General features: G+C 69.5%; 95 protein-coding genes. 47 read left to right on the top strand and 48 right to left on the bottom strand.

Annotated features, from left to right (window positions below; all coding sequences use genetic code 11):
• Window positions 1-12: 12 nt before the first annotated feature.
• Together ACZ3I4_RS21050 and ACZ3I4_RS21045 are read right to left on the bottom strand one after the other, a co-directional pair.
• Window positions 13-855: an MBL fold metallo-hydrolase gene (locus ACZ3I4_RS21050; protein ID WP_465383658.1), complete on the bottom strand. Its 843-nt coding sequence runs from the start codon at window positions 853-855 to the stop codon at window positions 13-15.
• A gap of 42 nt (window positions 856-897) precedes the next feature.
• Window positions 898-3,594, bottom strand: coding sequence for an AAA family ATPase (locus tag ACZ3I4_RS21045; protein ID WP_465383657.1), 2,697 nt, complete (start codon window positions 3,592-3,594; stop codon window positions 898-900).
• Between the two features lie 236 nt (window positions 3,595-3,830).
• Here ACZ3I4_RS21045 and ACZ3I4_RS21040 point away from each other — a divergent pair, with 236 nt between their 5' ends.
• Both ACZ3I4_RS21040 and ACZ3I4_RS21035 read left to right on the top strand, forming a co-directional pair.
• A complete protein-coding gene (locus ACZ3I4_RS21040; protein WP_465383656.1) occupies window positions 3,831-4,340 on the top strand; it encodes a hypothetical protein in 510 nt (169 codons plus the stop codon).
• 39 nt (window positions 4,341-4,379) lie between these two features.
• Window positions 4,380-5,618 carry a calcium-binding protein gene (locus ACZ3I4_RS21035; protein WP_465383655.1) on the top strand — a complete coding sequence of 413 codons (1,239 nt, stop codon included), beginning with the start codon at window positions 4,380-4,382 and terminating at the stop codon, window positions 5,616-5,618.
• Between the two features lie 66 nt (window positions 5,619-5,684).
• Here the strand turns inward: ACZ3I4_RS21035 and ACZ3I4_RS21030 are convergent, their stop codons facing one another.
• A complete protein-coding gene (locus tag ACZ3I4_RS21030) occupies window positions 5,685-7,130 on the bottom strand; it encodes a family 43 glycosylhydrolase (RefSeq protein WP_465383654.1) in 1,446 nt (481 codons plus the stop codon).
• Window positions 7,131-7,312: 182 nt separating this feature from the next.
• Here ACZ3I4_RS21030 and ACZ3I4_RS21025 point away from each other — a divergent pair, with 182 nt between their 5' ends.
• The 5 genes from ACZ3I4_RS21025 (at window position 7,313) to ACZ3I4_RS21005 (ending at window position 13,823) form a co-directional block, all read left to right on the top strand.
• Window positions 7,313-8,353 carry a glycoside hydrolase family 43 protein gene (locus ACZ3I4_RS21025; protein ID WP_465383653.1) on the top strand — a complete coding sequence of 347 codons (1,041 nt, stop codon included), beginning with the start codon at window positions 7,313-7,315 and terminating at the stop codon, window positions 8,351-8,353.
• 419 nt (window positions 8,354-8,772) lie between these two features.
• On the top strand, window positions 8,773-10,386 hold the full coding sequence (locus ACZ3I4_RS21020; protein ID WP_465383652.1) for a cellulase family glycosylhydrolase: 1,614 nt from the start codon (window positions 8,773-8,775) through the stop codon (window positions 10,384-10,386).
• 166 nt (window positions 10,387-10,552) lie between these two features.
• Complete coding sequence (locus ACZ3I4_RS21015; RefSeq protein ID WP_465383651.1) at window positions 10,553-11,959, top strand: ABC transporter substrate-binding protein; 1,407 nt, start codon at window positions 10,553-10,555, stop codon at window positions 11,957-11,959.
• Window positions 11,959-12,957, top strand: a complete 999-nt coding sequence (locus tag ACZ3I4_RS21010; RefSeq protein WP_465383650.1) for a carbohydrate ABC transporter permease — start codon at window positions 11,959-11,961, stop codon at window positions 12,955-12,957. The genes ACZ3I4_RS21015 and ACZ3I4_RS21010 overlap by 1 nt, the downstream gene beginning before the upstream one ends.
• Window positions 12,957-13,823 (top strand): carbohydrate ABC transporter permease, encoded by an 867-nt coding sequence (locus ACZ3I4_RS21005; RefSeq protein ID WP_465383649.1) that lies wholly within the window; start codon window positions 12,957-12,959, stop codon window positions 13,821-13,823. The genes ACZ3I4_RS21010 and ACZ3I4_RS21005 overlap by 1 nt, the downstream gene beginning before the upstream one ends.
• 6 nt (window positions 13,824-13,829) lie before the next feature.
• Here ACZ3I4_RS21005 and ACZ3I4_RS21000 read toward each other — a convergent pair whose 3' ends face one another.
• Window positions 13,830-15,890: a serine/threonine protein kinase gene (locus ACZ3I4_RS21000; RefSeq protein ID WP_465383812.1), complete on the bottom strand. Its 2,061-nt coding sequence runs from the start codon at window positions 15,888-15,890 to the stop codon at window positions 13,830-13,832.
• A gap of 48 nt (window positions 15,891-15,938) precedes the next feature.
• Complete coding sequence (locus ACZ3I4_RS20995; RefSeq protein ID WP_465383648.1) at window positions 15,939-16,361, bottom strand: DUF3052 domain-containing protein; 423 nt, start codon at window positions 16,359-16,361, stop codon at window positions 15,939-15,941.
• Window positions 16,362-16,679: 318 nt separating this feature from the next.
• On the opposite strand from ACZ3I4_RS20995, the gene ACZ3I4_RS20990 reads away from it, so the two are divergent.
• The 3 genes from ACZ3I4_RS20990 to ACZ3I4_RS20980 all read left to right on the top strand — a co-directional run bounded on the left by ACZ3I4_RS20990 (window position 16,680) and on the right by ACZ3I4_RS20980 (window position 20,974).
• Complete coding sequence (locus tag ACZ3I4_RS20990; RefSeq protein ID WP_465383647.1) at window positions 16,680-18,995, top strand: nSTAND1 domain-containing NTPase; 2,316 nt, start codon at window positions 16,680-16,682, stop codon at window positions 18,993-18,995.
• A 630-nt stretch (window positions 18,996-19,625) separates the two neighbouring features.
• Window positions 19,626-20,003, top strand: coding sequence for a hypothetical protein (locus ACZ3I4_RS20985; protein WP_465383646.1), 378 nt, complete (start codon window positions 19,626-19,628; stop codon window positions 20,001-20,003).
• A 116-nt stretch (window positions 20,004-20,119) separates the two neighbouring features.
• Window positions 20,120-20,974, top strand: a complete 855-nt coding sequence (locus ACZ3I4_RS20980; protein WP_465383645.1) for an aldo/keto reductase — start codon at window positions 20,120-20,122, stop codon at window positions 20,972-20,974.
• 66 nt (window positions 20,975-21,040) lie between these two features.
• On the opposite strand, the gene ACZ3I4_RS20975 is transcribed toward ACZ3I4_RS20980, so the two are convergent.
• From ACZ3I4_RS20975 to ACZ3I4_RS20965, 3 genes are all read right to left on the bottom strand, one after another.
• Complete coding sequence (locus ACZ3I4_RS20975) at window positions 21,041-22,024, bottom strand: hypothetical protein (protein WP_465383644.1); 984 nt, start codon at window positions 22,022-22,024, stop codon at window positions 21,041-21,043.
• A gap of 1 nt (window position 22,025) precedes the next feature.
• Window positions 22,026-22,550 (bottom strand): SigE family RNA polymerase sigma factor, encoded by a 525-nt coding sequence (locus tag ACZ3I4_RS20970; RefSeq protein ID WP_465383643.1) that lies wholly within the window; start codon window positions 22,548-22,550, stop codon window positions 22,026-22,028.
• Between the two features lie 159 nt (window positions 22,551-22,709).
• Window positions 22,710-23,570 carry a helix-turn-helix transcriptional regulator gene (locus tag ACZ3I4_RS20965; RefSeq protein ID WP_465383642.1) on the bottom strand — a complete coding sequence of 287 codons (861 nt, stop codon included), beginning with the start codon at window positions 23,568-23,570 and terminating at the stop codon, window positions 22,710-22,712.
• A 131-nt stretch (window positions 23,571-23,701) separates the two neighbouring features.
• On the opposite strand from ACZ3I4_RS20965, the gene ACZ3I4_RS20960 reads away from it, so the two are divergent.
• Entirely contained in the window at window positions 23,702-24,649 is a 948-nt protein-coding gene (locus ACZ3I4_RS20960; protein ID WP_465383641.1) for an alpha/beta hydrolase, read from the top strand.
• A gap of 25 nt (window positions 24,650-24,674) precedes the next feature.
• Here the strand turns inward: ACZ3I4_RS20960 and ACZ3I4_RS20955 are convergent, their stop codons facing one another.
• Entirely contained in the window at window positions 24,675-25,184 is a 510-nt protein-coding gene (locus ACZ3I4_RS20955) for a hypothetical protein (protein WP_465383640.1), read from the bottom strand.
• A 216-nt stretch (window positions 25,185-25,400) separates the two neighbouring features.
• Between ACZ3I4_RS20955 and ACZ3I4_RS20950 the strand changes: the two genes are divergently transcribed.
• A complete protein-coding gene (locus tag ACZ3I4_RS20950) occupies window positions 25,401-28,469 on the top strand; it encodes a PAS domain S-box protein (RefSeq protein WP_465383639.1) in 3,069 nt (1,022 codons plus the stop codon).
• 72 nt (window positions 28,470-28,541) lie between these two features.
• On the opposite strand, the gene ACZ3I4_RS20945 is transcribed toward ACZ3I4_RS20950, so the two are convergent.
• Window positions 28,542-28,841 carry a hypothetical protein gene (locus tag ACZ3I4_RS20945; protein WP_465383638.1) on the bottom strand — a complete coding sequence of 100 codons (300 nt, stop codon included), beginning with the start codon at window positions 28,839-28,841 and terminating at the stop codon, window positions 28,542-28,544.
• A gap of 397 nt (window positions 28,842-29,238) precedes the next feature.
• Window positions 29,239-30,321 (bottom strand): type III polyketide synthase, encoded by a 1,083-nt coding sequence (locus ACZ3I4_RS20940; RefSeq protein ID WP_465383637.1) that lies wholly within the window; start codon window positions 30,319-30,321, stop codon window positions 29,239-29,241.
• A gap of 260 nt (window positions 30,322-30,581) precedes the next feature.
• Between ACZ3I4_RS20940 and ACZ3I4_RS20935 the strand changes: the two genes are divergently transcribed.
• Window positions 30,582-31,457, top strand: coding sequence for a phosphotransferase (locus ACZ3I4_RS20935; RefSeq protein ID WP_465383636.1), 876 nt, complete (start codon window positions 30,582-30,584; stop codon window positions 31,455-31,457).
• Between the two features lie 7 nt (window positions 31,458-31,464).
• On the opposite strand, the gene ACZ3I4_RS20930 is transcribed toward ACZ3I4_RS20935, so the two are convergent.
• The 4 genes from ACZ3I4_RS20930 to ACZ3I4_RS20915 form a co-directional block, all read right to left on the bottom strand.
• A complete protein-coding gene (locus ACZ3I4_RS20930) occupies window positions 31,465-31,788 on the bottom strand; it encodes a hypothetical protein (protein WP_465383635.1) in 324 nt (107 codons plus the stop codon).
• A complete protein-coding gene (locus ACZ3I4_RS20925) occupies window positions 31,785-33,056 on the bottom strand; it encodes a hypothetical protein (protein ID WP_465383634.1) in 1,272 nt (423 codons plus the stop codon). Before ACZ3I4_RS20925 ends, ACZ3I4_RS20930 begins: the two co-directional genes overlap by 4 nt.
• Window positions 33,057-33,178: 122 nt before the next feature.
• Entirely contained in the window at window positions 33,179-34,690 is a 1,512-nt protein-coding gene (locus tag ACZ3I4_RS20920; RefSeq protein WP_465383633.1) for a hypothetical protein, read from the bottom strand.
• Window positions 34,691-34,783: 93 nt separating this feature from the next.
• Entirely contained in the window at window positions 34,784-35,764 is a 981-nt protein-coding gene (locus ACZ3I4_RS20915) for a LacI family DNA-binding transcriptional regulator (protein ID WP_465383632.1), read from the bottom strand.
• 280 nt (window positions 35,765-36,044) lie between these two features.
• Here ACZ3I4_RS20915 and ACZ3I4_RS20910 point away from each other — a divergent pair, with 280 nt between their 5' ends.
• Genes ACZ3I4_RS20910 through ACZ3I4_RS20895 form a run of 4 tightly spaced genes read left to right on the top strand, consistent with a single transcriptional unit; the run spans window position 36,045 to window position 41,142 of the window.
• Entirely contained in the window at window positions 36,045-37,361 is a 1,317-nt protein-coding gene (locus ACZ3I4_RS20910) for an ABC transporter substrate-binding protein (RefSeq protein WP_465383631.1), read from the top strand.
• A gap of 60 nt (window positions 37,362-37,421) precedes the next feature.
• Window positions 37,422-38,375, top strand: a complete 954-nt coding sequence (locus tag ACZ3I4_RS20905) for a carbohydrate ABC transporter permease (protein ID WP_465383630.1) — start codon at window positions 37,422-37,424, stop codon at window positions 38,373-38,375.
• A gap of 12 nt (window positions 38,376-38,387) precedes the next feature.
• Window positions 38,388-39,194 carry a carbohydrate ABC transporter permease gene (locus tag ACZ3I4_RS20900; RefSeq protein WP_465383811.1) on the top strand — a complete coding sequence of 269 codons (807 nt, stop codon included), beginning with the start codon at window positions 38,388-38,390 and terminating at the stop codon, window positions 39,192-39,194.
• 4 nt (window positions 39,195-39,198) lie between these two features.
• The gene (locus tag ACZ3I4_RS20895; protein ID WP_465383629.1) at window positions 39,199-41,142 is read left to right on the top strand and encodes a glycoside hydrolase family 127 protein; all 1,944 of its coding nucleotides are present in this window, start codon (window positions 39,199-39,201) and stop codon (window positions 41,140-41,142) included.
• A gap of 63 nt (window positions 41,143-41,205) precedes the next feature.
• Here ACZ3I4_RS20895 and ACZ3I4_RS20890 read toward each other — a convergent pair whose 3' ends face one another.
• Together ACZ3I4_RS20890 and ACZ3I4_RS20885 are read right to left on the bottom strand one after the other, a co-directional pair.
• Window positions 41,206-42,654, bottom strand: coding sequence for a family 43 glycosylhydrolase (locus tag ACZ3I4_RS20890; RefSeq protein ID WP_465383628.1), 1,449 nt, complete (start codon window positions 42,652-42,654; stop codon window positions 41,206-41,208).
• Window positions 42,655-42,684: 30 nt separating this feature from the next.
• Window positions 42,685-46,071 (bottom strand): MGH1-like glycoside hydrolase domain-containing protein, encoded by a 3,387-nt coding sequence (locus ACZ3I4_RS20885; RefSeq protein WP_465383627.1) that lies wholly within the window; start codon window positions 46,069-46,071, stop codon window positions 42,685-42,687.
• A 307-nt stretch (window positions 46,072-46,378) separates the two neighbouring features.
• Between ACZ3I4_RS20885 and ACZ3I4_RS20880 the strand changes: the two genes are divergently transcribed.
• Both ACZ3I4_RS20880 and ACZ3I4_RS20875 read left to right on the top strand, forming a co-directional pair.
• Window positions 46,379-48,874 carry a glycoside hydrolase family 127 protein gene (locus ACZ3I4_RS20880; RefSeq protein WP_465383626.1) on the top strand — a complete coding sequence of 832 codons (2,496 nt, stop codon included), beginning with the start codon at window positions 46,379-46,381 and terminating at the stop codon, window positions 48,872-48,874.
• A 1-nt stretch (window position 48,875) separates the two neighbouring features.
• A complete protein-coding gene (locus ACZ3I4_RS20875; RefSeq protein WP_465383625.1) occupies window positions 48,876-49,940 on the top strand; it encodes a cellulose binding domain-containing protein in 1,065 nt (354 codons plus the stop codon).
• 50 nt (window positions 49,941-49,990) lie between these two features.
• On the opposite strand, the gene ACZ3I4_RS20870 is transcribed toward ACZ3I4_RS20875, so the two are convergent.
• Window positions 49,991-51,007, bottom strand: coding sequence for a LacI family DNA-binding transcriptional regulator (locus ACZ3I4_RS20870; RefSeq protein ID WP_465383624.1), 1,017 nt, complete (start codon window positions 51,005-51,007; stop codon window positions 49,991-49,993).
• 146 nt (window positions 51,008-51,153) lie between these two features.
• Between ACZ3I4_RS20870 and ACZ3I4_RS20865 the strand changes: the two genes are divergently transcribed.
• Window positions 51,154-52,668, top strand: a complete 1,515-nt coding sequence (locus ACZ3I4_RS20865) for a cellulase family glycosylhydrolase (RefSeq protein WP_465383623.1) — start codon at window positions 51,154-51,156, stop codon at window positions 52,666-52,668.
• 51 nt (window positions 52,669-52,719) lie between these two features.
• Here the strand turns inward: ACZ3I4_RS20865 and ACZ3I4_RS20860 are convergent, their stop codons facing one another.
• Window positions 52,720-53,133: a hypothetical protein gene (locus tag ACZ3I4_RS20860; protein ID WP_465383622.1), complete on the bottom strand. Its 414-nt coding sequence runs from the start codon at window positions 53,131-53,133 to the stop codon at window positions 52,720-52,722.
• A gap of 40 nt (window positions 53,134-53,173) precedes the next feature.
• The gene (locus tag ACZ3I4_RS20855; protein ID WP_465383621.1) at window positions 53,174-53,644 is read right to left on the bottom strand and encodes a MarR family winged helix-turn-helix transcriptional regulator; all 471 of its coding nucleotides are present in this window, start codon (window positions 53,642-53,644) and stop codon (window positions 53,174-53,176) included.
• A gap of 70 nt (window positions 53,645-53,714) precedes the next feature.
• Between ACZ3I4_RS20855 and ACZ3I4_RS20850 the strand changes: the two genes are divergently transcribed.
• Complete coding sequence (locus tag ACZ3I4_RS20850; RefSeq protein WP_465383620.1) at window positions 53,715-54,347, top strand: maleylpyruvate isomerase family mycothiol-dependent enzyme; 633 nt, start codon at window positions 53,715-53,717, stop codon at window positions 54,345-54,347.
• Window positions 54,348-54,397: 50 nt separating this feature from the next.
• Here the strand turns inward: ACZ3I4_RS20850 and ACZ3I4_RS20845 are convergent, their stop codons facing one another.
• Entirely contained in the window at window positions 54,398-54,529 is a 132-nt protein-coding gene (locus ACZ3I4_RS20845) for a hypothetical protein (protein ID WP_465383619.1), read from the bottom strand.
• A gap of 32 nt (window positions 54,530-54,561) precedes the next feature.
• Here ACZ3I4_RS20845 and ACZ3I4_RS20840 point away from each other — a divergent pair, with 32 nt between their 5' ends.
• The 3 genes from ACZ3I4_RS20840 to ACZ3I4_RS20830 are packed head-to-tail and all read left to right on the top strand — an operon-like array spanning window position 54,562 to window position 56,731.
• A complete protein-coding gene (locus ACZ3I4_RS20840; RefSeq protein WP_465383810.1) occupies window positions 54,562-54,924 on the top strand; it encodes a cation transporting ATPase C-terminal domain-containing protein in 363 nt (120 codons plus the stop codon).
• A gap of 38 nt (window positions 54,925-54,962) precedes the next feature.
• Window positions 54,963-55,835: a universal stress protein gene (locus ACZ3I4_RS20835; RefSeq protein ID WP_465383618.1), complete on the top strand. Its 873-nt coding sequence runs from the start codon at window positions 54,963-54,965 to the stop codon at window positions 55,833-55,835.
• 32 nt (window positions 55,836-55,867) lie between these two features.
• On the top strand, window positions 55,868-56,731 hold the full coding sequence (locus ACZ3I4_RS20830; protein ID WP_465383617.1) for a universal stress protein: 864 nt from the start codon (window positions 55,868-55,870) through the stop codon (window positions 56,729-56,731).
• Between the two features lie 88 nt (window positions 56,732-56,819).
• Here the strand turns inward: ACZ3I4_RS20830 and ACZ3I4_RS20825 are convergent, their stop codons facing one another.
• The 3 genes from ACZ3I4_RS20825 to fucP form a co-directional block, all read right to left on the bottom strand.
• Window positions 56,820-57,104, bottom strand: coding sequence for a CBS domain-containing protein (locus ACZ3I4_RS20825; protein WP_465383616.1), 285 nt, complete (start codon window positions 57,102-57,104; stop codon window positions 56,820-56,822).
• A gap of 205 nt (window positions 57,105-57,309) precedes the next feature.
• A complete protein-coding gene (locus tag ACZ3I4_RS20820; protein WP_465383615.1) occupies window positions 57,310-58,596 on the bottom strand; it encodes an ABC transporter substrate-binding protein in 1,287 nt (428 codons plus the stop codon).
• The gene (gene fucP / locus ACZ3I4_RS20815; protein ID WP_465383614.1) at window positions 58,593-59,954 is read right to left on the bottom strand and encodes an L-fucose:H+ symporter permease; all 1,362 of its coding nucleotides are present in this window, start codon (window positions 59,952-59,954) and stop codon (window positions 58,593-58,595) included. Before fucP ends, ACZ3I4_RS20820 begins: the two co-directional genes overlap by 4 nt.
• 466 nt (window positions 59,955-60,420) lie before the next feature.
• On the opposite strand from fucP, the gene ACZ3I4_RS20810 reads away from it, so the two are divergent.
• Complete coding sequence (locus ACZ3I4_RS20810) at window positions 60,421-62,124, top strand: amylo-alpha-1,6-glucosidase (protein WP_465383613.1); 1,704 nt, start codon at window positions 60,421-60,423, stop codon at window positions 62,122-62,124.
• 80 nt (window positions 62,125-62,204) lie between these two features.
• On the opposite strand, the gene ACZ3I4_RS20805 is transcribed toward ACZ3I4_RS20810, so the two are convergent.
• A complete protein-coding gene (locus ACZ3I4_RS20805; RefSeq protein WP_465383612.1) occupies window positions 62,205-63,518 on the bottom strand; it encodes a CE1 family esterase in 1,314 nt (437 codons plus the stop codon).
• A gap of 254 nt (window positions 63,519-63,772) precedes the next feature.
• Window positions 63,773-64,660, bottom strand: coding sequence for a cupin domain-containing protein (locus tag ACZ3I4_RS20800; RefSeq protein ID WP_465383611.1), 888 nt, complete (start codon window positions 64,658-64,660; stop codon window positions 63,773-63,775).
• 81 nt (window positions 64,661-64,741) lie between these two features.
• On the opposite strand from ACZ3I4_RS20800, the gene ACZ3I4_RS20795 reads away from it, so the two are divergent.
• Window positions 64,742-65,800, top strand: coding sequence for an acyl-CoA dehydrogenase family protein (locus tag ACZ3I4_RS20795; protein ID WP_465383610.1), 1,059 nt, complete (start codon window positions 64,742-64,744; stop codon window positions 65,798-65,800).
• 14 nt (window positions 65,801-65,814) lie between these two features.
• Here ACZ3I4_RS20795 and ACZ3I4_RS20790 read toward each other — a convergent pair whose 3' ends face one another.
• A complete protein-coding gene (locus ACZ3I4_RS20790) occupies window positions 65,815-66,048 on the bottom strand; it encodes a hypothetical protein (protein WP_465383609.1) in 234 nt (77 codons plus the stop codon).
• Window positions 66,049-66,062: 14 nt separating this feature from the next.
• Entirely contained in the window at window positions 66,063-66,452 is a 390-nt protein-coding gene (locus tag ACZ3I4_RS20785) for a DUF302 domain-containing protein (protein ID WP_465383608.1), read from the bottom strand.
• 253 nt (window positions 66,453-66,705) lie between these two features.
• On the opposite strand from ACZ3I4_RS20785, the gene ACZ3I4_RS20780 reads away from it, so the two are divergent.
• The 3 genes from ACZ3I4_RS20780 to ACZ3I4_RS20770 all read left to right on the top strand — a co-directional run bounded on the left by ACZ3I4_RS20780 (window position 66,706) and on the right by ACZ3I4_RS20770 (window position 68,011).
• On the top strand, window positions 66,706-67,269 hold the full coding sequence (locus ACZ3I4_RS20780) for a manganese efflux pump MntP (RefSeq protein ID WP_465383607.1): 564 nt from the start codon (window positions 66,706-66,708) through the stop codon (window positions 67,267-67,269).
• Between the two features lie 118 nt (window positions 67,270-67,387).
• Complete coding sequence (locus ACZ3I4_RS20775) at window positions 67,388-67,795, top strand: RidA family protein (RefSeq protein ID WP_465383606.1); 408 nt, start codon at window positions 67,388-67,390, stop codon at window positions 67,793-67,795.
• A gap of 42 nt (window positions 67,796-67,837) precedes the next feature.
• Window positions 67,838-68,011: a hypothetical protein gene (locus tag ACZ3I4_RS20770; protein ID WP_465383605.1), complete on the top strand. Its 174-nt coding sequence runs from the start codon at window positions 67,838-67,840 to the stop codon at window positions 68,009-68,011.
• Window positions 68,012-68,037: 26 nt separating this feature from the next.
• Here ACZ3I4_RS20770 and ACZ3I4_RS20765 read toward each other — a convergent pair whose 3' ends face one another.
• Window positions 68,038-69,585, bottom strand: coding sequence for a hypothetical protein (locus tag ACZ3I4_RS20765; RefSeq protein WP_465383604.1), 1,548 nt, complete (start codon window positions 69,583-69,585; stop codon window positions 68,038-68,040).
• A 135-nt stretch (window positions 69,586-69,720) separates the two neighbouring features.
• On the opposite strand from ACZ3I4_RS20765, the gene ACZ3I4_RS20760 reads away from it, so the two are divergent.
• Window positions 69,721-70,443: a MerR family transcriptional regulator gene (locus ACZ3I4_RS20760; protein ID WP_465383603.1), complete on the top strand. Its 723-nt coding sequence runs from the start codon at window positions 69,721-69,723 to the stop codon at window positions 70,441-70,443.
• Window positions 70,444-70,449: 6 nt separating this feature from the next.
• Here ACZ3I4_RS20760 and ACZ3I4_RS20755 read toward each other — a convergent pair whose 3' ends face one another.
• The 3 genes from ACZ3I4_RS20755 to ACZ3I4_RS20745 all read right to left on the bottom strand — a co-directional run bounded on the left by ACZ3I4_RS20755 (window position 70,450) and on the right by ACZ3I4_RS20745 (window position 73,613).
• On the bottom strand, window positions 70,450-71,103 hold the full coding sequence (locus tag ACZ3I4_RS20755) for a hypothetical protein (RefSeq protein ID WP_465383602.1): 654 nt from the start codon (window positions 71,101-71,103) through the stop codon (window positions 70,450-70,452).
• 33 nt (window positions 71,104-71,136) lie between these two features.
• Window positions 71,137-72,603, bottom strand: a complete 1,467-nt coding sequence (locus tag ACZ3I4_RS20750; RefSeq protein WP_465383601.1) for an alpha/beta hydrolase — start codon at window positions 72,601-72,603, stop codon at window positions 71,137-71,139.
• Between the two features lie 71 nt (window positions 72,604-72,674).
• The gene (locus tag ACZ3I4_RS20745; protein WP_465383600.1) at window positions 72,675-73,613 is read right to left on the bottom strand and encodes a LysR family transcriptional regulator; all 939 of its coding nucleotides are present in this window, start codon (window positions 73,611-73,613) and stop codon (window positions 72,675-72,677) included.
• 87 nt (window positions 73,614-73,700) lie between these two features.
• On the opposite strand from ACZ3I4_RS20745, the gene ACZ3I4_RS20740 reads away from it, so the two are divergent.
• Window positions 73,701-74,654: an NAD-dependent epimerase/dehydratase family protein gene (locus tag ACZ3I4_RS20740; protein WP_465383599.1), complete on the top strand. Its 954-nt coding sequence runs from the start codon at window positions 73,701-73,703 to the stop codon at window positions 74,652-74,654.
• Window positions 74,655-74,703: 49 nt separating this feature from the next.
• Here ACZ3I4_RS20740 and ACZ3I4_RS20735 read toward each other — a convergent pair whose 3' ends face one another.
• The 4 genes from ACZ3I4_RS20735 to ACZ3I4_RS20720 form a co-directional block, all read right to left on the bottom strand.
• Window positions 74,704-75,036 carry an STAS domain-containing protein gene (locus ACZ3I4_RS20735; protein ID WP_465383598.1) on the bottom strand — a complete coding sequence of 111 codons (333 nt, stop codon included), beginning with the start codon at window positions 75,034-75,036 and terminating at the stop codon, window positions 74,704-74,706.
• A 216-nt stretch (window positions 75,037-75,252) separates the two neighbouring features.
• Window positions 75,253-75,936, bottom strand: a complete 684-nt coding sequence (locus tag ACZ3I4_RS20730; RefSeq protein WP_465383597.1) for a GAF and ANTAR domain-containing protein — start codon at window positions 75,934-75,936, stop codon at window positions 75,253-75,255.
• Window positions 75,933-77,060 carry an ATP-binding protein gene (locus ACZ3I4_RS20725; RefSeq protein ID WP_465383596.1) on the bottom strand — a complete coding sequence of 376 codons (1,128 nt, stop codon included), beginning with the start codon at window positions 77,058-77,060 and terminating at the stop codon, window positions 75,933-75,935. The genes ACZ3I4_RS20730 and ACZ3I4_RS20725 overlap by 4 nt, the downstream gene beginning before the upstream one ends.
• Window positions 77,061-77,062: 2 nt before the next feature.
• Complete coding sequence (locus ACZ3I4_RS20720; protein ID WP_465383595.1) at window positions 77,063-77,683, bottom strand: GAF and ANTAR domain-containing protein; 621 nt, start codon at window positions 77,681-77,683, stop codon at window positions 77,063-77,065.
• A 529-nt stretch (window positions 77,684-78,212) separates the two neighbouring features.
• Between ACZ3I4_RS20720 and ACZ3I4_RS20715 the strand changes: the two genes are divergently transcribed.
• Window positions 78,213-79,853 carry a methyl-accepting chemotaxis protein gene (locus ACZ3I4_RS20715; protein ID WP_465383594.1) on the top strand — a complete coding sequence of 547 codons (1,641 nt, stop codon included), beginning with the start codon at window positions 78,213-78,215 and terminating at the stop codon, window positions 79,851-79,853.
• Here ACZ3I4_RS20715 and ACZ3I4_RS20710 read toward each other — a convergent pair.
• From ACZ3I4_RS20710 to ACZ3I4_RS20675, 8 genes are all read right to left on the bottom strand, one after another.
• On the bottom strand, window positions 79,850-82,486 hold the full coding sequence (locus ACZ3I4_RS20710; RefSeq protein WP_465383593.1) for a TIM barrel protein: 2,637 nt from the start codon (window positions 82,484-82,486) through the stop codon (window positions 79,850-79,852). The genes ACZ3I4_RS20715 and ACZ3I4_RS20710 overlap by 4 nt on opposite strands.
• A gap of 46 nt (window positions 82,487-82,532) precedes the next feature.
• Window positions 82,533-84,074, bottom strand: a complete 1,542-nt coding sequence (locus tag ACZ3I4_RS20705; RefSeq protein WP_465383592.1) for an FAD-dependent oxidoreductase — start codon at window positions 84,072-84,074, stop codon at window positions 82,533-82,535.
• Window positions 84,075-84,077: 3 nt separating this feature from the next.
• The gene (locus ACZ3I4_RS20700; protein ID WP_465383591.1) at window positions 84,078-84,812 is read right to left on the bottom strand and encodes an ABC transporter ATP-binding protein; all 735 of its coding nucleotides are present in this window, start codon (window positions 84,810-84,812) and stop codon (window positions 84,078-84,080) included.
• Complete coding sequence (locus ACZ3I4_RS20695; protein WP_465383590.1) at window positions 84,809-86,623, bottom strand: branched-chain amino acid ABC transporter ATP-binding protein/permease; 1,815 nt, start codon at window positions 86,621-86,623, stop codon at window positions 84,809-84,811. The genes ACZ3I4_RS20700 and ACZ3I4_RS20695 overlap by 4 nt, the downstream gene beginning before the upstream one ends.
• The gene (locus tag ACZ3I4_RS20690; RefSeq protein ID WP_465383589.1) at window positions 86,620-87,489 is read right to left on the bottom strand and encodes a branched-chain amino acid ABC transporter permease; all 870 of its coding nucleotides are present in this window, start codon (window positions 87,487-87,489) and stop codon (window positions 86,620-86,622) included. Before ACZ3I4_RS20690 ends, ACZ3I4_RS20695 begins: the two co-directional genes overlap by 4 nt.
• Before the next feature lie 67 nt (window positions 87,490-87,556).
• Complete coding sequence (locus tag ACZ3I4_RS20685) at window positions 87,557-88,711, bottom strand: ABC transporter substrate-binding protein (protein ID WP_465383588.1); 1,155 nt, start codon at window positions 88,709-88,711, stop codon at window positions 87,557-87,559.
• Window positions 88,712-88,739: 28 nt separating this feature from the next.
• Entirely contained in the window at window positions 88,740-90,479 is a 1,740-nt protein-coding gene (locus ACZ3I4_RS20680; RefSeq protein ID WP_465383587.1) for a thiamine pyrophosphate-binding protein, read from the bottom strand.
• Entirely contained in the window at window positions 90,479-91,954 is a 1,476-nt protein-coding gene (locus ACZ3I4_RS20675) for an aldehyde dehydrogenase family protein (RefSeq protein ID WP_465383586.1), read from the bottom strand. Before ACZ3I4_RS20675 ends, ACZ3I4_RS20680 begins: the two co-directional genes overlap by 1 nt.
• Window positions 91,955-92,192: 238 nt before the next feature.
• Here ACZ3I4_RS20675 and ACZ3I4_RS20670 point away from each other — a divergent pair, with 238 nt between their 5' ends.
• The 3 genes from ACZ3I4_RS20670 to ACZ3I4_RS20660 all read left to right on the top strand — a co-directional run bounded on the left by ACZ3I4_RS20670 (window position 92,193) and on the right by ACZ3I4_RS20660 (window position 95,248).
• Entirely contained in the window at window positions 92,193-92,987 is a 795-nt protein-coding gene (locus tag ACZ3I4_RS20670; RefSeq protein WP_465383585.1) for an IclR family transcriptional regulator, read from the top strand.
• Window positions 92,988-93,041: 54 nt separating this feature from the next.
• Window positions 93,042-94,253, top strand: a complete 1,212-nt coding sequence (locus tag ACZ3I4_RS20665) for a CaiB/BaiF CoA transferase family protein (protein ID WP_465383584.1) — start codon at window positions 93,042-93,044, stop codon at window positions 94,251-94,253.
• A 206-nt stretch (window positions 94,254-94,459) separates the two neighbouring features.
• Window positions 94,460-95,248 (top strand): citryl-CoA lyase, encoded by a 789-nt coding sequence (locus tag ACZ3I4_RS20660; RefSeq protein ID WP_465383583.1) that lies wholly within the window; start codon window positions 94,460-94,462, stop codon window positions 95,246-95,248.
• Window positions 95,249-95,266: 18 nt separating this feature from the next.
• Here the strand turns inward: ACZ3I4_RS20660 and ACZ3I4_RS20655 are convergent, their stop codons facing one another.
• Together ACZ3I4_RS20655 and ACZ3I4_RS20650 are read right to left on the bottom strand one after the other, a co-directional pair.
• A complete protein-coding gene (locus ACZ3I4_RS20655; protein WP_465383582.1) occupies window positions 95,267-97,939 on the bottom strand; it encodes an outer membrane protein assembly factor BamB family protein in 2,673 nt (890 codons plus the stop codon).
• Window positions 97,940-97,958: 19 nt separating this feature from the next.
• The gene (locus ACZ3I4_RS20650) at window positions 97,959-99,023 is read right to left on the bottom strand and encodes a ThuA domain-containing protein (RefSeq protein ID WP_465383581.1); all 1,065 of its coding nucleotides are present in this window, start codon (window positions 99,021-99,023) and stop codon (window positions 97,959-97,961) included.
• Window positions 99,024-99,215: 192 nt separating this feature from the next.
• Between ACZ3I4_RS20650 and ACZ3I4_RS20645 the strand changes: the two genes are divergently transcribed.
• Complete coding sequence (locus ACZ3I4_RS20645) at window positions 99,216-99,920, top strand: TetR/AcrR family transcriptional regulator (protein ID WP_465383580.1); 705 nt, start codon at window positions 99,216-99,218, stop codon at window positions 99,918-99,920.
• 96 nt (window positions 99,921-100,016) lie between these two features.
• Window positions 100,017-101,162, top strand: a complete 1,146-nt coding sequence (locus ACZ3I4_RS20640; RefSeq protein WP_465383579.1) for an FAD-dependent oxidoreductase — start codon at window positions 100,017-100,019, stop codon at window positions 101,160-101,162.
• On the opposite strand, the gene ACZ3I4_RS20635 is transcribed toward ACZ3I4_RS20640, so the two are convergent.
• Window positions 101,144-102,910: a helix-turn-helix domain-containing protein gene (locus ACZ3I4_RS20635; protein WP_465383578.1), complete on the bottom strand. Its 1,767-nt coding sequence runs from the start codon at window positions 102,908-102,910 to the stop codon at window positions 101,144-101,146. The two genes, ACZ3I4_RS20640 and ACZ3I4_RS20635, sit on opposite strands and share 19 nt — an antisense overlap.
• A 130-nt stretch (window positions 102,911-103,040) precedes the next feature.
• Here ACZ3I4_RS20635 and ACZ3I4_RS20630 point away from each other — a divergent pair, with 130 nt between their 5' ends.
• From ACZ3I4_RS20630 to ACZ3I4_RS20585, 10 genes are all read left to right on the top strand, one after another.
• Window positions 103,041-104,648 carry a long-chain fatty acid--CoA ligase gene (locus ACZ3I4_RS20630; RefSeq protein WP_465383577.1) on the top strand — a complete coding sequence of 536 codons (1,608 nt, stop codon included), beginning with the start codon at window positions 103,041-103,043 and terminating at the stop codon, window positions 104,646-104,648.
• 147 nt (window positions 104,649-104,795) lie between these two features.
• Complete coding sequence (locus ACZ3I4_RS20625) at window positions 104,796-106,430, top strand: tannase/feruloyl esterase family alpha/beta hydrolase (protein WP_465383576.1); 1,635 nt, start codon at window positions 104,796-104,798, stop codon at window positions 106,428-106,430.
• On the top strand, window positions 106,427-107,191 hold the full coding sequence (locus ACZ3I4_RS20620) for an ABC transporter ATP-binding protein (protein ID WP_465383575.1): 765 nt from the start codon (window positions 106,427-106,429) through the stop codon (window positions 107,189-107,191). The genes ACZ3I4_RS20625 and ACZ3I4_RS20620 overlap by 4 nt, the downstream gene beginning before the upstream one ends.
• Window positions 107,184-107,876 carry an ABC transporter ATP-binding protein gene (locus ACZ3I4_RS20615; RefSeq protein WP_465383574.1) on the top strand — a complete coding sequence of 231 codons (693 nt, stop codon included), beginning with the start codon at window positions 107,184-107,186 and terminating at the stop codon, window positions 107,874-107,876. Before ACZ3I4_RS20620 ends, ACZ3I4_RS20615 begins: the two co-directional genes overlap by 8 nt.
• An 18-nt stretch (window positions 107,877-107,894) precedes the next feature.
• A complete protein-coding gene (locus ACZ3I4_RS20610) occupies window positions 107,895-109,145 on the top strand; it encodes an ABC transporter substrate-binding protein (RefSeq protein ID WP_465383573.1) in 1,251 nt (416 codons plus the stop codon).
• Window positions 109,142-110,014, top strand: a complete 873-nt coding sequence (locus ACZ3I4_RS20605; RefSeq protein ID WP_465383572.1) for a branched-chain amino acid ABC transporter permease — start codon at window positions 109,142-109,144, stop codon at window positions 110,012-110,014. The genes ACZ3I4_RS20610 and ACZ3I4_RS20605 overlap by 4 nt, the downstream gene beginning before the upstream one ends.
• On the top strand, window positions 110,011-111,030 hold the full coding sequence (locus tag ACZ3I4_RS20600) for a branched-chain amino acid ABC transporter permease (RefSeq protein ID WP_465383571.1): 1,020 nt from the start codon (window positions 110,011-110,013) through the stop codon (window positions 111,028-111,030). The genes ACZ3I4_RS20605 and ACZ3I4_RS20600 overlap by 4 nt, the downstream gene beginning before the upstream one ends.
• Window positions 111,031-111,153: 123 nt before the next feature.
• On the top strand, window positions 111,154-111,783 hold the full coding sequence (locus ACZ3I4_RS20595; protein WP_465383570.1) for a TetR/AcrR family transcriptional regulator: 630 nt from the start codon (window positions 111,154-111,156) through the stop codon (window positions 111,781-111,783).
• An 82-nt stretch (window positions 111,784-111,865) separates the two neighbouring features.
• Window positions 111,866-113,158 (top strand): outer membrane protein assembly factor BamB family protein, encoded by a 1,293-nt coding sequence (locus tag ACZ3I4_RS20590; protein WP_465383569.1) that lies wholly within the window; start codon window positions 111,866-111,868, stop codon window positions 113,156-113,158.
• A gap of 290 nt (window positions 113,159-113,448) precedes the next feature.
• Window positions 113,449-114,537, top strand: coding sequence for a mannosyltransferase family protein (locus ACZ3I4_RS20585; RefSeq protein ID WP_465383568.1), 1,089 nt, complete (start codon window positions 113,449-113,451; stop codon window positions 114,535-114,537).
• A gap of 206 nt (window positions 114,538-114,743) precedes the next feature.
• Here ACZ3I4_RS20585 and ACZ3I4_RS20580 read toward each other — a convergent pair whose 3' ends face one another.
• A complete protein-coding gene (locus tag ACZ3I4_RS20580; RefSeq protein ID WP_465383567.1) occupies window positions 114,744-115,274 on the bottom strand; it encodes a MarR family winged helix-turn-helix transcriptional regulator in 531 nt (176 codons plus the stop codon).
• Window positions 115,275-115,343: the final 69 nt, after the last annotated feature.

Here is a 115,343-nt window from a genome sequence, read left to right as displayed (position 1 = left end):
TCTCTCCTGGTGTCACGGTGTCAGCAGCGGAAGGCCGTCGTAGGAGCCGAGGTCGTGCGCGGGGACGATGCGCACCAGGCCGTCCAGGGCGATCATGCGGCCGAGGTCCTGGCGCAACTGCCCGCGGTCGCTGTCGGCGAGCTTGCTCAGCAGCCACGGCCGTTCGACCCGCCAGCGGATGCCGTCGATCTGCCAGGTCAGGTCGCCGATGAACGCGTACCGGTCGCCGGTGGGCGTGGTCACGAAGACGATGACGGAGCCGGAAGTGTGGCCCGCGGCCGGAACGACGACCACCGAGCCGTCGCCGTGCACGTCGTAGCTCGACGGGAACCCCAGGTACGGCCCGTCCGCGAACGCGTATTCGTGGATCTCGTAGCCCTGGGACACCTGGCGGAACACTTTGCCGTCCGGATCCTCGGCGGCGTACCGGCGCTCCTCGGCATTCATCCAGAGCGGCGTGCCCCGCAGGCTGTCGAGCCCACTCGTGTGGTCCCAGTGGGAGTGCGTCAGCAGCACCCCGAGCAACCGGCCGCGGTCGTAGCCGGCCGCCTCGAGCTGCTCGCTGACCGTCCGGCCCGCCCGGTAGGGGGCACGCACGAAAACGGGAAGCAGGCGGATGTGCGCGGCCACGCCGGCGCCGAAGCCGGCATCGATCAGCAGGTCGCCCTGGGGATGCTTGATCAGGACCGCGGAGGCGGCGAAGGCCCGCTTGTCGCCGAACGAGCCGCCCTGCACGGCGAAGGCGGCCCGCGTCTCGTACGTGCCGGTGGGCAGGTGATAGACGGCCATGTCCGCGGGCGGGTGGGCCTCCGGCAGGGGTGCGGTCCAGGCGGGCGGCTTCGGAAGAGGGGGCATGGCAAGATCGTACGAGCCAAGAACGTCCGACGCAAGAAGTTCTTATATCGTACGAACTTCAATGGCGGCTCGGGCCCGGTCGGCCCAGTGGGTGGCGCCCACCCGCTCGGCGACGGTGACGGCGTCCGCGTAGTGCTCGGCGGCCGCCTCGGGCCGGCCGAGCGCCCCGGCGAGGTCGCCCAAGGTCTGGTCGATCGGCCCGAGGGCGACGTGGGCGTGCAGCAGGCCGGGCAGGTGCCCACGCCACGGCAGCAGCTCGCGGTAACACTCGGCCGCGGTCGGGCGGTCACCCAGGTGGACGGCATTCTCGGCGCGCAGGGCCATCCAGCGGAACCAGTAGTGGTCGCGCGGAATCGGGCGGGCGGGGCGCCAGAGGGCACGGGCCTGCTCCGTCCGTCCGGCGGCGATCAGCAGATTGACGTACGGCTCGGCCACCGCATCGCCGTACCGCCGGTGGACCGGCTCGGCCAGCCCGGCCAGGGCGGCCATCCGCTGCCGCCGGCCCGCAGCCGGCCGCGCGTGCTCCACGCAGAACCGGATGAGCAGCTCGACCTCGTCGATGTTCGGGCTGCCGACGTGCCGGAGCTGGGCGATGACCGGCGCGTACGCGAGCTCGGCCTGATCGAAGCGGCCCGCGACCAGTTCGCGCAGCCCCCTGAACATGGCGATGATGCCGAGCGCCAGGGCGAGCTGGCCGCTGTCCGCGTATTCGGCCGCGCGGTCCAGGTGCCACTGCGCCCGGTCCAGGTCGTTGCGGGCCAGGTGCGCCATGCACAGGATGTGGTGGGCCTGGGTCCGGTACACGGTGAGCCCGTGCGCGACGGCGACGTCCAGCTGCCGCTTGCCGACGTCGGTCAGCTCGTCCCACCGGTCCGGGCCGAGGGTGGCCAGGAAGCGGTAGCGGGCGTTGAGCGCCCGGCAGATCAGCACCGGATCGTCGAGACGATCGGCGATCGCGAGCGCCTCCCGGCCGGCCTGGTCGGTGCGGTCCGGATCGGTGGCCTCGACCTCCAGCGCGAGGGTGGCCAGCAGCCGGCACCGGGCCGCGGGATCGCCGGACGGCCGGGCCAGCACGGCCTCCAGCCCGCCGATCAGCGCGTGATCGGGCTCCTGAAACTCCCGGTTGGTCCACAACGTGGGTGCGTCGTAGGACGCGTACGCACAGGCCAGAGCGTGCTGGTCACCGAGCTCACCGAACTCACCGAACTCACCGAGCTCAGCGGCGAGCCCGACGGCCCGGGCCCGGGTACGCCGGGCGCCACGCACATCCCCGCCGTGGGCCCGGGCGGAGGTCAGCAGACAGAGCAGGTCGAGGCGGAGACCGGTGTCGGCGGCCGGATCCGAGGAGCGTCCGAGCACCTCGAGGGCGCCGGCCAGCAGCCTGGTGGCGTCCGCGTACGCGCCGGTCGCAAGCGCGGCCCGGCCGGCTTCGGCGCCGCGGGCCGCCGCCGCACGGGCGGTGCCCGGGACCGCGCCGGCCAGCGCGTGATGGGCCAGCGCCCGGGTATCACCGGGACGGATCCGCTCGAGGATGGTCAGCACCTGGGCGTGCAGACCGACGCGGCGCAGGTGCGGCAGATCCTGGTAGATGGTGTCGCGGACGAGCACGTGGGAGAAACGGACCGTTCCCGGCGCCGGCTCGGTGAGCAGTCCGGCCCGCACGGCCGACTCGAGACCGTCGAGCACCGCGCCCGCCGCGAGCAGCACCTCCACCTCGACCTCGATGCCGAAGACCGCCGCCGTACGCAGCGCCGCCCGGGCCGCCGGCGGCAGATCGGCCAGCCGGCGCCGCAGCACGTCGCCCACCCCGGCCGGCACCAGTTCGGCCGCCGCGGCGAAGCCCTGGTCGGCGATCAGCCGGGCGGTCTCCCCCACAAACAGCGGGTTCCCGCCGGTCCGGGCGGCGATCAGCCGGACCAGTGCGGGGGCGGCCACCGTACCCAGCCGGTCGTGCAGCAACTGAGCGACGTCCTGTTCGGCCAGCCCGCCGAGCCCGACCCGGACCGTACGGGGGCCGGCCAGTGCCGCCTGGGTCGCGTTGAGGGCCGAGCCCGCCTCGGTCGGACGCAACGTCGCCGCGACCAGCACGGGCCGGTCGGTCAGCTCGGTGGCGACGTACCGGAGGATCTGAAGCGTCTCCTCGCCGGCGCGATGCACGTCGTCCAGAACCACCAGCAGCGGCCCGGCGCAGCGGCGCAGGTGATCCACCACGGCTCGGGCTGTCCGGAAGGCGTCACCGGGTACGGGGTCCGTCAGCTCGCCGTCGTGCGGCAGTGCCCGCACCACCTCCGACCAGGCCCATGCGGACGGCGCCCCGTCCACCTCGGGGCTGCGGCCCCAGGCGGTGTGCCAGCCCCGCTGGTCCAGGGCGGCGGTGAGGGCCCGGGCCAGCGCCGACTTCCCGGCCCCGGCCTCGCCGCCGATCCAGGCCAGGCGGAACCGGCCGTGGCGGGAGTCGGCGGCGGTGGCGAGCAGAGCGGCGAGTTCCCCCTCCCGGCCGATCAGCCCGGGGGCGGCCGGCGGCGGGTCGTCGAGCGCAGCGTCGCAGAAGCGGTCGCGCGCGGCGCCGCTCAGCCCGAACGCCTCGGCCAGCAACAGGACTGTGGACGGGCGCGGCGTGCCGGTTCGCTGGTTCTCGATCTTGCGGATGCCGCGCACGCTGATGCCGGACCGGTGCGCCAGGTCCTCCTGCGACATCCCCAGCCGTCGCCGGTTGGCGCGCACGACATCGCCCAGCATTCCGGCCGCCCCCGCCCCCGCACCGCAATGGTGCCGTGCCGGTCAATCTGCCAGCCAGGCCGCCGGCGGACTAGCGAATACCCGACTGTCCGGCCTGCGAGCCGGCGGAAAGTGCCGGTTCCGTTCCTCCTCGGTGCCTCGTCCCCGGGGGCGGCCACCGCGATGGTGAGGGTGCATCTGTCGCCGACCACTCAGAGGACATCATGAAAATTCCGCACGTACGGCTGATGGCAGCGATGCTTGTCGCTGCGTCCCTGCAGCTTGCCGGGGCCGCACCGGTCTCGGCCGCACCGATCGCCGCGGCAGAACCCAGCAAAGCCCTGGGCGTGGTCTTCGCGCCCCGGTGCCGAAGCGCGACCAACAGCTACATCGTCTGCTTCACCATCTCCCAGGTGGGCGTGGGCCCGAACTTCACCGTCCACGTCGGCATCGACGTGACCATGAGCCAGCGAGACGCCCAGAACATCATCGACGCCCCCGGTGAGGAGTTCTCGGCCACGCTCTACGGCGAGGACCCGGTCTTCGACGACACCCTCAAGACCATCCGGATCACCTCGAGCTGGGCTTGGAGCGGCGGGCTGAGCGCCGAGTTCGACACCCCGGCCAGCGCCGAACTCCTCGATGAGGACTGGGACGACCCCACCGACGAGATCTTCGCCCGGGTCCGGCTTCGCATCCCCAGCACCGGCCAGACCCGCCCGTTCCGGACGAACAACATCAACGAACCCTTCCATCTCTATCTCTGAATGACATCTCTATCGCTGAATGACCATCGGGGAGATCAAGTGCACAAGCAATGGACAACAGCGGTGCTGATGGCCGGGATGGTCGTGGCGACCGTGGGAACAGGTGCGGCGCCGGCCGCGGCCGCGTCGGCGAGGACGTCGGCGAGCGTGCCGGCCACCTGCGACCGCCTGCCGGTGACGATTTTCGGCACCGACGGCAACGACACCATCATCGGCACCGACGACAGCGACGTGATCGCCACCGGGGACGGCGACGACACGGTGTTCGGGCTCGGCCGCCAGGACACCGTGTGCCTCGGGCAGGGCGACGACCGGTTCGTCGGCGGCCCGGGATTCGACGCCTTCATAGCCGAAAGCGTCCCCGACGGCCGGGACGTGGTCGAAGGCGACGGGGGCGACACCATCTCGTACGCGGCCCGGACGGCGGCGGTGACGGTCAGCCTCGACGGCGTGGCCAACGACGGCCAGAGCGGTGAGGGCGACAACGCCGGCCGGGAAGCCGTCATCGTCGAGGGCGGGTCCGGTTCCGACGTTCTCACGGCCGCTTCCGCGAGCCTGCACGGCGGGCCGGGCGACGACCGCCTGACCAGCGGCCGCCACCTCTTCGGCGAGGCCGGGAACGACGTGCTCACCCACACCGGCCCCGTACGCGTCGAGATGGAGGGCGGCGACGGCGGCGACCGGCTGGTCGACAACGGCACCGGCGGGGCCGCCATGGACGGGGGCTCCGGCAACGATGTGCTGATCGCCGGGGGCGGCGGGTTCGGCGCGTTCATGACCGGACGCGCCGGCAACGACACCATGACCGGCGGGCCCGACCGCGACTTCATCAACGGCGACGACGGCAACGACCTGCTCACCGGCGGAGCCGGCAACGACACCGTCTCGGGCGGGGCCGGCGACGACCGGTACCTCGCCGGCGCCGGTCTCGACGGCGCCGACACCTTCGACGGCGGCGACGGCCGGGACACCACCGATTACCAGAAGCGCGACAACCTGAGCCGGTCCACCGTCCTGTCGCTCAGCGCCGCGGGGGCGGCCGGCAACGACGGCGAGCCCGGCGAGGGCGACACCATGACCGCCGAGAACATCCGCGGCGGAACCGGCCGGAACATCATCGCGGGAGACGGCGGCGCCAACCGGCTGGACGGCGGCCGCAGCGACGACGCCATCAACAGCGTTGACGGCATCGGCGGCAACGACGTCATCGCCGGAAACGGCGGCAGCGACACGTGCCGCTTCGACGCCGGCCCCCCGCCGGACGACGTGCGGTGCTGAACCCGGGGCGGCCACCGGTTCCGGTGGCCGCCCCCCACTCGTCCGGGCGGTCTTCGTCGCGGAGGATCAGCCGAGCCGCCACTGCTGGGCGGCCTCGCCGTTGCAGGTGTAGAGGGACAGGCGCGCTCCGTTGGCCGCGTTCCACTCGTAGTTGTCCAGGCACATGTTGCCGGCGATATTGCGCAGCGAGAACCAGCCGCTGCCGCGGTCCTGGACGGTCCACTGCTGGGCCGTGGACCCGTTGCAGGCGTTCAGGCCGACGTCGGCGTTCAGGGCGGTGCCACCGTTCACGTTGCTCAGGCACGTGCCGGTGTTGCGGTTCCGGATCTCGTAGTAGCCGCCCGTACGGTAGGTGAGTTCCCATTGCTGGGCGGTGCCGCCGTTGCAGTCATAGAGGCGGACCAGGGCGCCGGGTGTGGTGTCGCGGTTGTAGTTGTCGACGCACCGGTTGCTGTGCCGGCCCCGGATGCCGGGATTGGTGACGGTGCTCGGGATCGGCTGTCCGAAGAACGGGTCACCGTTCTCGCGCCAGAGAAGCTGCTGCATGCGGGTGTGCCGGTTCGGATCGGTCAGCGCGTCCGGCGTGGGGGTCGCGTAGTCGCGGGCGTGGTACACGAGCATGTCGGTGGTGTTGTCCTCGGCGACCGTGAAGCTGCCGTGGCCCGGGCCGTAGACGCCGTTGGCCGTCTGGAAGACCGGATCCGGATGCTTGTACCAGGAGGCCGTGTCGAGCAGATTCACGTTGTCCCACGAGGACAACAGGCCCAGCTTGTAGCGTGAATCCGTCGCGGAGGCGGAGTAGGCGATGTAGACACGGCCGTTCTTCACCAGCGGTGACGGGCCTTCTACAACACCGGCGACGCCCTCCTTCTCCCAGTTGAGGGTCGGCCGGGCGATCTCCACCGCGGATCCGGTGATGCCGGTGGCGCCGTTCATCCGGGCGATGTACATGTGGCTGTTGAAGTTGGTCGACGGGCTGTCCTGCGCCCAGACGAAGTAGCGGACACCGCGGTTGACGAACGACGCCGCGTCGAGCTGGAACGACTCCCAGCCGGTCTGGAACCGCTGCGGCGCGCTCCACGCACAGGTCATCGGATTGGCGCAGGTGTTGCGGATCCAGTACAGCCGCTGATCGAACCGCGCGGTTCCGGGCGACGCCGAGAAGTACATGTACCAGGCGCCGTCGATGTACTGGATGTCGGGCGCCCAGATCCAGCCGCTGAGCGCTCCACTGGACGGCGCGACGAACGCATTGGCCGTCGCGGCGGAGCCCAGTCCCTGCAGGGTGGTCGCGCGGCGCAGCTCGACGCGCTTGTAGTCGGGCACCGAGGCGGTCATGTAGTAGTAGCCGTCGGTGTGCTTGTAGATCGCGGTGTCGGCGCGCTGGGAGATGACCGGATTGCGAATGCTGACGAACAGCGCGGACGCCGGCGGCGCGAAGGAGACCAGCAACGCGACCACGAGGGCCGCGACGACCATGAACCGGTGACCGGCCCGGGCGGGGAGAATCATCCATGACCTCTTCGAATGCGGTGTTGTTAACGTTCTCGCCCGGACAGCCAAACGTCAAGTGCTTCGATATACCAGCCTTGACAACATGGATGTTAACGCTCACGGTGGGGCAGTCGCGCGGACACGGCTCGCTACGCCGGCAGGCCTGCGACGACTCCCCCCGAGGAAGGAACCCGATAGTCGTGAACTACAGAGGGAAAATTGCGGGCGGCGCCGCACTGCTCTTAGCCGTCCTGGGCACAACCATCCCGGCCTCCCCGGCGCTCGCGGCACCCGGACCCTCGTTCACCAATCCCCTTGTCGGCGCCCCCAACAGCGCGGACCCGTCGATCGTGTACACCAACGGCAACTGGTACTACCTGGCCACGACCTGGTCCTCGAGGATCGTCATGCGTACGGCCTCCACCATGGCCGGCCTGAAGAACGCACCGGAGCGAACGGTCTACACGCTGGCCGCCGGGCCCGGCTGCTGCACCATGTGGGCACCGGACCTCCAGTGGATCAACAACCGGTGGTACATCTACTTCTCGGCCGAGCCCTCGCCGGGCCAAGGTCAGCGCCGGACGGGCGTACTGGAAAGCAACGGCACCGACCCGCTCGGGCCGTACACGTACCGGGGCATTCTCAATCTCGAGCCCAACGGCGGGTGGGCGATCGACGGCAGCGTGGTGCGGTTCAACGGCCGGCCCGACCACTTCGTCTATTCGGCCTTCCGCGGCGGGGAGCAAGGGCTGTTCATCGCCCCCATGTCGTCACCGACCCAGGTGTCACGCAACGGCGTACGCATCTCTTCTCCGACACTGTCGTGGGAGCGCCAGGGCGGAGCGGTCAACGAAGGGCCGTACGCGGTCTACAACGGCGGAAAGACGTTTCTGACCTATTCGGCCAGCTCCTGCAACACGCCCGACTACAAGCTCGGCACGCTGACCTGGACCGGCGGCGACCCGATGTCGGCCGGCTCGTGGACGAAGAGATCCACGCCCATCTTCCAGCGCAGTGACGCCAACGGCGTGTACGGCCCGGGCCATGCCTCCTTCGCCCGATCGCCCGACGGCTCGGAGACGTGGATCATCTATCACGCGAACTCGTCCACTGGTCAGGGCTGCGGCACCACCCGCACCACGAGGGCACAGAAGATCGGCTGGAACTCCGACGGCACGCCCAACCCGGGGACGCCGGTACGGACAGGCGCCTCGATCGCCGGCCCCTCCGGCGACTCGTAAGCCGCCACAACTAACTCGTAAGCCGCCACAACCGACTCGCAAGCCGCTACGACCGACCCGTTAGCCGCCGGGCCGGCGATGAGCACGTCGACCATCTGGCGGGCGTTGTAGCGGGTGTCGGTCTCGGCGCCCAACCTCGCCGGGGCGCCTCGACCGGGGCGTCCCCGGGGGTGCCGTCGGTCTTGGGGCCGATGCCGACGTTGACGGTGATGGCGGTGTCGGTGGGCGGGGATCGGTTGGTGGCCGGGGCCGGTCGGCATCTTGCCTCGCGAATAAGAGCCGGTAAAAAGTGACAAGAGATCGATGACTTGCGATGATGGGAGCGCTCCCAAAACACAAGACGGCTCTGCTGGCCCGCCTGCACGCGAGCTCCCGCTCGGCCGACTTGAAAGCTTTCAGATCGATGAGAGGCAACGTCCATGAGTTGGAAAGTGAGAAAGGCTGGGCTCGCGTTCCTCACCGCCGGCCTAGTCTTCGCCGGGACCGCGTACGGCGTCACGAGACCGGCCTCGGCCGACGTCGTGGCCCCGCTGAGCGCGTCGCAGCTGGTCGCCGACATGGGTGCCGGCTGGAACCTGGGCAACAGCCTCGAGGCGAACAGCAACGGCATTCCCAGCGAGACAGCCTGGGGAAACCCGGTCGTGACCCAGGCCCTCATCGACCGGGTCCGAGCCTCGGGATTCAAGACGATCCGGATCCCGGTCTCCTATCTGGGAAACATCGGAGCCGGCCCCGGCTACACAGTCAACGCGACCTGGCTCAACCGGATCAAGGAGGTCGTCGACTACGCCCACAGCCGGGGCCTCTATGTGCTGATCAACATGCACGGCGACGGTTACAAGAGTGTCTCCGGGTCCTGGCTGATCTGCGACGCGGCCGACCAGACGACGATCAAAGACAAGTACCAGAAGGTCTGGCAGCAGGTCGCGACCAAGTTCCAGAGCTACAACGACCACCTGATCTTCGAGTCCATGAACGAGAACTTCGACGGGCAGTACGGCAACCCGACGGAGCCTTGCTACTCGAACATCAACGCGTACAACCAGGTTTTCGTCGACACCGTACGCCGGACCGGCGGCAACAACGCGTCCCGATGGCTGTTGGTGCCCGGCTGGAACACGAATATCGACCACACCGTGGGCAGCGGCTTCGTGCTTCCCTCGGACCAGAACCGGTCGCCGTCCATCCCGGCCACTGAGCAGCGCCTCATGATTTCCGTCCACTACTACGACCCCTGGGACTTCGCCGGACAGGAAGACGGCACCATCACGCAGTGGGGCGCGGGCGCAACCAACCCGGCGAAGAAGTCGGTGTGGGGACAGGAAGACTTCCTCGACGGGCAAATGAAGAAGATGTACGACAAGTTCGTCACGCGAGGCTATCCGGTCTTCGTCGGCGAGTACGGCTCCATCGACAAGACGACCTACGACTCCGCGAGCAACCGCTACCGCGCCGACTACGCGCGAGCCGTGGTGGCCACGGCCAAGAAATATGGCGCAGCCACCGCCTACTGGGACAACGGCTGGAACGGGCAGCACGGCTTCGGCCTGTTCGACCGCAACTCCGCCACGGTGACCCAGCAAGGCATCATCGACGCCATCATGAGCGCCGTCGGCGGCAGTCCGACCACGACGCCCCCCACCACGCCGCCGACCACCCCGCCGACGACGGCCCCGACCACCCCGCCCACCACGCCGCCGACCACCAGCCCGGGCGGCGCCGGAACCTGCCGGGTCAGCAGCGCGGTCAACGCCTGGAACACCGGCCTGACCAACACCGTCACCATCACCAACACCGGAACCGCCGCCATCAACGGCTGGACCCTGGTCTTCACGCTGGCCGCCGGACAGACCATCGTCTCCGGCTGGAGCGCCGGTTACGCCTCGACCGGCAGCACGGTCACCGCGACCAACGCGAGCTACAACGGCGCTCTCGCGGCGGGCGGCTCGACCACCATCGGATACCAGGCCAACCACGGCGGCAACGCCGCCGCGCCTACCGGTTTCCGGCTCAACGGCACCACCTGCAGCTGACCCACCCGGACGGGCCGGGGCCGTTTGAGCGGCCCCGGCCCGTCGTGTGCTCTGCTGATCTATCGGCACTCAGCGTCACCAGCCGTAAGCCGCTTGTCAGGTGGTCATTTCCTTGGTGTGATGCAAACGACCGTTAAATTGATCGATATCTCGGAGAGGGCATCTCATGAGGGTCGACATCCGGACATCTCGCAAAGGGGTCGCGCTCGTCGGCCTGCTGGGGTTGGCGGCGACGGCTGCACTGGCCGGTTGCGGCGGCGACGACGAGGGCGCGGCCGAGGGCACCCTGACCGTGTGGAGCTTGGAGAACCAGACCGACCGGGTGACGGCCACGCAGGCGATCGCCGACCGGTTCACCACGGCGACCGGGATCAAGGTCAAGATCGTGGCGACCGACGAGAACCAGTTCAGCAGCTTGATCACCAACGCCGCGGCGGCCGGCACCCTGCCCGATGTGGTGGGTGCGCTGCCGCTGGCCGCGGTCGCGCAGATGTCCACCAACGACCTGCTGGACACCGAGGCCGCCAAGACGGTCGTCGACCAGCTCGGCACCGGCACCTTCTCACCGCGGGCGCTCGAGCTGACCAGCCAGGACGGTGCTCAGCTGGCGGTGCCCTCCGACGGCTGGGCCCAGCTGCTGTTCTATCGCAAGGACCTGTTCGACGCCGCGGGCCTGCCCGCCCCGGACACCCATGACAAGATCCGCCAGGCGGCCCAGAAGCTCAACAGCAAGGCCATCGCCGGCATCACCACGGCCACCGTGGCGAACGACGCCTTCACCTCGCAGAGCTTCGAGAACTTCGCCCTCGGGGCCAACTGCCAGCTCGTCGACGAGGCCAAGAAGATCACCCTCGACTCGCCGCAATGCGTGGAGACCTTCCAGCTGTACGACGACCTGGTGAAGAACTACTCGGTGCCGGGCGCCCAGGACGTCGACACCACCCGCGCCACGTACTTCTCCGGCAAGGCCGCCATGGTGGTCTGGTCGTCGTTCCTGCTCGACGAGATGGCCGGGCTGCGCAACGACGCGGTGCCGACCTGCCCGCAGTGCAAGACCGACAAGACGTTCCTGGCCAAGAACAGCGGCATCGTCACGGCCATCGCCGGCCCGGGCGGCAAGCCGGCGCAGTTCGGCGAGATCACCAGCTGGACGATCACCAAGGACGGCGAGCAGACCGACGCCGCCCGGCGTTTCGTGGCGTACATGATGAACGAGGGCTACCCCGGCTGGCTGGGCATCGCCCCCGAGGGCAAGTTCCCGGTCCGCAAGGGCACCCAGGAGGACGCGACCAAGTTCACCACCGCCTGGAACGACCTGCCGGCCGGCGTGGACACCAAGAAGCCGCTGGGCGAGGTGTACCCGGCGGCGGTGATCGACGCCCTGGCCAAGAGCCCCGACACCTTCCAGCGCTGGGGCTTCCCGCAGAAGCAGGGCGCGCTGGTCGGCGCCACGCTCGGCGAGCTGCCGGTGCCCAAGGCGATCAACGCCATGACCGGCGGCGAACTCGACCCGGCCGGTGCGGCGAAACGGGCCACCGAGGACGTCGAGACGATCCAGAAGTCCCTCGAGTAATGGCTGTCGTCCACGAACCGGCCACCGAGCCCACAGTGGGGCCGCCGGCCGGCCGCAAGCTGCCGACCCGCAGCCAGCTGGAAAACCGGGCCGGCCTGGCCTACCTCTCACCCACGCTGGTTGTGGTGCTGGTGGTCGTCGTCCTGCCGATCATCTGGACGATCGTGCTGGCCTTCCAGCGGATCCGGCTGGTCAACCTGCGCCGCGCCGGGCTGTTCGACAACTTCACCCTGGCCAACCTGGAACTGGTGCTCAGCTCGCCGGGCTTCTGGTCCTCGCTGTGGACCACCCTGCTCTACACCGTCGGCGCCACGTTCCTCTCGATCTTCTTCGGGCTCATCGCCGCGCTGGCACTGCGCGGCCGGTTCCGCGGGCGCACCCTGGTCCGGGCCTCGGTGCTGCTGCCGTACGTGGCCCCCGTGGTTGCCGTGACGTTCGTCTGGAACATCCTGCTCAGCCCGCAGTTCGGCCTGGTCAACAACTGGGGCACCCGGTTCTTCGGCTGGGACCGGCCGGTGGCTTTCCTGAGCCAGCGCGAGTACACGATGTCGCTGTTCGGCTGGCACGTCGACGTTCCGCTCGCGCTGCTCACCGTCATCGCCTTCGAGGGGTGGCGCTATTTCCCGTTCGCGTTCCTGTTCCTGCTGGCCCGGCTGCAGGCTGTCCCGGCCGACCTGGAGGAAGCCGCCCGGGTCGACGGGGCCGCGCCCACCCAGATCTTCCGGCACATTCTGCTGCCGCAGCTCGGCCCGGTCATCGCGCTGCTCACCGTGCTGCGCTTCATCATGACGTTCAACAAGTTCGACGACGTCTATCTGCTCACCGGCGGCGGCGCCGGCACCGAGGTGGTCAGCGTACGAGTGTACGAGTTCCTCACCGCCCGCTTCGACATCGGCGCCGCCTCCGCCCAGGCCCTGGTTCTCGCGGCCGGCCTGGTCGTGCTGCTGATCATCTATCTGAAATTCATGGCGCCCCGGGTCGAGGGGGGCGAGGACTGATGGATCGCGCCGCCGTCGAGACCCGGGTGCTGCGGGTCCTGCGCTGGATCGTCATCGCCGGGCTCGTCGTGGTGACGCTGTTCCCGTTCTACTACATGTTGCTGCTGTCGGTGCGGCCCATCGACGAGGTGCTGCAAAACCCCGGCCGCATCTGGGCCGGAGTCAGCGAGTGGACCATCGACACCTACCGCGAGGTGCTTACCCCCAGTGGCCGCGGCGGGCAGGGCTTCCTCAAGTTCCTGGCCAACTCCGCGCTGGTGTCGGTCGCCGCCACGGTCATGACCCTGCTGGTGTCCATCCCCGGGGCGTACGCGGTCAGCCGGTTGCGGTTCACCGGCCGCCGTCAGGTGCACTTTTTGTTCCTGTCGGTCTACCTGTTCCCGTCGATCCTGCTAGCCATTCCGCTGTTCGTGCTGTTCACCCGGCTCGGGCTGCGCGGCTCGCTGGTCGGCCTGACCATTGTCTACATCGCGCAGACCCTGCCTGTGTCGATCTACATGCTGCGCAACTACCTGACGACGATCCCGATCAGCCTGGAGGAGGCGGCCGCCGTCGACGGCTACAGCCGCCTGCAGACCATCCGCAAGGTGATTCTGCCGCTGGCCGCTCCCGCCGTCATGGCCAACGCTCTCTACGTGTTCATGATCGCGTGGAACGAGTTCCTGTTCGCGCTGCTGTTCCTCGTCGAGGAGCGGGCGGACTGGACGGTGTCGCTCGGGCTGGCCCAGCTCTCCGGCGGCATCGAGGTGAGCAAGACCGTGCTGATGGCCGGCTCGGTGGTGCTCACCCTGCCGATCGTCATCATCTTTTTCGCGGCCGAACGGCTGCTGACCGAGGGCCTGACCGCGGGCGCCGACAAAGGCTGAGCGACCTCAGAAGTTGTCGATCGTGGTCAGCGTGGTGACCTTGCCGTCGGTGGTGGTGACCGCGACCAGGCCATCCTTCTTCCCGGTCAGCCACTTGCTGAACCGGGACGCGGAGATCGACTGACCGGCGCCGGCGCGCACCGAGACGATGCCGTCTCCCCCGCCGGCGTTCCTCCACGACGTCAGCTTCGGCGCGGACCGGACCGGGATCGTCACCTTCCGGCGGCTCTCGACGACCTGGAACGGGTCGCTGCACCGGATGTCGCTCGGGTCGATCTTGAAACGCTTGCAGTAGTCCGCACTGTCCATCACGAGCACCGGCTGCGCCACCACGGAGTGCGCGACCGGATCGTACGAGTAAAGCCGCACCATCGACTGGCTCGAGCCGGTCGTCGGGTCGGTGAACTGCGCCGGCTGACCCACCGCCGGCGACCGGAGATCGACGTTCGCGAAGGCCACTGTGGCGTCTTCCGGGGACATTTCGTTGAGCGCCCCGAGCACCACCCGGCCCGCCACCAGCTGCGGGTCGGTCACCGGCATGCTCAGAACGGGCGTGCCGTCGACGGCCAGCTGGGCCGTGCCGTTGTGCACGGTGATGGCGGTCCGGTGTGTCTGCCCGACCTGGAACGCCCTCGAGGCGACCCGCTGCTCCGAGTTGAACCCGTTGCCCGAGCTCTCGTCGATCCCCAGCCGGATCTCGTTCTCGCAGAACGAGGCCACGTAACCCCGCTGGTCGACCCACCGGAACCAGATCACCGCGCAGGCGCCCTTGGTGACGATGCCGACGTCGGCCGCGATCGTCTGGTCGCCGGCGAACGAATCCTGCGGCCCCTTGCACCGATAGAGGGTGGACATGTGGGTCGTCGCCAGCATCCGCCGGTCGAAGGCGCACCACCCGTCGGCGTTACTGGTAGCCCGGTCGGCCTTCCACAGGCCGCGCCGGTCGAGACGGTCGGACACCCCCGGCCCCTGGACCTTGGCCACCGCCGGCTGGGGCGCGGCCGACGCCCCGCGCGGCACCACCGACGGTGACGTGCTGGGCACGAACGACGCCAGCGTCTCATCGGTCCCGTTGCGCGACAACGCGAATCCGACACCGGCACACACGACGGTCGCGGCCACGGCCACAGCCACCAGGCGGCTCACCCGCCGACGAGCGGGAGCGGCCGGTTCCCGTACGGCGGAAGGCCGCACCCGGCCGGTGTGCTGGGCCGCCTCGGCCGCCTTGAGCAGCTCCGGCCGCTGGGCGAGCGCTCCCCCGGTCTCGGCCTCCAGCAGCAGATCGAGCAGCTGATGGGCGGTCGGCCGCTCGGCCGGATCCTTGGCCAGCGTGCGGCCCACCAGGTCACGCAGCGACCCGCCGAGCCCGGTCAGGTCGGGCGGCTGGGTCAGGATGCGAGCCGCCGTGGCGGCCGGCGAGTCCGCCCAGAACGGGGTGCGCCCGGTCGCCGCGTACGCGACCACCACACCCCACGCGAACACGTCCGCCGCCGGCCCGACCGTACGATCCGAGTCGTTGTCGAACCGCTCCGGCGCCATGTACGCCACCGTGCCGACCATCTGGTCGGTCCTGGTGTGCCGGCTGGTCACCTCGAGCGCCCGCGCGATCCCGAAGTCGATCACCTTGGGCGTGCCCAGCGAGAACAGCACGTTCTGCGGCTTCAGGTCCCGGTGGATGACCCCCACGCCGTGGATCGCCGCCAGCGCCGTGGCCACCCCGACCGCCACGCTGTGCAGCGTGCCGCCGTCCAGCGGCCCCCGCTCCCGGATCACTTCGGACAGACTCGGCCCGTCGACATACTCGACCACCAGATAGGGCGTCGCGTGGTCGGGGTCGGCGTCGAGCACCGCCGCCGTGCAGAAGCCCGGCACCTCGCGGGCCCGGTTGACCTCGCTGCGGAAGCGCCCCCGGAACTCGGTGTCCCAGGCGTGCTCGGCCCGCAACATCTTGACCGCCACCAGCCGGCCGTCCGGCGCGCGTCCAAGAAAGACGGTGCCCATGCCGCCCTCGCCAAGACGACCGAGCAGCTCATAGTCACCGAGCCACCGCGGATCGTTCGGCATCATGGGATTGGTCACGGGCGGCAGGATAGCGCCTTCCCGCTCGACCCCGTGTTACTCAACCGGCTTGCGATGAACGCGGCGAATGACCAGCCGCAGGCCCGACCATGTCTCGTCGATCGCACACACCTTGTTGTCGACCAGCCCGGTCGGCAGCGCGACTTCACGGACAACGTCCTCGGTGATGTCCGTCGGAACCTTCGACGCTCGTTTCGGCCAGGCCACGCAGAAGCCGCCGTCCTGAGCCATGCCGCGCCTGACCTCGTCGAGGCGGGCCTGCAACTCGTGGCGTTCGGTCACGAACAGCACAATCACGTCGGTCGGCGCGCCGACGGTCAGGCCGTACCGGATGACGACCTCGCCGGGCAGGCCGTCGAGGGTGTCCTGGAAGCCATCCGGCGCGTCGAGCAGTGCTACCCGGTGGCCGGCTTTGATGCCGAGCTTGCGGTGCAGCGGCGTGCCCGAGTAATCAGCCATGTCAGTAGATCAGCGTATGCGCGATCTTCGGGGTGCCATTACACGATCGCGTGACTGGTATCGCCCCGTCGAGTCACCTCGGCCAACCGAACCCGCGGCGTGCATCTCCATTCGATTTGATCAGGAGCCACGCCGACGGCCGTCAACCGCTCCATTAAAGCGGGGAAACTCACCATGCAATGCCCGCGCGGGATGGGGGCGCTGCTGACTTGGTGTCTCGGCAGCAGCGTCTTCTGGCACCCACGGTCGGCGGCCCGAACACTGTCGCCCACGGTAAGGTCGGCGCAGCGAAACGCACGGTGCCGATGAGGAGGCCTCATGCCGTCCGGCCGGCAGGCGCGAGAAACGGGCTACGCCGCTTTCCTGATCGGCGCCGCAATGGGCCTGCTGACGAATCTGATCACGGACGATCCGGCAGGCTGGCCTGGGCCAGCACAGGGGGTCGTCCCGTACGCCCCAATCCTGGCAGTGGCACTCGTCGCTGTCTTGGGCCTACGAGCAGCATGGAACTGGTGGAAGTGGCGTTCGCCGCATCCGCAGTGGACTGGAGTCAACCCGTATCCCGGCTTGCTCGCATACGGCCGCGACCGAGAGGCAGTGTTCTTCGGTCGAGACGAGGAGGTGAAGGAAGCCCTTCGTCGGTTCCGCGACACGCGTTCGCCCTGGACGAGGCGCTTTATCCCGCTTGTCGGCCCATCCGGCAGCGGGAAGTCCTCACTCTTACTTGCCGGAGTGCTACCGCGACTCCAACGCTTGACCGATTACGCCGTCTCGCCGGTGGTGATGCCCGGTGATGATGCTCTTGCCGAACTAGCTCGATCGGTAGGACTGGCAGATGAGACACCCGCTAACGGGCAACGATTGCTGCCTGCGATAGCCACGCTGCGAGGCGGCAAGCGCCATCTTGTCATCCCGATCGACCAACTGGAGGAAGCCGCGACGCATCAGCCTGTGGAGGCTCGGGAAGCGTTTATGGCGACGCTGCGACGGCTACTGATCCATGACAAGAAGCTGTGGATCGTGGCGACAGTACGATCGGAATGGCTGGGTGTTTTCCAGCAGGGCGCTGGACGGGATCTCTTCCGTAATCCGTTGCTGGTGAACGTACTCGACGAAGACCGGCTGCGGGAAGTCATCGTGCGACCGGCGGAGGCAACTGACACGGGGTTCGACGAAGGGCTGTCCGCGGAGATCGTTCGCAATGCCGGCGAGGGAGACGCGTTGCCGATGCTGAGCTACCTAATGGAAGACCTGTACGACCATCGCGGTCGGGAAGCCCGAATCTCGCGAGAGGCGTATATGGCCGCGGGCGGCGTGTCGCGGGCTATCTCCAGGCGCGCTGACGCCGCACTGGCGGATCTCATGGCCGATGGCCGGTCGCAAGCCGAGGTGCTCGACACACTGCTTGGATTCGTGACGGTCGAGAACGACATCGCGCTGCGCCGCGCCGTCGCTGCGGACGCTCTGTCGATAGCCCAGAGAACGGTGGTGGAAAGATTCGTGGAAGAGAGGCTGCTGACGAGTTATACCGACCGGGCCGGAGCACATTGGTACGGTGTCGCCCACGAGGCGCTGCTGCGCCGGTGGACGCCTCTTGCAAACCATATCGCTCACAACGTCGAGCGCATCTATCGGATGTCGGAGCTGTCGCTGCTCGCGGCGGCATGGGAGCGGTCCGGGCGGCAGCCCGACTATCTGATCACCGGCCTGCGTCTGCAAGCGGCGTTGTTCGACCGATCCCGTGGGTGGTTGCCGACCGCCCAAGCCGAATCCTTCGTTGCCGAGTCGGAACAGTTGTTCGACGAGATCGAGCGGCAGAAAGCCACGGAGCTGAAGCAGCGAGAAATGATGGAACAGGCTCAAGCGGAACAGCAGCGGGTGGAGCGGGGCTTGCTGCCCCAACCGCTGGTGGCCGACACCTCGATTCAGATAGACACCTTCCAGCGATCTGCGCGGCCAATGAGACTGATCGGAGGGGCCTTCGGCGACGTTGTGGAGGTGTCAGGCAGGGTGCACCTGATCGTCGGCAGCATCACTGACGAAGGGCCGGACGGCAGCGCCCTGGCGATCCAGCTCAGAGCCGCCTGGCGGGGCCTGATCTTCGGTGGATGCGAAATGACGGGCGCCGTCCGGTCGATGGAGCAGGTACTGCTGAGCGAACGGCGCGCCCCTGATGTTCTGGCTACCGCCACGATCCTCTCCATCGACCTGAAAACGCATGATGGAGAGCTCATCATGGCTGGGAACCCGCCCCCTGTGCTCCTCAACTGCGATGGAGCTACTCCGCTCGCCGTGAATTCCGGAACTCCATTAGGGCTCGGCCGACCGGCGGCTGCCACCGTGAACCGGGTGTCAACGGGTCAACGGCCCTGGTCGGTGGTCCTGTACACCCGAGGGCTGGTGTGGAGAGGTGGTGAGTACTCACCTTCGTCGGCGGCCGGACTCCTGGATTATCTCCATGAGGCGACAGCCAGCAACATCACTCCGAACGAACTTACCGCCTGGCTGGTCACCCGCATCGAGTCCGACGAGGGCGCCCCGCTCGACCATGACGTCGTGACCGTGGTGGCATCCAGCGCCCAATCTCGGTCGGAGCCGCTCCCGTCCCGCAATGAAGACCGCGGTGTCGACTAGGGATCGAATCTCCGCCTCGTTGGAGGCCTCGCCGAGGTCGCGAACACCACGGCTGCTCCGATTTCGTCAGCGTCCAGAGCTACGAAGCTGCCTGCGGAGAAGATGAAGCGGCGCCGGACCGCGGCGCGCACACCGGAAATTGTCGGATTTACGCAGCAATCGAGAGAGGTGTAAGAACCTTTCCGATTTTCGTTGTCCGTGGAGTCGATGCGAATTGCCAGCAAGATCGGTCACGAGCTAAGACGATATTCAGCCCATAATGGCGAGGCTGCCACGCGAAGGCCGCTACGACGATTACAGAAAGGAGCATTTTTGCATTTTGCGCTGGGTGTTTTCTCAATTGGTCACCTCGCCAGCAAAGTAGATGGAGCGTACAACCTCGTCAAGGAGACGACGCCCTGTCCTCGGCATGAGCGAGCATAGTGGCGCAAGATCGGATGATCGCTCATCGGCATGGCAGTTCTTGCCGCTTCAGTGCAGGCACGAGAACGGCTCTCGGTCGCGGGCCGCCGCGAGGCGGTGATGCTTTGGTCCGATGCTGTTGGGAATCCGGGGGCACGGCGCTCTGGCGAGGGCACCGTCGACGATCACCGGGGCTTGCGCGGCGGCGGGGCTGGGTATGGGGCGGCTATGAGTTCACCGATCGATGAGGACGCGCCCGCGTTGGCGACCGTAGCAGCGAAATCGGTCGGGTTGCTGAGTGACGCCACCGGGCCAGAGGTCGGCTATCCGGGTCTGACCGGCACCGGCGACGTCGAGGACGTGCTCGCCGCGCTGAACCGGATGGCCGGGGACCTCGAGCAGACCGCCATTCAGCTCACGCGCTATCTCGATGACGAGTTCGCGATGGGGCACCTCAGCCCGGCGCCCGGCTCGACCGAGGAGAACGCCGGGGCCGTCGCGGCCGCCCGGCACGCCCTGACCGACGTTCAAGAGAACGCCCAGGCACTGGCGGGGCTTCTGACCAAGGCCGAGGCCGCGATGCTGGCCCTGCGGCAGGGCAACTGAGCGGCACGCGACGCGGAGTCTCGCCAATCACAGCGGCGCACGTAACCGACCGGTGGATTGGCCTGCTCAGCGGGTATAGCCGCGGTGAGGCACTTCCGACGAACACGAGGAAAACTATGAGTTCCGCAGTCCCGACCATCTCGCTCAACGACGGCCGTACGATCCCGCAGCTGGGCTTCGGCGTCTTTCAGGTGCCGCCGGAGGAGACCCGCGCGGCGGTCGAGACGGCCATCGAGATCGGTTATCGGCACATCGACACCGCGCAGATGTACGGCAACGAGGCCGGCGTCGGTGAGGCCGTCAACAACTCCGGCCTGGACCGCAGCGAGTTCTTCATCACCAGCAAGCTCAACAACGGCTTCCACGAGCCCGACGACGCCCGCAGCGCGTTCGACGACACCCTCAAGGCGCTCGGTACCGACTACGTCGATCTGTTCCTGATCCACTGGCCGATGCCGGGCAGCTACGGCGGTGACTTCGTGCAGACCTGGAACACCCTCGAGGAGTTCTACCGCGAGGGCCGGGCCCGCTCGATCGGCGTCTCGAACTTCACCCAGCACCACCTGGGCCGGCTGCGCGCCGAGACGCAGGTCCGCCCGGCGGTCAACCAGATCGAGGTGCACCCCTACCTGACGAACGACGCCCTGCGGGCGTACAACGCCGACAACGAGATCGCGACGGAGGCGTACTCCCCGATCGCTCAGGGCGAGGTCCTCACCGACCCGGTGATCACCGAGATCGCCCGCCAGGTGGGCAAGAGCCCGGCGCAGGTCGTGCTGCGCTGGCACATCCAGCGCGGCGACATCATCTTCCCGAAGTCGAAGACGGCCGAGCGGGTCCGCGAGAACTTCGAGATCTTCGACTTCGAGCTCGACGGTGGCGCGATGGGCAGCATCACCGCGCTGGACCGTGGCGACAAGGGGCGTACGGGAGCGAACCCGGACACCATGAACTACGGCGCCAAGCGCTGACCACCCGAACGGGCAGGGCCGCATCCGGGTTACTCCCCGGATGCGGCCTCCTGACCTTGACGGTGGTCAGAACTTGCCGGCGGCGACGTCGGCGAGCGTCACCCGGGTCACCGTGTAGGTGACGGTGACGAAGGTGTTCTTGTACTTGACGGGCATGCCGGTCTCGGCGTCGACGACCACGCTCTCGGCGCTGTCGACGGCCGGGGCGCCGGCGGTCAGGGTGAGCACCTTCCGGCCGCCTAGGGTGCCCTCCGCGATGGCGATCTCGGGCATCTGGTCGAGCAGCCGCAGCACACCGGCGCGGACGGCCGGGTCGCCGGCGCCGTCGCGCAGCGCGTCGATCGAGGTGTTCCACACCCAGTTGTCGGTGTAGTTGCCCGCGACGGCCTTGGTGCCTGTGGCCTTCGCCTTGATCTTGGCCCCCTCCGAGAGCGGCTTGACGGCGCCCGGGGCCTCGATCGGCACGGGGTTGTCGCCGGTGTAGAAAGCGCGGGCCATCCGCTTGCGGGCCTCGTTCAGGTCGCCCTTGGCCGCCAGTTTCGCCGCGGCGACCGCCCGTTTGCGGCCGGCCTCGTCGGCCTTGTCCATCTGCGAGCGGCCCTTCTCGACCCGGGCCGGGAGTCCGGCTCGGGTCTTGGCGAAGAAGTAGTCGCCGTTGTCGGCGTGCAGGTCCCAGACGTCGATCTTCTTGCCGTCGGTGTAGGCCTGGCTGCGCGAGATCAGCGTGGCGTCGCCTTCGGTCTGCTTGAGGGTGGTGAGGTGGCCGACCAGGCGTACCACCGGGGGCTGCTCGGCGGTCGCGGACGAGCCCGGGGCGGCCAGGTTGGGCGCCGGGGCCTGAGCCGGGACGCCGGAGCCACCGGCGGCGAGGGCCACGGCCGTGACCGCGGCGACGGCGAAGGTGCCACCGGCCGCGGCGCGCCAGGCGATCCGGCGACGGCTCATCGTGGTGCCGCGAGCCAGGATCTCGTCGACTTCCGGCGAGTACGACGAGCCGGAGCGGAAGCTCTGCAGCGCCGCGGTGAGGCGTTCCTCGGTGTCGTGAGACATATCAGTACTCTTCCTTCAGGACGGACTTCAGCTTGATCAGGGCGCGGCTCGTCTGGCTCTTGACGGTGCCCTCGCTGCACCCGAGGGTCGCGGCGGTCTCCCGTTCGCTCAGACCCTCGAGAAACCGCAGGACGACGGTGGCTCGCTGACGGGCCGGGAGCGACTGCAACGCGCGCAGCAGCTCGGCCCGGTTCACCACGCTGTCGGCCATGTCGGCGACCGCCGGATCCGGCACCGGGGCGCCGGACTCCACGGGGTGCTTGCGATAGCGGCGCCAGCCGCGCCGCGACTCGTTGATCAGGATGCGACGCACGTACGCGGATGGGCTGTCGGCCCGCTGAACCTTGCGCCAGTGGCTGTAGGCCTTGGCCAGAGCCTCCTGGACCAGGTCGTCGGCCAGATACCAGTCCCCGCACAGCAGGTAGGCGGTGCGGTGCAGCGAATCGGCGATGTCCTGGACGAAGACGCGGAACTCCTGCTCCGCGCCGTGCGTCCCGGACGCTCGGTGGCTCATAACGGTCGTCACAACCGGTAAGACCCTCCGGCCGGCGAAGACGTTGTCAGCCACCTCAAAAAGTTTTCCCGAGGGCGGTGGACCAACGCCGGCTCGACGAAGCGGGAATGCTGTTCCAGCTGGGCGCCTCCCGGCTGCGGTGACGGCGCCCGGACGGCCTTGCCGCACGAATCAGGACGAATGGTCGACGACTATGACGCCGCGCGGCGTGTCGATCAGATCGGCCGCCAAGGTGGCCGCGTGGCTGGCGAGCAAGGCCATCGCGTCGGCATCGCTCGTTCCCGGAGTTGTGTGGTAAACGCTCAATACCTGCCCGGCCGTGCCGTTGACCTGGAAGGTTTCGAAGTTCACGGCGAACTCGCCCACGACCGGGTGCGCGAACCTCTTGCGGCCGGTGGACTTGACACTGACGTCGTGCCGGGCCCAGAGCCGTACGAAATCTGGGCTCTTCAGGGTCAGCTCGCCGACCAGGGCCGCGAGCCGGGAACTGCCGGGGTCGGCGTCGGCCCGCAACCACGCGACAGCCTGACTCGCCTGCTCCTCCCAGTCGGGGAAAAGCGCCCGCTCGTCGGGGTCGAGGAAGATCAGACGTCCGAGATTGCGGTCCCGGGCCAGGCTCGGATGAATCGCCATCGCCAGACGGGTGCAAGCCAGCACATCGCCGTACTGGTTGTGCACGATCGCCGGGGTGTCGTGCCACCGCTCCAGCAGCGCGATCAGGCCCGGACCGACGTGGTCGGACTCGGCCGCCTCCGGTTGCGGCCGGGCCAGCCGGTGCAGGTGCGCCAGGGCGTCGCCGTCCAGGCCGAAGACCCGGCCCAGGGCATTGATCACCTCGGCCGACGGGTGCCGTTCGCGGCCCTGCTCCAGGCGTACGTAGTAGTCGGTGCTCATCCCGGCCAGAACCGCCACCTCGTCGCGGCGCAGACCCGGCACGCGGCGGCGGCCACCGACGGCCAGGCCCAGGCCGCCGGGCTTGGTCTGCTCCCGACGGGCGCGCAGGAAGTCCCCGAGCGGATTGTTCTTATCCACCCGCCCATGTTACGTACGGTGATCATGGGAAGGGTAGGTGCGGAACTCCTATGGTCGCGGCAACCATGAATAGCCCGGCCATGAATAGCTCGGCCTTCCCGCTCCCGGCGCCGGGGCGGACAGTCGAAGCCATGACAGACACCCATGTGGCCGCCGCCCCGACGGCGGAGCAGATCGAGCAGTTCATCGGCGGCTACGCGGCGGGCTTCGGCGCCACGCTGCGTTCGCCGGTCTGGCACAGCCCGTCCGAGGCCGGACTCGACTTCGAGGAGGTCACGTTCCCGTCCGCGGACGGGGTGCCGCTGGAGGGCTGGTACATCCCGGCCCCGGGGTCGGACAAGCTGATCATCGCCAACCACCCGCTGTGGTTCAGCCGTTCCGGCCTGCCGGCCCACCTCGAGCCCTGGAAGTCGATGTGGGCGTCGAGCGGGAACGACAACGAGGTCGACTTCATCCCGGACTACAAGATCCTGCACGATGCCGGGTATCACGTGCTCGCGTACGACCTGCGTAACCTCGGCCAGAGCGGCGCGGCCAACGGCGGCGTCATCTCCGCCGGCGTCTATGAGGCCCGCGACGTGCTCGGTTCACTGGCGTACGTCCGCGGCCGTGAGGACCTGACGGGCATGACCATCGGCCTGTTCAGCCGGTGCATGGGCGCCAACGCCACCATGTTCGCGATGCGGGCCGAACCGGCCGCGTTCGACGGCGTACGGGCGCTGGTGGCACCGCAGCCGTTGTCGCCGAGGGTGACCATGGAGCAGACGCTGGCCGGAGCCGGCATTCCGGCGCGCTACATCGACGAGCTGGAGCAGCGGATCCGGCTCCAGAACGGGTTCCGGCTCGATGACATGTCACCGGTCGAACCGGCTCGCCACGTCAACGTCCCGACGCTGCTGTATCAGGTGCACGATGACGTGCTCACCCGGCCGGACGACGTACAGGCCGTCTACGACAACATCCCGGTGGAGAAGGACCTCTTCTGGATCGAAGGCAGCACCCGCCGCTGGGACGGCTACCGCTACTTCGCCCGGCACCCGGAACGCATCCTCAGTTGGCTCGACCGTCACATGAGCTGACTACGCCCGGTCGCCTCGACCTTCGTCAGGCGTCCCAGCGCGTGAGACGCCACGCGCCCAGACCGCCGGCCAGCACGAGATAGCCCGCGTACACCAGCGCACCCTGACCGGGCGTGAGCGCGTCGGCGGGCTGGACGACCGCGCCCATCGCCTCACCCGCCGCCGACGGCAGGAACTTGCCGGCGTTCTCGCGCCAGGTCAGGGACAGAACGAGCTGGCTGACAACGGTCGCCAGGAACATCAGCCCGAAGTAGGTGCTGAGCGCGCCCGCGGTGGAGCGCAGCGCCGCCCCCAGCAGCAGGCCCAGAAGGCCCGCCCCGGTGATGTACGCGGCGCCGCCAACCAGAGCGCGGGTCACGCCCTCGTCGGAGAACGACGCCCCGAGGTCACCGATGATCGCCTGGCCGGCGGCGAACGCGACCACCGCGGCGACCAGCATCACCGGGTAGGACACCGCCGCGAACACGACCGCCTTCGCGGCCAGGACGGGCAGGCGGCGGGGCACCGCGGTCAGCGTGGAGCGGGAGACCCACATCAACCGGACGATGGCCAAGCTGGGCGCCCGCGACCGGGGCTCAGCTGGTGATGGTCGCTTTCCAGACCGGTCTCGTAAGCCCCTGACGTTCACCCACGACGCACAGCACTACACCCGGCTCTCTCACGGTTCCCGGCCGTCGTCGTGTCGTTTTGTCCTAGCCTGGACGAGATCACCATAGATCCGTTACGCCCTGCGGCGGGACCGAGGTTTGTGATGGCGCTGATCCTGGTCACCTCACTGTTCGCGATCATCCTTCTCTGGGTGGCGTGGCAGTACGTGCGGCATCGTGATCCGCTGCAGCGTGACGTGATGTGGATGTTCGCGTCGGTCGCGATGCTGTTCGTGGTCGGCTTGATTCGCGTGTTCGCCGGTGCGCCCCCGCGCGCGCTGATGGTCTTCGCCATCGGTTTGCTGCTGGCCAAGCCGCTGCTCACGTTGCGGGTGGTCGGCCGTTTACGCCCGCTCCGGAGCTGGGTGTGGCCGGTGGCGGCGGTGGCCTGGGCGGTCAGTGCGCTGCCGGTGCTGACGACAGTGACCCATCCGGTGCCACGCCCGGTGGTATGGCCGGCGGTGGTCGTGTTCTTCGCCGGGGAGGTCGCCGCGGCGTGGCTGCTGGGAGCCGACGCTCAACGGCGCGGCGGCGCGGCGCGGGTCCGGTTGTGGTGTGCCGCCGCCGGAACCGGCGTGTTCGGTGCCGCCTTCGCGATCTCGGCGACCGGCGCCGCCCTCCCGGCCCGTTCACTCGCCGTCGTCTCGGGCCTGCTCTACCTCGCGGCGTTCGTACCGCCGAGCCAGCTGCGGCGGATGTGGGCCGGCGTCGCCACGGGGGCGGCGGTACGCCGGTTGCTGGCCGTCCCGGCCAACGAACCGGACGCGACCTGGGCCGGCTACTGCCGGGACGCCACGGCGATGCTGGGAGCCGACGCGGTGGTCGTGCTGATGCCGGCATCCGACGGCTCGGTGCAGGTACTCGGATGCCACGCCGCGCTGACGGGCACGACCGGATGCACAGTCAGCGAGCTGGAGGAGTTGCTGGCGGCGGACGGCCCGATCGACGCACTGACCGGATGGACCGATGCACCGGCGGCGGTCTTCGCCCGAGCGACCGGCACCCGGTTCGTGACCGCGGCCCCGATCGACGCCCCCAGCGGGCCGGGGGCACTACTCGTGCTCAATCGCTACCGCAGCCTGTTCGCCGAAGACGACGTCAACGCCTTGACCGAGCTGGGCGGTCACGCCGCGGCCCTGGCCCGCCGGGCGCAGACCTCGGCCGAACGCGAAAACCTCGCCGCGATCGTCGAATCCTCGCACGACGCGATCATCGGTAAGACCCTCGACGGAGTGATCACCAGCTGGAACACCGGCGCCGAGCAGCTCTACGGCCACCGGCGCGACGAGGTTCTCGGCCGGCACGCCTCACTGCTGTACCCCGCTGCCCAGCAGGACACCGAGGCGAAGCTCATTGAGCGGATCACCCACGGCGAGAACGTCCATCAGCACCAGGTGACGCGCCGGCGCAAGGACAACACCACGATCACCGTGTCGCTGACCCTGTCCCCGATCACCGACCCCACCGGCCGCGTCACCGGGGTGGCGTCTATCTCGCGCGACATCAGCGAACGGCAACGCGCCGAAGCGATGTTCGAAGGACTGCTGGAGGCCGCACCGGACGCCATCATCGGCGTCACCCGCGACGGCGCCATCACGCTGATCAACGCCCAGGCCGAGCGCCTCTTCGGCTACCGCCGCGAGGAACTGATCGGCCGCACGGTCGACACCCTGGTGCCGGAACGCCTGCGTGGTGGCCACGTCCACCACCGCGACGGCTACTTCGCCCACCCCCGCAACCGTCCGATGGGCGCCGGCGCGGCGCTGACCGCCCTGCGCAAGGACGGCACCGAGTTCCCCGCCGAGATCAGCCTGTCCTCGGTCGACACCGACAAAGGCATGATCGTGACCACCGCCATCCGGGACGTCACCGGACGCCTGATCGCCCAGGCGGAACGGGAACGACTGATCGCGCAGGCCGAACGCGACGCCGCCGAACGCCGGCTGCAGCACGCCCGCCGGTTGGAAAGCCTCGGCGAGCTGGCCGGCGGCGTGGCTCACGACTTCAACAACATCCTCGCGGTGATCAGCAACTACACCGCCATGGTCCTGGAAACCCTGGAACAGCCGGTTCTCGAGCCGGCCGAGCTGACCGAGGTCCGCAACGACCTGGGCCATGTCACCCGGGCCGCCGACCGCGCCGCCCGGCTCACGAAACAACTGCTGGCCTTCGGCCGGCGCGACATCACCCAGGCCACCGTCCTGAGCCTCAACCACGTCGTCGGTGACGTCGAACAGATGCTGCGCCGGTCCCTCGGCGAACACATCCACCTCGTCACCACCCTCGACGCGCAGCTCCGGCCGGTCCACGCCGACCCCAGCCAGATCGAACAGATCCTGCTCAACCTGGCCTTCAACGCCCGCGACGCGATGCCCGGCGGTGGCACTCTGTCCGTCGACACCAGCAATGCCGAAATCAGCGACGACGACACCGGCGGCGCGGCCCTGCCGCCTGGCCGCTACGTCCGCCTCCGGGTCAGTGACACCGGCAGCGGGATGCCACCCGAAGTCATCGAACGAGCCTTCGAGCCCTTCTACACCACCAAACCCAAGGGCTCCGGAACCGGCCTCGGGCTCGCCACGGTCTACGGCATCGCCACCGCCGCCCGCGGCGACGTACGCCTGTACTCCGAAGCAGGCATCGGCACCACGGTCACCGTCATCCTGCCCGCCGTCGATGCCGTGCCCGATACTGCTTCGGACCGCCCGGAAGTCATGCCCGCCAGCGAACCAGCCGATGAGCAATCACCGCGCGGCACCATCCTCATGGTCGAAGACGAGGACGACCTTCGTCAGATCACCGCCCGCATCCTGACGCGCAACGGCTACCACGTGCTGGCGGCCACCGGCGGCGCCGAGGCCATCCACATCGCCCAGACCCATCCCGGCCCGATCCAGCTGCTCCTGACCGACGTCATCATGCCCAAGATGCTGGGCAACGAGGTCGCGGCCCGGGTCAGCAAACTGCGGCCCGGTATTCCCGTGCTTTACATGTCCGGTTACGCCGAACCGGTCCTCAGCGAGAACGGCACCCTGCCCGACGGCTTCACCATCGTCGAGAAGCCCTTCACCAGCCATGAGTTGCTCGACCGCATCAGCACAGTCCTCCGCCGGGCCGGGGAGTCACCCGGCCGAGCCCCAAGCACGTCACATCAGCCCAGCTCCACCGCATGACACACCCGCCGTGCGAGGCGGGCGCAGCCGAGTATCCCAACGCGGCCGCGCCCGCAGAGGCGTACACGCCGATCAGTGCGTACGCGGGTCGGCGTCACTGCTGCGGCTGCCGGCCTTGGCCAAGCCACGGCTGATCATGTAGCCGATGGTGAGCAGGGTGATGTACCACCACGCCTTGTCGGCGGCGAAGTAGTCGGCGCCATTGTTGGCCGACCCGTCTCCAACGGTGTACGAGGCGATGAGTACGCCGATGACCGCGAGCACATAAACAATGAGCTCAGTGGTCTTGTAAGAGGGCTTCGTCTCCTCGCCGCGGAATCGCGCGCCCTTGACGGTGAGGTTGTCGGTGTGGGCGTGGGTGCTCGTAGCCATGTTTATCTCCCGGGGTATCGAATGGGGACCGTCTTGCGACGGCAGACATCGGATTCCCAGCCATTCAGTCGTCAATCAGCGTGGACTAGAGTGTTTTCAGTTTGTTATCAGCTACCTTCATCTATGGCCGACCGTCGCTTCGGCCCACTCGGTGAGGAAGCAGAACCGGGTGCAGAGTTGCCGCACTTACCGTCGGCTGGCTGCTTAACCGACGGTCAGCGGGATGCTGCGGCGCTCCTACCGCTTACCGTCGAACAGCGCCGAACCTCCGTGGCCCGGATACCCGGAGGCAGCCGCCCAAACTAGGTGCCTGCATTCCGCCGGCCCGAGGAAACGACCAAGCCGGCTGCGCACAGTTGTCAAACGCGAGAAAATCCGGGAATGGCGGCTGACGCGCTCACCAGTCCAGGAGTACCAATTCGGAGCAGAATCCGGGTCCCATGGCCAGCAGCACGGCTGGTTGTTTCGACGCGTACGGGTCCCGGGTTTCCAGCGTTTCCTGCAGCACGTGCAGGACGGACGACGACGACAGATTCCCGACCGACGCGAGGCTGCGTCGGGTCACGTCCAGAGCATCGGGTTTCAATCCCAGCGTACGGATGATCGCCTCGATGACCTTGGGACCGCCGGGATGAGCGATCCACGTGTCGATGTCGGTCACGGTCGAGCCATGGCAGGCGAGGAACGCCTCGACGTCGTCCCGCAGATACGTTTCCACGATGTCGGGGACCGTAGGCGCGAGCACGAGCCGGAACCCGGAAGCGCCGACATCCCAGCCCATGACTTGTTCGGAGTCCGGATAGAGCCGGCTGCTTGTCGCCATCACCCGGGGCGAACGCTCGTGCCCGGCAGCGGCCGCGCGGCGCTCCCCCATCAGCACGACGGCTGCGGCGCCGTCGCCGAACAGCCCGGAACCGACGAGATTGGCGGTCGAGGTGTCGTCGCGCTGGAAGGTGAGCGAGCACAGCTCGACCGACAGCAGCACCGCCACGTCGTCGGGGTGGCCTTGGAGGTAGTCGTGCATCCGGGCGATCCCGGCGGCTCCCGCGACGCATCCCAGGCCGAACAACGGCATGCGTTTGACGTCGCCGCGCAGGCCGAGCCGACCGGCGATCCGTACGTCCAGGCTGGGGGTGGCCAGCCCGGTCACGGAGGTCGTCATGAGCAGGTCGACGTCGGACGGCGTCAGTCCGGCGGCCTCGAGGGCAGCCGAGACGGCCTCCGCACCGAGGCGGCGGCCCACGTCGATCCACACGTCGTTGGCGGCTCCGAAACCGCCGAGGTCGCGGTAGCGGTCCAGCGGAAGAGCGAAGTGCCGCGTACGGACACCGGCCGCGGCGTGCAGCCGCCGCATGAGCTCGCGCCGGGACGATACCCCCGGGTCATCGCCGAGGATGACATCGGCCAGCTCCTCTGTTATCTCCTCCTGCCGGTACACGTGCCCCGGCAGGGCGGTGCGGGCAGCAATGATTCTGGACATGTCGGGTATCCGCTCAGACCTGGGCGCACCGCATCGGCACGGACGGCGCGACCGCAGGCCAGGCGTTTGCGGACTTGCCTCACTTGACTCCTTCACGCACCGGGCGTCGATGTGGTGACAAGCGAATGCAACTCCGCCGCCGTTTACATGGCGGCGGCGAGTGTAACGGTCGTCGGTATCCAAGGTGCTCACTCAGTCCGGGTTTATGATGCCGCGTGACCTTCACGCCTCGAGCCGCGTGGGCCGAAACACCGGAACCGGTGCGAACGGCCGTCGAAAGAGCGCTCGGCGCCCCGGTCGTCGGTCACCAGGATCTGCACGGGGGCATGTCGCCCGGTCCGGCCGCGGGCTTGCGGCTGGCCGACGGACGACAGGTCTTCGTCAAGGCGGTGTCCGCCGAGATTCGCGTGCACAACCACACGATGATCCTGCAGGAGTCGACGATCCTGGACGCCCTGCCGGTGTCGGTGCCGGCCCCTCGGCGCCTCGTCACCGTCGAACACGGGCCGTGGGTCGCCTTGGCCACGACCTGGGCGCCCGGCGCAACCGGAACGGCCTGGACCGACGCATCGATCACGGCTGTCGCGCGGGCATGCCGGACAGCGAGCGGACACCGGGCCCCGGACACTCTGCCGCCGGTCGCCGAGCGCATCTTCGACTTCGACGGCTGGACCCGCATGCTCACCAACGGCGCGGGCGACGGCTGGGAGGCGGCTCACGCCGAGCCGGCGGCCGCGGTGGTGGCCGGGTGGGAACGCTGGACGGCCGGCGACGCCCTGGTCCACCGCGACATACGACTCGACAACACGACAGTCGACGCGGACGCCGGTTCGGCGGTGCTGCTCGACTGGGCCTACGCCGCGGCCGGAGCCTCCTGGATCGACCTGGCCCAACTGGCTGCGGACGTGGTCGCCACCGGACACGTTCTCGGCCCGCGGGTGGCGACAGACCGGGCGTATCGGCTGCTGCGGACGCTGCCGTCCGAGGCCTCGCGTTTCGTCGTGGGGTTGGCCGGCATGTGGTGCATCCGCGCCGCGACGGTCCCGGACACGGTCATGCCGAACATCTCCGCCTGGCGCCGGGCGCGATCGGAGACGTTGCGCCCCCTGGTGGCCCGCCTGATCGAGGAGTTGTGAGACTCCCCTAGTCCGGCTCCTTCGATCCCTTGTCCGGGTTCCCCACTTTGTTGTGCTGGTTGTTGCCGTAGAACACGTTGCCGTTCCTCAGGAAGAGGTTGAACAAACTCCGAGGCCCCTGAGGGGCTTCGGACCCGCCGGCCTGGTCCGGTCGGCGCGCCACCCAGGCGACGGCGCCGACCACGACGGTGACGAGGGCGGTCAGGAAGCCCCCGATGCTCGACCAGCTGTCAGCGTCGGACAGGCTGTGCACGGCCAGGAACACCACCACACCGGCGACCAGGGCGATGCCGGCCGTGGCCGCGGCCCAGACCGAGGCTCGGCTTCTCACAGGCCCGGCCATCCGATCTCAGGCCCTTCGATCTCCGGGCCGTCGATCTCCCGCCGTTTGCGCCGTTCCTCTTCCTCGTCCAGCCACCACTGCGCGCGAGCCGATTCGACGTCGGCGTCCAGCTCGGTCCGTGCCCGGTACTGAGCCAGAATCTCATCGGCATCAACGGGCCGCGGAATCGGCGCTGAATCGGGACGGATCAGCTTCGGTCGTTCGACGTCCTCGGCGACCGCTTCAATCGGCAGATCGAACCTGGTCCGCAGGTTCGCGAGTACGTGGGCGACGTCCTGGTCGAAGAACGTCCCCGGGTCGACCTCGGCACCACGAATCAAGGTATTGCCCGCCCCGGCGAGCACCACGCCGGCGCCGGCCACCGAGACGAAACCGAAGAGGCCGCGGAGCGCGGCGTCGTACACCCCGCTCGCGGCCGCGTCAGCCAGCAACGTCTCGTGGCCGGCGCCGGGAGCGGCCCTGAGCATGGCGCCGAGAAACGCGGCGGCGGCGTCGCCGGGAACGGGCTCGAGGATCGCGGCGGCAAAGGCCCGGCGCAGGTCCGTGCTTCGGACCAGGAGCTCGGCCAGCGGGAGCTCCAGCTCGCGGACGAAGATCGGAACATCGTGCTCCAGATCCGACCCGTCGCCGAGCTGCACCACCCCGGAGCGGGTGACGACACTGGCGAACGAGTCGGCCAGTGGAGCCTCGTACTCCTCGCGCGACACCCCCCGCTGACGGGCGAGCAGATCGACCAGGGCATCGCGGAACGCGCGGTCGCGGCCGGCGGAGCCCGGCTCGTCCAGCAGGCCCTGCAAACTGCGCATCACCGCGGCGTCGCCGAACATGTCCTGGGTCGCCACGCCGATGCGCTCGAAGTGGTGGTGTTCGTTCTGCCGGAGCGTGCAGTCGTTGCCGATGATCACTGTGTCCGTTCCGGTCGCGTGGAACAGCCGTGCGGGCGCCAGCCAGCCGCTGACCTCCACCTCGCCACCGCCTCGCGCCGTGACCAGCAGGCGCTGATTCCCACGGACCGGCTCTGCCCGCGGTGTTTCGCCGAACTCAGCCGGCTCCGTGGACACCCGGTCGGGCTCGGCCTCGACGTCGCTGAACTCCGACGGCAACTGATCCGGCAGGTCCGGGGAGTCGTCATAGTCGCCGTAGAACCCGCGCGACTCCCCGGAGCTCGAGTAGCCGAAGCCTTGCGGGAAGTCATCGCCCTCTGAGGAATCATCGTCCGGGTCGTCGTTGTACTCGCGCGGTCGGTCGAAACCCATGCCGCACCTCCAGCACCCTCGATGTCCCCATAATTGCATGCACTGACATTCATGTCACCGCGCCGATGGGTGCTATCACGACATGTTGCTGGTTCCGGGCCCGGCCAGGTTTCGGAAAGATGTCAGTGCCGGCGGGTGGCCACCCGGGCGACAGTGCCGGCGAGCAACAAGGCCAAGCCGACCAGGGCCACCGTGGGCGTGTCGGTGCCCGTGATCGGAAGGCCGCCACCTCCGCCTCCGCCGCCGTTGCCTCCGCCGTTCCCGCTGCCGCCTCCGGGGTTTGCGACCGCGGAGGTGATCACGATGGCCGCGCTGTTGTCGGAGGGGTTGGGGTCGCCGGCCGGAGGCGGGCCGAGGCGCTCGGTCTTGATGATGCCGCGCAGGGTGCCGGGCTTGTCGAGACGGAGCGTGAAGTCGAAGTCGACCGTCTTGCCGGGCAGGTAGGGCACGCCCGCGGTCGGCTCGGTGAAGCAGTAGAAGTTGCCGTCGCCGGCGTGGGCGCCGGCCGGGAACGGCGCGCCGGGCGGCGGGCGGTCGAAGTTGAACGGCTCGCACAGGCGGGAGTGCTTGACCACCGTGGTGCCCGCGGGCGGGGTCACCGTGACCTGCAGGTGGGAGCCGCCCTCCAGCCCGTAACCCTCGATGCGCGCCGGGCCGTTGTTGCGGACGCCGAGGCGTACGGGAATGGTCTGGCCGACCTTGCCCTTTGCCGTGGCGCCCTTCGCCGTGAAGTTGGACTGATTGACGCCGGTGACGGTGATGGCGAAGCTGTCCGCGTTGTCGTTGGGTTCGGTCTCGGTCTGCGGGTCGGCCAGCGTCGAGGGCACCGGGGCCAGCGCGAGCTCAGGGCCGGAGCCGGCCGGCCGCGGGCGGCCCAGATCGGCGTAGTCCTGCGCGGTGTACCACGTGAGGTTGGCCGACCACTGGCTCGGCGCCCACACGGCGTCGGCCGCGGTGAGCTGCCAGGGCGTGGCCAGCCGGTAGGCCTGACCCGGGGCCAGTTCGCTGTCGAACACGCAGGCGGCGCCGAACTCGGTGGGGGCGCAGTTGCTGTGACGGCCGGTGGTGAACCCGCGGACTGTGCTCAGCTCGACGACCACGCCGCCGGTCACCGGGTCGTCGCCGCTGTTGCGCACGCCGGCGGCCAGGCCGGTGGACGTTCCGGTGGCGAGCGAGACGTCGCCCTGGGTGTCGACCGCGGTGAGCGAGACCTGCTCGGCGATGGTGATCCGGCCGGTCGCGGTGGCCCGGGTGCGGCCGTCGACGACCGCTCGCACGGTCAGCCGCGCGGTCGCGCCCAGCGGGGCGCCGGGCTTGGCGGTCACCGAGACCGCGACGTTGCTGGCCGAGCCGGGGCAGGTGATCGTGGCTGTGGTGGTGACGCAGCCGGGATCGGTCCACGGCGCGACCGTGGCGATCGCGCTCACCGCGGCGATGTCGACCACCAGCCGGCCCCGTGTCGCTTCGGAGTACGGAAGCACCGAATATTCCAGCCGCATCGGCTTGGCGGCGCCGCCGGGCTCGACGCTGACGCTGGCCAGCTTCAGGTTCCAGGAGGGAGCGGCCTGGGCCGCGGCCCCGGGCACGATGGCGGCGATCAGGGCGATCAGGGCGACGCCGACGAGCCTGCGCATCCGTGGCTTCTCTCATCCGGGGGCGGGCGAACGAAGGGAGCGTACTACCGAATCGGCGCCGGTCGATGACGAATCGGCATGGCCGGTCCGCTCTCACTCCAGCGGCGCGGTCGACTCCCGGGTGACCAGGCGGCAGGGCAGGGTCTCCACGCCGGAGCCCAGGTTGCCGTCTATGGCCGTGAAGAGCCGCTGCGCGGCCAGGCGTCCCAGCTGCTCGAGGTTCATGTCCACCGTCGACAGCGGCGGGCGCGCGTTCGCGGCCAGGATATTCCAGTTGTCGAAGCCGATCACGGCCACCTGGGCCGGGACAGCCAGCTTCTCCTGGTGCAACACGTCCAGGACGCCCCGCGCGATCTCGTCCGAGCCGGCGAAGATCGCGTCGACGTCCGGGCAGCGCTGCAACAGCATCCGGGTGGCCCCGCGCCCCCAGGCCTCCGACCACGAGCCGAACCAGACGTGATCGCCGGCGAGCTCGAGTCCTTCCTCGGCCAGCCGGGCCAGTGCTCCGCTCGCCCTGTCCTGGGCCGCGCCGTAGGTGGCGTCGCCGGTGATGTGGGCGATCCGCCGCCTGCCGTATTGCAGGAGATGGTCGACCGCCAGCCGCCCGCCGCCCACGTTGTCGGTCACCAGGGAGAGATCCTCGGGGTCCTCCGAGGGCGAGTACGCGTAGACGACCGGCACGGGCAGATCGCGGCCGAGTGACGGCCGCGCGTCGGGGCGTGCGCCGACCACGATGAGCCCGTCCACCCGGCGCGACAGCAGCGCCCGCAGATGGTGGCGTTCGCGCATGTTGTCACCGCGGGCGTCGCAGAGGAACACCGAGATCTCGTCTATTCCGAACGCGTCCTCGGCGCCCATCAGGATCGGGATCGAGAACCGGCCCTCCAGGTCGGAGGTCAGCAGGCCGACGGTCCCGCTTCGTTGCGTGATCAGACCCTGGGCGAGGGTGTTCGGCGAGAAGGACAGTTGCTCGGCCGCGCGGACGACCCGCTCCCTGGTTTCGGCCCGGACCTGGGGCTGACCGTTGAGCGCTTTCGACGCGGTAGCCACCGACACGCCCGCCAGCTTGGCCACGTCACGAAGGGTGACCGTGCCATTGGCGACTTCTGCCCGGGTCCGCCGCCCTCGGGTCCCTTGCGGCGACGGCATCGAAGCACTTGACAACGGTTTTTCCTCCGTACTACGTTTCTGAAAACGTTTTCGGCACTGCTGGATACACCACTAGCAGTTTTGAGCGGCGCCTACCTGCTCTCACTCTGTCGATGCTACCTCCCTGCTCCGGCCGGACCGAAACTCGTTCGAAAATCCTCTCGGAATGCTGTTATCGGCATCCGGTATCTACCGGAGGTACGAATTGCGACTGGAAATAACACTGAGGAAGCTCCGCGATGCTGTCGCGGTCGCCGCCATCGCGAGCCTGGCGGCCACCGCCCTGGCCGCCTGCGGCGACGGCGGCAAGAGCGAGGCCGCGGCGCCCGCCGGCGCGGGCATCGACGGCATCGACGACGGCACGAAACTGACCCTGTGGACCCGGGCGCCGCTGGAACTGCAGGCGAAGGCACTCGTCCAGGCCTACAACGCGGGCCACAAGAACCAGGTCGCGCTGACCATCATCCCGAACGACGACTACGTAGCCAAGGTGGGCGCGGCCGCCGGCAGCGGCGATCTGCCCGACCTGTTCGCCGCCGACATCGTCTACGTTCCCAACTGGACCAAGGCCGGCCTGTTCACCGACCTGACCGACAGCATCGCCAAGCTCCCGTACGCCGAAAAGATCATCCAGGGGCATGTGCAGGCCGGCACCTACGAAGGCAAGAAGTACGTGCTCCCGTTCGTACTGGATCTGTCGGTGATGTTCTGGAACAAGAAGCTCTACAAGGAGGCCGGCCTGGACCCGGAGAAGGGCCCGACGACCCTCGACGAGTTCAAGAGCCAGGCGCTCGCCGTCCAGAAACTCCGGAAACCCGGCACTTATGGCACCTATTTCGGGGGCAATTGCGGCGGCTGCGATGTCTTCACCTGGTTCCCGATGATCTGGGCCAGCGGCGAAGAGGTCATGGGCGCCGACGGCAAGACCTCACTGCTGGCCGGCAGCGCCGCCCAGAAGGTCTACGGCACCTACCGGGAACTGCAGAACGCGGGCGCCGTCGCACCCGGTTCCAAGGACGACACCGGCGCCACCTGGGTTGCCGCCTTCCAGCAGGGCAAGATCGGCGTGATGCCGTACCCGGCCACGCTGCTGCAGACGGCGGCCAAGACGGTCGACGTCGGCGTCGCCGCCATCCCGGGAGTCGCCGGCGGCACGTCCACCTTCCTGGGCGGCGACGGCATCGGCATCTCGAAGGACACCAAGACCACCCAGCAGGCGTGGAACTTCCTGGCCTGGCTGACCTCCGAGAAGGCTCAGGTCGACGTGCTGGCCAAGAACGACAGCAGCGTCGCCCGCACCGACCTGGCCGACAATCAGTATTCGGCCAAGGACCCTCGAATCGTGACCATCAACCAGGCCGCCGCATCGCCGCAGAGCAAAACCCCCGTGGCGGTGAACTTCCAGCAGGCGTTCAACGCACCCGGCAGTCCCTGGGTCACCCTGCTGCGCAACCAGGTCTTCGGTGATCCGTCGAGCCTGACCAAGGACAACCAGGCTCTGACCGGAGTCCTCGGCCAGTGACGGCGTGGCGGCGCCCGGGCGAGTTCCGGGCGTCGCCTTCGACGAGAAGGACTGAGGACCGTGGCCATATCCTTCACCCCCGTCACCGACCGGGGCACCCCGCGCGCCGCACCGGCGACGCGGCAACGGCGCAGGCGGCGGCGCCGCGGGGACAAGCTCGCCGGCTGGGCCTATGCGGCGCCCACCGCCGTGTTCGTTCTGATCTTCTTCGTCGTGCCGATCGGCATCGTCGCCCGGATGTCCGCGTCCGACTGGACCCTGTTCGCCGGTGACCGCGGCTGGAACACGCCGGCGAACTACCAGAAGGCCCTCGACGACCGGCTGCTGTGGCCGGCGGTCTGGTTCACCGTCAAGTACACCGTCGTCACCACCGTGATCCTGCTCGGACTGGCGCTCCTGCTGGCTCTGCTGGTGCAGGAGTCGAGCCGGTGGACCGGGTTCCTGCGAACCTCGTTCCTGGTGCCGTCGGCCCTCGGCCTCGCCTCCGCCTCGCTGCTCTTCTACGCCCTCTACTCGCCGCAGAGCAGCCCGGTCAACACCCCGCTGCGCCTGCTCGGAGTCACCGACCAGCCCATCTCGTTCCTCGGCACACCGATGTCGGCCCTGTGGTCGACCGTGGCGCTGATCGTCTGGCGGTTCGCGGGGTTCTACATGCTGTTGCTGCTCGTCGGGCTGCAGAGCATCCCGGGCGAGGTCTACGAAGCGGCCCACCTCGACGGCGCCGGCCGGCTGCAGACCTTCCGGCACGTCACCTTGCCGTTGCTGCGCTCGTCGTTGGCGCTGTGCACGATCCTCTGCGTCACCGGCTCGCTGCTCGCCTTCGACCAGTTCTACATCCTGACCAAGGGCGGCCCGGACAACAGCACCATCACCATCGTCCAGCTCGTCTACAACATGGCCTTCGGCGGGCAGAACGACCTCGGTCGCGCCGCCGCCCTGTCGATCCTGGTGCTCGTCGCCCTGCTGGCCGTCAACGCCCTGCAGTTCCGCGGCCTGCGCGGCAAGGAGAACTGACCTGTGTTCCGGATGACGCGCACCCCGCAACACGTCCTCACCGGCGGGCTGGCCGTGCTCTTCCTGTTCCCGCTGGCCTGGGCCGTCATCGCGTCGGTCAGTCCGCAGGCCGGCACCGCGCAGACGTCCGGCTGGGGCCTCGGCAACTACCACACCCTGGCCAACTACCAGGACGGCATCGCGCAGTATCTGCTCAACTCGACCCTGGTGTCGCTCATGACCGTGGCCCTGACCCTCGTCGTGTCCCTGCTCGGCGGGTACGCCTTCGCGATGTTCCGGTTCCCCGGGCGCAACCTGCTCTTCCTCACGACCCTGGCCATCCTCATGGTCCCGTACGCCACCTTGCTGATCCCGCTCTACGTTCTGCTCAACCGGCTGGGACTGCAGAACTCGCTGGTCGGCCTGGCCCTGGTCCTGACCATGTTCCAGTTGCCGTTCGCCACGTTCATGATGCGCATCTCGTTCGAGGCGGTGCCCGGCGAGCTGCGGGAGTCGGCCCAGATCGACGGGTGCGGAAACGTCCGCGCGCTGCTGCACGTCCTGATCCCGGCGGTCCGGCCCGGCCTGGTCACCGTGGGACTGTTCGCCTTCCTGGCCGCCTGGAACGACTTCATCGCCCCGCTGGTGCTGATCAGCGACTCCAGCAAGACGCCCCTGCCGCTGGCCGTGGCCAACATGCGTCAGCAGGTCATGGGCATCGTCGACTACGGCGCCACCGAAGCGGGTGTGGTCGTCCTCGCGTTGCCCTGCATCGTGCTGTTCCTCGCCCTCCAGCGGCACTACGTCCGGGGCTTCATGTCCGGCGCACTCAAGGGATGACTCAGTGACCATCAATGAAGTAGTCCCCGCCCAAACCGTCCCCGGGACCTCCTGGATCGAGCGCGGTGGCACTCCGGCGGCGCCCAGCACCGGCCGGCTGCGGCCACTGGGCCTGCGCGAGGTGACCCTGCGGCCCGGCTTCTGGCAGCAACGCCAGCAGACCAATCAGTCGGCGTCGCTGGCCCACATCGAGCACTGGCTGGAACGCGCCGGCTGGCTGGGCAACTTCGACGCCGCCGTGCAGGACCGGCTGCCCGCGGCCCGGCGTGGTCGCGAGTTCGCCGACAGCGAGGTCTACAAACTGCTCGAGGCGATGGCCTGGGAGTACGGGCGCACCGGCGACCAGAGGCTGGACGCCCGCCTCCGGGCGATCGTCGCCCGTGTCGCCGCGGCGCAGGAACCGGATGGATATCTCAACACCAACTTCGGCCGGCCCGGGCAGCAACCGCGTTACAGCGACCTGGAGTGGGGCCACGAGCTCTACTGCTACGGCCATCTCCTTCAGGCCGGGGTCGCCCGGGCCCGCACGTTCGGCCACGACGAACTCGTCCAGGTCGCCCTGCGCGCCGCCGACCACGTGTGCGACGTCTTCGGTCCGGACGGGGTGGCCTCGGTGTGCGGCCACCCGGAGATCGAGCCGGCGCTCGTCGAGCTGTACCGCGTCACCGGACAGCGCCGATACCTGGACCAGGCACGGCTTTTCGTGGAGCGGCGCGGCCATCAGACCCTCGACGACATCGAGTTCGGCCGGGCCTACTTTCAGGACGACATGCCCGTACGCGAGGCCGGCGTGCTGCGCGGTCACGCCGTCCGCGCCGGCTATCTGGCGGCCGGGGCGGTGGATGTGGCCGTCGAGACCGGCGACACCGATCTGCTGGACGCGCTCGCCCGGCAATGGCGCACCACCGTGGCCCGGCGCATCTATCTCACCGGCGGGGTGGGCTCGCGCCACCAGGACGAGGCGTTCGGCGAGGACTTCTCGCTGCCGGCCGACCGCGCCTATTCCGAGACCTGCGCCGCTGTCGGCTCGATCATGTTCAGCTGGCGGCTGCTGCTCGCCCAGGGCGATCCGCGCTACGCCGACCTGATCGAGCGCACCCTGTTCAACGTCATCGCCACGTCACCGTCCGACGACGGCACCCGGTTCTTCTACACCAACACCCTGCATCAGCGGGTCCCCGGCATCGACCCGCCGGCCGACGCTCTGGTGCCCCGCGCGGCCTCCAGCTTGCGGGCGCCATGGTTCGCGGTCTCCTGCTGCCCGACCAACCTCGCCCGCACCTTCGCCGGGCTGGCCGCCTACCTGGCCACCACCGACGACGAAGGCATCCAGCTCCACCAGTACGCCGCCGCGTCCCTGGAGACGACGCTGCCCGACGGGCGTGGCATCGGCCTCGAGGTCGACACCGGGTACCCGGTGGACGGGCACATCGCGATCCGGATCGTCCGCACGCCGGCGGCGCCGTGGACGCTCACCCTCCGAATCCCGCCCTGGGCCACGAACGCCACCATCGAGGTCGACGGTCAGCTCAGCCCGGCTTCCGCGGGTTCGGTGGCGATCCGGCGCCGCTTCACCGCCGGTGAGGTGATCCGTCTCCACCTGCCGGTCCGGGCCCGGCTCACCATGCCGGATCCACGAATCGACGCCATCCGTGGCTGTGCGGCCGTCGAACGCGGCCCGATCGTGTTCTGCCTGGAGTCGACCGACCTGCCCGGCGGAGTTCCGCTCGACTCGCTCCGCATGGACGTGGCCACCGATCTCATCGAACGCGACGGTACGGTCTTCGCGACCTTCCACGCGAAGCCCGCTGACGACGGCGACTGGCCGTACGGGGAAGCCGTGACGACTGAGCCGGGCGCTTCCCTGCCGGTGCCGTTGCTGCCCTATCACCGGTGGGCCCGGCGCGGCCCGTCGGCGATGCGCGTCTGGATACCCGTCGACGACTGACCGGCTGGGTACAAGCTTGGGCCGGCCCGGGGATTCAGCCGCGGGCCGGCCCAAGCTGTGGTCCTACTCGCCGGACGGTGCCGTCAGGGTGACGCCGAGCCCGACCGGTTTGCCGAAGTTGGGCGTTCCGTCGGCGTTCCAGGTGAATTTCTGGGCGCGGGTGGAGCGGTTGAGATCGCAGTTGCCGCCCGGACTGGTGGTGGCGTGGTAGACGATCCAGTCCTCGGTGCCGTCGGGCGACTTGAAGAACCCGTTGTGACCCGGGCCGTAGACACCGGCGGCGTCGTTGCGCTGGAACACCGGGCTGCTCGACTTCACCCAGGACGACGCGTTGAGCGGGTCACCGCCGTTGTAGGTGAGCAGACCCAGCTTGTAGTCGGGCGTGGAGCAGTGTGAGGCGGAGAAGACGATGAAGGTCTTGCCGCCGTGCTGGATCGCCTCCGCGCCCTCGTTGACCGCTCCCCCGGCCGTCTCCCAACTGGCGGTGGGCGAGGACAGCAGGTGCCGGGAGCCGGCCGCGGTCCACGGGTTGGCCAGTTCGCGGATGAAGTTGGGCTGCGAGCCGTTGTAGTAGGTTCCGAGCAGATAGAGCTTGCCGTTGAGCTGCAGGATGCCCGGATCCAGTTCCCAGGTGTTGTTCTGGGTGGGGTCGAGCAGGTCCGCCTTGAAGCTGTACGGGCCCATCGGGTCGGTGCCGGCCGACTCCAGCACATGGATGCGCTGGGTGCCCAGATCGTAAGGCTCTCGCCCGGCCACGTAGTACAGGTACCAGCGCTTGCCGCTCGGCCCGTCGAGCAGGTGGAACTCCGGCGCCCACATGGTGCCGGCGCCGTTCGGGCGGCTGAGCGTGAAGACGGTCTGCTCGGCCGCGGACGCCAGGCCGCCGAGGGTGGCCGAGCGACGCATGGTGATCTTGTTGGTCCAGGTCGTCGTGGCCAGGTAGTAGTAGCCGTTGTAGTACGTGAGCCACGGGTCCGGGCCCTGCGCCTTGAGGGGGTTCGTGAAGGTGTGCGTGGTGCCGCCGGTCGGCGGCGGGCTCGTGGGCGGCGAAGTGGGCGGCGAAGTGGGCGGCGAGGCCGGCGGCGGCGTCGGTGTCACGGCGCCGGTGCAGGTCGTGCCGTTGAGCGCGAAACTCGCCGGCGCCGGGTTGCTGCCGGTCCGGGTGCCGTTGAAGCCGAACGAGACGGTCCCGTTCGTGGCGATGGCGCCGTTGTAGGACGCGTTGACCGCGCTCACCTCGCTGCCGCGCTGCGTCACGGTGGCGTTCCACGCCTGGCCGACCGTCTGCCCGGCGCCGAAGCTCCAGGTGAGCGTCCACCCGGTGATCGGCTCACCCAGGTTGGTGATGGCCACCCCGGCGCCGAAGCCGCCCTGCCACTGCGAGGAGACGGTGTAGTCGACCCGGCAACCGGCCGCCGCCGCACCCGCTGTGCCCGCCATCGTGACCGGCACGATCACCGCTGCCAGCACGACCGCGCTCGACAATGCCGCTGTGTGTGGGCTCTTTCTCATCGAGTCCGTCCTTCCGGAGTCCGGGTCATGTCAGTTCACGACGATCCGGTCGAAGTCCGGCGACCAGCCGGTGGTGTTGCTGAAGCGGATGGTGTTCGCGCCCGCGGCCAGGGTGACCGTCAGGCTGACCGCGCCGATCGTGTCGAAGTCACCGGTTCCCGGCGTGGCCAGGCTGACCGGGCTGCCCCCGTTGACGCTGACCTGAGTGGATCGGTCGTCGGCGGAGGCGTAGTAGACGGTGATGGAGTGGCTGCCGGCGGTGCTGCTGACATTGTTGATCTGCAGGTAGTTGGCCGGTCCGTCACCGATGTAGCCGACCACGGACCCGCCCGAGGCGCTCGGTGAGGAACGGACCGCGGCCTGCCCGGCCAGCGTGTTACCGCCGGCCTCGGCCTCGAACGAGGTGCCGGTCGGCGGAGTTGTGCCGCCGCCGCGGTTGAAGGCCTGCACCTCGGTCAGGCCCGCCTTCGAGCCGCTCGCATGGGTCACGAGCACCCGCAGCCGCTGCGTGCTGACCGGGGTGAACCGCACCTTGTTGAGGTTGCCCTGCGGAGTGCCGGGCGTCTTGACCTGACCGGCTACGTCGGCCCACGCGCTGCCGTTGTAGTACTGCACCGTGTACGACGCGGGCGCCCGGTACGTCGTGCTGGCCGGTCGGCTGTCCTTGAAGTACAGCCGCATCTCGTCGACCGTCTTCGTCTGCCCGAAATTGAGCTCGTACCAGTCCTGGCCGCTGGGTGATCCGGCGGCGCCCCAGAACGGCTCGTTGGTCGGGTAGCCGTTGACGGCCGCCGCGGCGGTCGTGCCGCCGGCGGTGAACGAGGTCGACACGGCCGCGCCGGAGGCCAGGTTGACGGTGCCCGGAGTCAGGTCGACGCCGGCCTTGGCCAGCAGGTCGACCGTGCCGGCCTCGCTGAAGGCGACCTGGTTCGGCGCCCGCAGCCCGGCGACCGCGGTCGAGAAGCCGACGGTGGCGGTCGTGGTCACCGCGCCGGTGGCCGGGTCCCAGACCAGCGGCGCCAGCTTGTTGATCGTGGCGACCCGGCTGCCGTTGATGAAGATCGAGTAGCCCTCCGGCACGCCCGGGTAACGGCTCACGCCGTCGGACGGGTCGTCCCAGACGATCGACAGGTCGGCATTGCGGTAGCGGACGTTGTTGACCGCGAAGTTGGGCCAGCCGATGTTGATCGGCGACAGCTCGACCTTGTTGTCGTTACGCTGCCGCAGCCCCGCCACGTCCTCGATGATCGTCCAGTTGCTGCTGCCGAGGATGTTGTGGTGGATCCAGGAGCGGTAGTCGATGTGCTTGGTCGCAGGGTTCCAGTTGGCCCAGAACTCATTGGCGTCCGGCCAGGCGGTGTTGCCGTCCACGTACTGCGCCCAGGCGTTCCAGTAGAGCAGCTTCTTGTAGTCCTCGGTGCTGATCCACTGGTTCGGGTAGTTGCGCAGCACCGAGGAGAAGAGCCGGAACTGCACCGTCGAGTTGATCGTCGAGAAGTTGTTGCTGCCCGGGTTGCCCTGAGCGGCCGCGGCGGCCTTGTCCTTCTGGTTCGCCGTGTAGAACGGGAAGACCGGGTATTCCGCCGGGTCGGCGAACAGGCGCAGAGCCTGCTTGTACTGGTCGGTGCCCGGCATCAGGCCGACGGCGTACGGGTAATAGTTGTTGATCTCTTTCCACGGGTTGAACTGGTTGGTCGGCACGACCTTGTGCTCGAGCAGGTTGCGGCTCGGGTTCCAGAGGGTGCCGACGATCGCGTTCTTGATCCGGTCGGCCAGGGTGCGCATCTCGGCCGCCTTGGCGCTGTTGCCGGCCGCGTCATAGGCCTGCGCGGCCGCCATGGCGCCGCTGTACTGGTAGGCGCCCTCGGCCCGGTCAAGGTTGCTCCCCGGCGCGTAGTCGAACGACACGGCATCCGCGTCGTTGCCGGTCAGCGCGCCCCAGTTGTACTCGATGATGCCGTTCTTGTTGCCGTCGTACGTGTTCAGCTGCCCCTTCGCGTCGCCCTCGGCGTAGTAGGCGAGGTTGGCCGCGATCGAGGGCTGGCCACCGTGCAGCTGATAGCTGCGCCACGCCGCCTCGGCGATGTACTGGGTGTAGCTGTTCGACCAGTTCTCCGGGTCGCCCGGGTTGTCGAGGAAGCGGCCGCCCTTGGAGATCTGGCCGGCCGAAAGCCAGTCACCGTAGGAGTATTTCGGGTCGCGCAGGTACTTCAGGTCGTCGATGTGCATCGGCTGGGTGAGCGCGATCGCGTTGTTGTAGCCGAGCACGCCCTCGACCGAGGTCGGGAACTGGTAGGTCTGGCCGGGGATGTCGGCGTCGAGGTTGTTGAACCGCATCAGCCACCAGCGGTAGTAGATCTCCTTCTTGATCGCGGGCTCCGGCACGTCGATGTAGGGCACGTTGTCGGCCCACCATTTGTTGTACAGACGTACGTGGGTGGCGAACGCGGTGTCGGGCGTGGCGTCCCGGTAGGTCGCGTAGTCGGTGGCCGATTCCGGGATCTCCTTGGCGATGAAGCCCATGACTATCTTGGTCTGCACCGTCTGCCCGGCCCCGACGGTGATCGACCGGCTCAGGCCGCCGCCGGACACGCTGAAGCCGTCGCCGGAGAGCTTGGTGGTCAGCGTGGTCAAGCCGTTCTTGACGCCGGTCGAGCCGGTCAGCTCGTTGCCACTGCCGGCCGACGCGTACGGCGAGGTGGCCCGCAGCGTCAACGTGCTCGAGGCTGATCCGTTGTTCTTGATCGCGAGGTTGGTGACCAGCACGTTGTTGTCCGTGATGAATTTGGTCTCGGTGGCCTGCAGCGATCCGCCGGCATAGACGCTGCGCCAATGGCTGGGCGTCTGCCGGCGCTGGGCGGGCTGCTCGCTGAAGGTGCCGGGGCTCAGCGTGATCGCGTACGCGTTGGCGTCGCTGATGCTCTCCCAATAGGCGACCTTGCCGCCGAAGCCGAGGACCGCCGGGTTGTGCTGCTTCATGAACACGGCCCGGCCCCTGGTCATCAGGATGCCGCCGTCGGCGTCGGACGGATCGTTGCCACCGGAGCGGGAGAGCAGCCGGTCCATCCAGAAGTCGGTGCCGTTCTTCTCGGAGTCGTAGATGGACTGCATCATGTTGCCGGTCGTATAGCCCACCGGGGGCTGGGGTATGGCCGCCCCGGTGAAGACCGGGTAACCGATGGTCTGCGCGGCCCGCGCCGGATCGGCGACAACCGTCACGGCGGCCACGCTCGCCAGCGCCGTGACCGCGGCCATGCTGACCGCCCGGCGCCACCGCGGATGAGCGGCACGCGCCGTCGTGACCGGACCCCTGGTTCGGCGGCGGACCCCGGCGAGCGACGCCGCGGCGAGCCGGGGATGTTTCTTGCGGGCGGTTGCCGTCGGTGGCTCGGGCAACCGGCCCATCTCTGCGGTCATAGAGCCGTCCTTTCGGTCGCGCGCCACCGCGGCGGGCCGGGGGCAGGTACCACCGGGCGCTGGGCGCACCGACCCGTGGACGGCTGGCGCTGGGGTTAACGTTAACGAAAACCTTTTCAGGACCGTAGCATCGCATTTGGGCTTGTCAATATGGACGAGCGCTGCAGACCGTTGACAACGGATTTTGTCACTGCCACGATGCCGAAAAGGTTTTCGTCCATTTCGGAGATCGCGATAGTTCACCCGCCGAGGCCGGGAAAGACAGCAGGCCGTCCGCGGGGCGCGATGACTGCGCGAAAGGATCCCCATGTCCCTCTCCGGCCCGGTGTCCCGCCGGACCCTGCTGCGTGCCGGCGCCGCCGGCACGGCCATCCTCACCGGCACGGCCACCGGTGCGCTGACCCTCGGCGGCGCGGCCGGCGCGCGTCCCGATACCGGCGTCTCCGCACACCCGTTCCCGCTCACTGCGGTCCGATTGGCCGCGGGCAGCCCGTTCGCCGCCAACCAGGCCCGGACTCACGCGTACCTGACCTTCCTCGACCCGGACCGGCTGCTGCACACGTTCCGGCTCAACGTCGGACTGCCGTCCCCGGCCACCCCCTGCGGCGGCTGGGAATCCCCCACCACCGAGTTGCGCGGCCACACCACCGGCCATCTGCTGACCGCGCTCGCCCAGGCGTACGCGTCCACCGGCACCGCCGCGTTCAAGACCAAGGGCGACAGCATCGTCGCCGTGCTCGCCCAATGCCAGGCCCGCGCCGCGACCGCCGGGTTCAACCCCGGGTACCTCAGCGCTTTCCCGGAGAGCTTCATCGATCGGGTGGAGGCCCGGCAGGCGGTCTGGGCGCCCTATTACACCCTGCACAAGATCATGGCCGGGCTGCTCGACATGCATCTGCTGGCCGGCAACGCCCAGGCGCTGACCGTGCTGCTCGGCATGGCCGGCTGGGTGAAGGCCCGCAACGACCGGCTGACCCAGGCGCAGCGGCAGAACATGCTCGACACCGAGTTCGGCGGCATGAACGAGGTGCTGACCAACCTTTACCAGGTGACCGGGGATCCGGCGCACCTGGCCGCGGGCCAGCACTTCGACCACGCCGAAATCTTCGATCCGCTGGCCGCCGGCGTCGACAGCCTGAACAACTACCACGCCAATACCCAGATCCCCAAGGCGCTCGGGGCGATCCGCGAGTACCACGCCACCGGCACCACCCGGTACCGGACGATCGCGGCGAACTTCTGGGACATCGTGATCCGCGACCACACGTACGTGATCGGCGGGAACTCCAACGGCGAGTACTTCAAGGCGCCCGGGCGGATCGCGACCGAGCTGTCGGACACCACGGCCGAGTGCTGCAACTCGTACAACATGGCCAAGCTGACCCGGGAGTTGTTCCGCACCGACCCGTCCCGCGCAGGCTACTTCGACTACTACGAACGCGTGCTCTACAACCACGTGCTGGCCTCGCAGGACCCGTCGTCGGCCCACGGCTTCCAGTGCTACTACGTGCCGCTGCGGGCCGGTGGGATCAAGGCCTACAGCAACGACTACCAGAGCTTCGTCTGCTGTCACGGCACCGGGATGGAGAGCAACACCAAGTACGGCGACAGCGTGTACTTCCACGACGGCGCCGAGCGGCTGTGGGTCAACCTGTTCATCCCGTCGGTGCTGACCTGGCCGGGCCGGGCCATCAGCGTACGGCAGGAGACCGCGTTCCCCCAGCAGGGCAGCACCCGGCTCACCATCACCGGGGCGGGCCGGATCGACCTGCGCGTGCGCATCCCCGCCTGGGCGGCCGGCGCCCAGATCCGGCTCAACGGCGCCGTCCAGGCCATCCCCGCCGCCCCCGGCACGTACGCGGTCCTCGATCGCAGCTTCGCCTCCGGGGACGTGGTCGACGTCAGCCTGCCGATGGCCCTGCGCCGTTCGGCGGCCCCGGACAACGCCGCGGTGCAGGCGGTCGAGGTCGGTCCGATCGTGCTCGCCGGCGCGTACGGCACCACGAACCTGTCCGCCCTGCCGGCCCTGCAGCCGGCAACCCTCACGCCGACGGCGGATCCGTTGCAGTACACCGCGACCGCGAGCACCGGGAGTGTGTCCTTGGTGCCGTTCTACCGGATGCACGGTCAGCGGTACACCGTCTACTGGACGGTGACCGGCGGGCCTCCGCTCCCGGCCTTCGTCGCCCACTACCGGTTCGACGAGTCGACCGGCGCCAGCGCCGCCGACGCCACCGGCAACGGCCGGACCGCCACGCTCACCGGGGGAACGTGGACCTCCGGGCGTACGGGAAACGCGGTCCGATTGAACGGCAGCGGGGACCACGTCACCCTGCCGGCCGGCATCCTGGCCGGTGCGACGGCCTTCAGCGTCGTCTGCTGGGTGCGGCTCGACAGCGCGACCGCCTGGACCCGGGTGTTCGACTTCGGCACCGGGGCCGGCGCGAACATGTTCCTCACCCCACGCTCGGGCTCCGGCACCGCCCGGTTCGCCATCACTGCCACCGGCGCCGGCGGCGAACAACGCATCGACGCCCCCGCCGCCCTCCCGACCGGCAGCTGGGTGCACGTCGCGGTCACCAAAACCGCGAATCTCGGCATCCTGTACGTCGACGGTGCCGAGGTCGCCCGCAACTCCGCCATGACGCTGGGCCCGGCCGCCCTCGGCTCGACCACCGGCAACTGGATCGGCCGCTCGCAATACGCCGATCCCTACCTGGCCGCCGCGGTGGACGACTTCCGGGTCTACAGCACGGCGCTGGCCGCTGCGGACATCGCCGACCACTATCGAGGAGAGGTGTGAAATGCCGACACGACGTACGGCCGTGGCCGTGCTCGCCTCGGCCGCGTGCCTGGCTGCGGCGGGAGTGACGACCGCGGCCACCGCCCAGGCCGCGGCGGCCGGATGCCGGGTCTCCTACGCCATCGGCGCCCAGTGGGCCGGCGGCTTCACCGCGAACGTGACGCTGACCAACCTCGGCGACCCGGTCCCGAATTGGACTTTGCGCTGGAGTTTCGGCGGCGGGCAGACGATCGCCCAGGCGTGGAGCGCCACGGCGGCCCAGAGCGGCAGCGCCGTCAGCGTCAGCAACGCGAGCTGGAACGGCTCCCTCGCCACCAACGGCAGCACCTCGTTCGGGTTCAACGGCACGGCGGGCGCCTCCAACCCGGTGCCGGCCGGCTTCACCCTCAACGGCGTGGCCTGCACCGGCGGCGTGACCCCCACGTCCCCTCCGGCTTCCGCGACACCCTCACCCACGGTGCCGGGCAACCCGCCGGCGCGGACGGTGCGCGTCTTCTGGCTCAAGCCGACGGACGTGGCGTTCGACCAGCGCTACCCCAGCGGGATCACCGACGTCATGGTCGAGGCGCAGCGCTTCTTCAAGCAGCAACTGGGCAAGACGTTCACTCTCAACAGCCCGGCCGTCGAGGTGGTCAACGGTCTGCACGACACGAATTGGTACATCAACAACAACTGCACCCCCGGCGGCGACCGGTACGCCTGCGTCATCTTCAACATGCAGGGCGAACTGCAGCAACGCTTCGGCCTCAACAACCCCGACAGCCGATGGCTGATGGTCGCCGAGGTCAGCGCCGAGGAGGCCGGCAAGTCCGGCGGCGGGGGTCAGCCCGGCTGGGTGCTGCTCAGTGGCCACGACGCCGACGGCGCGGCCGGCAAGACCGAGCCGATGCCACGCTGGTACGGGGGAATGGTCCACGAACTGGGCCACGCCTTCGGACTGCCGGATGCCAGTTCCACCGACGGCACGTGCATGTCCGCCTCGTTCTACGGCTACCCGAACTGCACCTTCAACCAGACCCAGAAGAACGGAATCCTCAACGGCCGGTACGGCACCTTCCTGTCCTGACCGCCGACCGGGGCGACTCCGGGGCACCCGCTCCGGCGTGCCGTCGCGGATCAGGGTGGTGGTGGACCGGTGCTGGCGCGAACGGTCAGGCGGGTCGGGCTCTCCGGCTCGGATCCGGGGCTACGGCCGTCGATCACATCGAGCATCACTTGAGCGGTGTGCCGGCCGTACCCCTGGATGTCGCGGGTCAGCGCGGTGAGCGCGGGCCGGACCAGCACGCAGAGCTGCGAGTCGTCACCGGCCAGGATCGACAGGTCCTGGGGTACGGCGAGGTTCATCTCCTGGGCGACATTGAGCGCGGCGGCGGCCATGACGTCGTTGTCGAACATGATCGCGGTGGGCCGGTCGCGCTGGGACAGCAGGGTCCGGGTCACCCGCGCGCCCTCCTCCCAGGTGTAGTCGGTGGCGACGACCCGGGGGTGGCCGAGCCCGTGGGCGAGCATCGCGGCCCGGAACGCCGCGATGCGGACCTGGGTATGGTCGAGCGCGGCCAGCCCGGCGACCCGGATGATCTCGCGGTGGCCGAGGGCGACGAGATAGTCCACGCCCGCGGTGACGGCCGCGGCGTCATCGGTCCAGACGGCCGGCAGCGCGGTGTCGTCCCGCTGCCGGCCGACCAGGACGGCGGGGATGCCCAGGTTGTCGAGGACCGGAATGCGGGAGTCGTCGGTCCACAGGTCGGTGATGACCATGCCGTCGACGCGTCGCTCGGCCCAGCACAACCGCATCGCGTCGATGGCGGCCTGGTGGTCGTCGACGAACTGCAGCAGCAGGGCGATGTCGTGGCCGGAGAGCCGGCCCTCGAGCCCGGCGATGAACCGCATGAAGAACGGCTCGACGCCCAGGGTGTCGGGCGGACGGGCGATGATCAGGCCGACGCTGTGGGCCCGGGACCCGGACAGCGACCGGGCCGCCACGCTCGGCCGCCAGCCGATCTCGTCGGCGATCTGCAGGATGCGCTTGCGGGTCGCGGCGGAGACCCCGGGGCGGCCGTTGAGCGCGTACGACACGGCGCCGGTCGAGACACCGGCCCGTGCCGCTATCTCGGCGATGGTCGGCCGTTTCATGCGCTGCCCTCCCACCACCAGCTTAAGCGCTTAAGCACGCACCCGCGCAGGATTTCCGTGCTGCCAACCTTCTTGACTTAAGGGCTTAAGTCGTCGACGTTGTGGGAGCGCTCCCATAGAGATGTGTCCATGAAAGGAGAGCTGCGATGAACAACCGCGTTGCCCTGGTGGCAGCGGCGGCGGCCAGCCTGATCGTCGCCAGTGGATGGGCGGCGGTATCCACCGCATCGGCCGCCACCGCCGGCTGCTCAGCAACCTATACGGTCGCCAGTCAATGGCAGGGCGGGTTCCAGGGTGGTGTCTCCTTCACCAACCTCGGCGACCCGCTGACCACCTGGAAGCTGGAGTTCGACTTCCCCGCCGCCGGTCAGGCCGTCACCCAGGGCTGGAACGCCACCTGGTCGCAGTCCGGCGGTCACGTCACCGCCTCGAACGCCGGCTGGAACGGCACCGTCGCCACCGGCGGGTCCGTCACACTCGGCTTCATCGGCGCGATCACCGGCGCCAACCCGGCGCCCACCTCCTTCAGCGTCAACGGCGTCCGGTGCACCGGCTCCACCACCCCGCCGACCACCCCGCCCAGCACGCCGCCGTCCACGCCGCCCAGCACTCCACCGTCCACCCCGCCCGCCGGAGGTGCCGCACCCGCGCTGCACGTGTCCGGCAACAAGCTGGTTACCGCGACCGGGGCGACCTACCGGCTGCTCGGCGTCAACCGCTCCAGCGGGGAGTTCGCCTGCGTGCAGGGCAAGGGCATGTGGGACGGCGCCCCGGCCGACCAGGCCGGCATCGACGCGATGAAGGCCTGGAACATCCACGCCGTACGGATCCCGCTGAACGAGGACTGCTGGCTCGGCCTGTCCGGCTCGCCGAGCGGCCCGGAGTACCAGCAGGAGGTCAAGAAGTTCGCTGACGCGCTGGTGGCCAACGGCATCACGCCGATCCTGGACCTGCACTGGACGCACGGCCAGTACACCGGCAACATCTCGGCCTGCGCCGACGTCAACGCGACCTGCCAGAAGCCGATGCCCAGCATGCAGTACACGCCGCAGTTCTGGACCGGCGTGGCAACCATGTTCAAGGGCAACAACGCGGTCGTCTTCGACCTGTTCAACGAGCCCTACCCGGACGCCTCCAACAACTGGTCGGACGCGGCCGCGGCGTGGAAGTGCCTGCGGGACGGCGGGACCTGCACCGGCATCGCGTACGAGGTGGCCGGCATGCAGGATCTGCTCGACGCGGTCCGGGCCACCGGCGCCACCAACGTGGTCATGAGCGCCGGGCTGACCTGGACCAACGACCTGAGTCAGTGGCTCGCCTACAAGCCGGTCGACCCCACCGGCAACCTGATGGCGTCGTGGCACACGTACAACTTCAACGCCTGCGTCACCACCTCCTGCTGGGACACCCAGGTCGGCACGGTGGCCGCCCAGGTGCCGGTGCAGGCGGGCGAGATCGGCCAGGACACCTGCGCGCACGACTACATCGACCAGGTGATGGCGTGGGCCGACACGCACGGCGTCGGGTACACCGCCTGGACCTGGAACCCGTGGGGCGGCTGCGCCAGCGGCGGCAACGTCCTCATCGAAGACTGGAACGGCACCCCGACCAAGACGTACGGCGAGGGCTACAAGGCCCACCTGCTCACCGTACGGCCCTGATCCATCCCGGCCGGTCTGCCCCGACATCGTCGCGGCAGGCCGGCCGCACGCTTACCCAGCTAGGTTCTTTCGACGCGCATACCAGAAGTACCCGGCGAGCAGGAGATAGAGAGCGGCGAAACATGCGGCGGCGGTGTGCTCGCTTGGTGGCGTACGGGCAAATGCAGCACTACATGTGAGCAGAACCGCGAGGACCGCCAGCGTCAGGACTATGCCGGTGTCGCTGCGGGTCCACCCTTTCACCGCACTTCCCGGGCCGCGTTGCGCTTGCCTCGTAAGTTCGGCCGTCAGAGCGGACGTCGCCAGCACCACCAGAACAAAAGGCACCACGGTCAGCCATGGATCCTCCACGTTGTCGAAGAGCTCAGCACCGCAACCCGCCGCAAGGATGCTCAACAACAGGGTCCGGGAAGTCCGGCCCGGCACTCCACCGGCCACGTCCTGCCCTCCTCGCAGCTCACGCATGTTGTTGCCCGGACCCTAATTGTCTTCATGCCTCGTGGCGTCACTGATACGGGTCGGTGATCTCGCGGAGCTGAGTCAAGAGCTGGTGCAAGCGTACGGTGGCTCGCCGGCCGAGATGACGGGTCCACTCCTGCTGCACCACTACTTCGGTCTGCCGCGCCACCTCTTGCGCGGCGAGTCCCCGGTCGGCGAAGGTCACCAGCCGTGCCCGCGCGTCGGCCGGGTCGGGAAGGCGGCGCACATATCCGGCGCGTTCCAGCTGATCGACCATGAAGGTGGCGGTCTGCTTGGTGACCCGGGCCTGCTCGGCGAGATCGGTTAGCCGGGTGCCCTCGGCGCCGACCCGGGCCAGCACGCGCGCCTGAGCCACGGTGATGTCGTCGAACCCGGCCGCGGCGAGATCGGCCAGGACGCGGTCCTCCATGGATCGCTGGACGATGAAGCACAACAGCCCGATGTTGAGCGGTCCGCCGTCGGCCCCGGTCCCCTCATGATCAGAGTGTTCCGGCACGCACCACTCCTTGACAGTAGTCAGAGTTTCGAATCATTCTAGTACCATATTCGAACCAAAGGGGAGCGCCGTGGACGAGGATGCGGTGTGGCGTGCGATCGACGACGAACGCACCGGACTGGCCGGCCTGCTGGACGAGCTCGAGGACACTCAGTGGCGTACGCCGTCACTCTGCCGGGACTGGACGGTGCGCGACGTCGCCGCGCATCTGACGCTGGCCCACACCGGACCGCTCTCCGCGACGATCTCGCTGGTCCGTGCCGGCGGCGGCTTCAACCGGATGATCCGGGACACCGCCATCAGACAGGCGCGCCTGCCGGTCGAGGAGTACCCGCGACGGTTGCGCGCCATGGTCGGCTCGCGCCGCACCGCGCCGTTCGTCACCCCGCTCGAGCCCCTGATCGACGTCCTGTGCCACGGCCAGGACATCGCCCGCCCACTCGGACGCTCCCATCCGATGCCGGTTGCCGCAGCCGTTGCCGCCGCGGACCGCATCTGGGCCCAGCCGTTTCCGTTCCGGGCGCAACGCCGGCTGCGTGGCTTCGAACTGTCGGCCACGGACGCGCCGTGGCGCGTCGGTTCCGGCGTCCGGGTGGAAGGACCGATCGCCGCGCTGCTCCTGCTGGTGTCGGGCCGACCGGCCGGCCTGGCCGATCTGACAGGGCCCGGAGCACCGAGGCTCGCCGGCAAGTTGGCGACGTGACTGCCCCCTGATCGGCCCGGCGGGACGCGCTCGGCCGATCTCACGTGTGGTCATCGATGGGCGAGACGGCGCGCGCCGGAAACAGCTCCGCCGACGCCGGCGGCGACCAGAACGACGAGGACCGTGCTCGACACGGGCAACAGGATGGCGTATCCCGCCGCGATCAGATTGCGCTTCAACATGATGGCCCTCCTTCTTCGGTGCCGGGCCTTTCCTGACACCTCCAGGAGACCGCTTCCAGCACCACCGCCGGCAGAGGCGAAGGCACACCCTCGGGAGGTCTTTCGCCCAGCTCGGTGTCGCCCTCGCGGTCCGCGCCAAGGCGGCGCCCGGCGTGTCGCGCAACTGGTCGCTGGTCGCCGCCGTCGCGATATCCGGGCTTCTGCAGGTCGCGGGCGTCCTGCTGCCACCGCTGCAGGCGCTGCTCGGCACCGAGGCGTTGAGCGTTCCTGTTCTGCTGGCGTGTGCCGCCGTCGCGGTGCTTCCTGGGCTTGCCCTGCGCCTGGTTCACCGCCGGCCGTCGGGACCTCCGGCCCCTCGGGAGAGGACCTGCCACCCTGCCCGGGCGCATGGATGAGGCCGACGATGGAAGGAGAGACCGAGAGGGGAACGGCCATGAACACCAAGGCCATCGTCGTCGGCACCGACGGCACCGACTCGAGCACCATCGCCGTCGACTGGGCGGCTCACGAAGCCCGCCGCCGCCATCTGCCGCTACGCATCGTGCACGCCTTCGACTTCGAGTGGGAGGGCGCCCGATACAACGTCGGATGCGAGTTCATCGACATCGCGCGAAGGGTCGCCGAGGCCGTCGTGGCCGCGGCGTGGGACCGGGCCCGCGACATCGCACCGGACATCAGCATCGAGACAGAGACCCTCATCGGGCTCGCCGCCCCACGATTGCTCGAAGCAGCCGGCGGCGCCGGGCTGCTGGTGCTCGGCAGCCGGGGCCGCGGCGGCTTCACCGGCCTGCTGCTCGGTTCGGTCAGCCAGCGCGTCGCCACGCACGCGTCCAGCCCGGTCGTTGTGGTTCGGGGGAAGGCCACCAGTGCGAACGGACCGATCGCCGCCGGCGTCGACGATTCCTCCACCGCCGGCCTCGTGCTGGAGACTGCCTTCACCTCGGCGGCCGAGCACGACTGCCCGCTGACCGTCGTCCGCGCGTACCTCCCGGCGATTCCGCTCTGGCTGTCCGATGTGGCACCGCCCACGGTCGATACGCCCCAGCAGGACGCCGCCGAAAGTGAACGACTGGAGGAACAGCTCGCTCCTTGGCGGGCGAAGTACCCGGATGTGCCGGTCGAGACGGTGGTGACCCACGAGAGCGCCGCCTTCGCCCTCGAGCGGGAATCCCGGCGGTCCCGGCTGGTCATCGTCGGTAATCGCGGACACGGTCTGATCGCCGGCGCGTTCCTGGGTTCGACGACCCTGCAGCTGCTGCACCACGCCGCCTGCCCGGTCTTCGTCACCCGCCCGCAACCGGTCTGAGAACCAGACATCTCCCGAGAGGAGAAGCCATCATGACCGCCCGAAGAATCATCGTCGGCTACGACCGTTCCCCCGACGCCAAGGCAGCCGCTCAGTGGGCACTCGACGAAGCCGCCCGTACCGGAGCAGTGGTGGAGTTCCTGTACGCCTACGAATGGCCCACCTGGTTGCCCGCGACCTCCACAGTTCCCGCCCCGTCCGTCTGGCCGGACGGCGAGACCGACCGCGCCATCAAGGGCACCCTGCACGAGGCCGTCGCCTCGGCCAAGCAGACCCATCCGTCCGTACGGGCGCACATCGCGATCGTCAGCAACAGCGCCGCGCTCGAGCTCATCGGCCGCTCCGCCGGCGCGAGCCTGATCGTGCTGGGCTGCCGCGGGCACAGCGCCGTCACCGGCCTGCTGGGCTCGGTCAGTGTCGCGGTGAGCGCACATGCTGAGTGCCCCGTCATCGTGGTACGCGGCACGGCTGCCGCGGACGCCCCGGTTGTGGTCGGCGTGGACGACTCCGCGTCGGCGCAACTCGCGCTCGGCTTCGCCGTCGAGCAGTCCGCCGCCCGCAACGTCGGCCTGCGCGTGATCCGTGCGTGGGCGCCGGTGACCGGCCTGTGGGAAGAGACGCCGTTGGTGACCCGGACCGTGACCACGGACGAACGTCGCCCGTTCGACGAGCTCGTCGCCGGCTGGCGCGAGAAGTATCCGGAGCTGGACATCTCGGCCGACGCGGTGGTCGCCCACCCGGCGGCGGCACTGGTCGAGGCCAGCAGGAGCGCCCAACTGCTGATCGTTGGGACGCGAGGTCGCGGGGCCACACTCGGCATGCTGCTCGGGTCCGTCAGCCAGCACTTGCTGCGCCACTCCGGCTGCACCGTGGCCGTGATCCACGGCAAGAGGTGAAGCCAGGTGGGCGGCGCCGCGGCGCCGGCAGTCGAGCCTGATCAGGGCCACCCGCGACCGGGCGGCCCTGATCGGGATGTTCCGCCGGTCACGACACCGGAGCTCCGGTGCACGGCGACATCACCTCGGACACCATCCCGGGCCGCTCGGCCGGGTCGGTTTCCGAGATGCGGCGCAAGTGGGCCGTCGGGTCCATCGGAACCCGATGCCACAGCAGGTCGCTCTCGCTGACCATGCCGACCACTTGCCCGTCGTCGTCGACCACAGGCAGCGTGGTGACGGCCTTGGCCGCCGTCAGCTGGGCCGCGCTTTCCACCGAGGCGGTCTGCACGACGGTGTGCACCGGGCTGGACATGATGTCCTTGGCGCGCATGACGTCACCTCTCGGCCATTTGCAGGGTCAAGTCGACGGATGCCGTGCATCGGCTGCCCGGCGGCCGCCGCCTTCGCCGCGCCGGTGCCGGTCGGGATGATGTTGACCGCGGCGATGCGGTAAGTCATCGCTGTCCTCCCGCCTTCGTTCGTACCTTCAGCCTCGCGCCGCGGCCGGATCGGCGGCAGGGCCGAAGGACCCGGGCTCAGCGTTGCGGGATCCGGTCGTTCGAGACGGCGTTTTGCAGGTCGTCGGCGAAGGAGTCCGGGCTTCGGGTGCGTACGTAGGTCGAAACGGCATCGTAGAAGCCCTCCTGGAAGGTGGGGCTCATCGCCTCGCCGTGGGCCACGGACAACAGCACCGTGGAGGACCAGAGAGCTTTCGAGCTCTGCTGCTGATAGGCCGGGAGCGTGGCGATGTCGACATCTCGCAGGACCGGAACGGACCCCTTGGCCTTGCTGAAGGCGATCTGGGTCTCCGGCGTGCCGATGCTCTGCAGGAAGCCGAGCGCGTTCTTCGCGTTCTTCGCCTTGGTGGCGGCCACGAAGACGTCGACCACGGCGAGGAAACTGGCGTCGGTGCCGGGGAAGGCCGTGGCGCCGAAGTCCGTGCCCTCCTTCGCCCCGGCGGCGAGCAGTTCCCCGTACGCCGAGTCGTTGACGGACTCGAAGGCACAGCCGCCGGTTGCGAGTTTCTTGGTCGCGGCGTCCCAGGTCAGCGCACCGGCGTCGGGGTCGGCGTAGGTGAGGATGTCGCCGAAGGTCTGCAACGCCGTCCGCACCTTGGCGCCGCGCCAGTCGAGCCGGTCGCCGGCCATGTCCTGCCACCCGGTGGTGCCGATGGTGCTGAGCAACGTGTTCTCGAACAGCTCGGCCGTCGTGAACGGGTCCTGGCCGCCCAGGCACAACGCCGTCGCGCCTGACTCCTTGACCTTGCGCAGGTCGCTCACGAACGTGGCGAGGGTGTATCCGGCGGCCGGCGGTGTAACGCCCGCCTTCTCGAGCAGGCCCGTGTTGAACCACAACACGTTGCTGCGATGGGCCCCCGTCGGCACCCCGTACGGCTTGCCGTCGCGGTTGAGTGATTGCCGGATCGCCGGCTGCATCTGGGAGCTCCCGGCGCCGGTCAGCACGGAGGAGACGTCACGGATCGTCCCGCGCGCGGCGTAGCCCTGAACCGACTTGCCGGTGAAGGTCTGCCAGACGTCCGGTGGGTCGCCGGCCTGCAGTCGTTGGGCCAGGGTCACGATCGCCTGCGAGCCGGCGCCGCCCGCGACTGCCGCGTTGACCGGTTCGACACCCGGGTTGGCCTGCCGGTACGCGTTCAGCAGGAGGTTCAGGGCGGCCGCCTCCGAGCCGGAGGTCCACCAGGACAGGACCTCGAGCTGCTTGCTGTCCTTCGTCGCGCTGGTCGGCTCGTCGCTGCCACAGCCGGTCGCGGCAAGAGCCATGGCGACCACGACCGTCGCGGCTACGTAGCGCCGGGCGCTCATGCCGCGCTCCCGGTGGTCGCGCCGGCCGGGGCGGCGGGGTGGGGCCCCGTACGGGCAACGAGGTCGAAAACCGCGTAGAGACCGACGACGGTGAAGCAGACGGCGGGCACGACGAACGAGATCGCCGCACTCGTCGCATCGACGAGCTTGCCCTGAATCACCGGCATGACGGCACCTCCCACAATGGCCATCACCAGACCGGCGGCGCCGAACTTGGTGGCCGGGCCGAGGCCCTTGAGGGCGACGCCATAAATCGTCGGAAACATCAGCGACAGGCAGAAGGAGACGGCCACGAGCGCGTAGACACCAGCCAGATTCGGGCTGGCCATGGCGAAGACGCACAGCAGCACGGCCAGGAAGGACAGAATCGTGAGGACCTTGGTGGCCCGTACCCGGCCGATGACCCACGTCATCACGAAGCGGGCGGCCAGGAAGACCAGCAAGCTGATCTGCAGGTAAAGGCCGCCTTTCTGCAGACTGCCGCCGAGCGCCTGCTGAACGTACTGGATCAGATATGTCCAGGTGCAGACCTGGGCCGCGACATTGAAGAACTGGGCAATGACGCCATAGCGATAACGCTTGTTGCGCCACAGCACCCGGGCCATGTGGCGGGTACTGGTGTCGTCGCCCGGACCAGCATCCGGGAATTCCTCGACTATCGGCGGCGCCTTCTGCGCGGCGATGGCAACGGCGATCATCAGCAAAACGAAACCGAGACCGAGGTACGGGCCCATCACCGCGCCGAGTTCGCCGGCGCGGATCGTATGCAGCTGGGCCGGTGACAGAGATCCGACGTCCACCGGGTCGGCCAGTTTGGGAAGAATGAGCGTCGAGGCGAGCAGGACCCCGATGTTCGTGCCGACCGGGTTGAATGCTTGAGCGAGATTCAAGCGCCGGGTGCCGGTTTCCTCCGGCCCCAGGGAGAGCACGTACGGATTCGCCGAGGTCTCGAGGATCGAGCAGCCGGCCGCGATGGCGAACAATGCCACCAGAAAAGCTTCGTAAGTCATGATCTTGCTGGCCGGGTAGAACGCGAACGCGCCGGCCGCCGCGAGGACAAGACCGGTGAGAATTCCTACCTTGTAGCCGAAGCGCTGGTTGATGAAGGCGGCCGGCAGTGCCAGCAGGAAGTACGCCCCGAAGTAAGCCAGCTGGACCAGGGACGCCTGCAGTGTGCTCATGTCGAAGATGCGCTTGAAGCCGGCCACCATCGGGGTGGTCAGGTCCGCCGCCACGCCCCAGGCGGTGAAGCAGCCGATCAGGGCGATGAACAGAACGACCATGCCGCGGCCGATCAGCGGTTCCCGCCCGGCCCGCTCGTTCCCGGCCGCGGGGGACGTCGTGGTGGCGCTGGCCATCGAGGCTCCTCAAAATTCGTAACAGCGGTTTCCCGTACGCAAAAAAGAAGTGCGTGACGCCAGAAAGGGCGGCGCATAATTGTCGCCACTCGATGTCGATAGCATCGGCGAAGGCCCCCGCCTCTGGCACGTTACATCGCCTCCCGAGAGCGCGGAACCGGCCACAGCATCGGGTCTCGGCGTCAATGGACAGATAGTGCACTTCGACCGAGAACCAATTTGTATTTTGTGGTTTAGAAGCATGGTTCTGTACTTCTCCTCGAGGAGGAGGCCGCCGCGGCTCGCGAGGGACACGCGGCAGGCTGCCTGGTCGTGGGCCCGTTGATGGCTCCCGACCTGCGCGACCGTGACGACAGCATCAGCCGGATGCCTGACGGAGGACCGGCAGCACCGCCACCCTCGGCCTGCGCGAACCGTGTGATCGAATCCAACGACCGAACCACCCCTGACGAAAGGCCTCCGGTCCGTGACCACGACCTTCTCCGTCCAGGAGATCCCGTTCAGCTACCCGGGTTCCTGGTTCGACATCTCCCCGGTCATCGCGGAGAAGACCTACGCCGCCGACCTGCATCTGGTCTCACACCAGACCGGCATGCACCCGGTCCTGCGCTTCGAACCCCGTGACGACGGCGGCCGCGTCGAGGCCCGGGTCGTCGCCGGCCCGGCCCGGCTGCGGTGGGAACATCCGGCCGGTGACATCGAAGCGGTCTACGAGACCGCCGACACGGTACGCCTGCGAGGCGCCGGCCTCGGCCTGCGCATCGCGGCGGCGGCCGGGACGCTGACGCCGTTCTCCGGCACCTACCTCTACCGCGATCCGCAGGCTTCGTCGTACGTGTTCACCGCCTACGAGACCGGAAGGCGTTACCGGCTGACCGTGCTCGGCGACAGTTCGCACACCGCGGCCGGGATCGAATCACTCGGCCCCGCCGAGCGGCATGTCGAGCTGCCCGGCGGCTCGGCCTGGGAGGTGGTCATCGAGGAGTACGCAACCAGCCGCGACCCGTACGGCGGCACCGCGACCTTCGACGAGGCGGCCCGCACGACGGCCGACGCGTTCGCCCGGTATCTCGACGCCGTGGCCCCGTGGCGCGACGCCCGCACACCGGCTGCCGAACTGGCCACGTACGTGCTGTGGTCCGCCACCGTGGCGCCCGGCGGGTTCTTCCGCCGCCCCGCCGTCCTGATGTCGAAACACTGGATGGACAAGGTCTGGAGCTGGGACCACTGCTTCAACGCGCTGGCGCTCGCCGGGGGCGACCCCGGCCTGGCCTGGGACCAGTTCCACCTTCCCTTCGACCACCAGGACCCGACCGGCGCCCTTCCGGACTCCGTGGCCCATTCCGAGGTGCTCTACAACTTCGTCAAGCCACCCATTCACGGCTGGGCCTTCGGCCACCTGCGCCGGCTGCTGCCGAAGCCGCTCGACCGTGACCAGCTGAGCGAGACCTATCGGCGGCTGAGCGACTGGACCACGTTCTGGCTCACCCAGCGCCGCGCCCCCGGCCATCCACTGCCGCACTACCAGCATGGGAACGACAGCGGGTGGGACAACGCCACCACCTTCGACGCCGGTCGCGTACTGGAAACCGCCGACCTGGCCGCCTTCCTCATCATGCAGGTGCGAGAGCTGAGCACTCTGGCTGCCGAACTCGGTGACACCGCCGCCGCGGAGCAGTGGACGGCGACCGCCGGGCATCTGAAGACGGCCCTGCTGTCGACCCTGTGGGACGGCCGCCGATTCGTGGCCCGCAACCCCCACACCGGCGAAACGTCGAGCAGCGCCGGCCTGCTCACGCTCATGCCACTCGCCCTCGGCACCGACCTGCCCGACGACATCCGTACGACCCTGACCGAGAACCTCAAGGCCCATCTGACCCCGTACGGGTTGGCCACCGAGCCCCTGGACTCGCCCCTGTACGCCGCGGACGGCTACTGGCGCGGCCCGATCTGGGCCCCCGCCACTCTCCTGATCGAGGACGGCCTGCGGCGGGGCGGCCACGAGGAACTCGCCGACGACATCAGCCGCCGCTTCCGCGAACTGTGCGAGACATCAGGCTTCGCCGAGAACTTCGACGCCGCGACCGGAGCCGGCCTGCGCGACCGCGCATACACCTGGACCGCCGCCGTCTACCTCATCCTCGCCGCGGCCGATCGGCGCCGCCCATAGACGCTCCTGCCGCCTCCGGGGTTCGTACCGGAGGCGGCAGCGATGGCCGCGCTGTGGCCGGGCGGATCAGGGCGCTCGATCTAGGCGGTGGTGCAGGCGTTGCCGTTCAGCGTGGGAGTGGTCGGCGCGCCGCTGTTGCCGCTGTGGGTGGCCTGGTAGCCGAAGCTGACCGAGGCGCCCGATGCGATGACGTTGTTGTAGGCGACGTTGCGGGCGGTCACCCGGCCCGACGCCGGCGAGTAACTGGCGTTCCAGCCGCCGGTGATGGTCTGGCCGGCGGGCAGGTCGAAGGCCAGCGACCAGCCGTCGACCGCGGCGGAACCGGTGTTGGCCACCGTCAGGCTGACGGTCAGGCCGTTGTTCCAGGCGTTCACCGTGGTGGTCACCCGGCAGGCGGCCGTCGTGGGCGGGGGCGAGCTGGGCGGCGGCGACGTGGGGTCGCTCGGCGTCGGGGTGCCCGGCGTGGGTCCGGTGACCGGCGTGGTGGCCGGGCCGAACTGGGTGAGGAATCGCCAGACCTCGTTGGTGGTCCAGGTCGACGAGGCGTTCGGCGATCCACCGTCCACCGGCTCCGGGGTGTGGTCACCGTCGAAAGCGGCCCACTGGACCGGATAGCCGGCCCGGCAGCCCGCGTACGCGGTGGTGATGTGCCGCCCGCTACCCCGCGCCGGCTCGGGCGGGTTCTGGGCGGTGCAGCCGTTGGTCCGCACGAAGGTGTCCCGGATCGCCCGGCCCATCGAGATGTTCAGGACGCTGTCGTAGATGCCGTGGATACCGAAGTAGGCAACGGGCTGGTTGCCGCCCGAGCAGCCACTGAGGTTCGCCCCGGAATAGACGGCGACCGCCCGGAAGACGTTCGGCCGGGCACAGGCCAGCGCGTAGCTCATCGAGCCGCCGTAGCTCCAGCCGAGGGCGAAGCGCTGGGTGGTGTCCACGCAGAGGTCGTTCTCGACGACCCGCAGGATGTCGTCGACCAGCGTGATGTCCCGGCCGCCGGTGTTCGCCCATCCGGCGTCGAGGCCCTGCGGCGCGATGAAGATTGCCCCGTTGTTCGAGGCCCGCTGTTGTCCGTAGAAACTGTTGCCGGCGACCGCGGAGGCCGATCCGTTGAGCCAATGCAGGCCGACGAAGAGCCGGTATTGCAGGTTGGAGTTGTAGTTGTCCGGGATCCGCAGGATGTAGCTGCGGTTCTGTCCACCGCTCTGAATCGTGTAGGTGCCGTTGCGCAGGGTCGGCGCCTTGCCGCAGCCGCCGGTGGCGGCCAGGGTGGCGGGGCGGTCCTGGGCCGAGGCGACGTTCGCGACGGCGACGCCGCTCACGCCGGCGAGCAGGACACCGGCGGCGAGGGCCATGCGGACGAGCCGGGAACTGCGGGGTCTTCTCTGGTCGGGCATGCGAACTCCTGAGGGGATGATGTCGAACCCTTTCGGGCAGGGGGATCGAGCTGCCCGGAAGGCGCATTACTCCAGCGCTGACGCCGTTCAGTTAACGCTCACAACAGCGTGTCGGCGATGTTACGGGAGCGCTCCCATACATTCAACAATATGACTGTCTTGAAAGGGGAAATGACCGGCCAATGCGGCATCGGATCGGTCGTAACCGTTTTTCAGTAACCGCTTTTTATTATGGTGAAAGACCCGCTCCATGATCAGTTCGTCACTGAGGGTGAGCCGGGCGAAACGGAGGCACGATAGCGGCCCGGCGGGACGCCGTAGCGCCGGCGGAACGCGGCGGTGAAGGCGAACGGCGTCGCGTACCCGGTCCGGCGGGCGATCGCCGTCAGCGGCTCCGTCGTCTCGCGCAGCAGCCGGGCGCCCGAGTCGAGCCGCCAATCAGTCAGATAGCCCATCGGCGGGGTCCCGGTGACCGCCGTGAAACGCCGGGTGAAGGCGCTGCGCGACATTCCCGCCAGGTCGCCGAGCTGCTGCACGGTCCACGGCCGGGCCGGCTGTTCGTGGATGGCCCGCAGCGCCTCGGCGATGCCCGGTTCCCTCGTCAGCGGCCAGCGGTCCTGCAAGTGACGCAGAATATGCACGATCATGAGGTCGATCAGCGCCGCCCGGGCCACGCCGCTGCCGGGGCCGGCGTTGGTGTAGTCGTCGCTGAGCATGTCCACGACCGCTCGCAGCTCGGGGTGACGCTCGTAGTGGGGTGTGAAGGCCACCACGTCCGGCAGATGCCGCAACGCCGCGGGCTTGCGGCCGTCGAGTAGCGGATACATGCCGCACAGGAATTCGAAGTCGGTCGGCGCCGGCGGCGGCGGCACCTTCGCCACCGGCGGCAGTTCGGCGAGCGTGCACGGCACACGGGCCACGCCGTGCTCGGCCCCGCCGGCCACGAACACGACGTCGCCGGGCCGTAACGCCACCGGCGCCGCCTCCGCGCTGATCAACCAGCCCTCGCCGGAAACCATCACGTGAAAGCCGACCAGCGGCATCGACGGGAGCCGCAGCCCGTACGGGCCTGTCTCGGTGATCCGGCGCCCGTTGACCCGGCCCACCCGGACGCTGCCGATCGTCTCGGAGATCAGATCCACCGCTCCGATGGTAGCCATACGCGCATGCGGGCGGTCCGCTCGCGTATGGCCGCGCGACCGAGCCGGTGCTTGCCTTGCACCGTGAACGAAATTCTGACCGACAGCGTCCGCATCCTGGTCGCGAACGCGGCGAAGACCGAAGAGCAGGGCCACCCCACCGCCGAGAGCTTGCAGGCCGTACGCCGTACGGGTGCCTTCGCCCTGGGTGATCCGGCCACCGCCACCCGCGCCACCGAGATCGCCGTCGCGCTGGCCACGCTGGGACGGGGCTGCCCGTCCACCGCGTGGATCGCGGGCACCTGCCTGACCAGCAAGTTCATGGCCGCCGGCGTCGCGCACCTCGACGAGGCGGGTGCGAGCCGGATCTTCGCCGACCCGGACGCACTGTTCTGCGGCTCCGGCCGGCCCGGCGGCACCGGAACGCGAGGCACGGACGGCATACGCCTCACCGGCCGCTGGCCGATCGTCTCGGGCTGCGAGGACGCGCAGTGGGCGGGCCTGGCCGTCGTGGTCGACGGCACGCCCTCGTTCGTCATGATCCCGATGACCGAACTCGGTATCGACCACAGCTGGGACACCGCTGGCATGCGCGGCACCGGCAGCCACACGGTGGTCGCCGACGATGTCCTCGTTCCGGCCGACCAGGTCGGCACGTTCTCCGGCCCGCCCGGTCCCGCCGCCATGCTGATCTTCCGCCTCGCCGTGCTGGCCCCGGTGGTCGGGGCGGCCCTCGGCGCGCTCGACGTGATCAATGCGATGTTCGCCTCGGACCGCAAGCCGTACATGACCGAGTACGCCCGGATGGCCGACTCGCCGGGCGCGCGGCACTGGCTCGTTGAAGCGACCGCCCTGACCGGGCGCGCGGAACGGACCATGCTGGCGGTGGCCGCGGAAACCGACGCGCACGCCGAGATGAGCGCCACGGACCTCAGCCGCCTACGCCTGAACCTGGCCGAATCGGCGCGCGACTGCCGCGCGGCGCTCGAGCTGATGCTCGATCTGCACGGGGCGAGCGGCTTCACCGTGGACAATCCGTTGCAGCGGTTGTGGCGCGACGTGGCGGTGGGCAGCCGTCACCCGCTTCTCAACGGCTACCTCGCCACCGAGGACTACGCCGGCGCGCTCACCGGGGGCCGGTAAACGGCTCCGTCGCCTCAGTAGTGGCGGATGCCGTCGGTCAGGATCCGCACCCATGATTCGGTCGCCTGCTCGGGTGAGGGGTTGACCAGATCGAGCGCCGGCACCAGGTGGCACAGCTGACCCAGGGCGATGATCCGGGTGCTGGTCGTCAGCGACGAGTGGATGGTCCGAGCCTCGCCCACCGCGCCGGCCTCAACGGCTGACCACCTACCCGCCACCGCACCGGCCCGCCCGGCAACCGAGGCCATGACCGCGAGGACGTCTATCCCACGGCTTCAGCCACGAGTTGGTCGAGCAGGGCCCGCAACTTGGTCAATACTGGTCGCTCGCCGCCCAGGGCGTACTCGTCGGGAAGGTCGTTGGGGTCTCGGAAGCCGATCCGGGTCTGGCCCGCCTCCGACCAGATCAGGAGCCGCAGCGGAAGGTCGATGCCGCTGCGCGGGTCGGCCAGCATGAGAGCGGTGCCGACGGCAGGGTTGCCGAAGATGAGCAGCACCTCGTCGGGCAACGTCAGGCCGGCGTCGCGAGCGCCGGCCGCATGGTCGATCGCGGCAAACAGGGTGACGTTGCGGCGCTGCAGCGCCGCGGTCACCCGCTGGACGGTGGTGGCGACGTCGTGTCGGGCTGCTGTGGTGATGAGAGGGCTCGGCATGACGGGGGCTCCTGTCCTGCGGGCTACACAATCGACAAGTCGCACGGTAGTCCCAGCCGCCACCCACGCCATCACGGCGGCTGCGCGCGGTCGAGAGGCATGCTCGGCGACGGTACAAGCAGGTGTTCACGGCGGTGTCGGGATGTCCGGGAACGAGGGCCGAGGCGATAGGCTCACGCGGGCGCTCACGCATCGTGAGAGGTAACCGTCGGTAGACTTCGGCAGCTCGTCCGGAAGGCCTTCAAGCACTCCCATGTCGTTCTTTCCGCTGCTGGTCATCGCGGTAGGCGTCTCCGCCGACGCCTTCGCCGTCGCGATCGCCAAAGGCCTGCACATGCGTCGGGTCACCGTACGTGACGCCGGCGCGCTGACGATCAGCTTCGGGCTCTTTCAGGCGCTCATGCCCTTGGCGGGCTGGTTGCTGGGCCGCAGTTTCCGCGCCTACATCACCGAAGTCGACCACTGGATCGCCTTCGGCCTGATGGTTCTCATCGGCGCCAAGATGATCCGCGAAGCCCTCACCCAGCACGACGACGAAGACGGCTTTCAAAAGATCAGCTTGCGCGAATTGCTGGTCCTTTCCGTAGCCACGAGCATCGACGCTCTGGCCGTGGGTATCAGCTTCGCCTTCCTCGATGTGGCCATTCTGCCCGCCGTCGCACTCATCGGGATCCTCACCGCGGCCGTAACCCTGGCCGGGGTCGTCATCGGCCACCGAGCCGGCGGCCGCTTCGGCCGGCCCGCCGAGATCGCCGGCGGCGTCATCCTGATCCTGATCGGCACCCGCATCCTCGTGGAGCACCTCGGCGTTTTCTGATCCCTCCATCCCCGGCCACGGAGCACACCTGCCGGCTCTCCTTGACTGTGTTCCTGGAACAGGGTTTGTACTGGCCGGGAACTCTGCCAACGCAGCGCCCCCACGACGGGAACATCGAATGACGGTCAGATTTCTGCACCCGGACGGACTGCTCCAGCAGACCGACTATTCGCCGGTCGCCGTCGCGACCGGATCCCGGCTGATCCTGCTGGCCGGACAGGCCGGCGTCACCCCGGACTTCAAGCCCGCCGCACCGGATCTGACCGGCCAGGTCCACGCCGCGTTGCGCAACATCATCATCGGCGTCCGCGGCGCCGGAGCCGACGTCGGCGATCTGGCCCGGCTGACCTTCTACATCGTGGACTGGGCGCCGCAGAAGTGGGACGAGGTTCTCGCCGGCATCACCCGGGCGCAGAAGGACGACGGTCTGCCCGCCCCGGCTCCGCCCATCACCATCATCGGCGTACAGGCTCTCTTCACCCCGGATTTCGTCGTGGAGATCGAAGCCACCGCCGTCCTCGACTGAGACGCCGCCGACGTTCCGCCCACCTCACGTGAGGATTTCCGCATGAGGCCGACGGTCGGCCCTGGCGGTCGACGACTGGTGGGCGCCATGTTCCGGTGGCGCGAACTGAGAACGCACAAGCGCGCCATCCGCGCCCTGGCCGATCGGATCGACCAGGAACTGCCGGGACTCCGTAAGGCGTTGGCCTATGCCATCGCGGTGCGCCGAGGCGCATGATCGCGCCCGCCGGCCATTCGCGTACGTCAAATCAGGGGTTGGGCGAGGATGCCGTCCGGCATCGCGGCGATCTCGCACCTTCCCGTCTCCGTGTCCACCCGTACGGCGTCGGACATGCCGGCCGACGTCAGCAGCAGATGCCGGTCGCTTTCCCAGACCATGCGGTTGTTGATCGTGCCGTCCCGGGCCGATGCCGGCAGGGTGATGAAGCGCTGAGTCGCGCCCGCGATGCGTACGGCCGGCGGCGCGGACTGCAGTGCGAACAGGCTGCCCCCTGGTGTGAAAGCGAAGTGCGGTTCCGCGGCTGTCGGCCTTGTGGCACCGCCGGGAAGGGCCAGCCGCAACTGCGCCGCCGGATCGCCGGTCAGCGCCGCGCCGGTGCGCGAGTCCACGGCCCAGATCGTGTCCTCCAGTGGTTGCGGTGGCGTGCCCGGCGTCCATCGCATCGTCAGCCCTGGCCGGCCGCCCGCCGCGAAGTAAACGGTCCGGCCGTGCAACCCGGCGGCTCGTACGGTCAGGTCCCCGGCCGGCCACGGCATGGTGTGCACAATGGCGTCCACGAGGTCGATCAGCCGCAGTCGCATGGAGGCGTCCCGCCCGGTGTGCTTCTCCGTGATGACCAGGTGGCGGCCGTCGGCGCTGAGCAGCACATTCGGCGTGACTTGTTCCCCCAGTACGGCCACGGTCCCGTCGGCTGTGACGTGCAGAACCGCCGCGGTGGTACGGAGAACCATCCCGTGGGCTGTCTCCCAGGCGTTCTGCACCGGTCTGTCGTCCGGCAGCAGGATCGCCGTGGACGCGCCGCCCGGACGGTGAATGGCCGCCCGGCGGCCATCCTGTGACACGACGGCGACCCCGACCGGCGCCCCGCGGCGAACCGGGTGGTCGTGCGGCCCGACCGGCCCACTGACCGGCATCGCGCCCGGCCGGTTGATCGGTCGACGCGGAACCGGCTCGATGCTCGTCAGGGTCCATTGCGCGTCGTAGCCGCGCGCGACGATCTGACCGGCCTGCGTGGCGTCGGCCAGCGCCTGGGTGACGGCCGATTCCGGTACGGCCAGCAGCGCCGCCAGATCCGCGGTGCCGATGACGAGTGGCGCGGTCCAGCGCACGATGTGGACGAGGTCTTCGGCGAGATCCCGCGCCGCGGCCGGCGACCGGACGGTCCAGCGAGGCGGCTCGGTCGGGCCGCCGACGGACCAGAACTGCACAAGTACCTCGTCGGCCGGTCGGCGCACGACCCGCATCCGGCCCGCGCCCGGCCGGGACAAGGACAGGGCCTCCCCGATCGGCCCGTGATCCGGCCAGGCCAGATGTACTTTGCCGGTGACGCTGACAAAAGGCAGGGTCATCTCGTCGAGCCGCTCCCCCACGATCGCGGTGGGCTCGGTGTCGTGTGACTCCAACCGGACGCGGAGGTAGCCGGGTGCCGCCGTCACCGCGGCCCAGCCCGCACCCGAGCACGCGAAGCTGCCCCTGACCCGGGGCGCGTCACGAAACCCGGGGTCGAGGATCAGAAGCAGGCCGTCCATGACCGGGTAGTCGGCGTTCTCGAAGCTCCGGAGGAGGGTCACGGCCTCGAGGCTAGTGTCACCTCACGCAGGCGACAGTGACGGAGAACGCTCGGGCCGGCCGGTGGAGGGCTGTTAGGCTCGGGGTTGATCGCCTGCGGCCGGGTCCGTACCCGATGGGCCGGGGAGGGAATCGACGTGGCTTGGAGCACGAGCGAGCTCGCGAGACTCGCCGGCACCACGGTGAACACCATCCGGCACTACCACCGTCTGGGCCTGCTCAAGGAACCCGATCGCCACCACAACGGCTACAAGCAGTACGAGACAGCCGACCTCGTACGCCTTCTGCGCATCCGGCGGCTGGTCGAGCTGGGCGTGCCCCTGTCCCGGATCGACGAGCTGAGCGCGGGCTCGCCCGAGGCGCTGCGCCAGGTCGACGTCGACCACGCGGCCGCCATCGAAAGGCTGGAGAAGGCCCGGGAGGGCATCGCGGCCATCCTGAGCGAGAACGCGCCGCCCGACACGCCGGCGGGGTTCGAGTCCGTCGCCGGCCGCCTGTCCGAGGCCGACCGCTCGCTCATCCATATGTACACGCAGGTCTTGGACGACCAGGCGCTGGCCGACGTGCGGCAGGCGGTGGAGAACGACGACTCCGTCAACGACGACTTCGAGGCGCTGCCCGCCGATGCCGACGAGGCGACCCGGCAGAACCTGGCCGAGAAGTACGCGCCGGCCCTGGCCCGTACCCTCCGCGACTTTCCCTGGATGGACAACGACCCGATGGCCCATGCGTCGAAGGACAAGTCCGTCACGTGGCAGACGTTGGCCGAAGCGATGCGGGAACTCCACAACGAGGCCCAGCTCGACGTTCTTCGCCGCGCGAAAAACCTGGCCCGCGAGCAACTACGCTCCGAGGGTTGACCGCCGTCAGCCGGCCACCGTGTCCAGCCACCGGTTGTACCGCAGGCGCAGGGCGCGCTCGGTGCTGCCCACCGTCGCGCTGATCCCGAGTGCTGTGTTGAACCAGGCCGACGCGTCGATCGGCGAATCGAAAACACCGAACTGCTCGGCCAGCGGCGGGAACCGGGAGATCGATTCGACGGTCTGCGGGAGGCCGAGGATCAGCGGCACGAGGATCAGGACCAGGGCGGCCACGCCGATCCAGCGGCTGAGCACGGGACGCTCGCGGTCGAGCCGGGCGCGGCGCCCCTCGGCCGAGCGCGGGTCCGGCACGAGTTGCCGTTCGGTCCCGTTGCCGGCGACGAAATGGCACCGCCGGAGGCCGAAAGCCGACGTCTCCACCTCGATGGCGCCGCCCTCGACCGGGAAGACGGCGGGGAGCCTCGCCCGCTCGAAGCGCCGTCCATCGCGGTACAGGTGGGCTTCGGTGTCGCCGTTGTCGTCGCTCTTCATGTGGTTCACCTCGACCGCGTACTCCACCGCCCGGCCCGCGCCGCTGTCCGCCGGAAGATAGAACAGGGACCGGGACAGTGTCTGCCACCAACGGAATCGTCTGAGCGCACGTCCGTCCCCGGGCTTGATGCGCTGGATGGCTCGGCGCCGCCGCCATTCGTCGAACATCCGCCCATTCAAAACTGTGTCCTCGCAACACAGTCAAGCGTTGGGTTCGGCCGCACACGTGACGTCGTGGCGCGGCCGATGCCCGGTGGTGAGAAAGGCGGTCACCGTGTTGTTGGCGCACTTGTTCGTAGCGAAAAGCAGGTACGCCCCGTGGCCACCCTGGTCGGCCGTGACCATTCGGGCCCGGGCGCCGAAGGCCTTTCTGAGTTCGCGGGCTCCCACCAGCGGGGTCCCGGGATCGCGAAGGTTCTGCACCAGAAGCACGTTCGACGGTCCCCGGTCACCGATGCGCACCGGCTGCTCGACCGGGGACGGCCAGAACGCGCACGGCCCGATGTTGGCCGCGGCCGCACCGATCAGCGGGTGCGTGACCCGCTGGACCGCTACGTCACGCTGGTAGGCGCGCGTCGACCTCGGCCAGCGGGAATCACCGCAGATGACGTGAAGGCGACTCGAAATCAGGTTGTCGACGTTCGCCGGCGGCGGCTCCGGAGGCATCGGCTGGTTCGTGTCGAGCGCCTTCCACATGGCGGCCAGCGCAGGCATGCTCGCGTCGGAGTAGAGGTGGTCGAACGTGATTCCGCGGAACAAGGAGCCGTCGATTCCTTGCACCGGCGTCCTTTCCAGCCGCCCGGCGAGGTCGAAGAACTTGGCGCGTACCTGCTTCGGCGTGGCGCCCAGCCCGTACTGCGGATGGGCGGCCGCGAACTTCGCGAAGTCCGGGAACCGATCCTCCAGGCCCCGGCCGAACCTCTGCTGGGCGGTGCGGTCGTAACCACCGGGCCCCAGGTTGCTGTCGAGCACGAACCGGTCGCTGCGCTGAGGGAACAACGTCGTATAAACCGAACCGAGATAGGTGCCGTACGAGGTCCCGAGGTAAGAAATTTTGGGCTCGCCCAGCGCTTCGCGGATCCGGTCCATGTCCCGGGCGGTGTTCGCGGTGGTGATGTGGGGCAGCAACGCGGCCGTCTCCGCCGTCGTGCACTGCCGGGCGATCGCCTTCGCAATCGTGGCGTCCTTCAGCACTTCGGCCGCATCGCTGGGGTACGGGAGGTTTCGCCGCGCGATCTGCTCCGGCGTCACGTCGCAAGTCACCGGCGTGCTGTGGCCGACACCGCGGGGGTCGAACCCGATCACGTCGTACCGGTCCTGGACGCTTGTGGGCAGAGGCTGCGGCGACAAGTCACTCGCGAGCAGGCCGGGGTAACTCAGTCCGCCCGCGCCGGGGCCGCCCGGGTTGGTCAGCAGGACACCCCGGCGCTGCGACAGGTCTTTGCTCTTCAGGCGGGAGACCGCGACGTCGATCTGCCGGCCCCGCGGCTTCCGATAGTCGAGCGGGACCTGGACTGTCGTGCATTCCAGTCCGGGCAACGCGCTGTCGGCCGGGCACGACCCCCACTGCGGGCTGCTGACCGTCGTCGCCTCGGACACTCCGAGCACGGGCAGCACCGAGGTCGCCGCGACCACGGAGGCGAGCAGCACCGACAAGGTTTTTCGCATCTGGCTTTCCCCACTCGAGGCTGTCCGGACGGGTGGACGCACTCAGTGGAAACCCTGTCCTCGCCACACGGTCAAGGGAGTGGAGATGTGGGCCGGGGCCTCTGGTGACCGTCGAGCTGGTTTTGCACATCCCGGGGCACCCGGACCCCGCGGGTCCGCAGATCGGCGATGAAGCGGGCCGCGAGCGGGTCGGGCTCTCCCGGCGTCACCGCGACCACCTGGCGGCTCCACCGGGGTGAGAAGGAGCGGACCACGCCCGGGAAGCCCGCGCTGACGGCACTGACCGGACTTATCGCGATGCCGAGGCCGGCCGCCGCGAGCTGCGGCGCCGCGGAGGTGACCGACGTTCTCAGCACCGGATTGAGGCGGATTCCGGCGGCGCTGAGCGACCGGTCGAGCCACCTGCTCAAGCCGTTGTCCGGAGCGAAGTGCACCAAGTCCTCACCGTCGAGCTCGGGCAGCTGCACCGACTGCCGCTCGGCCAGCCGATGGTCCTTCGGCGCCGTCAGCACGATCTCCTCCTCAGCGATGACCGTGGAGGGGAAACGGCCGTCCGCCGGGCCGGGCAGCACCCATACATCGACATCCTCGCCGTCGGCGGAGCCGAACAGGCCGTCCGGCGTGACCGCCTCCCGGATGCCGATCGCCACATGCGGATGGTGGCGATGCCAGGCGCGGATCACCGGGGCGAGCAACGGCACGGTCAGGCTCTGCGCGCAGACCAGGCGCAGCGATCCGCCCTTCGCCTCGCCTGCGGCCCGGGCCGAGCGCACCGCTGATGCGGCCGCGTCGAGGGCTCGTCGGGCGTCCGCGACGGCGGAGCGACCGGCCGGGGTGAGCGAGACCCCTCGGGCTTCCCGGCGCAGCAGGGGTGTGCGGGTCTCGCGTTCCAGCGCGGCGATCTGCTGGGACACCGCGGGTTGCGACGAGTGGAGCAGCCGGGCCGCCTCGGTGATGGATCCGGTGTCGGCGACCGCGACCAGACATTCGAGCGCACGCAGGGTAGCCATTCAGAAATCTTATCGGAGACAGCCGGAACATAAATGCAGCTGAGGGAAGCAATGCCGGTCACGCGTTGCTGGAACCAGGCAGAGATCATGACCAGCGAGGAGAGCGACATGGCACAGACGTTCATCACCGGCGGTTCCGGCTTCATCGGCCGGAGCCTGATCCGGCGGCTCGTGGCCGAGGGGCACGCGGTCAAGGTTCTCGTCCGCAGTGAGGTGTCGGCCGGCGTCGTGGCTGCGCTGGGCGCTGAGCCGGTGCGCGGCGAGCTGACCGATCCTGATACCTGGCGCGCCGGCGTCGAGGGCAGCGAGGTGCTGTTTCACCTGGCGGCGGAGACGGACATCACGGCTGAGCGGGAGCGGCAGGAGCTGGTGACGGTGGGCGGCACCCGGGCCGCCGTGGAAGCGGCCCGGCTGGCCGGGGTGGCCCGTTTCGTCCACTGTGGCAGCGAATCCGCCCTCCTGGCCGGGGAGCCGCTCGTCGACGTCGACGAGAGCGCGCCATTGCGACCCGACTCGGAAGCCGCGTACTGCGCAACGAAGGCGGAGGCCGAGGCGTTGGTCCTGGCCGCGAACGCGCCGGGGTTCGCCACCGTGTCGATCCGGCCGCGGTTCGTGTGGGGCCCCGAGAGTTCTCTGGTCGAAGGTCTCGTGCACGCGGCCCGCAACGGCGAGTTCGCCTGGATCGAGGGCGGCCGGCACACCACCGACGTCACCTTCGTCGACAACGCGGTCGAAGGTCTGGTCCGGGGATGGCTGCGTGGCCGGCCGGGTCAGGCGTACTTCATCACCGACCAGCACCGTGTGATCCTCCGCGAGTTCCTCGAGGACAACTTCGCGATCTACGGGCTTGACGCCACGATCCCCGACCTGGACGCCGCGACCGCTGCCCGCGTAATTCCGGTTCCGGCGCGCTGGTTCCTGGAGCAGACCTGCACGCTGCGCACCGACAAGGCCATCGCCGAACTCGGATATCGGGCCATCGTGTCGCAGGTCGAGGGCTTGGACGCCGTACGGAAGGCGGTCACCCGCAGCGCCGCCTGAGGTCCGCGCCGCTGATCGGGCGGGTATGGGGTGAGAACCCGCCGGAGTGTTACACGACGCCGGCCGGCGGGTCGTCGGCCGGCCGATAGTTCAAGGAGGTTGCCGCCGCGGTGAGCTTGATCAGCCAGTCCGCCTCGACCGATGCGGCGACCACACGCACCGACCGGCCCGCCGCCGACGCTCGCGCGGCCACCTGCAGCAGCACGCGCAGACCGGCGGCGTCGCAAAAACCCAGCCCGCGCAGATCCATCCGGATTTCCGGCGCCCGGGAGCGGTCGATCAAAACGCTCAGCTGGGTGCGGGCGGCATCAGCGGTGGAGAAGGTCAGTTCACCGGTAACCGCAAGGGTGATGCTTTGAACGGCTGCGGTGTCCGCGACCACCCATACCGCTGCGGCCGGATCCGAAAACGATGTCATCTTGGCCTCCTCTGCGCACAGTCGGCGGCAAACCCACAGTGACCTGCATCTACGATGCCGTTGCCCGTACGCGGGGACTGCCGGGAGGCATGCGACGGCTCGCATCAGCGAGGCGGCATACCCGCCCGTGCGATCCTTAAAGGCCGGTCTTTCGAGTAATCACCGGTGAGGGCGGCACGACTACCCCGACAGCGCTTCCGCGGCGTCGGCCAGTGAGACCTCGGCCGCGGCGGCCCAGACCCGTAACCGCAGGTAAGCCTCATCGGCATCGAGCTGTTCGCGGGCCATGATCACACCGACGGCACGCTGAACAGTTGCCCGGACCGCCAAGGCCCGGGCGAGTCCGGTCAGTAGCTGCTGTCCGCCGGCGTCGATGCCCGCCGGCCGGCTGTCATCGGACATCTGACCTTCGGCGTAGACCAGGCGGGCACCCTCGATGAGTGGGAGCATCGCCGCGGTATCCCGGCTGTAGAGGTTGAGCACGGCGATCGGCGTCCCGCTGCCGGCGAACAACGGCACTGACAGCGAGGCCTGCAGGCCCAGAACGTGGGCTGCCTGGTAGAACCGTGGCCACGACATCGTCGCCGCGACGTCGGGCACGGGCACCGGCGCACCCGTCTCGGCGGCCTGCACACACGGTCCGGCTTGCCCGGAGTACTGGGCCTGGTCCACCGCCCGAGCCAGCTCACTGCTCGCGGCGACGGTGGTATAGCCGCCCCCGCGCCACGCCGTAATCGACGCATAGTGGACGCCCGACACCGTATCGGCCGTCAACCGAGCGGCCGTCGTGAGATGCACGTCAACAATGGACGCATCGTCCGGCGTCCCGGCCAGAGCCACCAGGATGCCCACCAGCTCGCTCATCCGTGCTCGAGCGACGCCGGCAGCCGGTAGTGCAACAGCATGCGGGTGCCTCCCGTGGGGGAGGCGGTGATGTCGGGGCTGCCGAAGACGTGACTGATCACCCAGAGGCCCCGGCCACCGCTCGTACCGCCGGGCAGGCTGACCGGCATGGTCACCTCGGCCGGGAAACCGGGCCCGTCGTCGCTGATCTCGCACCACAGGCTGCCGGCGTGTGACCACAGCCACAGCCGGCCGCAACCGCCGCCATGACGTACCGCGTTGGCCATCGCCTCATGGATGGCCAGCACAAGCTCGAAGCGTGAAGGGTCATGCAGGCCGGCGGCCGACAAGCGTTGACGCACCACGGCCCGAAGTGCTGTCAGCGTATGAGAGTCGAAGCGACGGACCAGGGGAGCCGGATCGAGAATCGCGCCCGGGCCGGCCCCGGCGACGGCATGATCTGCTTCCAAGACCATCCGGGCGGCCTCCACCAACGGCCGGCCGACACGCTTGCTGTACCGCAGGAGCTCCCCCTGAGCGGCGTCGATACCGATGCCCAGACGCTCGGCGACCACCCCCTTGGCCCGCTCGATGAGCACCCTGCTGTTCAGCACGTGGCGCAACTGCTCCCCCAGCACCTGCCGCTGAGCGAGCGAGCGGTGCTGCAACAGGCCGACCGTGCTCACGTTCGCCAGTGCCTGCCCCAGCCGGACCTCGTCGCCGCCGAGCGCCCCGGGCTGCGTACGCAGGAGGGCAAGCACCCCGATGACCTCGCCGCGCAGGCGCATCGGCAGCGCGTACACCGACCGGAACCCGGCGGCGCAGGCTTGCCGGGCGAATCGCGGCCACCGCCCGTCACCGGGCGCGAGACCGAGAACAGCCACCGGCTCGCCGGTAGTGAAGCTCGCCGCGCACGGTGCCGCTTGGATCTCGAACAGCTCCAGCAGCCGCCCGTACTCCGCCGAAGCCGCCGTCAGCCGTAACGCTCCGCCCTGGTCGGCCACCAGCACACCGGCCGCCTGCACGTCCAGAAGTTGCACGCACCTGCCGGTGAGCAGATGCAGAAACTCGACCACATCGATGTCGGTGACCAGCGTGTCGGACAGCTCCATGAACGCCTCGGCAACCGCTTGTTCCCGCGACATGCTCACCTCGTCCCATTCCCATCATCGACATCGCGATGCTGCGGGCCGTCGAGCTCGTCGAAGCGCAGCCTGCGAGCCACCACTTCGTCGGCCACCTCGTCCAACTCGCGCTCGGCCGCGAACGCATAAGCACGCAGACGGGTGAACGCCTCGTCGGCCGGCACGTCCAGCTGCACACTGACCATGCCGGTGGCCTGATGCACCACCGCCCGCTGCGCCAGATAGCTTCCGGCTCCCCCACCGCCGGTTGTCCCGTCACCGGCCAGGACCTCGGCCAGCAGCAGGTCGGTGACCGCATCGGCGAAATCCCACGCGTCTGCCAGCAGCTGACCCTCCACGGTGCCCGCATCGCCGCTGTACAGATCGAGCACCCCGACACTCAGCGGGCCGGCCCGCAGCGGGAGCGCGAACACCGCCCGCGCTCCCGCCTGCAGGGCCGCCCCGGCGAACGCCGGCCATCGGCCGCGCCACTCCGAAGCCTGCAAATCACCGGCCAGCACCGGGCTGCCGGTGTCGAAGGCATCCCGGCCCGGCCCTTCACCGAGCAGGAGTTGCAGCTGCTCCACCCGCGCACTGACCGCGTCGCTGGCATAGCGCACCTGCTGCGGCGCCGTGGCCGTCATCACCGCCACCCCCACACCCCGGATGCCGGGGAAATGAGCCACGCACGCCTGACACAACGTGCTTACATCCGGGCCGTACGCCGAGATCAGCCGATCCACCCGGGGCCGCCGCGAAGAGCTAGTCACCACAACCACGGCGGGCCTCGCTATACCGCATACGCCGGTCGCCGACCATCTCAGCAAACCCCCAACCCGGCCCGGAGCCACCGCGCGGCCGACCAGGCATCACGACCGCCGGCCGTCTCACCGCGACAGCATCGTCCGCATCTATGGCAGAACCGCCACGAGCCTACGCCCGAATCACCCACCGGAAAGTAACCCGTTCGGGGTCTAGGGACCGGGATGCCCGAAGCGCCTCGCCGGGGCCAAGACCTTGGGGAACGCCGCGGGAGAGGTTCGACGCCGACGATTTGGGCGAATGCGACCCGCGTCGAACGGTCTGCTTTTACCGTGACGTTGTGGGGCACCGGGCAGTAAAGCCGTAGGGCGTCCGGCCGGCCGGTCAGCGGCGCAAGAGGAGACAACGAAGATGGCGATGGACGCGCGTGGCGGCTTGCTGGGGTGGTTCGCGGATCGCAAGGTCACCACCAAGCTGGCCGTCCTGTCCACGGTTCTGCTCGCGGTCGCCCTGGTGGTCGCGGTCACCGGCTATCGATCGACGGTTTCGCAGCGAAGCCTGGTCGAGCAGCTCGGCGACCTGCGCGTCGTGACCCACGAGCTCGACACGCTGAAGACCAACAATGCGGATTTCAGTGGCTACCAGATCAGTTACGCCTGGGACGCGAGTTTCATCGGAGGCGCCAAGGCGGTAGATCCGCAGGCCGAGAACCGCAAAGGCTTCCTCGACATCGTCGCCGCGATCAAGGCGAATCTCGCCGCCATCCACACCGATCACCTCACTGCCTCCGAAAAGGCTCAACTCACCACCTTGCGGGACCTTTTCACTCAGCTCTTCGCCGAGGACGACAAGGTGGCGGCGACGTACCAGAAGAACACCCGGCAAGCCGTCGACCAGGCCCGCAAAATGATCATGGGCCCGTCCTGGACGCTGTACTTCAAGATCGTCGAGGTGACGAACGGGCTCGCGGACTCCGTCGACACACGCAGCCAGGCGGTGCAGAAACAGGCTCGTGAGGCATCAGCGGCGGCCATCCGGGGAATCGGCCTGGCGCTGGTGATCGGCATCGCGCTGGCCGTTGCGCTCTCCGTGCTCGTGACCCGGCTCATCGGCCGTCCGCTGGCCCGGGTCTCCGAGGTGGTGCGGGCGCTCTCTTCCGGCGATCTCCGGCCCCGAGCCGCCGTACGGCAACGCGACGAGATCGGGCAGATGGCGGCGGAACTCGATCAGGCCCTGGACGGGTTCGGCGACATGGTCGGCACCCTCATCGCCAGTTCCAGTTCGCTGAACAACTCGGCGAACCATCTGCTCACCGTCAGCAGCCAGATCTCGACCGCGGCCGAGGAGACCTCCACCCGAGCTGACGGCGTGTCCTCCGCGGCCGGCACCGTCTCGGAAAACGTGCAGACGGTCGCGGCCGGGTCGGAGCAGATGGGCGCTTCGATCAGGGAAGTCGCCCACAACGCCGCCCAAGCGGCCAACGTCGCCCGTTCGGCCGTGCAAAGCGCCGAGTCGGCCACCGCCACCGTCTCCAAGCTGGGCACCAGTTCCTCGGAGATCGGCAATGTGATCAGTGTGATCACCTCGATCGCCGAACAGACGAATCTGCTCGCGCTCAACGCCACCATCGAGGCCGCCCGGGCCGGGGAAGCGGGCAAGGGATTCGCGGTCGTCGCCACCGAGGTCAAGGATCTCGCGCAGGAAACCGCCAAGGCGACCGAGGACATCGGCCGACGGGTTCAGACGATCCAGGGCGACGCCAACGCCGCCGCCCACGCGATCACCGAGATCACCGGGGTGATCGAGCAGATCAGCGACTTCCAGGCCACCATCGCGTCCGCGGTCGATGAGCAGACGGCGACCACCGGCGAGATGAGTCGGAACGTGAGTGCGGCGGCCAACGCTTCGGCGGACATCGCCGCGAACATCGGTCGGGTTGCCTCAGCCGCACGGGACACCGTACGGGGCGTGGAGGACACGAAACAGTCGGCCGGCGACCTGGCCCAGGTGTCGAACACCCTTCAGGCGACCATCGCCCGGTTCCGCGTCTAGGATGCGTCGAGGTAGCGGCGGGCCGCGGCCAGGGACAGGCGTGCGTGTTCCTTGGGCCCTACGGAGGCGACGGAGTCGGCTCGCGGAATCTCCAGGGCGTACGGGATGCCGGAGGGCAAGGCGTCGAGGATGCCGTGCACGTCGATGCCGCCGTCGCCGGGGAAGAGCCGCTCGAAGCGGGCCGTCCGGATCAGGCCCTCGTCGGTGGCCGGGATGGCGGCGAGGGCGTCGCAGACGTGCACGAAGTGGAACCACTCGGCGGGAAGGCGCCGCAGTTCCCGCACGTCGGACTGTGACCGGGCGAAGTGCAGCAGGTCGACGAGGATGCCCGCGTTCGGCTGGCCGGCGGCGCGCAGCACCCGGGCCGCCTCGTGCAGGTCGCTGGTCTGGGTCCAGGACGGGAACTCGAGGTCGATGATCAGCCCGAGCGGACGGGCCATCTCGCAGAGCCGCGCGAAGTTGTCGACCTTGCGCTGGGGATCCGGGTCGGGAAGCTGGCTGATGACATGCCGGGCGCCGAGTTCGGCTCCCGCTTCCAGGACGCGCCGGAAGGTTCGCGGGTCGTCGTCGGGGCCGATGCGGGCCAGTTCGATGTCGAGGACTTCGATGCCGGTGGCGGCCAGCCGCGCCTTGGTGGTCCGCATGAGCGCGGGATCGGTGGTGAGCGGGTGGTTCGGCTCCTGGGGTGTCACCCGGGTCAGGCGCAGCCCGACGTAGCGGTACCCGGCCTCGGCCGCCGCATCGACCAGATCGGGCGGGGACAGGCTCAGCGCGGTGAGATGGGCCAGGGAGTAGTCCCGCCGGCTGTGCCGCATGGCCGCTATCCGGCGCTCGCGGTGGCCCGCCATCCGCACCGGCACGCTGTTCGGGTCGCCGAATCCCCGGTAGTTCCCGATTCGCTGCACCACTTCGAAGAACACGCGCGAGCCGACCACCGCGGTATAGAAGTGCAGGTAGTCGCCGTGCTCGTCGCGGTCGAAGAGCACCGAGCAGGCACGCATCTCGGCCAGCAGACCGGCCGGCAGTTCCCAGTGCGTGTCGAGGTAGTCGTAGTAGTTGCCGGGGATCGGCAGGACGGTCGCGCGCAGCTGTTTCGCCGCGGCGATGGCGTCGGTCGTCGCGAACGCGATGTGCTGAGGGCTGTGGACGCCCGGCGCCCAGTCACCGCGCCGCATGAGCGCGGCGTTGAGCGCGATCCGCACCTGCCCGGACGGGTCGGTGAACGCCCGGCTGCGCACCATGCCGAACGGCGCGGCGAGTTCCTGCGGCTCCCCGGGCCGCAGACCGAAGACACACCGGTAGAACAGCGAGGCCTGGTCGAAGTCGTCAACGGTCTCGGTGAGCGCCACGTGGTCGATGCCGGCAGTCCACGCGACGCCGCTCGGCGGCTCGCCGGTGGCCGCGAAGTCCGCCGTCCAGGTGTCGCCGTGGCAGAAGAAGACGGCGGTGCCGTCCGGGGCGGCTACCGAGTTGAGTTCGGCTTCGCCGGGCCGGCGACTGCGCGGCAGCAGCGGGGCCAGCAACCGGTCGGCGCGGCGGGCGGAGCCGGCGGGATCGCTGCCGGCGACGCCGAGCGCGCAGATGGCCGCGGTGCCCGGCGCGATGGCCTGGTGCGGCGCCGCGTTGAGCAGGATCCGGGCGTCGCCCTGTTGCCAGAGGTCCACGGGTTTGGAGCGGTGCCGTCCGGTCCGGGTGAAGCCCAGGTCGGCGAGGAGCCGGCCGACTGCCGGGCCCGAGTCGTCGTCCACGCCCAGTTCGACGAAGGCGTATCCGCCGAGCTCGGCCGTGGGTGGCAGGCCGGCCGTCAGTGTGCGCAGGGCGCGCATGCCATCGACGGCGATCTGCCACGGGTCCATCTGGCGGTAGATGTCGTTGCCCACGGCCAGCGACAGCGGGCCACCGTATCCGGCGTCGTCGACCCGCGACAGGAACCCTTCGAGGTCCAGGACGCCAAGACCGGGGAAGAGCCGGTGGTGCCGGCTGTCCTCGGCCGTGCTCGCGCCACGGTGGGCGTCGGCGACCCGCACGTGGACGAGACGGTCGCCGGGAACGGTCGCGACCACGCTCGCATCGTCGGGCCCGGTGAGGACGTGGAAGCTGTCCAGACCCAGGCCGAGTGCGGGGTGGCCGGTCCGGCGCACGATCTGCCACGCGTGACCGGTGGTGCGCACGAATCGGCCCCACGGCACCGCCGCGTAGGCCAGTCGCAGGCCGTGCTCGCCGGCCAGCGAGGCCAGACGTGACAGTTGCGCCGCGGCCTCATCGTCGTCGTCGAGCACACCGGAGCCGGACGAGCGAATCAGCACGGTCCGTACGCCGAACTGCTCGAGCTGGGCGAACTCGCGACCGGCCCGCCGCAGCACCGTGGTGAAGGTGTCGGCGTCAGCGGGTTCGAAGTCCCACGACGACCGGTAGACGTCGGCGGTGAGGCCGCGGTCCGCGCACTCCTGACGCAGCCGCGACGCCGTCCACGGCGACGCAATGAGGTCGGTGCGGCCGAGTTCGATGCCGTCGAACGACGCTGCCGCGGCCGCGGCCATCTTGTCGGCCAGGGTGCCCGACAGGCTCTCGGTCGAGATGGTCAGACGCTGCACCCCAGCGGCCGGGCGAACACGCGAGTCGATGGCGCCCACGGGACCTGCCTCCTTGATCAGCGGTGGATGAGATGGGCGCGGAGCCTCAGAACCGCACCGCCGCATCGGCCACGGCCAGTCCGGCCCGGTCGGCGCCCCACACCGTCACGACGTCGTCGCCGCCGACGGCCGGCGGCGACCGCAGCCAGTCGTCCAGGCCGATCACCCGGGGCCGGCCGGCCCCCGGCACCGGGGGCAGGTGGCCGTCCTCGCCGACGGCCACGACGACCACCTCGGGGCCCTGGGAAGCGATCAGCTCCGGGGTTGCGGCGGCGGCGAGGCGCACCTCGACGCCGAGACGGGACAACTCGGCGTCGTACCACTGCAGCAGACGGCCGAACTCGGGCCGGCTGGGCAGACCGGCGGCAAGCCGGAACCGCCCGCCGGGCCACGGCTCGGCCTCCAGAACGGTGACGTCGTGTCCCTGCTCGGCGGCGCAGCGGGCGGCCTCCAGCCCGGCGACGCCCGCACCGACGATCAGCACCCGGCGCCGGGCGGACGCCGGCTCGGCCGCGGGCGCGTCCTCGTGCGAGGTGGCCGGGTTGACCAGGCACCAGATCGGCTGTTGCGTGTGCAGCTCGTCGATGCAGCCCTGATTGCAGCCGATGCACGGCCGGGGCAGACGGCCGGCCACAACCGTCCTGGTCCAGGACGGGTCGGTGTGCTGGGCCCGGCCCACCGCCACCAGATCGGCCGCCCCCGATTCGAGCACCTGCTCGGCCACCTCGCCGGTGGGGATCCGGCCGGCGACACAGATCGGCTTGCCGAACTCGCGGAACCGGGCCGCGGACGGCGCGAGCACCGCCCGGGCGACCTCGCCGGGCTGCACCATCCACTCCCCCGCCTCGTACGAGCCGGCCGAGATGTCGAGGACGTCGACCGGGTCCAGACAGACGCGGCGGACCAGGGCCAGCGTCGCCTCCGCGTCGAGCCCGCCGGAAACGCCCTCGAAGGCGGACAGGCGCAGGAACAAGGCCGGTCCGGGCGCCTGGCGCCGGATCTCGGCCAGCACCTCGTCGAGGAAGGCGGTCGGATCGGCGTACCGGTCGTCGCGCCGGTTCGTGCGCGGCGACAGGAACTGGTGGATCAGGTAGCCGTGCGCGGCGTGCACCTCGAGGACGTCGATTCCGGCGTCCGCGCACCGTCGGGCGGCCGCGCCGAAGGCCACCACGATCTGTGCGACCTCGTCCGTGCCGAGTTCGCGCGGGGTGCGCCCGCGGAACGCGACAGGCGACGGTGCGACCGCCTGGAAGCCGGAGACCGCCGGATCGGTGACCCGGCCGCCGTGGTTGAGCTCCACCCCGGCCAGGGCTCCCTCGGCGTGCACCGCGTCGGCGACAGCACGCAGGCCCGGCCCGGCATGGTCGGCGTGCGCGCCGAGTTGCCGGGCCCGGCCGCGCCCGTCGGCCCGCACGTAGGTCGCCTCGGTGAAGACCAGCGCGGCGCCGCCCGCCGCGCGGGCCCGCAGGTACGCGACGTAGCGGCCGGTCACCCGGCCGTCCACCGTGCCGTAGTTGCGCTCCATCGGCGGGCTGACCACCCGGTTGCGCAGCACGGTCCGTCCGAGGGGGAACGGCTCGCCGAGCACGGCTCACAGCCCCAGATAAATCTGTCGTACGCGGGGATCGTGTCGCAGCTGCGCCGAGGTGCCGGTCATCGCCACCTCGCCGTTCTCGACCACGAGGCAGCTGCTGGTCGCCTCGAAGGTGAGCTTGGCGTTCTGCTCGACGAGCAGGAGGGAAAGGCCCTCGGCCCGCAGCCGGAGCAGGACCGCGAGGATGTCCTCGACAAGCTTCGGGGACAGTCCCATCGACGGTTCGTCGAGCAGCAGCAGCCGCGGACGCGACATCAGCGCGCGGCCGATGGCGAGCATCTGCTGCTGGCCGCCGGAGAGCGCGCCGGCCAGCCGGCCGCGCATCTCGCCGAGTACGGGGAACAGGTCGTACACCTCGGTCAGGGTCTGCCGGGTCGCCGTGTTCCACTTACGGGCGTACGCGCCGAGCAGCAGATTCTTTTCGACCGGCAGCCCGGCGAACACGTGCCGGCCCTCCGGGACGTAGCCGATGCCGTGGCGCACCATGTTGCGGGCGCTGACCGTACTCAGGTCGATGTCGCCGAAGCTCAACGTGCCCACCTTGCGCGGCACCAGGCCCATCACCGCTTTGAGGGTGGAGGTCTTGCCGGCGCCGTTCGCCCCGATGACGCCGATCGCCTCGCCACCGGGCACCGAGAAGCTCAGGTCCCGGACCGCGCAGACGCCTCCGTAGTGCACGGTGAGGCCCTCGACGGTGAGCGTGGCGATGCCGGTGCGGGCCGTCGTGGTCATCTCGTCGCCTCCGGAACGCTGGGCAGGTCGTCGGCCGTCATGGAGTCCCCCAGGTAGGCCTCGATGACGGCCGCGTCGCGCGCCACCTCGTCCGGCCGCCCCTCGGCGATGATCCGCCCGCTGGCCAGCACGGTGATCTGCTCGCACAGCGACATGACCAGTCCCATGTTGTGCTCGATGATGATCACGGTGATGCCGCTGTCCCGGACGGATCGGACGATCTCGCTGAGCTGCCGGACCTCTTCACCGTTGAGGCCGGCGGCCGGCTCGTCGAGCAGCAGCAGGGTGGGTGCGGCGGCCACGGCCCGCGCGATCTCCACGCGGCGCTGGATGCCGTAGGGCAGCGCCTTCGGGGCCAGCCGGGCGAACTCGGCCAGCCCGTAGCGTGTCAGCACCTCGCGGGCCTGCCGGTGCAGGTCGCGGTCGCGGCGCAGCACGCTGAGCGGTCGCAGGACGTACCGCCAGCTCTGCCGGGTGCGGCTGCGGTCGAGAGAGACGAGCAGGTTCTCCTCGACGGTGAGGTCGCCGAACAGCCGCAGGTTCTGGAACGTGCGGGACATGCCGGCGCGGGACAGCCGGTAGGGTGCCTGGCCGGTCATGTCCCGCCCCAGGAACCGCACCTTGCCGCCGGTCGGGCGGTAGAGGCCGCTGATCACGTTGAACAGCGTGGTCTTGCCCGAGCCGTTGGGCCCGACGATGCCGCGGATCTCCCGGTCGGCGACCGTGAGGGACACGTCGTCGAGGGCTTTGAGTCCACGGAACTGCTTGCTCACGTGGTCAATCTCAAGGATCGGGGTGGTACGCCGGGCGGTGTCGCCGGCCGGTCGGGTCTCGTACGGCTGGAAGGGTTGAAGCTGTGCCGCCGTGCCCGGGCCGCCGCGACGCCGGGCCAGCAACGCCCTGATCCGCACCGGCAGCCCGGCCAGGCCGGTGGGGGCGAAGACGACGACCAGAACGACCACCGAGCCGTACGCGACCTGGGCGATCGTCGGATGGTCGACCAGGGCCTCGCGCACCAGGGCGAGGCTCACCGCGCCGACCACGCAGCCGATCAGACTCTGCCGTCCGCCGATGATCACCATGCCGAGCAGCAGGAACATGTTGGCGATGTTGAAGGATTCGGGGGCGACGTACCGGATGAGCCCGGCGTAGAGCACCCCGGCCACTCCGCCGTAGACGCTCGCGAGCATGAAGGCGGTCATCCGCAGGACCGGCACCTCGGCGCCGAGGGCGCCCGCGGCGAGGGCGTCGTCGCGCATGGCCCGCATGCGCCGGCCCAGGCTCGTGCGGACGATGAAGAGCCCGAACGCCAGCACCACCGCGAAGACGGCCAGTTCCAGGTAGTAGTAGAGGTATTCGCTGGACAGGTCGATCCCGGGCAGTGCCGGGGCGGGGATCGCCGAGATGCCCTCGGCGCCGCCGGCGATCTCGGCGTTGGTCACCCAGTTGGTGAAGGCGAGGGCCAGGCCGAGGGTCACGATGCCGAGATAGTGGGATTGGACCCGCAGCGCCGGCGTGCCGACGACCACGCCGATGACCACAGTGGCCAGCACAGCCAGCACGGCGGAGACCCAGAAGCCGAGGCCTTGGTGTGTGGTCAGGATGGCGGTGACGTAGGCGCCGACGCCGAAGAACGCGACCTGGGAGAGGTTCACCTGACCGGCGACGCCCATCACCAGGCCGAGGCCGATGGCCAGGATGGCGAAGATCAAAATGACGTTGACGACGTGGATCGCGTACGAGTCCAGGCCGTACGGCAGGAACCACAGAGCCAGTCCGATGAGGCCCGCGACCGCGATGCGCTGTTTCATGCCCGGTTCACCGTCCGCTCGCCGAAGACGCCGGTCGGCCGCACCATGATGATCACCGTGAACACGAGGAAGGTGACCAGCTCGGAGTAGCCCTGGAAGTGCCCGGCGGTGAAGGAGTCGAGAATGCCGATCGCGAGACCACCGACGATGGCCCCGGGGATGCTGCCGAAACCGCCGAGGATGGCCGCGGCGAAGCCCTTGATGCCGAGGGCGCCGCCCAGCGCGGGACTGACGTACAGCAGCGGGCCGACCAGTCCGCCGGCCAGCGCGGCCAGACCGGCGCCGATCATGAAGGCGATCGCGTTGCTGCGCCCGACGTGGATGCCGACCGCGGTGGCCGCCTCGTGGTCCATGGCGACCGCCTGCATCGCGGCGCCGCGCTTGGTGCGCGAGAGGAACAGGACGAGCAGGACCGTCGCCGCGGCCGCGATGGCCAGGACCACGAGGTCGTAGGTGCGGATGCGCAGTCCGAACAGCTCGATCGGCGCGGACGGCACCGGCGAGGGCACCGCGCGGCCGGTGGCGCCCCAGATCATGATGATCAGCGCGTCCAGCACGATCCCGAAGCCGATGGTGCCGATCAGCATGAGGTCGAAGTCGCGGTTCTCCAGCGGTCGCAGCACCCGCTCGATGACCAGGCCGATGGCTCCGGTCAGACCGATCGCGACCACCATGGCCAGGGCGAACGGCAGCCGGGTGGACAGGTAGAAGGTGGAGGCGAGGTAGGCGCCGACGGTCACCACATTGCCATGGGCGAAGTTGACCAGGCCCATGGTGCGGTAGACCAGGGAGAACCCCAGAGCCACCAGGGCATAGACGGCACCGAGACTGACCCCGCCGATGACGGTCTGCAGGAAGACCTGCATGGTTCTCCTTCTGATGGCGGTGCCCGGCGCCGCGGGAGTTCGGCGCCGGGCCTCGGCGGGAAAGGCGTCAGGCGCCGGCGGCGACGAGCTTGCCGGAGCGGATGATGCCGATCGAGGTCTCGAAGATGCCGACGCCGGTCCGGTCGTAGGCGAAGTCGCCCAGCAGGCCCGGGTACTTGGTGCCCCGGATGGCCTCGGCCAGGTCCTTGCCGGTGGCCACGTTGCTGGTCTTGAGCGCGGTCAGCAGGATCTGGGTGCCGTCGTAGGCCTTGGCACCGTGCAGTTCGGCCTCCTCGTTGAACTTCGCCTTGTACGCGGCGGCGAACTTCTTCGAGGCCTCGTTGATCTCGTTGCTCAGGTACGGGGAACTGACGATGGTGCCCTCGGCGTTCTTGGCGCCCGCCGTGTCCACGAAGACCGGCGTGCCCTGCGGCGCCGCGCCGGCGAAGGTGGCGGTGATGCCCAGATCCCGCGCCTGCTTGACGATCAGGCCGGACTCCACCTCCTCGGCGCCGAGGAAGATCACCTTGGGGTTCTTCTGGCGGATCGAGGTGAGTACGGCGCTGAAGTCCTTCTGCTCGGTCGTGACCACCTGGTCGACGACCGGCGTGACGCCGCGGCTCTGCAGCGCCTTCAGGAAGGCGTCGTGCTCACCCTTGCCGTACCCGCCGTTGTTGGTGATCATCGCGATGCTCTTGATGCCCTCGCCGTCCACGATGTGCTTGGCCAGGGTCTCGTCGTAAGTGGTGCTGGTCGGCCCGTTGAGGAACAGGAACTCGCTGCCGGCGCCGACCAGACCCGGCGACTGCCCGGAGGTGATGTTCGGGATCGCCGCCTGCTTGAGCAGGGGCGCCATGGCGATGGTGACCGCGCTCTCCGCGGTGCCGATCATCGCGATGTAGCCCTCGCTGTCGATCTTGCGGGCCAGGTTGGTGCCGATCGTCGGGTCGCCCTGGTCGTCGAAGACGTCAAGCTGGATCTGACGGCCGTTGACACCGCCCTGGGCGTTCCATTCGTCGACGGCCAGCCGGGCGCCCTTGAGCTCCCAGGCGCCCAGCGAGCTCAACTGCCCGCTCTGCGCGTCGACCACGGCGATCTTGATGGGTCCGGAGCCGCTTCCCGACTCCTCCTCGTCCGAACCGGGAGCGCTGCAGCCGGTGGCCAGGACGGTGGCGAGCACGGCGACGGTGGATATGGCAGCGGCGGCACGGCGTCGGGCCATGGGCGTCTCACCTCTTTTAGGTTGGGCGTTACTCGAAAAGGCCCTGATAGATGTCCTTGATGTTCCAGTGGCCCGGGGTGGGCACCGGCTCGTTGACCATCGGCACATCGATCACCGCGGGACGGCGGCGATCGATTGCCGACTTGAGGGCGGCGGTGAGCTCGCCCGGTTCCGCGACCAGGTAGCCGTCGGCGCCGCAGGCGCGGCCGAGAGCTGCGAAATCGGGGCTGTACGGGTTGCCGTCCGGATCGACGAAGTCGCACCCGTAGCTGCGGCCGAAGAAGTTCGACTGCAGGTCTGAGATCGTGCCGTGGGCACGGTTGTTCATCACCAGGAAGATGACCGGCAGGCCTTGCTCGACCGCCATCGGCAGGGCGGGCAGCTGCGCGCTCATGCCGCCGTCGCCGATCAGCGCGACCACGACCCGTTCCGGCTGGGCGATCTGCACACCGAGCGCCGCGGCGGGCCCGAAGCCCATCGTGGAGGCCCCGCCGGGGGTGATGAAGCGGCCGGTGGCGGGCAGCGGATAGCACTGGGCGACGCCGTTCTTGTTCCAGCCGACGTCGGTGACCAGCACCGCGTCGTCGGGCAGGGCGGCCCGCAGGTCGGCCAGGATGCGTTCGGGCCGCAGCGGGAACTGGTCGCTGCGGCCGCGCTCGGCGCTGCCGGCGAACAGCTCGGTGCGCGCGGTCAGGATGCGCTCCCGCAGTTCGGGGCGGCCGGCGCCCGCGGGCAGCCGGCGGCGGACGGCGGCCAGGATCTGCTGGGCGGCGAGGCCGGCGTCGGCGACCGCGCCGATCTCGACCGGATAGTTGCGGCCGATCTCGGCCGGGTCGATGTCGATCTGGATCAACCGGCCGGGCGGAAAGGCCCACGTGTGGTCCGGATTCCACGAGCTCGAGTCGGTTTCGGCGAAGCGGGTGGCCAGGGCCAGCACGACGTCGGCTTCGCGGGCGTAGGCGTTGGTGACCTCCAGGCCCCAGAAGCCGGTCATGCCGAGCACCAGCGGGTGGTCGTCGGGCAACGCCCCCTTGGCCATCAGCGAATGCGCGATCGGGATGTCGAGGTGCTCGGCCAGCTCGCGCAGCGCCTGCCGGCCGGCGGCGCCGCCGAGCCCGCCCCCGATGTAGATCAGGGGCCGATCGGCCTCGATGAGCGCCGCGGCGATCCGGTCGGCGTCGGCCGGGGGCAGGTCGGGACGGGTCGTGGTGCGCGGCAGCGGATAGCCGGGCACCGTCGGTGGCAGCGGCCGGGAGAACATGTCCATCGGGACGTTGAGCAGCACCGCGCCGGGCCGGCCGCTGGTCGCCGTCCAGAACGCCCGCTCGGTGAAGCGAGGCAGGTCCTCCGTGCGGTGCACGGTCCAGGCCCGCTTGACGAAGGGCCGGTAGATCGCCGTCTGGTCGGCGTCGGCATGCAGGTTGACCTCCTGATGCGGATGCCGGCCGTGCATGTACGACGGGATGTCGCCGGAGATGGCGACCAGAGGCACCGAGTCGAGCGCGGCGGTGGCCACGCCGGTCACGGCGTTCATCATCCCGGGGCCGACGTGCATCAGCAGGACGCCGGGCTTGCCGGTCGCGCGGGCGTAACCGTCGGCGGCGTGCGCCGCGGTCTGTTCGTGGCGGGCGATGACGAACTTGATGTCGCTGCGCCCGAGGGCGTCGAGCAGCGCGATGTTGGTGTGGCCGCAGGTCCCGAAGACGTACTCGACGCCGTAGCCGGTGAGCTGGGTGACGAGCGCCTGAGCGGCGGTGCGTGGGTCCATCAGTTCTCCCCCCAGATCGACAGGCCGCGCAACAGCAGCGTCTTGATGACCGTGTAGTCCTCGACCATCTGCCGCGGCGCCTCACGGCCGAAGCCGGAGTCCTTCACACCGCCGAAGGGCACATGGTCCAGACGGAAGTTCGACGAGCCGTTGACCACCAGGCCGCCGACCTCGAGCTCGCGCCAGGCGGTGAGGATCCGCCCGATGTCGTGGGTGAACAGCCCGGCCTGCAGCCCGAACCGGCTGGTGTTGCAGGTGGCCAGCACCTCGTCGAAGTCGTCGAAGGGCAGGACGGTGACCAGTGCGCCGAAGACCTCGCGGACGACCACGGACGCGTCCGCCGGAGGGTCGGCGACGACGGTCGGCGCGAGAGTGGCGCCGTCGCGCGTGCCGCCGACGGTGATCCGCGCACCGGCGCCGGCCGCCTCGGTGGCCCAGGTCAGGACCCGTTCGGCGGCCTGCTCGTCGACCATCGAGCCGACGTCGGTCGCCGGGTCCAGCGGGTCACCGACGCGCAGTCGCGCCACCTCCGCGGTCAGCAGGTCGACGAACTCGTGGAAACGCCCGCGGTCCACATAGACACGCTGGACGGAGATGCAGCTCTGGCCGGAGTTGCTGTACCCGGTGCGGGCGCACACCTTGGCCGCTTCGGCCAGATCGGCGTCGGAACAGACAATCGTCGCGGCGTTCCCGCCGAGCTCGAGCACGAGCCGTTTGGCGCCGGCGGCCCGGGCCACGGCCGCGCCGGTCTCCGCACTGCCGGTGAAACTGATGACCGCGACCTCCGGCGCCGCGCACAGCTGTGCGCCCACCTCGCCCCCGCCGTGCAGCAGTTGCACCGACTCGAGCGGGGCGCCCGCCTCGACGAGCAGGGCGACCAGGGCCGCGGAGACGGCCGGCGCCTGGGGCGGCGCCTTGACGATGGTGCTGTTGCCGGCCGCGAACGACGCGCCGAGCTTGTGCGCGAGCAGGTTCGCGGGCGCGTTGAACGGTGTGATCGCCAGGGCCACCCCGGCCGGCGCCCGGTAGGTCAGGGCGGTGTTGCCGACGCCCCGGTCCCAGCCGGCCACCGGCAGCACCTCGCCCCCGATCCCCCGCGCTTCGGCCGCGCAGACCGAGAACGTGTCGGCGACCCGGTCGAGTTCGCCGCGTCCGTCCTTGACCGGCTTGCCGAGCTCCAGCGCGATCAGCCGGGCGAAGGCGTCGCGGTGCTCCCCGGCCAGGGCGGCGGCGCGTTCCAGGATGCCCGCGCGGGTGGCCGGGGCCAGACGGGCGACGGTGCGGGCGCCGGAGCGCGCGAACCGGGACGCGACGTCGACGTCCTCCGGCGCGGCCACCCGGGCCTGGCTGACCACGGTGCCGGTGAAGGGCCCGACACGCTCGGCCGACGGGCCGTCGAGCAGCCATTCACCAGCGAGCAGGGAAGGCGCGGGCACCACCGCGCCGTCGGCCGATTCGAGGATGGACTTCAGCATCACACCTCCAAAGGTCCATTGGGCGGACCGTAATGGCAGTTATGGACCGCTGTACGGACTACGGTGTAACGTACGGTTGGCCGAGCGCCGAAGGCAAGGGGCCGAGCCGGAAAAGTTACGTACCGATGACACGGCGGCGCTGACGGCACAATCGGGGTGTCCGCACCAGCACCGGCCGCATCGCGCGGCCGCATCGCATCCCGGCCGCCCGGGGCGCGACGAAAGGGAGTGAGTCACCGTGACATCCGCGACCCGGCGCCCGGCCACTGACGAGTCCGGCGACAACCAGGGCGTACGCAGCGTCCAGCGCGCGCTGGACATCCTGGCGCTGCTGACCGAGGAGCGGCCCCTGATCGCCGTACGCGACATCGTCGCGGCCACCGGGCTGGCCAAGACCACCGTGATCCGCCTCGTGCAGACCCTGGAACAGAGCGGACTGCTGTGGGCCACCAACTCGGGCTACATGGCCGGGCCCGGGCTCTGGCGGTGGGCTCACCTGGCCCGCCGCAGCTGGGAACTCCCGCCGGAGACGCAGCGCATGATGCGCGAACTGGCGGCACGGGAGCGCGAGACCGTCAACGTCTACGTCGTCCGCGACGTCGTCCGGGTGTGCATCGCCCAGCAGGAAAGCCCGCAGCCGTTGCGCCACGTGGTGCACGTCGGCGACGAGCTGCCGCTGTGGGCCGGCGCCTCGGCCAAGGTGCTGCTGCGCAACGCCACCCCGGCGCTGCTGGAGCGGGTGGCCCGATCGTCGCCGTACGGCGAGAAGCACGTGCGGCGCATGCGCGAATGGATCGACGAGGCCGAGCATCGCGGATTCGCCGTCAGCCACGGTGAGCGCGATGAGGGCCTGTCGGCGGTCGCCGTGCCGATCGTCGGGCGCGCGGGCACCGTCGTCGCGGCCCTGACCCTCAGCGGGCCCACCGTGCGATTCACCGAGGAACGCGTCGCCGCGTTCACCGAGGCGCTGCTCGCCGCGGCCGCGCAGATGAACGAGCGCGGTTTCGATCATCCCCTGGGTTCGTCGTTCTAGCCCCCGGCCGGCCCGGCAGCGGCCGGGCCGGGGACACCGGAAGGAGCATCGCCCATGCAGGACCGTCCGCTCGACGGTGTCCGCGTTCTCGACCTGACCAATGTGCTGGCCGGGCCCTACTGCACCTACCACCTGGCCCTGCTGGGCGCCGAGGTGGTCAAGATCGAGATACCGGGCCGCGGTGACCTGGCCCGCCGGCTCGGTGCGGACCCCGAGCTGAACCGGGCCGGCATGGGCGTGTCCTTCCTGGCCCAGAACGCCGGCAAGAAATCGATCGAGCTGGACCTCAAGCAGACCGCCGACTGTGCGACGTTCGAAGAGCTCGTGGCCCACGCCGACGTGCTCGTCGAGAACTACCGGGCCGGCGTCCTGGCCCGGATCGGCTTCCCCTGGTCCCGGCTGCAGGAACTCAATGCCGGGCTCGTCTACTGCGCGATCAGCGGGTTCGGCCAGCACGGGCCGATGAGCCAGGCCCCCGCCTACGACCAGATCATCCAGGGCCTGTCGGGGATGATGAGCATCACCGGCACCGCGGAGACCGCCCCCCAGCGGGTCGGCTTCCCGGTGGCCGACACCGTCGGCGGCCTCAGCGCCGCGCTGGCGGTCACCGCCGCCCTGGCCGGGCGCAGCCGGGACGGCCGGGGCCGATACCTCGACGTGTCCATGCTCGAGGCGTCGCTGTCGGCGATGGGCTGGCCGCTTTCGAACTATCTGATCAGCGGCGTCGAGCCTCAGCCGATGGGTGACCAGAACGCGACCGCCGCCCCTTCCGGAACGTTCCAGGCCGCGGACGGGCCGTTGAACATCGCGGCGAACCGTCAGGAGCAGTTCGAGACCCTGTGCCGGCTCGTCGACCGGCCCGCCCTCATCACCGATCCCCGCTTCGCCGACCGGGAGGCCCGCAAACGCCATCGCGCGGAGCTCAACGACCTGCTGAACGAGGCGCTGCGCCGGCGCCCGGCCGCCGACTGGGAACAGGTGTTGTCGACGGCGGGCGTTCCGGCCGCGCGCATCCTCACCGTCGCCCAGGCGTCGGAGTCCGAGCAGCTCGCGAGCCGGGACTTCGTCACCGAGCTGGCGCCACCGGCCGGCGCGGCGGGCGACGCCGTGCGGGTCACCGGAAGCGGGGTGCTCTTCGACGGCCGGCCACTGTCGCCCACGTCGGCCCCGCCCACCCTCGGCGAGCACAACGCCGAACTGCCGGAGCTGCTGGACCGCTGGCGCACCGCACGGCCCGCGATACCGGCGGCGGACGCGACGCGCTGATCGCCGCATCACATCACGTCCGCACCGATGGCGACGGAGCGGAACGCTCGATCGGTCATCGCCGACCTCCCGCCCACTGTACGAACCAGTACGTTAGTTATGGGCCCGCATGCGTATCGATGTCAAGCCCCTTGTTCACGCGCTCGCCACAGACTGCTAGGCGGACCTTATGGACCGCTGATCGGACCATAGGTAGGGTCGGGTTCATGACGACTCAGGACGTCTCCGACTGGTGGGGCACATCGGTCTCGCGCGTCGAGCCCAACCGGATCGAGCTGCGCGGATTCCCCATACAAGACCTCATCGGCACGGTCGGCTTCGGCTCGATGATCTGGCTGATGCTGCGGGGCGGTCGGCCCAGCCCCGGGCAGGGCCGCCTGCTCGATGCCGCCCTCGTCGCCGGCGTCGACCACGGACCCCACGCGCCCTCCATTGCCATAGCCCGGATGGCGGCCACCTGCGGCGTCGGACTGAACAACGCGATGGCCAGTGCCATCAACACGCTGGGCGACTCGCACGGCGGCGCCGGGCAGGAATGCGTGATGCTGCTGGACGACATCCGCGCGCGGGTAGCCGGCGGCCAGGCGCTGCCGACCGCCACCGAGGAGGTCATCGCCGACCGGCGCGCCCGCGGAATCCGCTACCTGCCCGGCTTCGGCCACCGCTTCCACACTCACGACCCTCGCCGCGACCCGCTGCTGGCGCTGGTCGACGAGGCCGTCACCGAGGGGATCATCGAGGGCGAGCATCTGCGCGCCGCCCGCGCCGTCGAAGAAGCCCTCAACCGGGGCCGCAGCAGGCCGGTGCCGATGAACATCGACGGCGCCACCGCTGTCATCTACGCCGAGCTGGGTTTCCCCGCCCCGCTGGCGCGGGGCCTGTTCGTGCTCAGCCGCAGCGTCGGCATCCTCGCCCACGCCTGGGAGGAGACCGGCCAGGGCCGGCGCAACAAGGGCCCGATCCCGCCCGCGGTCCGGCCGACCTTCCTCGGCTGACCGCGGGCGGGGCCGGTCCTACTTGACGATCCGCACCGTCGCCGTCGACGTGAGCTGTTTCTGGACGCCGTCGTGGAGGAAGTTGCCGACCAGGGTCAACGGCACCGCATCGCCCTCCGGCACGTTGTTGTCGAGGCGGGCCTTGTCGAACAGCACGACCAGGGTGCGACCGACCACCCTGGCCTGCCGGGCCTCGACGGGGGTCGCTGACAACGGGGTCCGCAGGACGACGTCGCCGTCGAGCCGATAGCCGGCCGGAAGCTGCAGCGCCGCCGTGACGAGACCCTTTACTCCGGTGAAGGTGCCGGTCCTCGATCCGAGGTCGACGGTCGGCGGCAACCGCAGCGCGCCCGGCAGCTCCTGCGGTGTCAGGTAGACCTCGATCTTGCCGGCCGGCCGCGGATCGGTGCAGTCGTTGAAGTAGTACTCCCCCGCGCGGTCGAACGTGAACTCGGAACGCTGCCCGGGCTCCAGCCGAGGATTGAACAGCCCCTCGAAATACTGGGTGGCGCAGTGCGGCTTCTGATTCGGGAAGGCCGGGAAGGTCTCCGCCCCCGGATTCAGGAAGGTCACCGTGGTTCCCACCGGCACCCGCAGGTGAGTCGGCGCCATCCCGCGCTGCGAGGTGCTGTCCCGCGCCGCGGCCGTGTCGGTGGTGCGGTCCTGGCGACCCAGGTACACGGTGTTGTTCACGGTCGCGCCCTCGACCGGATCGCCCTGGACGGGACGGCGGATCGTCAGCGGAGCCGTGTCGGGGCCCTCCTGGCTGCCCGACTCGGTGGCGTACGTGCCCCCGAGCTTGAAGGCCCACAGCGAGTCGCCCTGCGTCACCGAGCCGCCGTACGGGTTCGTCGACCCGGCGGCCAGAACGGCGACGTACTGCTGACCGCCGGCCATGTAGGTGATCGGGGCCCCGGCTATGCCCGATCCGGTCTGGAACTGCCAGAGCACGTCGCCGCCACGGGCGTCCATCGCCAGCAGACGGCCGTCGATCTGACCGACGAACACCAGGTCGCTCGCGGTGGTCAGAGGGCCCTGACCGTGGGCCATGTCGGTGCCGAGGTGGTTGCGCCACTTCACCTTGCCGGTCGAGGCGTCGTAGGCCAGGATGCCGCCGGTCTGGTACTGACCGATCGCCCGTTGCCCGTTGGACGCGGCGCCGTTCCAATGCGCCACCGGGTTGGTGCCGTACGGGAAGTAGACCATGTTCGTGCTGTGGCTGTAGGAGTCGTTCGACCAGTCACCACCGCCGTTCGGGCTGGTGGTCGAGAGGATCGGCAGATCCCACTGCGGGTCGTACATGCAACCCCGGCGGTGGTCCGGGGCAGAACTCTTGGGATAGGTCAGGAACGGCTCGTCCGCCTTGACGTAGCTGTCCGGGTTGAACACCAGGTCGCCGTCCGCGTCCGGTTGGTAGCCGTTGTAATTGGGCACGGCGCGCCAGGGATCACCGGGGACGTTGCGCGGATCCAGCTTCTGCCAGACGACGCACTCGGGCAGCAGGCGCTCGGCCGGGAACGGCTGGGTGCCGGCGTTGTTCTGCCGCGAGTCCTGGATCATCGGCTTGTCGGCGACCGGAAGCACCGGCTTGCCGTTGGTGCGGTCGAGCACGAACTGGTGCCCCGACTTGCTGCCGTAGAAAACCACCTTGCGCAACTGACCTTTGACCCTGATGTCGGCCAGCGTCGGCGGGTGGACGTTGTCCATGTCCCACACATCGTGGCGGATCGACTGGTAATGCCACTTGTAGGCGCCGGTCTTCATGTCGACCGCGACCATCGTGGTGGAGAACAGGTTGTCACCGGGTCGCAGCGAGCCGTCCTGGGAACTGCGGCAGCTGCGCGGATTACCGAAGGTCATGTAATAGAGGCCGAGACCCGGATCGACGGCACCGTGGATCCACGGCGTGGCGCCGCCTTCGAGGTTGCACTCGGTGCCGTCGGGCAGCACCGGGCCCCACGTGGCGCCGGCGTCGACGGATCGGCCGTTGACGTCGGTGTAGATCGTCCCGCGTTCCGGCCCGCCGAAGAAGTGCCACAGGTAGGCGCCGTCGCGGGCCCGCACCGCCACGACCGCGGCGCGGTTGCCGTTGGCCGCGTGGGCGTAGACGATGCCGTCGTTGTAGACGGTCGCGACCCGATCGATGTTGCCGAGGTCGACGCCGGCCTGAACCGCCGGCTGCGAGACCCACACCTGGGCGCCGGTGTCCTTGTCGAGGGCGACGATGCGATCGCCCTCGGCGAGCGTGAAGACCTTGCCCTCGCCGAGCGAGACCCCGCGCCGGGTGTCGACGGTGCCGAACCCCTCCGGCGCCCACTTCCACTTGGGCGCACCGGTCACGCCGTCGACAGCGATCACCTCCCCGCGGGGCGTGTCGAGATAGATGACCCCGTCGGCGACGATGGGGGTCGTCTGCTGGCCGACGTCGTCACTGGCCGGAGCGACCGCCGACACGTGCGTACGCCAGGCCGGGCCGAGCTTGCCGAGGTTCCGCTTGGTGACCTGCTTCAGTCCCGAGTAGTGCTGATTGGCGAGGTTGCCGCCGACGGCCGGCATGTCGGCGCCGGTCGGCTCCAGGCCCGGCGGCTCCGCCCGCTCGACGCCCACCCGGGCGTCCCGGGCGAAAGCGGCCGACGGCCCGACGGCGACAGCCACGGTGAGCCCGGCCGCCAGGAGAATTCGTGATTTCATCGATCACCTTCCGCTGTGGTTACTTGCGCTTGGCCGGGGTGCAGAACGGCTCGAGGCCCATGGCCGACTTGATGCCGTGCTCGAGGTGGGCCTGGAACTGGGCCGCGCCGGGAAAGGCGGAGTTCTCCTGGAAAGCAGCCGCGTCGTGGCCCAGAGTCGTGACCCAGGAGCGGCCGCCGTCATAGAACTGGCACCAGGTGACCGGGTGGAAGTCACCGTGGCCGGGATGCGACCCCTCCCCGCCCGCGCCGTCCGGCAACGTCCGCTCGTCGACGGTGGCCAGGAAGTTCACGCCGGTCGGGAACGGGACCAGGTTGTACCACTCGTCGGAGAATCCCCAGCGTCGCGGAAGACCCTTGGTCGACACGTCGCGGTCGTTGACGACGACGACGTCGCCGGGCTGGCTGCGCCCGTGGTTGTAGTAGTTCGCGTTGCCCAGCAGCCCCTCGTACCACTGCCAGCCGTACTCGGTCCCGAAGGCGTTGTGGACCCCGACGAACCCGCCGCCGCCCTGGATGTACTTGCGCAGTGACTCCCGGGCCCAGTCGAGGCGGGTGCCGCCCTGGGCGCCGCGCGCGTGGTTCCACAACGTGTCACGGGTCGGGCTCATGAAGATGACGGCCTTGTAGCTGGAGTTCAGCCGCTCGATGGCCTGCACGTCCTCGGTGACGTGGACCTCGATGCCGTCGGCCTCGAGCATCCTGACCAACCCCAGCTGCGCCACGTTGGAGCTGTTCAGGGGACGCGGCCAGGCCGCCGGATCACTGTGATCGTGGGTGATCACGTACGGGCGGGGAAGAGCGAGTCCCTGCAGGCTCGCGTTGTCCGGGTCGAGGTTCTGCCCGAGATTCGCGTGCCGCGGTCCCGCCGTACGGGAGTACACCAGCACCTTGTTGTCGCGCTGGGTGCCCCAGTCGCTGTAGCAAGCCGGGTCGACCCCCCGGCACACCCCGTACACGGGATCGATGCCGGTCGGCTTCGTGTGCTGCCCGTTCGACGAACCCGTGATCGCCAGCGCCGACACCGGCGCGAGGATCGCGAGTGCCGCGATGGGCACCACCGTTTTGAGCCAGTGGTTGTTCATACCCAGAACTCCCTCCGGAGGCGGAGTCCCGTCGTCGAAGACTGACGGTCACCGGTCCGCTAGATGGACTGCCTGAACCGCTAGACAGACCATAGCGATGGGTGAACTCGCTCACAAGGAGGAAACATAGGTCGCCGTCAGTATTGGCAGAGCAGGGTCGCCAATCACGAACATGTTCGCTACGATCGTGTTATGAGTCCTCGCCGAGTTCCCGTCAGCCGCCGCGATCGGCCGGCCAAGCCCCCGCTGAGCCGGGCCGGCGCGGTCGCCGTGGCGTTGCGGATCATGCGGGAGGAGGGTCTGGAGCGGGTGACGATGCGCCGGCTGGCTTCCGAGCTCGACACCGGCCCGGCCTCGCTGTACGTCTACGTGCAGAACGTGGCGGAGCTGCACGGCGCGATCCTCGACGAGCTGCTTACCGGCCTCCACGTGGCCGACCCGGCCGACGTGGGCGAGCGGTGGCGTGCGGAGCTGATCGGGCTGCTGACCGGGTACACGCAACTGCTCCTCGGTCAGCCCGGCCTGGCGCGATCGGTGCTGACGCTGCGCCCGTCCGGCCCGAACTATGTGCGCCTTGTCGACGCGCTGCTCGGGCTGCTGCACGTCGGTGGGGTGCCGGTGGCGCAGGCGGCGTGGGGCGTCGACCTGCTCCTGCAACACGGCACGGCCACCGCGGCCGAACACGGCGTCCGCGGCGAGGCTGTCGACGCGGAAGCCGAGCAGGACGCCTTCGTCGAGGCGTTGACCGACGCCGCGGACGGGAACTGCCCGAACATCGCCCGCGCCCGCGACGAGCTTTTCTCCGGCACCGGAGCGCAGCGGCTGACCTGGATGTTCGACGTCCTGATCACCGGCATCTCCACCGTCGCGGTGCCCGCGCAAGGCGCCGGCGACTAACGGGCCCCTCTTGCCTTGAACGGCGAGAGGGTCGCACGCCCGTCACGAACATGTTCGTCAGGAACGAATTCGTAATACAACATCTTGGAGGAAGACATGACCACACCGGTCACCATCATCGGAGCCGGCCTGGGCGGCCTGACGCTTGCCCGGGTGCTGCACGTCCACGGCATCGAGTCGGCCATCTACGAGTCGGACGCTTCACCGGAAGCTCGCACCCAGGGCGGAATGCTCGACATCCACGACTACAACGGCCAGGTCGCGGTCAAGGCCGCCGACCTGACCGACGAGTTCCGGAAGATCATCCACCCGGGTGGGGAGGCAACCCGGATCCTCGACAAGCACGGCACCGTGTACACCGATGAGAACGACGAGCCCGGCGACGAGCCCGGCGCCCGCCCCGAGGTCGACCGCGGTGATCTACGCAGGATGCTGCTCGGCTCGCTGCCCGAAGGCACCATCCGCTGGGGCGCCAAGGTCACCGCGGTGACAAAGCTGGGCGACGGTCAGCACGAGCTGACGTTCGCCGACGGGTCGGCCGTCACCACCGGCCTTCTCGTCGGCGCGGACGGCGCCTGGTCACGGGTACGGCCACTCTTGTCGGACGCCCGGCCCGCCTACGCCGGCGTGTCCTTCATCGAGCTCGACCACCACGACGCCGTGAGGCGCCACCCCGGCCCGGCCAAGACGGTGGGCGCCGGCATGCTGTTCGCGCTCGGTGCCGGTCAGGGCTTCCTCGCCCACGCCGAGACCGATGGCAGCCTGCACATCTACGTCGCCCTGACCAAACCCGCGGGCTGGGCCGGCACCGTCGACTGGACCGACACCGACAGGGGCAAAGCCGTTCTGCTCGACGAGTTCGCCGACTGGGCGCCGCAGTTCCACGCCCTGATCACCGAGGCGGACGGCGCCCTGGTCCCCCGTACGATCAACGCCCTGCCCGTCCGGCATCGTTGGGACCGGATCCCCGGCGTCACCCTGCTCGGCGACGCCGCCCACCTCATGTCGCCGTTCGCCGGTGAGGGCGCCAACCTGGCCATGCTCGACGGCGCCGAACTCGGCCAGGCCATCGCCGCGCACCCCGGCGACATAGAGGCCGCCCTGGCCGCGTACGAAAGGGATCTGTTCCCCCGCAGCGCCGAAGCCGCCGGGGAAGCGGCCCGCAACCTCGAGCTCTGCTTCGACGAACGCGCCCCGCACAGCCTGCTCGACCAGTTCGCCGCCTACGCGGAAGGCCTCTGATCCCCTTGCGCGCCCAGGTCGTAGAGCCGCAGTGCCACCTGCAGTTCCAGGGCCCGATCGGGAGCGCGCCAGCCCTTACCGAGAATGCTGTCGACCCGGTCGAGTCTCTTGAGCAGAGTGTTCACGTGTACGTGCAGCGCGGCGGCGGTCCGGGCGACGTTGCCGCCGTGGCCGAAGTAGGTGGACAGGGTGGCCACCAGATGCGTCGACCGTCGTTCGTCGTGGGCCAGCAGCGGTTTCAGCGCGTTGTCGAGGAACCGGTGCAGGTCCTTGGCGCGCCCGGTGTCGAACAACAGAGCGAACATCGCGTACGGCTCGGTCGTGGACCCCTGATCGGTCACGCCCAGGGTCCGCATGAGGTCGCAGCATTTGCCGGCGATGTCGAACGCCGGTCCCCAGGTGTGACCGGCGACCGCCTCGGCGACGACTCGCACCGGCGATCCGAGTTCCCGGCGAAGGCGAGCATGGACCGTTTCGGCGAGCCGGGCGGGATCCGGAGCCGGGGCGAGAAGCGTGGCGCGGCCGAGATGTTCGCCGGCGAGCCCGTTGCATTCCGAGGACAGTGCGTACAGGCGGCGGCTCACCTCGGGCACGGTCTTCGTGTCGGACTGCGCGACGACGACCACGTTCAAAGCGGTGAGATCGATGCCGCGTACGTGGGCCCGGGCGTGCTGGGCCGGCGTCAGCGGGGGCGCGGAGACGAGCAGTTCGGTCAGCAGTTCGCCGCTGACCCGTTCCTCGGCTTCCGCGACGGCGGTCTCCTTGAGGATCAGCAGGCCCATGATCTGAGCCGCGCGCTCGAGGGTGCGTATGTCGACCGGGCTGGGCTCTTGGCGCCGGGTGAGCAGCAGCGCGCCGAGGTTGGTGTCCCCGGCTTGGATCGCCGCCGCGCTGTGCCAGAGGCCGGCGCCGTCGGTGGTTGTCGCCCACCGGCCGGACTGCCGGGCCTGCTCGACCGCGTCCGGTGACGGCCGCTGCGCGGTGGGCCCGTTCTGCGGGCCGGGTGAGCATCGGGCGGTGACGGCGCCGGCCCGGTCGAAGACCGTGACCGACCCCTGCAGGCGTTCGACCAGAAGCCGGGCGATGTCGCCGGCCCCTCCCCCGGTCAGCACCACCCGGGTCAGCGCTTCGTGTACGGCCTGGGCCCGCTCCATCATCGCCACCTGGCGCTCGATGGTGTGAAACGCGGTCTGAAGTTGTTTGAGCGCGGCCCGGCTCTCCTCGTACAGCCGGGCGTTGTTCAAGGCGACAGCGGCGTGGTCGGCGAAAGCGCTGAGGAGCGCGACCTCGTCGGGTTCGAAGGGCCGTTCGGTGCGGTCGGCGGCGAACAGGACGCCGATGACCTCCTCGCCGACCAGCAGCGGTACGCCGAGCAGCGCGACCATGCCTTCCGGAACGACGAGGCCGTCGAACGTCCGGTCGTGGGGGACGTCGGCGGCCTCGAGGTAGTTGCTGACCCAGGCCGGTGCGCCGGTGGCGATGACCCGGCCGCCGACGCCGGTTCCGGACGGCATGCGGGCGTGCTTGAACGCCGGGGAGATGGTGCCCTCCGACGCCTTCAGCGTCAGCTCGTCGTCCGTTCCGCGCAGCGAGAGGTACGTGAAGTCGGTGCCGATCAGGGCGTGAGCCTCGTGAACGATCGAGTCCAGGACCTCGTCCAGTTCGCCGAGGGCGGTCAGCGACCGGGCGGTCGCGTACAACGCGCTGAGCTCGCGCTCCCGGCGGACCCGATAGGGCACGTCGCTCATCGCCGGCCCTCCCTTGCGGGTGTACGTGTCCTCCACCGTACTGCGCCGGACAGTGTGGACATCTCCTCTCACCGGCCGATCTCGCGCCCTCCTAAAGTTCGCCCCAGCGGAGTACCGGCGAGGAGCGGTGATGCGCGGACTGATGCAGGATCGCCCGTTGACCATCCCGGCGCTGTTGTCGCGGGCCGAGACCCAGTTCGGCCACAAGCGGCTCGTCACCGGCGGCGCGACCGAGACCGTGGCCACCTGGCGTGAGGTAGGCCCGCGCGTCCGCCGACTGGCACGAGCCCTGGAGAACCTGCGGGTGCCCGCCGGGGCCTGCGTCGGCACCTTCGCCTGGAACAGCCGGCGTCACGTCGAGCTCTACCTCGCCATCCCCAGCTCGGGACGGATCCTGCACACGGTCAACCACCGGCTCCACCGCGACCAGATCGAGTTCATCGTCAACGACGCCGCCGACGACGTTCTGTTCGTCGACCGGACGATCCTGCCGGTGATCTGGCCGATGGTCGCGTCGTTCGGCTCGGTGCGCCACGTCATCGTCATGGACGACGGCGGCGACATGCCGCTGCCGGACGACCCGCGCGTGCTCGACTACGAGGAACTCCTGGCCGCGTCGGCCGACGCCCCCCTCGACAAGGTGATCCAGGACGAGAACCTCGCCGCCTCGCTCTGCTACACCTCCGGGACGACGGGCAATCCCAAGGGCGTCCTCTACAGTCACCGTTCGATCGTGCTGCACAGCCTGCTTCTTCTCGGCGCGGACGTCTTCGCGCTGAGCGAACGGGACGTGGTCGCGCCGATCGTGCCCATGTTCCATGTGAACGCGTGGGGACTTCCGTACGCCGCCATGCAGAGCGGTTCCGACCTGGTTCTGCCCGGACCGCTCCGGGATCCGGAAGACCTGGTCTCGCTTCTGTCCCGGCACCGGGTGACGTTCAGCGCGGGCGTCGCCACCGTGTGGCGCGATCTGGTCCCGGTGCTCGCAGGCCACGACCTCAGCAGCCTTCGCCACATCGCATGCGGGGGTGGCGCGGTCGACGACGCGCTGTCCAGCGCCTACGAGAAAGCGGTGGGGATACCGCTGACCAATGCGTGGGGGATGACCGAGACCAGTCCCGTCGTCACCACCTCCCGGGCGGCAACGCACCACGACGGGCTCGGGACCGAGGAACGCCGGCTCGTGCTCGGCGGCCCGGGCCCGGCCGTGCCGCTGACCGAGCTCCGCGTCGTCGCCGACGACGGCGTGGAGCAGCCGCGGGACGGGCAGAGCCAGGGCGAGCTCCAGGTCGCCGGGCCGACCATCGCCGGCGCCTACTTCGGCTCGGACGCCGGGGCGGAGGCGTTCACCGCGGACGGCTGGCTGCGTACCGGAGACGTGGCGACGATCGACGCCTGGGGGTATCTGCGCATCGTTGACCGCTCCAAGGATCTGGTGAAGTCCGGCGGCGAGTGGATCTCGTCGGTCGCGCTCGAGAACGCGGTCATGTCCGATCCGCGGGTCAAGGAGGCGGCCGTGATCGGCGTGACCGATCCACGCTGGGGCGAGCGGCCGGTGGCCTGCGTCGTGCCCACCGACGGAGTGCGTCTGACCCCGGACGACGTACGGGCCTATCTGCGTGGCCGTGTCGCGTCGTGGTGGATCCCCGAGCGCGTCGAGATGGTGACCGAGATACCCAAGACGGCCACCGGCAAGTGGTCGAAACAAACGCTGCGCCAGCGGTTCGCCGGCCCGTAAACGGATCGACCAAGATCAATAGTCCTTTGCGGACATTGGCCGGCCGATTCCCTTGCCAGTCGAATGTGACCCATGGCACAGTCAATGGCACTCAGTGCCGTGCTTTCTCGCATTGGCGGCACAGCGTGCTCTTTTGGAGGTTCGCAAATGAGTCGAATGCTGGCACTAGTAGCGACCGCGGTAGTGAGCGCGACGGTGGCCTTCGGGCCGAGCCCGGCCGCGGCCACGGTGAGCACGGCGCTGAGATGCGCGGAGCTGGCGGGAACGGCGATTCCGGCGAGGGCGATCAGCCTGCCGACCCGCGGCGGCCGCGTCGAGTCCGCCTCCCTGGTGACCCGGGTGGTGAGCGGCCGGACCGTTGAGTACTGCGGTGTCGGCGCGTCGCTCTTTCCGGGGGACCCGGCCGCTCCGGACATCAGGCTGCAGCTCGCGATGCCCGTCGGCTGGAACCGCGACACGATGATGTTCGGCGGCGGCGGCTACAACGGAACGATCCCCGACATCGCCCAGAACGTGCCGTTCGGCCGTCCCGATTCGCCCACTCCCCTGGCCCGGGGATATGCGACGTACGCCGGCGATTCCGGGCATCAGGCCGGGCCGGCCGGGTCTCTGGACGGGTCGTTCGGCCGCAACGACGAGGCTCTTCGGAACTTCGCCGCCGGGGATGCGCTCAAGAAGACCCACGACGCCGCCATGTACCTCATCCGTCGTGGCTATGGCGCCGGACCGGGCCGGACCTTTTTCGCGGGCGGCTCGACCGGCGGCCGCGAGGCTCTGGTCGTCGCGCAGCGGTGGCCGGACGCGTTCGACGGCGTCATCTCGGCCTACCCCGCCTGGAACAACACGGCCGAAGCCCTGTACCTCGGATACCTGGCGCACGTGATGTCCCGGCCCGGCGCGTTCCCCGGACCGGCCAAGCAGACCCTGCTCTACAACAGCGTCATGGCCGCCTGCGACGGGCGCGACGGCGTCAAGGACAAGGTCATCTCCAATGTCGGCGGCTGCCACTTCAACCCCCGGGTGCTCCGCTGCCCGGCCGGCGCCGACACCGGGCCCACCTGCCTGTCCGACCCGCAGATCGCCTCGGTGACGGCCGCGTCCACACCGTTCCGCTGGCCGTACCGCCTCGCCAGCGGCGAGCAGTACTACCCCGGATTCCCGTTCCTGTCCGGCGCCGACATGAGGACGCCCTATCTCGGATTCGGCACCACCGCGCCCGCCAACCCCATGCCGGCCACCAGCGCGTACGGGTTCCAATACTGGGATCAGTGGGTGAAGTACTTCCTGACCCGGGATCCCGGACACAACTCCCTCGATGTGGACCCGCGGCGACCCGGCAAGTGGCTCCCCCGGATCAGCTACCTCTCCACCATCCAGGACCGCAACAATGCGGACCTGCGGCCCTTCGCGCGGGCCGGCGGACGACTGATCCTGATGCACGGCTCCGCGGACGAGCTGGTCTCCCACCGGTCCACCAACGACTACTACCGGCGCGTGCTGGCCACGGTCGGCGCCCGGCAGACCAACGCGTTCCTGCGGTACTACGTGGCGCCGGGCGCGAATCACGCCAACTTCGGCGCACCCGCGTTCGCCGCCACCTGGGACTCGCTGTCCGCCCTGGAACGGTGGGTGCGGGACGGGCAGCCACCGGCCCGGCCGGTGGTGCAGGACCCCTGGGACGGGCGGACCCGTCCGCTCTGCGAATACCCGGGCTGGCCGAGATACCGCTCGGGGGATCCCGCGCGGGCCCAGAGCTTCGGGTGTGCCCAGGGGACCGCGTGACGCCGGGCGGCCGGGTGGCGATCCGTACCCGGGCCTTGACCAAGGTCTTCCGGGGTTTCCGGGCGGTCGACTCGGTCGACCTGGAGGTTCGCGAGGGAAGCGTGCACGCGCTGGTCGGTCCCAACGGTGCGGGCAAGACCACGCTGTTCAACCTGCTGACCGGGTTCCTGGCCCCGACGTCCGGGACGATCACGGTGTTCGACGAGGACGTCACGGGCCTGCCGCCCGAACGGGTCGCCCGCCGGGGCGTGGCCCGCTCGTTCCAGATCACCAGCCTCTTCGACACCCTGACCAGCCGCGAGCACGTGGAACTCGCTCTTCAGGGGCACAGCCGGCAGGGGTTCCGGTTCTGGCGGTCGGAGAAACTGCTCGGCCGGCCTCGGGCCCGCGTGGACGAACTGCTCGATCAGGTGGGACTGATGCCGCTGGCGGACAAGCAGGCCGGACTTCTGGCGTACGGGCAGAAACGCGCCCTGGAGCTGGCCCTGGTCCTGGCTCTCGACCCGCCGGTGATGCTCCTCGACGAGCCGACGGCCGGGATGGGCATCGAAGACGTGAACCGCACCATCGAGCTGGTCCGTCGCCTCGCCTCCGGTCGCACCGTGGTGTTCGTCGACCACAACATGCACGTCGTCGGCAGTCTGGCCGACCGGGTGACCGTGCTGCAGCAGGGCCGGATCCTGGCCGAGGGCGGCTACGACGAGGTCCGTCACGACGAACGGGTGATCACCGCGTACCTGGGTGAGGCCGAACATGCTTGAGGTCACCGGACTGACGGCGTGGTACGGCCAGGCTCAGGCGCTGCACGGGGTGGACGTCCGCGTGAACGAGGGCGAGGTTGTCTCGCTGGCCGGCCGCAACGGCGCCGGCAAGACCACCCTGGTCCGCTGCCTGATCGGCCTGCACAGGCAGTCCGGCGGCACCGTACGTCTGCACGGCCGCGACCTCACCGGCCTGCCGGCCCACCGCCGGGCCCGGGCCGGCATGGGCTGGGTCCAGGACGACCGCGGCATCTACGCCGGCCTCACGGTGGAGGAGAACCTGTTGCTGCCACCCACGGTCAGCGACCGTGCCTGGGCGCTGCCGCAGGTCTACGAGGCCTTCCCCGTGCTCGCCGAGCGCCGCAAGGCGCCCGGCACCACCCTCTCCGGTGGCGAGCAGCAGATGCTGGCCATCGCCCGCGTGCTGCGTACCGGCGCCCGTCTGCTGCTCATGGACGAACCCTCGGAAGGCTTGGCCCCGGTGGTCGTGGCCCGGATCGGGGCGATCATCCGCGAGATCAAGGCCACCGGCGCCGGCGTGCTGCTGATCGAGCAGAACGTCAAGTTCGCCGCCACGGTGGCCGACCGGCACTACCTGCTCAGCCAGGGCCGCATCGTCGAGACCCTCGACAACGACGAGTTCCGGCGCCGCGAGGGCGACCTGCTCAAACACCTCGGCATCTGACCGACTGGGGAGAACACCATGAAGAGCAAGCGGAAATGGGCCGGCGCCTCGGCCCTGACGGTGACCCTGCTGCTGAGCGCCTGCGGCGGCGGAGGCCCCGGAAACTCGGGCGGTGATTTCACCGGGGACAAGCTGGTGCTGGCCGTCCTCAACGACCAGTCCGGGATCTACAAGGACGCGTCGGGGCCGAACTCCGTCAAGGCGGTCAAGATGGCCGTGGCCGACTATCAGGCCAAGTACGGCGACAAGGCGGTCGTCAAGAAGATCGAGGTGACCTCGACCGACCACCAGAACAAGCCCGACATCGCCAACACCAAGGCTTCCGAGCTGTACGAGCGCGGCGGCGCCGACGTCATCCTGGACGTGCCGACCTCCTCCGCCGCCCTGGCCGTCGCCAACCAGGCGAAGAACCACAAGAAGCTGTTTCTCGACGTGAGCGCGGCGACCACCGCGCTGACCGGCGCCCAGTGCAACAAGTACACGTTCCAGTGGGCGTACAACACCTATCTGCTGGCCAACGGCACCGGCACGACGGTCACCCGCAACGGTGGAAAGAAGTGGACGATCCTCTTCCCCGACTACGAGTTCGGCCAGAACATGACCAAGTCCTTCACCGACGCGGTCACGAAGGCGGGCGGACGGGTTCAGGAGACCATCCCGACGCCGTTCCCCAACGAGAACTTCGCGACCTTCCTCACCAAGGCCGGCAGCAGCAATCCCGACGTGATCGGCACGATGCACGCCGGCGGTGACCTGATCAGCCTGGTCAAGCAATTCAACGAGTCGGGGCTCAAGGACAAGGGCGTCGAGCTGGCCGTCGGGCTGATGCTCATCAACGACATCCACTCGCTGGGCGTGGAACAGTTCGCCGGCACGCTGTTCACCGACCCCTGGTACTGGAACATGGACGCCGAAGCCCGCGGCTGGGCCGACCGGTTCCTGGCCGGGACCGGGTCCCGCCCGAGCTTCGAACACGCCGGCAACTACTCCGCCGCGCTGCAATATCTCGAGGCGGTCCAGGCAGCCGGCACCGACGACGCCGACGAGGTGGTCGCGAACCTCGAGGGCAAGAAGGTCAACGACGTGTTCCTGCGCAACGGCGAGATCCGGGCCCAGGACCACTCCGTCGTCCACGACGCCAACCTGGCCCGCGTCAAGAAGCCCGGCGAGGTGAAGGAGGCCTGGGACTACGAGGAGATCGTGACCAAGATTCCGGCGGCCGAAGGGTTCCCGCCGGCCGAGGCGTCCGGCTGTTCGATCAAGCCATGAGCGCGGTCCTTCAGTACGTCGTCCAGGGGCTGGCAGCGGGCAGCTTCTACGCGCTGGCGGCGCTGGGTCTGGCGGTCATCTTCGGGGTCCTGGGCGTGGTGAACTTCGCGCACGGCGCGTTCTACATGCTCGGCGCGGTCGCCACGGCGGTCCTGCTCGACACCCTCGATCTCACGCTGTGGTGGTCGCTGCTCGTGGTGCCGGTACTGATGTTCGGGTTCGGCGTCGTGGTGGAGCGGCTGCTCGTCCAGTGGCTGCTCCGGCTCGATCCGCTCTACAACCTGCTGCTCACCTTCGGCCTCACCCTGGTGCTGGTCGAGCTGGTCAAGCAGCGGTACGGCGTCTCCGGGCTGCCGTACCAGCTGCCGGGCGGGCTGCAGGGACGCGTCGACCTGGCCGGCGTGGTGCTGCCGCGCTACCAGTTGTTCGTCCTGCTGTTCTCGGTCGCGGTGTGCGTGCTCGTCTGGCTGCTGATGACGCGGACCCGGATCGGCATGATCGTCCGGGCGGCGACCGAGAAACCCGAGCTCGCCCAGGCCCTGGGCATCAACGTGGGCCGGTGGGTGACGCCGGTCTTCGGGTTCGGCGTCGCGCTCGCCGGCCTGGCCGGTGTGCTGGCCGCGCCGTTCCGGGCGATCACCGCCGACATGGGCAACAACTTCGCGATCATCCTGTTCGCGGTCGTGGTCATCGGAGGCCTCGGGTCGATCGTCGGCGCGGTGGTCGCGGGCTTTCTGGTCGGCCTGGTCGAGGCCTTCGGCCAGGCGTACGCCCCGACGTTCGCGCAGATCCTCATCTTCGTCCTGATGGCCCTGGTCATCTTGATCAGGCCGGCCGGGTTGTTCGGACGCCAGGAGGCGACAACGTGAGCCACTCCGTGATCACCGAGGCCCCGCCCGCCGGGGCCGACGTCCCCGTGGCCGCGAGCAACCCGAGGCTGCGATGGATCCTGCTGGCTGCCGGCCTGGTGGCCGCGCTGGCACTGCCCTGGTTCGTCTATCCGCCGGTGGCGATGGACATCGTGGCGCTGGCGCTGTTCGCGATCGCCCTGGACATCCTGCTCGGCTACACCGGTCTGCTCTCCTTCGGGCACGCGGCGTTCTGGGGCAGTTCGGCCTATGTGACCGGCCTGATCGCCACGCATTACGGCGTGCCGTTTCCCGTGGCCGTCGTCGGTGGCGCGGTCTTCGCGATGATTCTCGCGCTTCCCATCGGGTTCGTGTCGGTGCGCCGCTCCGGGATCTACTTCGCGATGGTCACCCTCGCCTTCGCGCAGATGGTCTACTTCATCGGCTATCAGTGGAGCAACCTGACGGGCGGCGAGAACGGGCTGCAAGGCGTACCCCGGTCGTTCTTCGGCATCGAACTGGTGGAGACCGAGTCGTTCTACTTCTATTACGCGGCCCTGCCGATCCTGCTGTTCGGCATGTGGGCGGCGTGGCGGATCGTGCACTCGCCGTTCGGGCGAGTGCTGGTGTCGATCCGCGACAACACGCCGCGCGCCCGGGCACTCGGTTACGACGCCGACAGATACAAGGCGATCGCCTTCGTGCTCTCCGCCGGGCTGACCGGACTGGCCGGTGGGGTGTTCGCCATCAACCACGGGTTCGTCGCGCTGACCGAACTGCACTGGACCACCTCGGGTGACGTCGTGCTGATGACGGTTCTCGGCGGTATCGGCACGCTGTGGGGCGGCATCGTGGGCGCGTTCCTGACCGTGATGCTCGCCGACTACCTCGCCTCCTCCGGCTTCAACGGCATCGACCTGATCACCGGCTCGGTCTTCGTCCTCGTGGTGCTGCTGTTCCGCCGCGGAATCTGGGGAACCGTCCGCCACCGGTGGAATGCCCGGCGGCAGCGACGTGCGTCGGCACGCCGCCGATGATCCGCCCGCCGCATTGTGCAGAGTTACAGTTCGCCAGACCACAGTCCGGGCCACAGGAGAGGGCACCTGTCGGTGACTTCGCGGAAAATACTCGACACCAAGTACCGGATCTCGGAAACGGCGATGGCCTTGTTCCTGAAGGAGGGGTACGCGAACGTCACGGTCGAAGCCGTGGCCGAGGCGTCCAACGTGTCCCGCCGTACCGTCTTCCGGCACTTCGAAAGCAAGGACGAACTGGTATTTCCCGACCACACCGAGCGCCTCGGCCTGGTCGAGCGGTGTCTGGCGACGGCGCCCGAAGGCACAGATCCGGTGGAGGCCGTCATCGCGGCCACCGAGGAGTCGCTACGTGAATTCCTCAGCCGGCCCGAACTCGTCCTCCGGCGCTACAAACTGACCCGCATCGTGCCCGAGCTGCGCAAACGGGAGGTCGTCGAACACGAGCGCTACGTGGTGCTGACCCGCTCCTACCTGCGCGACCATCTCCCACCCGACGCGCCCCCGTTCCAGCCGATGGCCCTCGCCGCCCTCATCGACGCGATCCACCGCTCGGCCCTCGGCAACTGGGTGCGCCAGGGCGGCGCCACCGACCCCGAAGCCGAACTGGCGGCGGGCATGGAATGGGTGCGCCGCATGATGGTCCACCAGTCGGCGTTCTCGACCGCTCCCCTGCTTCTCGCGGTGCTCCCCGACACGCCCCAGACCCGCCGAGCCCTGACCTCGTTGAAGGACGCCGCCGAGGACCTGCCCTGACCACTCCGGTCACCGGCACGAAGACGAGCTATGTTGCCTACAAGATGCGGCACGCGTGCGCGGTGACGGTGGTCGGCTGACGATGACTCTGATTGACCTCGATAACGCGGGGGCTGCCACCGAGGCAGCTGCCGCGCCCGTCAACCTGCCGCGGCTGCGCCGGCTGGCGCTGGCCGTTCTGACCGCGGTGGGCCTGGCCGCCATGACCGCCTCCACGCCGCCGGCGCCGTCGCTGGTGCGGCCGCTCTGGACGACGGCGTTGCAGCCCAGCGACACCGTGGCGGTGGACGATGACACCGTTTACCTGAATCGCAGCAGTCCTTCCGGGCCGGCCGAGGTTGTCGCGTTCGACCTGCACACCGGCCGCCTGCGATGGAGCACACCGACCGGCGACGCGTACGGGATCCGGTCCGTCGAAGGCGTCGTGCTGGTGACTACCGGCCCGTCGTCGATCGGCTTGACCTCGTCCTCGCCGGGCCCCCGCACGATGGCGCTCGACGCGGCCACCGGCGAGCGGCTCTGGCAGTCCGCCGGCACCTCCTCGCCGTCGTCGGTGGGTGATGGGGTGCTGCTCGCCGAGGCCGGCCAGTCCGGTTCGACCACCGGCCTGCGCCTGGTCGGGCTGCGGGACGGCCAGCAGGTGTGGCGACGGTCGATCACCCCGGCCGAGGAGTGGACAACTCTCACCGAGGGTGGCCGGCCTACCTCGGTGGTCACGGTGACCCCCACGGGCGATGCCACCGTCTACGGCTACGACGACGGTGCCGTACGCCACCGCAGCCGCATCCCCTGGAACGGGGTGTACTCCGCGACGTTCTTCCCGGTCGGCACCCAGCTGGTGGTGATCCGCACGGCGTCGGCCCAGACCGCTGCCACCATCTACCGCGCGGCCGACCTGCGCCCGCTGTGGCGGTCCGACGAGCTGATCGGCTACGTCACCACCTGCGGTCCGCTGATCTGCACGGCCGGCGTACGCGGTGTGGCCGGCCGCGACCCCGCCACCGGCCGTCAGATCTGGCGGCGCGACGACATGAACTTCGTCTGGGACCTCGGCGCCGACCGCCTGCTGCTCTCCGCCGCCGCCAACCTCGCCTCGGCCACGACGGTCCTGGTCGACGCGGCCACCGGCCGTACGATCGGCCGTCCGCTCGGCGGCCAGCAGGCGTTCGTGCCCGGCCCGGCCGGTTCGCTGATCCTGCTGCGCGCCACCGGAACGCCCGATGATCGCACCGCCGTGAACCGCCTCGACCTGGCCGATGGCCGGCAGACCGTCCTCGGCACGGTTGACCGGCTCGCCGAGCAGGCCTGCCAGGGTGTGTCCGGCCATCTGCTCTGCCCGCGCGGGGATATTTTGACCGTCACTGCCGTTGGTTGATCCTCGGGGCGGCGGACGTCGGATGCACCGGCGCGCGTGCAACCGCGGGAAGCAGGCATACGTCACGAAAGTATGAGACGTATCGGTATCGGCCGGGTTGCGGCCCCGTCCCTGCTCGGTTCGGGGAGGCCCGGCGGTTTTCCGGTGCCGCCGCACCCAGCCAACCCGCGGAAGCCGTCGTGACGGGGCTTCTCGCACCGCCGGTCGCAGTCCCCGCACCGTCCCGTTCTCCTGACGGATCAGGCCCCGGCTGGCGCGGGGCTCTGCTGACGGGCGGGGTGGTGTGGTCGGTGGTCACCGTCGCTCACCTGGCGGTTCAGATGCTGGCCGGGCTGCCCCGCGATGGCGGCGGACCGGCGCCCGCGGCGGTGGAGCTCCTGACCAGCTTGAACAGGTGGGACACCGGACACTACCTGCGGATCGCCGAGTCGGGTTATGGCACTGATCCAGGATCTCCCGCCTTCTTCCCGCTGTATCCGGTGCTGATCCGGGCTACGGACGCGATTGTCCCCGGCGGCGCGCTCGTTGCCGCTCTGCTGGTCGCCAACGTCGCGGCGTTCGGCGCGCTGGCCGTGGTGCACCGGCTGGCTGACCTTGAGTTCGGCCCTCGGGTGGCGCAGCGGGCCACCTGGTACCTGGCCGCCTTTCCGACCGGCTTCTTCCTGTTCATCGGCTACAACGAGTCGCTGTTCATACTGCTCATGGCCGGTGCCCTGTATGCCGGACGGCGTGGGTGCTGGTGGTGGGCCGGCTGTTTCGGCGCGCTGTCCTCGGCCACCCGGCTGTTCGGTGTCCTGCTGGTGCTGCCGCTCGCCGTCGAATACTTCCGCCAGGTCGGCCGGCCGTCACGCCGCCTGCGCCCCGATGTGCTGAGCCTGGCGCTGATCCCGCTGGGAGCCGCGATCTACAGCTTGTACTGTCTGTTCGCGCTGGGGGACCCGATGGCGTTCAGCGCCGCCCAGGATCAGTGGGGACGGCAATACACCGTGCCGGGAGTCGCGTGGGTGAGCGCTGTCGAACAGGCGCAGGGTGGGCTGTTGAGTGCGGACACTCTGGGTGCCATCACCGACGCCGGCACTTTTCTGCTCGTGGTGGCCTTGCTGGCGCTGTCCGTGGCCGGGCCGCTCAGATTCCGCCGCGACCAGATGTACCTGACGGCGCACGGCGCGCTCAGTCTCGTCCTGCTGATGTCCACCACGTCATGGTTCCGGCCGATGATGTCGTCCGCTCGCTACGTGCTCGAAGTGCTGGCGATCTTCTTCGTCCTGGGCCGGCTGGGCGCTCGCCCCTGGATGGACCGGGCAATCCTGGTGGTCGGCGTCACGCTTCACGCGACGTTCCTGCTGATTTTCACGGCCGGAACCTTCTTCGTGGGATGACGGTTGCCCTCGCGACGTGCCTCGGCCACGCCGGCAGCGTCGGGCGTCACCGGAACCCGCCCCTCGGGCGGTTCAGCCGAGGCGCCGCGTCGGCCAGCGCGCGAGGTCGGCCTCGAGGAGCGCCGGGTCGCGGGGCGGCGGAACCTCGTCGAGGATCTCGAGCCGGGTGATTCGCTCGATGCGAAAGCCGCGGATCGCCTCACGGATCAGCAGTCTGTGTCCGGCGGCGCCGCGCAGGCGTCGGCTTGGGCTGTCCGGACACGGGCCAGCAGTGAGTGCAGGGTCTCGCGCTCGCGCGGGGTGAGGTCGGCGAACAGGTCGGCCTCGACGCGGGCGATGGCGGCGTCGAGCTTGGTGACGGCGGCCGCGCCCGCTTCGGTGATCTCGACGATGTGACGGCGGCGATCGGCCGGGTCGCGGCGCCGTCGCACCAGATCGCGGTCCTCCAGCGCGTTGAGCAAAGCGACCAGGACGCTGGGGTCCACCCCCAGCCGGGCACCGAGGTCGCGCTGGCTGACCTCACCGCCGTCGAGGTGCATCAGCACGATGGCGTGGCGGGGGGTGACGCCGGAAGTGGTGAGTGCTTCACGGATCCGGGTGTCGGTCGTGCCACCGTGCCTCGCGAGGAGCAGAGAGAGGCGGGACTCCGGCCCGCCGATCCCGCAGGCGTCGCCTGCCCCTGGCATGGGGGCGCCGGCGCTGGTCGTGGGGGCAGTACCGCCGGGTCGTGGAGCCATGGTTCGACCATAGCAAGTGAGATATCGTCGTTTGACGTCAATCGTTGATGTGCATAGATTATCTACGCC

Source organism: Actinoplanes sp. NPDC021490, assembly GCF_055562135.1.
The sequence above is the reverse complement of the archived record's forward strand: the minus strand, read 5'-3'. Positions and strand labels throughout refer to the sequence as shown.

Bases quoted from the DNA above. Each gene is read 5' to 3' on its own strand.
- ACZ3I4_RS21050 (WP_465383658.1), bottom strand. From the start codon at position 855: ATGCCCCCTCTTCCGAAGCCGCCCGCCTGGACCGCACCCCTGCCGGAG.
- ACZ3I4_RS21045 (WP_465383657.1), bottom strand. From the start codon at position 3,594: ATGCTGGGCGATGTCGTGCGCGCCAACCGGCGACGGCTGGGGATGTCG.
- ACZ3I4_RS21040 (WP_465383656.1), top strand. From the start codon at position 3,831: ATGCTTGTCGCTGCGTCCCTGCAGCTTGCCGGGGCCGCACCGGTCTCG.
- ACZ3I4_RS21030 (WP_465383654.1), bottom strand. From the start codon at position 7,130: ATGATTCTCCCCGCCCGGGCCGGTCACCGGTTCATGGTCGTCGCGGCC.
- ACZ3I4_RS21020 (WP_465383652.1), top strand. From the start codon at position 8,773: ATGAGTTGGAAAGTGAGAAAGGCTGGGCTCGCGTTCCTCACCGCCGGC.
- ACZ3I4_RS21015 (WP_465383651.1), top strand. From the start codon at position 10,553: ATGAGGGTCGACATCCGGACATCTCGCAAAGGGGTCGCGCTCGTCGGC.
- ACZ3I4_RS21010 (WP_465383650.1), top strand. From the start codon at position 11,959: ATGGCTGTCGTCCACGAACCGGCCACCGAGCCCACAGTGGGGCCGCCG.
- ACZ3I4_RS21005 (WP_465383649.1), top strand. From the start codon at position 12,957: ATGGATCGCGCCGCCGTCGAGACCCGGGTGCTGCGGGTCCTGCGCTGG.
- ACZ3I4_RS21000 (WP_465383812.1), bottom strand. From the start codon at position 15,890: ATGATGCCGAACGATCCGCGGTGGCTCGGTGACTATGAGCTGCTCGGT.
- ACZ3I4_RS20995 (WP_465383648.1), bottom strand. From the start codon at position 16,361: ATGGCTGATTACTCGGGCACGCCGCTGCACCGCAAGCTCGGCATCAAA.
- ACZ3I4_RS20990 (WP_465383647.1), top strand. From the start codon at position 16,680: ATGCCGTCCGGCCGGCAGGCGCGAGAAACGGGCTACGCCGCTTTCCTG.
- ACZ3I4_RS20985 (WP_465383646.1), top strand. From the start codon at position 19,626: ATGAGTTCACCGATCGATGAGGACGCGCCCGCGTTGGCGACCGTAGCA.
- ACZ3I4_RS20980 (WP_465383645.1), top strand. From the start codon at position 20,120: ATGAGTTCCGCAGTCCCGACCATCTCGCTCAACGACGGCCGTACGATC.
- ACZ3I4_RS20975 (WP_465383644.1), bottom strand. From the start codon at position 22,024: ATGTCTCACGACACCGAGGAACGCCTCACCGCGGCGCTGCAGAGCTTC.
- ACZ3I4_RS20960 (WP_465383641.1), top strand. From the start codon at position 23,702: ATGACAGACACCCATGTGGCCGCCGCCCCGACGGCGGAGCAGATCGAG.
- ACZ3I4_RS20955 (WP_465383640.1), bottom strand. From the start codon at position 25,184: ATGTGGGTCTCCCGCTCCACGCTGACCGCGGTGCCCCGCCGCCTGCCC.
- ACZ3I4_RS20950 (WP_465383639.1), top strand. From the start codon at position 25,401: ATGGCGCTGATCCTGGTCACCTCACTGTTCGCGATCATCCTTCTCTGG.
- ACZ3I4_RS20945 (WP_465383638.1), bottom strand. From the start codon at position 28,841: ATGGCTACGAGCACCCACGCCCACACCGACAACCTCACCGTCAAGGGC.
- ACZ3I4_RS20940 (WP_465383637.1), bottom strand. From the start codon at position 30,321: ATGTCCAGAATCATTGCTGCCCGCACCGCCCTGCCGGGGCACGTGTAC.
- ACZ3I4_RS20925 (WP_465383634.1), bottom strand. From the start codon at position 33,056: ATGGGTTTCGACCGACCGCGCGAGTACAACGACGACCCGGACGATGAT.
- ACZ3I4_RS20920 (WP_465383633.1), bottom strand. From the start codon at position 34,690: ATGCGCAGGCTCGTCGGCGTCGCCCTGATCGCCCTGATCGCCGCCATC.
- ACZ3I4_RS20900 (WP_465383811.1), top strand. From the start codon at position 38,388: ATGACGCGCACCCCGCAACACGTCCTCACCGGCGGGCTGGCCGTGCTC.
- ACZ3I4_RS20890 (WP_465383628.1), bottom strand. From the start codon at position 42,654: ATGAGAAAGAGCCCACACACAGCGGCATTGTCGAGCGCGGTCGTGCTG.
- ACZ3I4_RS20885 (WP_465383627.1), bottom strand. From the start codon at position 46,071: ATGACCGCAGAGATGGGCCGGTTGCCCGAGCCACCGACGGCAACCGCC.
- ACZ3I4_RS20880 (WP_465383626.1), top strand. From the start codon at position 46,379: ATGTCCCTCTCCGGCCCGGTGTCCCGCCGGACCCTGCTGCGTGCCGGC.
- ACZ3I4_RS20875 (WP_465383625.1), top strand. From the start codon at position 48,876: ATGCCGACACGACGTACGGCCGTGGCCGTGCTCGCCTCGGCCGCGTGC.
- ACZ3I4_RS20870 (WP_465383624.1), bottom strand. From the start codon at position 51,007: ATGAAACGGCCGACCATCGCCGAGATAGCGGCACGGGCCGGTGTCTCG.
- ACZ3I4_RS20865 (WP_465383623.1), top strand. From the start codon at position 51,154: ATGAACAACCGCGTTGCCCTGGTGGCAGCGGCGGCGGCCAGCCTGATC.
- ACZ3I4_RS20860 (WP_465383622.1), bottom strand. From the start codon at position 53,133: ATGCGTGAGCTGCGAGGAGGGCAGGACGTGGCCGGTGGAGTGCCGGGC.
- ACZ3I4_RS20845 (WP_465383619.1), bottom strand. From the start codon at position 54,529: ATGTTGAAGCGCAATCTGATCGCGGCGGGATACGCCATCCTGTTGCCC.
- ACZ3I4_RS20835 (WP_465383618.1), top strand. From the start codon at position 54,963: ATGAACACCAAGGCCATCGTCGTCGGCACCGACGGCACCGACTCGAGC.
- ACZ3I4_RS20830 (WP_465383617.1), top strand. From the start codon at position 55,868: ATGACCGCCCGAAGAATCATCGTCGGCTACGACCGTTCCCCCGACGCC.
- ACZ3I4_RS20825 (WP_465383616.1), bottom strand. From the start codon at position 57,104: ATGCGCGCCAAGGACATCATGTCCAGCCCGGTGCACACCGTCGTGCAG.
- ACZ3I4_RS20820 (WP_465383615.1), bottom strand. From the start codon at position 58,596: ATGAGCGCCCGGCGCTACGTAGCCGCGACGGTCGTGGTCGCCATGGCT.
- fucP (WP_465383614.1), bottom strand. From the start codon at position 59,954: ATGGCCAGCGCCACCACGACGTCCCCCGCGGCCGGGAACGAGCGGGCC.
- ACZ3I4_RS20805 (WP_465383612.1), bottom strand. From the start codon at position 63,518: ATGCCCGACCAGAGAAGACCCCGCAGTTCCCGGCTCGTCCGCATGGCC.
- ACZ3I4_RS20790 (WP_465383609.1), bottom strand. From the start codon at position 66,048: ATGGCCTCGGTTGCCGGGCGGGCCGGTGCGGTGGCGGGTAGGTGGTCA.
- ACZ3I4_RS20785 (WP_465383608.1), bottom strand. From the start codon at position 66,452: ATGCCGAGCCCTCTCATCACCACAGCAGCCCGACACGACGTCGCCACC.
- ACZ3I4_RS20780 (WP_465383607.1), top strand. From the start codon at position 66,706: ATGTCGTTCTTTCCGCTGCTGGTCATCGCGGTAGGCGTCTCCGCCGAC.
- ACZ3I4_RS20775 (WP_465383606.1), top strand. From the start codon at position 67,388: ATGACGGTCAGATTTCTGCACCCGGACGGACTGCTCCAGCAGACCGAC.
- ACZ3I4_RS20770 (WP_465383605.1), top strand. From the start codon at position 67,838: ATGAGGCCGACGGTCGGCCCTGGCGGTCGACGACTGGTGGGCGCCATG.
- ACZ3I4_RS20755 (WP_465383602.1), bottom strand. From the start codon at position 71,103: ATGTTCGACGAATGGCGGCGGCGCCGAGCCATCCAGCGCATCAAGCCC.
- ACZ3I4_RS20750 (WP_465383601.1), bottom strand. From the start codon at position 72,603: ATGCGAAAAACCTTGTCGGTGCTGCTCGCCTCCGTGGTCGCGGCGACC.
- ACZ3I4_RS20745 (WP_465383600.1), bottom strand. From the start codon at position 73,613: ATGGCTACCCTGCGTGCGCTCGAATGTCTGGTCGCGGTCGCCGACACC.
- ACZ3I4_RS20740 (WP_465383599.1), top strand. From the start codon at position 73,701: ATGACCAGCGAGGAGAGCGACATGGCACAGACGTTCATCACCGGCGGT.
- ACZ3I4_RS20730 (WP_465383597.1), bottom strand. From the start codon at position 75,936: ATGAGCGAGCTGGTGGGCATCCTGGTGGCTCTGGCCGGGACGCCGGAC.
- ACZ3I4_RS20725 (WP_465383596.1), bottom strand. From the start codon at position 77,060: ATGTCGCGGGAACAAGCGGTTGCCGAGGCGTTCATGGAGCTGTCCGAC.
- ACZ3I4_RS20720 (WP_465383595.1), bottom strand. From the start codon at position 77,683: ATGACGGCCACGGCGCCGCAGCAGGTGCGCTATGCCAGCGACGCGGTC.
- ACZ3I4_RS20715 (WP_465383594.1), top strand. From the start codon at position 78,213: ATGGCGATGGACGCGCGTGGCGGCTTGCTGGGGTGGTTCGCGGATCGC.
- ACZ3I4_RS20700 (WP_465383591.1), bottom strand. From the start codon at position 84,812: ATGACCACGACGGCCCGCACCGGCATCGCCACGCTCACCGTCGAGGGC.
- ACZ3I4_RS20695 (WP_465383590.1), bottom strand. From the start codon at position 86,623: ATGAAACAGCGCATCGCGGTCGCGGGCCTCATCGGACTGGCTCTGTGG.
- ACZ3I4_RS20690 (WP_465383589.1), bottom strand. From the start codon at position 87,489: ATGCAGGTCTTCCTGCAGACCGTCATCGGCGGGGTCAGTCTCGGTGCC.
- ACZ3I4_RS20685 (WP_465383588.1), bottom strand. From the start codon at position 88,711: ATGGCCCGACGCCGTGCCGCCGCTGCCATATCCACCGTCGCCGTGCTC.
- ACZ3I4_RS20680 (WP_465383587.1), bottom strand. From the start codon at position 90,479: ATGGACCCACGCACCGCCGCTCAGGCGCTCGTCACCCAGCTCACCGGC.
- ACZ3I4_RS20675 (WP_465383586.1), bottom strand. From the start codon at position 91,954: ATGCTGAAGTCCATCCTCGAATCGGCCGACGGCGCGGTGGTGCCCGCG.
- ACZ3I4_RS20665 (WP_465383584.1), top strand. From the start codon at position 93,042: ATGCAGGACCGTCCGCTCGACGGTGTCCGCGTTCTCGACCTGACCAAT.
- ACZ3I4_RS20660 (WP_465383583.1), top strand. From the start codon at position 94,460: ATGACGACTCAGGACGTCTCCGACTGGTGGGGCACATCGGTCTCGCGC.
- ACZ3I4_RS20655 (WP_465383582.1), bottom strand. From the start codon at position 97,939: ATGAAATCACGAATTCTCCTGGCGGCCGGGCTCACCGTGGCTGTCGCC.
- ACZ3I4_RS20650 (WP_465383581.1), bottom strand. From the start codon at position 99,023: ATGAACAACCACTGGCTCAAAACGGTGGTGCCCATCGCGGCACTCGCG.
- ACZ3I4_RS20645 (WP_465383580.1), top strand. From the start codon at position 99,216: ATGAGTCCTCGCCGAGTTCCCGTCAGCCGCCGCGATCGGCCGGCCAAG.
- ACZ3I4_RS20640 (WP_465383579.1), top strand. From the start codon at position 100,017: ATGACCACACCGGTCACCATCATCGGAGCCGGCCTGGGCGGCCTGACG.
- ACZ3I4_RS20635 (WP_465383578.1), bottom strand. From the start codon at position 102,910: ATGAGCGACGTGCCCTATCGGGTCCGCCGGGAGCGCGAGCTCAGCGCG.
- ACZ3I4_RS20630 (WP_465383577.1), top strand. From the start codon at position 103,041: ATGCGCGGACTGATGCAGGATCGCCCGTTGACCATCCCGGCGCTGTTG.
- ACZ3I4_RS20625 (WP_465383576.1), top strand. From the start codon at position 104,796: ATGAGTCGAATGCTGGCACTAGTAGCGACCGCGGTAGTGAGCGCGACG.
- ACZ3I4_RS20615 (WP_465383574.1), top strand. From the start codon at position 107,184: ATGCTTGAGGTCACCGGACTGACGGCGTGGTACGGCCAGGCTCAGGCG.
- ACZ3I4_RS20610 (WP_465383573.1), top strand. From the start codon at position 107,895: ATGAAGAGCAAGCGGAAATGGGCCGGCGCCTCGGCCCTGACGGTGACC.
- ACZ3I4_RS20605 (WP_465383572.1), top strand. From the start codon at position 109,142: ATGAGCGCGGTCCTTCAGTACGTCGTCCAGGGGCTGGCAGCGGGCAGC.
- ACZ3I4_RS20595 (WP_465383570.1), top strand. From the start codon at position 111,154: ATGGCCTTGTTCCTGAAGGAGGGGTACGCGAACGTCACGGTCGAAGCC.
- ACZ3I4_RS20590 (WP_465383569.1), top strand. From the start codon at position 111,866: ATGACTCTGATTGACCTCGATAACGCGGGGGCTGCCACCGAGGCAGCT.
- ACZ3I4_RS20580 (WP_465383567.1), bottom strand. From the start codon at position 115,274: ATGGCTCCACGACCCGGCGGTACTGCCCCCACGACCAGCGCCGGCGCC.